The organism is Rahnella sp. CFA14(1/10), from assembly GCF_004195095.1.
GTDB classification, from domain to species: domain Bacteria; phylum Pseudomonadota; class Gammaproteobacteria; order Enterobacterales; family Enterobacteriaceae; genus Rahnella; species Rahnella perminowiae.
Window position 1 is genome coordinate 230687 of record NZ_SEWS01000003.1, and the last position, 115343, is coordinate 346029.

94 protein-coding genes and 2 pseudogenes (2 of these 96 running past the window's edge) are annotated in these 115343 nt (G+C 50.3%); 65 read left to right on the plus strand and 31 right to left on the minus strand.

Going from position 1 to position 115343, the window contains the following annotated elements; translation table 11 throughout:
- Positions 1-1620, plus strand: partial view of a virulence factor SrfC family protein gene (locus tag EVX52_RS07700; RefSeq protein WP_129953558.1) — the 3' portion only. Its footprint begins 756 nt before the window's first position; 1620 of the gene's 2376 nt are visible here — the last part of the coding sequence; its start codon lies beyond the left edge, outside the window; the stop codon is at positions 1618-1620.
- A 183-nt stretch (positions 1621-1803) separates the two neighbouring features.
- Entirely contained in the window at positions 1804-2853 is a 1050-nt protein-coding gene (gene fbaB / locus EVX52_RS07705; RefSeq protein WP_129991015.1) for a class I fructose-bisphosphate aldolase, read from the plus strand.
- A 58-nt stretch (positions 2854-2911) separates the two neighbouring features.
- Here the strand turns inward: fbaB and EVX52_RS07710 are convergent, their stop codons facing one another.
- The gene (locus EVX52_RS07710; RefSeq protein WP_129991016.1) at positions 2912-3592 is read right to left on the minus strand and encodes a type 1 glutamine amidotransferase domain-containing protein; all 681 of its coding nucleotides are present in this window, start codon (positions 3590-3592) and stop codon (positions 2912-2914) included.
- Positions 3593-3963: 371 nt separating this feature from the next.
- Here EVX52_RS07710 and EVX52_RS07715 point away from each other — a divergent pair, with 371 nt between their 5' ends.
- From EVX52_RS07715 to EVX52_RS07725, 3 genes are read left to right on the plus strand one after another with little or no spacing between them, the layout of a single operon-like run.
- Positions 3964-5649, plus strand: coding sequence for an Hsp70 family protein (locus EVX52_RS07715; RefSeq protein ID WP_129953555.1), 1686 nt, complete (start codon positions 3964-3966; stop codon positions 5647-5649).
- A gap of 4 nt (positions 5650-5653) precedes the next feature.
- Positions 5654-6913, plus strand: coding sequence for a hypothetical protein (locus EVX52_RS25500; protein WP_240783441.1), 1260 nt, complete (start codon positions 5654-5656; stop codon positions 6911-6913).
- Entirely contained in the window at positions 6910-8241 is a 1332-nt protein-coding gene (locus EVX52_RS07725; protein WP_240783442.1) for a J domain-containing protein, read from the plus strand. The genes EVX52_RS25500 and EVX52_RS07725 overlap by 4 nt, the downstream gene beginning before the upstream one ends.
- A gap of 33 nt (positions 8242-8274) precedes the next feature.
- On the opposite strand, the gene amyA is transcribed toward EVX52_RS07725, so the two are convergent.
- Positions 8275-9756: an alpha-amylase gene (gene amyA / locus EVX52_RS07730; RefSeq protein WP_129991018.1), complete on the minus strand. Its 1482-nt coding sequence runs from the start codon at positions 9754-9756 to the stop codon at positions 8275-8277.
- Between the two features lie 122 nt (positions 9757-9878).
- Complete coding sequence (gene proP / locus EVX52_RS07735; protein WP_129953552.1) at positions 9879-11381, minus strand: glycine betaine/L-proline transporter ProP; 1503 nt, start codon at positions 11379-11381, stop codon at positions 9879-9881.
- Between the two features lie 292 nt (positions 11382-11673).
- Between proP and EVX52_RS07740 the strand changes: the two genes are divergently transcribed.
- Positions 11674-12855: an oligogalacturonate lyase family protein gene (locus tag EVX52_RS07740; RefSeq protein WP_129991019.1), complete on the plus strand. Its 1182-nt coding sequence runs from the start codon at positions 11674-11676 to the stop codon at positions 12853-12855.
- Positions 12856-12858: 3 nt separating this feature from the next.
- The gene (locus EVX52_RS07745) at positions 12859-13179 is read left to right on the plus strand and encodes a cupin domain-containing protein (protein ID WP_129953550.1); all 321 of its coding nucleotides are present in this window, start codon (positions 12859-12861) and stop codon (positions 13177-13179) included.
- A 58-nt stretch (positions 13180-13237) separates the two neighbouring features.
- On the opposite strand, the gene EVX52_RS07750 is transcribed toward EVX52_RS07745, so the two are convergent.
- The 4 genes from EVX52_RS07750 to EVX52_RS07765 form a co-directional block, all read right to left on the minus strand.
- Positions 13238-13876, minus strand: coding sequence for an RpiB/LacA/LacB family sugar-phosphate isomerase (locus EVX52_RS07750; protein ID WP_129991020.1), 639 nt, complete (start codon positions 13874-13876; stop codon positions 13238-13240).
- A 68-nt stretch (positions 13877-13944) separates the two neighbouring features.
- A complete protein-coding gene (kduD, locus tag EVX52_RS07755; protein ID WP_129953548.1) occupies positions 13945-14706 on the minus strand; it encodes a 2-dehydro-3-deoxy-D-gluconate 5-dehydrogenase KduD in 762 nt (253 codons plus the stop codon).
- A 483-nt stretch (positions 14707-15189) separates the two neighbouring features.
- Positions 15190-15885 carry a DUF2931 family protein gene (locus EVX52_RS07760; protein WP_129953547.1) on the minus strand — a complete coding sequence of 232 codons (696 nt, stop codon included), beginning with the start codon at positions 15883-15885 and terminating at the stop codon, positions 15190-15192.
- Positions 15882-16199 (minus strand): hypothetical protein, encoded by a 318-nt coding sequence (locus tag EVX52_RS07765; RefSeq protein WP_238483185.1) that lies wholly within the window; start codon positions 16197-16199, stop codon positions 15882-15884. The genes EVX52_RS07760 and EVX52_RS07765 overlap by 4 nt, the downstream gene beginning before the upstream one ends.
- A 141-nt stretch (positions 16200-16340) precedes the next feature.
- Here EVX52_RS07765 and EVX52_RS25745 point away from each other — a divergent pair.
- Positions 16341-16701 (plus strand): annotated as a pseudogene (locus tag EVX52_RS25745) (Tn3 family transposase); the annotation flags it as partial.
- Positions 16702-16787: 86 nt separating this feature from the next.
- Here the strand turns inward: EVX52_RS25745 and EVX52_RS07770 are convergent.
- Positions 16788-17144 (minus strand): helix-turn-helix domain-containing protein, encoded by a 357-nt coding sequence (locus EVX52_RS07770; protein WP_013577757.1) that lies wholly within the window; start codon positions 17142-17144, stop codon positions 16788-16790.
- 418 nt (positions 17145-17562) lie between these two features.
- Between EVX52_RS07770 and EVX52_RS07775 the strand changes: the two genes are divergently transcribed.
- Together EVX52_RS07775 and EVX52_RS07780 are read left to right on the plus strand one after the other, a co-directional pair.
- Positions 17563-18726: an efflux RND transporter periplasmic adaptor subunit gene (locus tag EVX52_RS07775; RefSeq protein WP_129953741.1), complete on the plus strand. Its 1164-nt coding sequence runs from the start codon at positions 17563-17565 to the stop codon at positions 18724-18726.
- Positions 18727-18742: 16 nt separating this feature from the next.
- Complete coding sequence (locus EVX52_RS07780; RefSeq protein WP_129991021.1) at positions 18743-21895, plus strand: efflux RND transporter permease subunit; 3153 nt, start codon at positions 18743-18745, stop codon at positions 21893-21895.
- Positions 21896-21994: 99 nt separating this feature from the next.
- Here the strand turns inward: EVX52_RS07780 and EVX52_RS07785 are convergent, their stop codons facing one another.
- From EVX52_RS07785 to EVX52_RS07800, 4 genes are all read right to left on the minus strand, one after another.
- Positions 21995-22480 carry an Rrf2 family transcriptional regulator gene (locus EVX52_RS07785; RefSeq protein WP_129953544.1) on the minus strand — a complete coding sequence of 162 codons (486 nt, stop codon included), beginning with the start codon at positions 22478-22480 and terminating at the stop codon, positions 21995-21997.
- 210 nt (positions 22481-22690) lie between these two features.
- Positions 22691-23824, minus strand: coding sequence for a porin OmpC (ompC, locus tag EVX52_RS07790; protein WP_129953543.1), 1134 nt, complete (start codon positions 23822-23824; stop codon positions 22691-22693).
- A 614-nt stretch (positions 23825-24438) separates the two neighbouring features.
- Complete coding sequence (locus EVX52_RS07795; RefSeq protein WP_129953542.1) at positions 24439-24627, minus strand: hypothetical protein; 189 nt, start codon at positions 24625-24627, stop codon at positions 24439-24441.
- 158 nt (positions 24628-24785) lie between these two features.
- The gene (locus EVX52_RS07800) at positions 24786-25199 is read right to left on the minus strand and encodes a hypothetical protein (protein ID WP_129953541.1); all 414 of its coding nucleotides are present in this window, start codon (positions 25197-25199) and stop codon (positions 24786-24788) included.
- Between the two features lie 162 nt (positions 25200-25361).
- Between EVX52_RS07800 and EVX52_RS07805 the strand changes: the two genes are divergently transcribed.
- Positions 25362-26837 carry a glucosyltransferase domain-containing protein gene (locus EVX52_RS07805; RefSeq protein ID WP_129991022.1) on the plus strand — a complete coding sequence of 492 codons (1476 nt, stop codon included), beginning with the start codon at positions 25362-25364 and terminating at the stop codon, positions 26835-26837.
- A gap of 82 nt (positions 26838-26919) precedes the next feature.
- Here the strand turns inward: EVX52_RS07805 and EVX52_RS07810 are convergent, their stop codons facing one another.
- Positions 26920-27828, minus strand: coding sequence for a glycosyltransferase family 2 protein (locus EVX52_RS07810; RefSeq protein WP_129953539.1), 909 nt, complete (start codon positions 27826-27828; stop codon positions 26920-26922).
- Positions 27825-28184 (minus strand): GtrA family protein, encoded by a 360-nt coding sequence (locus EVX52_RS07815; RefSeq protein WP_129953538.1) that lies wholly within the window; start codon positions 28182-28184, stop codon positions 27825-27827. Before EVX52_RS07815 ends, EVX52_RS07810 begins: the two co-directional genes overlap by 4 nt.
- A 306-nt stretch (positions 28185-28490) precedes the next feature.
- Between EVX52_RS07815 and EVX52_RS07820 the strand changes: the two genes are divergently transcribed.
- On the plus strand, positions 28491-29270 hold the full coding sequence (locus EVX52_RS07820) for a (S)-acetoin forming diacetyl reductase (RefSeq protein WP_129953537.1): 780 nt from the start codon (positions 28491-28493) through the stop codon (positions 29268-29270).
- 64 nt (positions 29271-29334) lie between these two features.
- On the opposite strand, the gene EVX52_RS07825 is transcribed toward EVX52_RS07820, so the two are convergent.
- The 3 genes from EVX52_RS07825 to EVX52_RS07835 all read right to left on the minus strand — a co-directional run bounded on the left by EVX52_RS07825 (position 29335) and on the right by EVX52_RS07835 (position 32690).
- Complete coding sequence (locus EVX52_RS07825; protein WP_129953536.1) at positions 29335-30201, minus strand: helix-turn-helix domain-containing protein; 867 nt, start codon at positions 30199-30201, stop codon at positions 29335-29337.
- A gap of 105 nt (positions 30202-30306) precedes the next feature.
- Positions 30307-30924: a TetR family transcriptional regulator gene (locus EVX52_RS07830; protein WP_129991023.1), complete on the minus strand. Its 618-nt coding sequence runs from the start codon at positions 30922-30924 to the stop codon at positions 30307-30309.
- Positions 30925-31091: 167 nt separating this feature from the next.
- Entirely contained in the window at positions 31092-32690 is a 1599-nt protein-coding gene (locus EVX52_RS07835) for a tannase/feruloyl esterase family alpha/beta hydrolase (RefSeq protein WP_129991024.1), read from the minus strand.
- A gap of 335 nt (positions 32691-33025) precedes the next feature.
- Between EVX52_RS07835 and EVX52_RS07840 the strand changes: the two genes are divergently transcribed.
- Complete coding sequence (locus tag EVX52_RS07840; protein ID WP_129953533.1) at positions 33026-33193, plus strand: YhfL family protein; 168 nt, start codon at positions 33026-33028, stop codon at positions 33191-33193.
- Positions 33194-33465: 272 nt separating this feature from the next.
- Here EVX52_RS07840 and ovoA read toward each other — a convergent pair whose 3' ends face one another.
- From ovoA to EVX52_RS07855, 3 genes are all read right to left on the minus strand, one after another.
- Positions 33466-35607: a 5-histidylcysteine sulfoxide synthase gene (gene ovoA, locus EVX52_RS07845; protein ID WP_129991025.1), complete on the minus strand. Its 2142-nt coding sequence runs from the start codon at positions 35605-35607 to the stop codon at positions 33466-33468.
- Between the two features lie 143 nt (positions 35608-35750).
- Positions 35751-36875 (minus strand): site-specific integrase, encoded by a 1125-nt coding sequence (locus EVX52_RS07850; protein ID WP_129991026.1) that lies wholly within the window; start codon positions 36873-36875, stop codon positions 35751-35753.
- 283 nt (positions 36876-37158) lie between these two features.
- Positions 37159-38706, minus strand: coding sequence for a methyl-accepting chemotaxis protein (locus EVX52_RS07855; protein ID WP_129991027.1), 1548 nt, complete (start codon positions 38704-38706; stop codon positions 37159-37161).
- A gap of 845 nt (positions 38707-39551) precedes the next feature.
- Here EVX52_RS07855 and tssB point away from each other — a divergent pair.
- The 30 genes and pseudogenes from tssB to EVX52_RS08005 all read left to right on the plus strand — a co-directional run bounded on the left by tssB (position 39552) and on the right by EVX52_RS08005 (position 76845).
- Positions 39552-40046, plus strand: coding sequence for a type VI secretion system contractile sheath small subunit (gene tssB / locus EVX52_RS07860; protein WP_129953529.1), 495 nt, complete (start codon positions 39552-39554; stop codon positions 40044-40046).
- Positions 40047-40077: 31 nt separating this feature from the next.
- A complete protein-coding gene (gene tssC / locus EVX52_RS07865; RefSeq protein WP_129953528.1) occupies positions 40078-41625 on the plus strand; it encodes a type VI secretion system contractile sheath large subunit in 1548 nt (515 codons plus the stop codon).
- Between the two features lie 11 nt (positions 41626-41636).
- Positions 41637-42974: a type VI secretion system baseplate subunit TssK gene (tssK, locus tag EVX52_RS07870; protein WP_129991028.1), complete on the plus strand. Its 1338-nt coding sequence runs from the start codon at positions 41637-41639 to the stop codon at positions 42972-42974.
- The gene (gene tssL / locus EVX52_RS07875) at positions 42971-43624 is read left to right on the plus strand and encodes a type VI secretion system protein TssL, short form (protein WP_129991029.1); all 654 of its coding nucleotides are present in this window, start codon (positions 42971-42973) and stop codon (positions 43622-43624) included. The genes tssK and tssL overlap by 4 nt, the downstream gene beginning before the upstream one ends.
- Before the next feature lie 3 nt (positions 43625-43627).
- Positions 43628-45322: an OmpA family protein gene (locus tag EVX52_RS07880; protein WP_129991030.1), complete on the plus strand. Its 1695-nt coding sequence runs from the start codon at positions 43628-43630 to the stop codon at positions 45320-45322.
- 31 nt (positions 45323-45353) lie between these two features.
- Positions 45354-45845 (plus strand): type VI secretion system effector Hcp, encoded by a 492-nt coding sequence (gene hcp, locus EVX52_RS07885; RefSeq protein WP_129953524.1) that lies wholly within the window; start codon positions 45354-45356, stop codon positions 45843-45845.
- Positions 45846-46006: 161 nt separating this feature from the next.
- The gene (gene tssH, locus EVX52_RS07890) at positions 46007-48682 is read left to right on the plus strand and encodes a type VI secretion system ATPase TssH (protein ID WP_129991031.1); all 2676 of its coding nucleotides are present in this window, start codon (positions 46007-46009) and stop codon (positions 48680-48682) included.
- 23 nt (positions 48683-48705) lie between these two features.
- A complete protein-coding gene (locus EVX52_RS07895) occupies positions 48706-49251 on the plus strand; it encodes a type IV secretion protein Rhs (protein ID WP_129991032.1) in 546 nt (181 codons plus the stop codon).
- The gene (locus EVX52_RS07900) at positions 49248-49589 is read left to right on the plus strand and encodes a putative T6SS immunity periplasmic lipoprotein (RefSeq protein WP_129953521.1); all 342 of its coding nucleotides are present in this window, start codon (positions 49248-49250) and stop codon (positions 49587-49589) included. Before EVX52_RS07895 ends, EVX52_RS07900 begins: the two co-directional genes overlap by 4 nt.
- A gap of 81 nt (positions 49590-49670) precedes the next feature.
- Positions 49671-52196, plus strand: a complete 2526-nt coding sequence (locus tag EVX52_RS07905; protein ID WP_129991033.1) for a type VI secretion system tip protein VgrG — start codon at positions 49671-49673, stop codon at positions 52194-52196.
- Between the two features lie 12 nt (positions 52197-52208).
- Positions 52209-54350 (plus strand): hypothetical protein, encoded by a 2142-nt coding sequence (locus EVX52_RS07910; RefSeq protein ID WP_129991034.1) that lies wholly within the window; start codon positions 52209-52211, stop codon positions 54348-54350.
- A gap of 17 nt (positions 54351-54367) precedes the next feature.
- A complete protein-coding gene (locus EVX52_RS07915; protein ID WP_165383743.1) occupies positions 54368-55348 on the plus strand; it encodes an SUMF1/EgtB/PvdO family nonheme iron enzyme in 981 nt (326 codons plus the stop codon).
- Between the two features lie 25 nt (positions 55349-55373).
- Entirely contained in the window at positions 55374-56354 is a 981-nt protein-coding gene (locus EVX52_RS07920) for an SUMF1/EgtB/PvdO family nonheme iron enzyme (protein ID WP_165385166.1), read from the plus strand.
- A gap of 25 nt (positions 56355-56379) precedes the next feature.
- Positions 56380-56763: a hypothetical protein gene (locus EVX52_RS07925; protein ID WP_129991036.1), complete on the plus strand. Its 384-nt coding sequence runs from the start codon at positions 56380-56382 to the stop codon at positions 56761-56763.
- 204 nt (positions 56764-56967) lie between these two features.
- A complete protein-coding gene (locus EVX52_RS07930; RefSeq protein WP_129953516.1) occupies positions 56968-57234 on the plus strand; it encodes a PAAR domain-containing protein in 267 nt (88 codons plus the stop codon).
- 3 nt (positions 57235-57237) lie between these two features.
- Complete coding sequence (locus EVX52_RS07935; RefSeq protein WP_129991037.1) at positions 57238-58401, plus strand: type VI secretion protein; 1164 nt, start codon at positions 57238-57240, stop codon at positions 58399-58401.
- A complete protein-coding gene (locus EVX52_RS07940) occupies positions 58385-61801 on the plus strand; it encodes an ImcF-related family protein (RefSeq protein ID WP_129991038.1) in 3417 nt (1138 codons plus the stop codon). The genes EVX52_RS07935 and EVX52_RS07940 overlap by 17 nt, the downstream gene beginning before the upstream one ends.
- Complete coding sequence (tssA, locus tag EVX52_RS07945) at positions 61801-63402, plus strand: type VI secretion system protein TssA (RefSeq protein ID WP_129991039.1); 1602 nt, start codon at positions 61801-61803, stop codon at positions 63400-63402. The genes EVX52_RS07940 and tssA overlap by 1 nt, the downstream gene beginning before the upstream one ends.
- Positions 63403-63426: 24 nt before the next feature.
- A pseudogene (locus EVX52_RS07950) lies at positions 63427-65443 on the plus strand (type VI secretion system Vgr family protein); the annotation flags it as partial.
- A gap of 247 nt (positions 65444-65690) precedes the next feature.
- Positions 65691-66437 (plus strand): phospholipase D-like domain-containing protein, encoded by a 747-nt coding sequence (locus EVX52_RS25505; RefSeq protein ID WP_129991040.1) that lies wholly within the window; start codon positions 65691-65693, stop codon positions 66435-66437.
- Positions 66437-67720 (plus strand): sel1 repeat family protein, encoded by a 1284-nt coding sequence (locus EVX52_RS07960; RefSeq protein WP_129991041.1) that lies wholly within the window; start codon positions 66437-66439, stop codon positions 67718-67720. Before EVX52_RS25505 ends, EVX52_RS07960 begins: the two co-directional genes overlap by 1 nt.
- 59 nt (positions 67721-67779) lie before the next feature.
- Positions 67780-67962, plus strand: a complete 183-nt coding sequence (locus tag EVX52_RS07965) for a hypothetical protein (RefSeq protein WP_129953508.1) — start codon at positions 67780-67782, stop codon at positions 67960-67962.
- Positions 67963-68411: 449 nt separating this feature from the next.
- A complete protein-coding gene (tssF, locus tag EVX52_RS07970; protein WP_129991042.1) occupies positions 68412-70175 on the plus strand; it encodes a type VI secretion system baseplate subunit TssF in 1764 nt (587 codons plus the stop codon).
- Positions 70139-71236, plus strand: coding sequence for a type VI secretion system baseplate subunit TssG (tssG, locus tag EVX52_RS07975; protein ID WP_129991043.1), 1098 nt, complete (start codon positions 70139-70141; stop codon positions 71234-71236). The genes tssF and tssG overlap by 37 nt, the downstream gene beginning before the upstream one ends.
- Positions 71217-71753 carry a type VI secretion system lipoprotein TssJ gene (gene tssJ / locus EVX52_RS07980; protein ID WP_370278320.1) on the plus strand — a complete coding sequence of 179 codons (537 nt, stop codon included), beginning with the start codon at positions 71217-71219 and terminating at the stop codon, positions 71751-71753. The genes tssG and tssJ overlap by 20 nt, the downstream gene beginning before the upstream one ends.
- Before the next feature lies 1 nt (position 71754).
- The gene (gene tssE / locus EVX52_RS07985; RefSeq protein ID WP_129953505.1) at positions 71755-72183 is read left to right on the plus strand and encodes a type VI secretion system baseplate subunit TssE; all 429 of its coding nucleotides are present in this window, start codon (positions 71755-71757) and stop codon (positions 72181-72183) included.
- 11 nt (positions 72184-72194) lie between these two features.
- Positions 72195-73562, plus strand: coding sequence for a VasL domain-containing protein (locus EVX52_RS07990; RefSeq protein ID WP_129991044.1), 1368 nt, complete (start codon positions 72195-72197; stop codon positions 73560-73562).
- Positions 73563-74234: 672 nt separating this feature from the next.
- A complete protein-coding gene (locus EVX52_RS07995) occupies positions 74235-75659 on the plus strand; it encodes a cytochrome ubiquinol oxidase subunit I (RefSeq protein ID WP_129991045.1) in 1425 nt (474 codons plus the stop codon).
- A 2-nt stretch (positions 75660-75661) separates the two neighbouring features.
- Positions 75662-76669 (plus strand): cytochrome d ubiquinol oxidase subunit II, encoded by a 1008-nt coding sequence (gene cydB, locus EVX52_RS08000; protein ID WP_129953502.1) that lies wholly within the window; start codon positions 75662-75664, stop codon positions 76667-76669.
- A gap of 11 nt (positions 76670-76680) precedes the next feature.
- Positions 76681-76845 carry a DUF2474 domain-containing protein gene (locus EVX52_RS08005; protein WP_129953501.1) on the plus strand — a complete coding sequence of 55 codons (165 nt, stop codon included), beginning with the start codon at positions 76681-76683 and terminating at the stop codon, positions 76843-76845.
- A gap of 191 nt (positions 76846-77036) precedes the next feature.
- Here EVX52_RS08005 and EVX52_RS08010 read toward each other — a convergent pair whose 3' ends face one another.
- The 5 genes from EVX52_RS08010 to EVX52_RS08030 are packed head-to-tail and all read right to left on the minus strand — an operon-like array spanning position 77037 to position 82334.
- Positions 77037-78551 (minus strand): ABC transporter substrate-binding protein, encoded by a 1515-nt coding sequence (locus EVX52_RS08010; RefSeq protein WP_129953500.1) that lies wholly within the window; start codon positions 78549-78551, stop codon positions 77037-77039.
- On the minus strand, positions 78532-79581 hold the full coding sequence (locus EVX52_RS08015) for an ABC transporter ATP-binding protein (RefSeq protein ID WP_129953499.1): 1050 nt from the start codon (positions 79579-79581) through the stop codon (positions 78532-78534). The genes EVX52_RS08010 and EVX52_RS08015 overlap by 20 nt, the downstream gene beginning before the upstream one ends.
- Positions 79565-80542 carry an ABC transporter ATP-binding protein gene (locus tag EVX52_RS08020; protein WP_129953498.1) on the minus strand — a complete coding sequence of 326 codons (978 nt, stop codon included), beginning with the start codon at positions 80540-80542 and terminating at the stop codon, positions 79565-79567. Before EVX52_RS08020 ends, EVX52_RS08015 begins: the two co-directional genes overlap by 17 nt.
- Positions 80539-81399 carry an ABC transporter permease gene (locus EVX52_RS08025; RefSeq protein WP_129991046.1) on the minus strand — a complete coding sequence of 287 codons (861 nt, stop codon included), beginning with the start codon at positions 81397-81399 and terminating at the stop codon, positions 80539-80541. The genes EVX52_RS08020 and EVX52_RS08025 overlap by 4 nt, the downstream gene beginning before the upstream one ends.
- The gene (locus EVX52_RS08030; protein WP_129953496.1) at positions 81396-82334 is read right to left on the minus strand and encodes an ABC transporter permease; all 939 of its coding nucleotides are present in this window, start codon (positions 82332-82334) and stop codon (positions 81396-81398) included. The genes EVX52_RS08025 and EVX52_RS08030 overlap by 4 nt, the downstream gene beginning before the upstream one ends.
- A 227-nt stretch (positions 82335-82561) precedes the next feature.
- On the opposite strand from EVX52_RS08030, the gene EVX52_RS08035 reads away from it, so the two are divergent.
- A complete protein-coding gene (locus EVX52_RS08035) occupies positions 82562-83317 on the plus strand; it encodes a LuxR family transcriptional regulator (protein WP_129953495.1) in 756 nt (251 codons plus the stop codon).
- 89 nt (positions 83318-83406) lie between these two features.
- Complete coding sequence (locus tag EVX52_RS08040; RefSeq protein WP_129953494.1) at positions 83407-84306, plus strand: proline iminopeptidase-family hydrolase; 900 nt, start codon at positions 83407-83409, stop codon at positions 84304-84306.
- A 65-nt stretch (positions 84307-84371) separates the two neighbouring features.
- On the opposite strand, the gene EVX52_RS08045 is transcribed toward EVX52_RS08040, so the two are convergent.
- Positions 84372-85358 carry an AraC family transcriptional regulator gene (locus EVX52_RS08045; protein WP_129991047.1) on the minus strand — a complete coding sequence of 329 codons (987 nt, stop codon included), beginning with the start codon at positions 85356-85358 and terminating at the stop codon, positions 84372-84374.
- A 60-nt stretch (positions 85359-85418) separates the two neighbouring features.
- On the opposite strand from EVX52_RS08045, the gene EVX52_RS08050 reads away from it, so the two are divergent.
- The 4 genes from EVX52_RS08050 to EVX52_RS08065 all read left to right on the plus strand — a co-directional run bounded on the left by EVX52_RS08050 (position 85419) and on the right by EVX52_RS08065 (position 89833).
- The gene (locus tag EVX52_RS08050; RefSeq protein ID WP_129953492.1) at positions 85419-86657 is read left to right on the plus strand and encodes an MFS transporter; all 1239 of its coding nucleotides are present in this window, start codon (positions 85419-85421) and stop codon (positions 86655-86657) included.
- 533 nt (positions 86658-87190) lie between these two features.
- Positions 87191-88624, plus strand: a complete 1434-nt coding sequence (locus tag EVX52_RS08055) for a cytochrome ubiquinol oxidase subunit I (protein WP_129953491.1) — start codon at positions 87191-87193, stop codon at positions 88622-88624.
- Positions 88617-89621 (plus strand): cytochrome d ubiquinol oxidase subunit II, encoded by a 1005-nt coding sequence (gene cydB / locus EVX52_RS08060; protein WP_129991048.1) that lies wholly within the window; start codon positions 88617-88619, stop codon positions 89619-89621. The genes EVX52_RS08055 and cydB (EVX52_RS08060) overlap by 8 nt, the downstream gene beginning before the upstream one ends.
- A 62-nt stretch (positions 89622-89683) precedes the next feature.
- Entirely contained in the window at positions 89684-89833 is a 150-nt protein-coding gene (locus EVX52_RS08065) for a DUF2474 domain-containing protein (RefSeq protein WP_129953489.1), read from the plus strand.
- 29 nt (positions 89834-89862) lie between these two features.
- On the opposite strand, the gene EVX52_RS08070 is transcribed toward EVX52_RS08065, so the two are convergent.
- On the minus strand, positions 89863-90624 hold the full coding sequence (locus tag EVX52_RS08070; protein ID WP_129991049.1) for a FadR/GntR family transcriptional regulator: 762 nt from the start codon (positions 90622-90624) through the stop codon (positions 89863-89865).
- A gap of 223 nt (positions 90625-90847) precedes the next feature.
- Between EVX52_RS08070 and EVX52_RS08075 the strand changes: the two genes are divergently transcribed.
- The 9 genes from EVX52_RS08075 (at position 90848) to EVX52_RS08115 (ending at position 99857) form a co-directional block, all read left to right on the plus strand.
- Positions 90848-91588, plus strand: coding sequence for an SDR family oxidoreductase (locus tag EVX52_RS08075; RefSeq protein WP_129991050.1), 741 nt, complete (start codon positions 90848-90850; stop codon positions 91586-91588).
- Positions 91589-91636: 48 nt separating this feature from the next.
- A complete protein-coding gene (locus tag EVX52_RS08080) occupies positions 91637-92479 on the plus strand; it encodes a fumarylacetoacetate hydrolase family protein (protein WP_129991051.1) in 843 nt (280 codons plus the stop codon).
- A gap of 26 nt (positions 92480-92505) precedes the next feature.
- Positions 92506-93783 carry an L-fuconate dehydratase gene (locus EVX52_RS08085; RefSeq protein WP_129991052.1) on the plus strand — a complete coding sequence of 426 codons (1278 nt, stop codon included), beginning with the start codon at positions 92506-92508 and terminating at the stop codon, positions 93781-93783.
- Between the two features lie 35 nt (positions 93784-93818).
- Complete coding sequence (locus EVX52_RS08090; protein ID WP_129991053.1) at positions 93819-94673, plus strand: amidohydrolase; 855 nt, start codon at positions 93819-93821, stop codon at positions 94671-94673.
- Positions 94673-95449: an SDR family oxidoreductase gene (locus EVX52_RS08095; protein WP_129991054.1), complete on the plus strand. Its 777-nt coding sequence runs from the start codon at positions 94673-94675 to the stop codon at positions 95447-95449. Before EVX52_RS08090 ends, EVX52_RS08095 begins: the two co-directional genes overlap by 1 nt.
- The gene (locus EVX52_RS08100; RefSeq protein WP_129991055.1) at positions 95446-95793 is read left to right on the plus strand and encodes an L-rhamnose mutarotase; all 348 of its coding nucleotides are present in this window, start codon (positions 95446-95448) and stop codon (positions 95791-95793) included. The genes EVX52_RS08095 and EVX52_RS08100 overlap by 4 nt, the downstream gene beginning before the upstream one ends.
- Before the next feature lie 190 nt (positions 95794-95983).
- Positions 95984-97222: an L-fucose:H+ symporter permease gene (gene fucP / locus EVX52_RS08105; protein ID WP_129991056.1), complete on the plus strand. Its 1239-nt coding sequence runs from the start codon at positions 95984-95986 to the stop codon at positions 97220-97222.
- 592 nt (positions 97223-97814) lie between these two features.
- Positions 97815-98798 (plus strand): DUF1852 domain-containing protein, encoded by a 984-nt coding sequence (locus EVX52_RS08110; RefSeq protein WP_129991057.1) that lies wholly within the window; start codon positions 97815-97817, stop codon positions 98796-98798.
- Between the two features lie 27 nt (positions 98799-98825).
- Entirely contained in the window at positions 98826-99857 is a 1032-nt protein-coding gene (locus EVX52_RS08115) for a methionine synthase (RefSeq protein WP_129953479.1), read from the plus strand.
- 96 nt (positions 99858-99953) lie between these two features.
- On the opposite strand, the gene msrA is transcribed toward EVX52_RS08115, so the two are convergent.
- The 4 genes from msrA to EVX52_RS08135 all read right to left on the minus strand — a co-directional run bounded on the left by msrA (position 99954) and on the right by EVX52_RS08135 (position 104923).
- On the minus strand, positions 99954-100673 hold the full coding sequence (gene msrA, locus EVX52_RS08120; protein WP_129953478.1) for a peptide-methionine (S)-S-oxide reductase MsrA: 720 nt from the start codon (positions 100671-100673) through the stop codon (positions 99954-99956).
- Positions 100674-100691: 18 nt separating this feature from the next.
- Positions 100692-101198 (minus strand): peptide-methionine (R)-S-oxide reductase MsrB, encoded by a 507-nt coding sequence (gene msrB / locus EVX52_RS08125; protein WP_129953477.1) that lies wholly within the window; start codon positions 101196-101198, stop codon positions 100692-100694.
- A gap of 291 nt (positions 101199-101489) precedes the next feature.
- Positions 101490-103529 (minus strand): TIM-barrel domain-containing protein, encoded by a 2040-nt coding sequence (locus tag EVX52_RS08130; RefSeq protein WP_129991058.1) that lies wholly within the window; start codon positions 103527-103529, stop codon positions 101490-101492.
- Entirely contained in the window at positions 103526-104923 is a 1398-nt protein-coding gene (locus EVX52_RS08135; protein ID WP_129991059.1) for a glycoside-pentoside-hexuronide (GPH):cation symporter, read from the minus strand. The genes EVX52_RS08130 and EVX52_RS08135 overlap by 4 nt, the downstream gene beginning before the upstream one ends.
- Positions 104924-105456: 533 nt before the next feature.
- On the opposite strand from EVX52_RS08135, the gene EVX52_RS08140 reads away from it, so the two are divergent.
- From EVX52_RS08140 to EVX52_RS08170, 7 genes are all read left to right on the plus strand, one after another.
- Positions 105457-106590: an acetyl-CoA carboxylase biotin carboxylase subunit family protein gene (locus EVX52_RS08140; RefSeq protein WP_129991060.1), complete on the plus strand. Its 1134-nt coding sequence runs from the start codon at positions 105457-105459 to the stop codon at positions 106588-106590.
- The gene (locus EVX52_RS08145; RefSeq protein ID WP_129991061.1) at positions 106556-107713 is read left to right on the plus strand and encodes an MFS transporter; all 1158 of its coding nucleotides are present in this window, start codon (positions 106556-106558) and stop codon (positions 107711-107713) included. The genes EVX52_RS08140 and EVX52_RS08145 overlap by 35 nt, the downstream gene beginning before the upstream one ends.
- Before the next feature lie 910 nt (positions 107714-108623).
- Positions 108624-109871, plus strand: coding sequence for an ATP-grasp domain-containing protein (locus EVX52_RS08150; RefSeq protein ID WP_165383740.1), 1248 nt, complete (start codon positions 108624-108626; stop codon positions 109869-109871).
- 121 nt (positions 109872-109992) lie between these two features.
- Positions 109993-111162 (plus strand): saccharopine dehydrogenase C-terminal domain-containing protein, encoded by a 1170-nt coding sequence (locus EVX52_RS08155; protein ID WP_129953471.1) that lies wholly within the window; start codon positions 109993-109995, stop codon positions 111160-111162.
- On the plus strand, positions 111159-112508 hold the full coding sequence (locus EVX52_RS08160; RefSeq protein WP_165383739.1) for a SidA/IucD/PvdA family monooxygenase: 1350 nt from the start codon (positions 111159-111161) through the stop codon (positions 112506-112508). Before EVX52_RS08155 ends, EVX52_RS08160 begins: the two co-directional genes overlap by 4 nt.
- Positions 112495-114489, plus strand: a complete 1995-nt coding sequence (locus EVX52_RS08165) for a class I tRNA ligase family protein (RefSeq protein ID WP_129953469.1) — start codon at positions 112495-112497, stop codon at positions 114487-114489. The genes EVX52_RS08160 and EVX52_RS08165 overlap by 14 nt, the downstream gene beginning before the upstream one ends.
- A gap of 71 nt (positions 114490-114560) precedes the next feature.
- Positions 114561-115343, plus strand: the 5' portion of a protein-coding gene (locus EVX52_RS08170; RefSeq protein ID WP_129953468.1) for a KamA family radical SAM protein. 540 nt of this gene lie beyond the right edge of the window; the window shows 783 of its 1323 coding nt (coding positions 1-783); its start codon is at positions 114561-114563; its stop codon lies beyond the right edge, outside the window.

The window sequence follows — 115343 nt, forward strand, 5'->3', positions numbered from 1 at the left end:
GCCTACCGCCATTACGCCCACACGCTGCAACATCTGAGCGGTGCGGAAAGCCTGCTGGCGCCGCTGAGTATTCTGGTTGATGAGGCCATGCAACCGGCGGAAGGCATATTCAGCCAGTCGCCGGGTTGGGATATTCAGATCCCGGTTTGCCCGCAGTTCGGTGATGACAGCGCGCCTTCTGTGACGTTGTCACTGGGTGAACTGACCATGCTCGCCTCTGAAGTGCAAATTCCCCTGCTTTCACCTCCGCGCGAAGTGCTGTTCGAACAGATCGATTTACTGGATCTGCCCGGTCATGGCGCTCTGACGGATGAAAGCGGTGATGATGAAAATTCCGCCCTGTTCCGCGCAAAAATTTCTTACCTGCCGGAGCGCTATACCGATCGTCACGAAATGAACATGCTGATGGTCTGCACGGCTGCTGACGTACGTGATGATGTGGCAGCCGTGGGCCGCACACTGGAACATTGGGTTAAGGAAATGCACGGTGAAAACACGCAGGTGCGTGGCCGACGTAAACCGGGGCTGGTGTGGGTATTAACCCCCTTCGATCGCCGCGTGAGCGGATCAGCGCATTTCGACGAGGCCGTTCAGCGCCATGTGGGCAATCCGGGTGATGCCTGGGGCGCACTGCTGGCCATGGATGATCGTGGTCTGCAACGTATGGCCGACTATCTTGTGGCAGAAATTCGCCCGGAAATCCGGCTGAACCGCCTGAACGAAATGCGTGATGAGCTGCGCCGTGAACTGGCGGATAATCTGCTTGGACGCTGGTATCAGGCGGGTGATGCGGCTGATCCGGCGCAAAAACAACGTACAGTTCAGACCGTCATTAAGGCGCTGCAAACCCGCACGGGCGTTCACGGTGAGTTGCTGGAAAAACTGCTGCCCGGCCGCGATGAACTGCACCGTATTTATCATGAGCATGCCGGTCTGCCAACTGAAACGGGTGAGCAGGATGAGTCTGGCGCGGAAAGTTTTGGTATCGGTATTGATATCGATTTATTTGCCGAGCCGCAGGATGTGCAGATCTGGCAGGAAAAACCGGACGACGGCACGGCGTTTGCGCGCCTTGTACAGCGTTACTGGATTAACCATCTGCGTAGCTTGCCGGAAAACGAACCGCTGATCGCCCTGCTTGGCGTGGCTAAACCGACCGTCGAGTTGCTGATGGAGGAGCTGATTACCGCCAGTTTCCGTCTGAACATGGGCGAGGCGCTGGTGCGTTCACTCGGCGGTGCGTTATCAGCGGGGGCACGGGAACATGAACATCATGCAGATCGTCAGGTTTCACGTGCCCTGACGGTATTGGGTGATTTTGTGGCCTGGCTGGGCTTTGAGAAACAAGCGGAAGCCGAACGCCCGGAAAGCCGTATCAATAAAGGCAATAAGATTTTTGCCAAGCCAAAGAAAAGTGTTGCCAGCTGGAAGTCATCCCGGCGTCTGACAAAACTTTCGGCCACGCCGACCAATACCACAGCATTTTACATCTACGACTGGCTGGTGGGTCTGCAGGAAAGCATCATGCGAAACGCCGGTTATGCCGCGGGCGGGGAGATCCCGGCGCAGCAGCGTAAAGGTCTGGAGCGATTGCTCAGAACCCTGGCAGCCAACTGCTGAGAGAAATAACCGGAACGGCAAAAATGCTGTTCCGGTTTTTTTTACGGGTATCGCATGGACTAAAACAGAGGCATAACCGCAGCGTGAGTCACACAAATTGGTCATAATCCGTCTATACATAGTGGGGTAAAGAAATATCATTCACCGCTTTGTGTCCCGCACAGAGCAGAAACGGAGTCCATTATGACTGATATCACTGCGTTGTTAGGCAAAGAAGCCGATTCACTTCTTCAGCATCAATGTTCCACCATCACTTCAGACCAGCTGTACCTGCCGGGTGCCGATTTTGTTGACCGTGTGATGATCGACAATAACCGTTCTCCGCGCGTACTGGCTGCGATGCAAAATTTGTATAACACCGGGCGGTTAGCCGGTACCGGTTATCTGTCGATTCTCCCGGTTGATCAGGGTGTAGAACACTCCGCCGGTGCCTCGTTTGCTGCGAATCCGCTGTATTTCGATCCTAAAAATATTGTTGAGTTGGCGATCGAAGCAGGATGTAACTGTGTGGCGTCGACTTACGGTGTACTGGCCTCCGTTTCGCGCCGCTACGCGCATAAAATCCCGTTCCTGGTCAAACTCAATCACAATGAAACCCTGAGTTATCCAACGCAATATGACCAGACGCTGTATGCCAGTGTGGAACAGGCGTTTAATCTTGGTGCGCAGGCTGTGGGGGCGACCATTTATTTTGGCTCAGAAGCATCTCGTCGCCAGATAGAAGAAATTTCAGCAGCCTTTGAGCGCGCGCATGAACTGGGTATGGTGACAGTTTTATGGGCGTATCTGCGCAATCCCGCATTTGTGAAGGACGGCATGGATTATCACTCCAGCGCCGACTTAACCGGCCAGGCGAACCATCTCGCTGCGACCATTGGCGCAGATATCGTGAAACAGAAAATGGCGGAAAATAACGGCGGTTACAAAGCGGTTAAATTCGGCTATACCGATGAACGGGTTTACTCCAAACTGACGACGGCTCACCCGATTGATCTGGTGCGTTATCAACTGGCGAACTGCTATATGGGACGCGCCGGATTGATTAACTCCGGTGGTGCGGCAGGCGAAAATGATATTCAGGAATCTGTGCGCACGGCGGTTATCAATAAACGTGCTGGCGGGATGGGATTGATTCTGGGACGAAAAGCCTTTAAGAAATCGATGAAAGACGGTGTGAGTTTGATTAACGCCGTTCAGGATGTGTACTTAGACAAGAAAGTCACTATCGCCTGAGGCTTACAATAAAAAATGGCCGGAAGATTGGGCTTCCGGTCATTTTTATGGCATCTGTTTATTTGCTCAGTTGCTCAACCAGCAGTACTGCAGCTTCTTCGGAAGAACCCGGATTCTGGCCGGTGATCAGCAGACCGTCCTGCACCACATAAGATCCCCAGTCAGCACCTTTCGAATACACACCTCCCAAAGATTTCAGCTCATCTTCCACCAGGAATGGCACCACGTCGGTCAGGCCAACCGCCGCTTCTTCGCTATTGGTGAAACCGGTGACTTTTTTGCCCTGTACCAGCGGATTACCCTGCGCATCTTTCACATGACGTAAGACACCCGGCGCATGACACACCAGCGCAACGAGTTTACCCGCTGCCTGGAATGACTGGATCAGCTCGATGGAGGTGGTATCTTCGGCCAGATCCCACAACGGGCCATGGCCGCCCGGATAAAAGACAGCGTCGAAATCAGCCTGAGAAATACTGTCCAGACGAACGGTAGAGGCCAGTTGAGCAGTTGCCTGCTCATCAGCTTCGAAGCGGCGGGTTTGCTCCGTGCGAAAATCTGGCTCGTTACTTTTTGGATCCAGCGGTGGCTGCCCCCCGGCCGGCGAAGCCAGCACGATTTCTGCGCCTGCATCTTGAAACGCATAATAAGGTGCTGCCAGCTCTTCCAGCCAGAAACCTGTTTTACGGCCGGTGTTGCCCAGTGTGTCGTGCGAAGTCAGAACCATCAGAATTTTCATGTTGTTTATCCCGGTTGTTAACGTTGTTTAACTGTCTTGATAGTAGACCAGTCGTCTTGTAATAACTTTCAAAAAAACACCTCAGCGCGAGGTGTCGTTTGTTACGTATCAGATTAATCCGTCTGACGGACAATCTGTTTTGCCTGCGTCAGGTGCTTTTGTCGTGTTCATGAGTTAACAATACATTTAATTAGACCGGTCGTCTAGTGATTATAGAATAAATTACCTCGTCCGACCTTCATCCGCGATAAATGTAAGTTTTCTGACAAGATTTATATCGCGCAACCTACAAAATCTCCTCAACTTTCTGTAAATTCGGCCGATATAAATTCTTTCGGTTGTTTTCGGTTTATGCTTCTGGAGTGATACGGATGTTGATAGGAATAGATTTAGGCACGTCAAACTGCGCTGTTGCCATCTGGCAAGACGGACATTCCGTTCTGGTTCCTAATGTCTATGGAAAAAATCTGACGCCCTCGGTGATCGGCCTCGATGATAACGGTCACGTTCTGGTCGGTGCGCCTGCTCAGGCGCGTTTATTTACCCACCCTGACCTCACCCTTTCCAGTTTTAAACGCTTCATGGGGACCGATCATCAGTTCCGGCTCGGTCACCAGCACTTTCGCGCGGAGGAACTCTCCGCTCTTTTATTGCGCAGCCTGAAAGCCGATGCTGAACAATATTGTGGCTGTGAGGTGAAGCGCGCCATTATTACCGTCCCTGCTTATTTTAATGATATTCAGCGCAAGGCGGTGAAAGCCGCCGGTGAAATGGCCGGCCTGCAGGTAGAACGTCTGCTCAATGAACCGACGGCAGCGTCGCTGGCCTACGGGCTGGTGAATCAGCAGGAACAGAAATTCCTGGTGTTCGATCTGGGGGGCGGCACGTTTGACGTTTCAATCATCGATATGTTTGAAGGCGTAATTGAAGTCCGCGCCAGCAGCGGCGATGTGTTCCTCGGCGGTGATGACTTCACCCGCAGCCTTACCAGCTGGATGCTGGCGCAGTATCCGCAACTGGACAAAGAGGATAATGCCCTTTTTGGTCAGCTGATTACGCTGGCGGAAAAAGCTAAGTGCCAGCTGACCACACAAGACAGTACGACGCTCCGGTACCAGTGGAAAGAAAGTTCACTGAGCTGGACGCTGACCAGTGAGACTCTGGCGCAATGCTGTGAGAGTACGCTGGAGCGGATGAAAAAACCGGTGATACAGGCACTGCGCGATGCCAAATTCTCCGCCGATGAAGTGGATCATGTGGTGCTGGTAGGCGGCGCAACGCGAATGCCATTGGTACGTCAGGCGGTGGCTCGTCTGTTCGGCCGCTTTCCGCGCAGTGATTTGCAACCGGACGAAGCCGTGGCGCTGGGTGCCGGTATTCAGGCCGGACTGGCCTTGCAGGATCAGGCGCTCGATGACATCGTGCTGACCGATGTCATGCCGTTTACGCTGGGTATCGGGATCTCCCGCCCTAAAGGCGACGGCTATGAAGACGGGCATTTTCTGCCTCTGATCGAGCGCAACAGCTTTGTGCCGGTGAGTCGCGTGGAAACGATTGTCACCATTTCAGATCAGCAAAAGTACCTGAATCTGTCCATTTATCAGGGCGAAGCGCGGCGGGTGGCCGATAATATTCTGCTCGGTTCGCTGAACGTTGACGTGCCTCCGCGCCCGGCAGGTGAAATGACCGCCGATGTGCGTTTTACTTACACACTCGACGGTATTCTGGAAGTGGAATGTAAAATCACCAGCACCGGACAGGTGGAAAAACTGGTGATCGAGAAAGCGCCAGGCAGCCTGACGCCGGCACAAATTACCGAAAGTTTGCTCAAACTTGAAAACATTAAGCAGCATCCGCGTGAACAATTGGTAAACCGCCAACTGGTAGCAGAAGCCAACGCTTATTATGAACAAAGTCTTGGCGACCAGCGGCAGTTCATTGCCGACCAGTTGTATCGCTTTGAACATGTGCTCGACACGCAAGATGCGCGTCAGATTGCGGCAGCACGCAAGGAATTTGAGGCACTGCTGGTGCATCTGCGCAGCGGGTGGGAATAGTCCGATGGGGATCTGGTCAGTTCTCGGGATAGAACCTACGCAGGACATCGCTGCCATCAAACGGGCCTATGCGCATCAGCTAAAAAGCACGCGGCCTGATCAGGATCCGCAAGCGTATCAGCGCCTGCGGGAGGCGTTTGAATCAGCCAGGCGCGGCGAATATTTTTGGACTACAGGTGACAACGTCACTTACCCTTCTCATCCTGCGTCGCTTACTGACGATTCGTTAATCAATCAGACGCAGGTTCACCATCGTGTATCAGAAATCGTCAGCCTGCTGCTGGAAAATGAGCAGGCAGGCCTGGAAAAGCTGCAGGTCTGTCTGTCAGAAACTTTACTGCAAAACCTTCAGTTGCGTGAAATGTTCAGTCAGCAGCTGGCGTGGGATCTGGCGGAGCATGAAGGGCTGACCTTCTCATTGCTGGCGAACGTTGCCGCGCTGATGGAATGGGAAATTGACCATTATCAGCCCGTCGGTATTTCAGTTTATCAGCTGGATGCGCTGCATCAGCAAATTGAGAGTACCGCCGGGCGTCACTACTGGGATGCCCTGCGGACGCAACTTCAGGCTTCGGTTTTTGGCCGTAAGGTATTTGATTATCTCAGTGTCGAAGGCAAAAACCTGACATTCGGTATGAAATGCGTTCCCGGCTTTGTGGGCCGTCTCAGGGCACATTTGCACGAGATAGCCATGTATCATCCGGTGCTGCTGCCGCGGGTCAATTCCCGGCTGAGGAATGACCTTAAGCGTTGCCGTTTTGCTCTCAGCGGTGAAGCCACTTTTCTGACCGTCTTTTGGTGTGTGCTGGCGATTTACGGAGCCCGCCATTCTCCGCACTGGCTGCGCGATACACTGCTGAGTGCGATTACCGTGCTGGGATGCATCTTCGGTTATAAAGGCATGGGGATATTATTACATCCGTATCCCCGCCTGCATGCCGTAGCGGAAACCCTGATGTCGGTGCTGGTCATTGCACTGTCGGGGCTGGTTTTCAGTGGATTTTATGCGACCTTCCTTTATCTTCAGGATGACCCCGGACGCGGGCCAGCGTTGTTCTTTATGTTGCTGATAACCGTGCTGTTCTGCACCTGGGCCATCTGCCCGAAATCCTGGCGCTGGTATAATCTGGTCTGTAACAGTGTGGTTTCTTTACTCACGTTGCCGTGGGAACAAGCCAGAAAGCCCGGCCGGGTCAGACGGGTTGTGGCGTGCGCACTGATGTTATTTGTATATTCATGGTTAATTACGTGGGCGGTGGAATGAGCGGACAGGGAATTTGGTCAGTTTTAGGCATTGAGCCGACTCAGGATCTGGGCGTGATTAAACGGGCTTATGCCCGAAAGCTGAAAAACACCCGTCCTGACAGTGATCCGCAAGGGTATCAGCGACTGCGCGAAGCCTTTGAAGCGGCAAAGCGTCAGGGTTATGATGACATTTTAAGTGACGTTGTCACTACTGCTAAGCCCCCTGTGGACCTTTCTGCCGCGCCCGCCTCGCCTTTGTCTGTCCGGTATGAGACGGTGAAAGCTCCCGTACAGGAATCTGACGACGTCTCTCTGTTACGCGGTCAGATTTTTGCAGAAATCCCCCCTGTTATTGACGCTATGATGGATGACGAAACGGTGGGGATAAAACGGCTGGCAGATTATTTGCAGAGTGATTCTCTGCAAAATCTCGAATTGCGGGAGATGTTTAGCCAGGAAATGGCCGCACAATTGAGTGAACGCGAAGGATTATATTCAGCATTACTGCTCAAAGTCTCTGCCATTATGGGGTGGGAAATAGACCATTACCAACCGGTGGGGATTTCCCCGCAACGGCTGCAGGCGCTTCAGGCACAGATAGAACATACCGGCGCGAACTACTACGCGTCTGTTATGGCGCGCGAATATCAGGGGTCCATGCTGAATCGACTGCGTTTGCGTTTGCTGACGGAGGAAGGTGCGGTTGTGCCCTGGTGGGCGAAACTGGTACCCGACTTTATGCTATCCCTGCACGATAAACTCAGGGAAATCAGGGCGTATTATCCTGCTTTGTTGCCGCGTATTAATTCAGTACTGCTGAAAACCCTGGCTGAGAACCGGCTGGCACTGCGTTGGGGAACGGTGTTCCTGACCGGTTTCTGGCTTTTGCTGATCATGCTGGCGACGCGTGAACATCCTGAACCGTGGCGCTCACGCATTTTACTCATAGCATTCATTGCATTATATATGCATGGTTACAGTTATCTGGAGCGGAAATTACGTTACCGCCCGCGCATGTTGTGCGCAACAGAATGCGTGTTGTCGATACTGGCAACCGGCATTATGGTAAAAATAATGCTGGGTTTCTTCACCATGTTTAAGCCTGAAACCGGAAATATGGTGATGGCTTTCACCAATTACGGGGTACTGAGCGCCAGTAGTTTTTGCGTCCTCTGGATGATGGCGCCAAAACAATGGAAATGGTACAGCGTGCCATTGAACGCGATGATTATTATGGTGATTTTCCCGTGGGAGTTGATGAAAAAAGCTTCGGGTGTGGCCGGCATCGTGGCCTTTGTGGTATTACTGGTGATGTATTCATTGTTGATTGCTTTCGGATTCCGTTGACGTTGCGGGCGGTTAATCCCGCCCGCACCTGTTTCACTCCGTCATAATCCAGACGCTGACGCTCCCTGCTGCGCAAAAGAATTGTGCGCTGCCTTTTTCGTCGGTTGTAATGACTTCCCCGCGGTTTTCCAGCATGTCCCGCCATTGCTTACCGGCAAAGTTGTCGCCCAGCTCAATCGTTTTCTCGCCGGCTTCTCCGTTAGACATCACTACCACGCATCCCGGTTGCTCTGCGGTACCGCTGCGGGAAAAGGCAATGCAGTTCGGGTGATCGAAATAATCGGTTTGTGCACCCCATGCGTACCCCTGACGGGCTCTGATCAGCGCTTCCAGATGGGGGATCACTGGCAGATTTACGGTGTAATTATTTCCGTCCTCTCCTTCATCTTCGTAACTTGCACCGAATAAATCCGGATAAAAGACGATGGGCACGCCATGCTCGCGCAACAACGTTAACGCATAGGCCAGCGGTTTAAACCACGGCTCAACCGGTGCCTCAAGAGACTGCAACGGCTGTGTGTCGTGGTTGGCAACCAGCGTCACCGCATGCGCAGCATCAGCAGCGACCAGTGTGTTATCAAAAATGGTGGTCAGATCGTAATCCACACCCTGTTTCGAGGCATGGTGGAAATTCAGCTGTAGCGGCGCATCGAACAGCATGGTTTTGCCTTCCACCTGACGGATGTAATTTTGCAGTGTCGGGACGTCGAATGACCAGTATTCTGCGACCAGGTATATCGGTTGTTCCGATTGTGCCTGAATATGGTCAATCCACTCTTTATAGAACCAGGCCGGAATATGTTTCACCGCATCAAGACGAAACCCTGTACAGTGCGTTTGTTCCATGATCCAGCGGCCCCAGTATTTGAGCTCTTCGCTGACTGCGTTATTGCGGAAATCGACATTGGCACCCATCAGGTAATCGTAATTACCGAATTCGTCATCGACCTGATCGTTCCAGCCGCCGCCGGTATAATCGTTAATGATTTTGAAAATGCCTTGCTCGTCCGGGTTTTCAATGTGGTCAACACCGCTGAAGCAGTGAAAATCCCAGATGAACTTTGAATACTGGCCGTTACGGGCGGCAAAAATGAAACGCGTCCAGGCCTCTGCTTCAATAACGTCATCGCTGATTTCTTCACGGTTATCCATGTTAACGCGGTTAACCTGAACGCGTTCTTTCTCATCCGCTCCCATTTTATGATTGAGCACCACGTCAAGAATGACGCCCAGCTTATGCTGTTTCAGCGCGCTGATGGCTGCGAGCAGCCCCTCTTTGTCGCCATATTTGGTCGCACGGGAACCTTTCTGCTCAAACTCACCCAGATCAAACAAATCATAAGTGTCATAGCCAACCGAATATCCACCCGATTCGCCTTTACAGGCAGGCGGAAGCCAGGCGGCGGTAATGCCAATCTCAGCCAGCCAGGCGGCTTTTTCGGCCACTTCCGGCCAGAGCTTCCCACCATCCGGGTAATACCAGTGAAAGAACTGAAACAACGTAGGATTCTGCATACAGACTTTCCATTCAGATGACCAGGAAGTGAAGTATGGAGCAGGAACGCAAAAAATGTGACTAAAGGCAAAAAAAAGCCGGTCAGCAAAGTGACCGGCGTTGAGACTGCCTGAGAACGGAATCAGTTGATATCCGGGTGCTGGGCAATCAGATTTTTTCTTTTTGCTTCAAGCTCAACAATCTGCGCATCAATATCTTCAATTTTCTGTTCGATATTGTCGTGATGTTCCTGGAGGATTTCACGCGCTTCTGCACGGTCTGAAGCTGCCGGTGTCGCGCCCTTGAGCGGGCGGTTAGCGGTTTCTTTCATGAAAATGCCGGTCACCAGACCAATCATCGCCACAACCATCAGGTAATAGGCTGGCATATAGAGATTATTGGTGGCTTCCACCAGCCACGCGGCGATCGTCGGGGTAAGCCCCGCAATCAGTACCGAAACATTGAAAGCAATTGCCAGCGCGCTGTAACGGATATGCGTCGGGAACATTGCCGGTAACGTTGACGCCATCACACCGATAAAGCAGTTCAGCAACACCGCAAGGATCAGCAGACCTAAGAAAATCAGGCCTATCACATCACTGTTTATCAGAATGAAGCACGGAATAGCCAGTATAAACAGGCCGATACTGCCGATGATCACAAAAGGTTTACGGCCGAAGCGGTCACTCAGCATCCCCATGAACGGCTGTACGAACAACATGCCGACCATGATGGCAATGATGATCAGCACACCGTGGTCTTCAGAATAATGCAGGCTGTGGGACAAATAGCTCGGCATGTATGTCAGCAGCATGTAGTAGGTGACGTTTGTTGCTATCACCATGCCCACACAGATAATCAGCGGACGCCATTGTTTGGTCAGGATTTCACGGAACGAGACTCTTGGCGGTTCAGCGATATCTTTACGCGAATCGCTGTCGATCTTATCGACGTGTTGCTGGAAGGTCGGGGTTTCTTCCAGTGCATGACGCAGATAGATCCCGATCAGGCCCAGCGGAGCGGCAATGAAAAACGGAATACGCCAGCCCCATTCGAGGAAGTTCGTTTCACCCACGATACTGGAAATCAGCACCACCACACCTGCCCCGAGAATAAAACCGGCGATGGAACCAAAATCCAGCCAGCTGCCGAGGAAGCCGCGTTTTCTGTCAGGAGAATATTCTGCAACGAAAATCGCTGCACCGGTATACTCGCCACCAACCGAGAAACCCTGTGCCAGTTTTGCCAGTAACAGCAAAATCGGTGCCCAGATACCGATGGAGTCATAACCGGGTATCAGCCCGATACAGAAGGTGCTGACGGACATGATGATGATGGTGACGGAAAGGACTTTCTGGCGCCCAAATTTGTCGCCAAGTGCGCCGAAAAACAGTCCGCCCAGAGGCCTGACGAGGAACGGTACGGAGAAGGTTGCCAGCGCGGCAATCATCTGAATACCCGGGTCTGCCCCCGGGAAAAACACCTGCCCTAATGCAAATGCCACAAAACCATACACACCGAAATCAAACCATTCCATCGCATTACCCAGGGCTGCGGCGGTAATAGCTTTTTTCAGTTTAGTGTCATCAATGATCGTAATGTCGTTGATATGCATGGGTTGAACACGTTTCTTTCGTAATCTCATCTTTCACATCCCTTTTCTAAAATACTCCACCGTGTAAGCGTGAGATATTTTGTTCGTACTCTTTAATCATCAAGAGTATCAATAATATTTGAGCAAGCTATATCATTATAGGATGGTTTTACGCTGTAGCAAAAGCCAACCGTTTTGTGATCACCATTGCACTTTTGTTTTCACCCGCCGTTGTTTTGACTCACAAAGTGGTAATGTGTTTTCAAATTAATGAAACTGCATTTTGATTAATGAAAGGGACGCCGGAACAACGGCTAATTTCATGCTACTTATGGGGTGAATCATGGCAAAAGGTTCTCAGATTCAATTTAGTTTCCACACCGTTCAGGATCCTCAGACCGGTGCCCGGGTGACGCGTTTAACACCGCCTGATGTGTTGTGTCATCGCAACTATTTCTATCAGAAATGCTTTACCCGCGAGGGTAATAAACTGTTGTTCGCCGGTGAGTTTGATGGCAACCGCAACTATTATCTGCTGGACTTGCAAACGCAGAAAGCGGCTCAGCTGACTGAAGGCAAAGGCGATAACACCTTTGGCGGTTTCCTCTCCCCGGATGATCAGTATCTTTACTACGTCAAAAACGAACGCAGTCTGCAGCGCGTAAAACTGGCTGATTTTAGTGAACATACGGTGTATCAGGTGCCGGAAGAATGGGTTGGCTATGGCACCTGGGTGGCCAACAGCGAATGCACCCGTCTGGTGGGTATCGAAATCAGTCGTGAGGACTGGACGCCACTGTCAGACTGGAAAATCTTCCAGGATTTCTATCACAGTAATCCGCACTGCAGACTGTTATGTGTCGATTTACTCAACGGAAAATCCCGCGTGATCCACGAGAAAAATGAATGGCTCGGACACCCGATTTATCGCCCGTTTGATGACAACACCGTCGCTTTCTGTCACGAAGGCCCGCATGACCTGGTTGATGCACGTATGTGGCTGGTGAATGAAGACGGCAGTGATGTCCGCAAGGTAAAAGAACATGCACCGGGAGAAAGCTGTACACACGAATTCTGGGTACCGGACGGCTCTGCACTTATTTATGTGTCTTATCTGAAAGGCCAACATGACCGCCATATCCGCCGTTTCGACCCGCAAACCGGCGAAGATATCTGTCTGATGACCATGCCAGCCTGCTCGCATCTGATGAGTAATGACAACGGTACACTGCTGGTCGGTGATGGCTCCGGTACGCCGGTTGATGTGAAAGACACCGCAAGTCATACGATTGAAAACGATCCGTGGTTGTATATTTTCGACACCCGGACCCGCCGGTATGCACCGCTGGCCGCGCATAACAGCTCCTGGCAGGTGCTGGACGGCGACCGTCAGGTGACGCATCCGCACCCTTCTTTCTCACCCGACGATCGTCATGTGCTGTTCACCACCGATTATGAAGGCTTACCGGCGCTGTATCTGGCGGAAATTCCGCATGCCCTGCTCAGTTCATTACGCAAGGATTAACCAATGTTTACCTTTAAAAAAGATATTCCTTTACAGGATCTGGGGGACGGTGTGAGCCGTCGTGTTCTGGCGCATGACGGCACCATGATGGCCGTTGAAGTATACTTTGAAGAAGGCGCCGTCGGCCCGATGCATAACCATGTTCACGAACAACTGACCTATGTGTTATCCGGCCGTTTCAAATTCACTATCGGTGAAGAAACCCGTGAAGTAAGTGCAGGCGATACGCTGTATAAAAAACCGTACATCATGCACGGCTGCGTTTGTCTGGAGAAAGGGGTATTACTGGATACTTTCACACCTCAGCGACAAGATTTCCTTTAAGCCATAAAAAACCGGTGCCACATGAGCACCGGTTTTTTGTCACGCCGGAAACCAACTCTTACGCGAGAATTTCACGCACAAAGGATTCAATCTCTTTGTTCTGGCAGTTTTCGAAGAAACATTTCTGGAAGCGTTCGCCGGTGACAGCGGTTTTTACCAGTTCAGGATCGATGGCACGCAGTGTATCCAGATAGTTTTCTTTCACCACTGCGGCTTTCACCTGATTCAGAATGCCCGCGTTGCGCACCTGAGGTTCTTTGCGGTCAGCCGGATAGCCTTCGCCTTTCACGCCGGTAAAGGCCTTTTCGAAGATGAAGCGTACGTTCAGCTCTGCACCCCAGCCGAAGCCTTTAGCAAATGGCAGCGATAATGCGTTGCCGTTGTTGATTTGCGCAAACAGGAAGGCATCAGCCGGATCAATGCAATAACCGCAGTTAACGCCCGGATGAATATTCAGAGACATCAGTGCGCCCTGGCCGGTACCGCAGCCTGCAACCACAAAATCCACCGCTTTTGAATTAAGCAGGATACTGGCCATGATGCCCAGATGGATGTAAGTCAGATGGTGATCCTGTTCATCAGACATGCCCACGTTGAAGACCGGATACTCTTTTTCCGAAGCTACGGCGTTAAGTTCTTTCAGGATGATCGCGTTTTTAGCGGCCTGACTGTTTTCCATCATCAATGCAATTTTCATGAGATTTCCTCTTTGGGCAGCGGTTTGAGCCGCTGCTGTCGGTGAATGTTTATCAATAACTGGCGTGATTAACGGGCCAGCCAGCCCCCGTCAACGGCAATGGTGTAGCCGTTGATATAGTCGGAAGCCGGTGAAGACAGGAATACGACCGGCCCCATCAGATCAGACGGCAAACCCCAGCGGCCGGCAGGAATACGCCCCAAAATTTCTTCGCTGCGTGCTTCATCAGCGCGAAGTTGCTGGGTGTTGTTGGTCGCCATATAGCCCGGCGCAATCGCGTTCACATTGATATTGTGCTTCGCCCATTCGTTGGCCAGCAGGCGGGTCACTCCCATGACGGCGCTTTTTGATGCGGTATAAGAAGGTACGCGGATACCGCCCTGATAGGAAAGCATCGACGCAATATTAATGATTTTGCCGCCGGTACCCTGAGCGATGAATTGTTTCGCCACAGCCTGCGACATGAAGAAGACGGATTTGATGTTCAGATTCATCACATCATCCCAGTTCTTTTCGCTGAACTCGATGGCGTCTTCACGGCGGATGATTCCGGCGTTATTGACCAGAATATCCAGATGTCCCATTTCAGCGACAGCACGTTCCAGCAGCGCCGGAATAACTTTCGTGTCGCTCAGATCAGCGGTCAGGCTCAGGAAACGGCGGCCTGTCGCGCCGATGCGCTCGATGGTTTCTGCGGGTTCGACAATGTTGATCCCTACAATATCACAGCCGGCCTCAGCGAGGCCGATTGCCATACCCTGACCCAAACCGGTATCGCATCCGGTCACTACCGCGACTTTTCCCTGAAGCGAGAAATTATCCAGAATCATGATGGTTCCTTTATGCATAAACGGAAGCAAATCTGCTTTTCCGTAGGACGATGGGTTGTCGGGCTGTGCCCGGCGCCGAAATAATAAAGAGGAGTTTAGCGATAAAATTCGTCCGACTCAAGAAATTGAAACATCATTTCAATTTATGTGAACTTTGGTGTCGTTTTTTGTTGGGTTGATCACGTCCTGATGAGTAGTGTCAGGTAAATGTCAAAAACAGGGCGCAGAAAAGAAGAAAGGATGCAGGGCAAAGCCCCCTGAAGAAATAAATCATCCGGAGGACAGAGAGGAATAAAATGGCTTTTTGTTCGGATGGACCATTCACTGCCCGGCGGGGATGCCGGGCCAGCGGTACGCGAGATCCATTTGGAAAACGTAATCTCTTCTATGAAAAGGATTTTTTAAACAAAATTCTTACCCCAGAAATTTGGTCGTAAAAAAGGATCTCAAGAAGATCCTTTTAATTTTGCAGATCGTTAAACCCTACCAATCACCGTATGGATAGGTTTTCCCTTTGATAAAGTCCCGGATAAACGGGTCGTAGCCGTTACGCTCGGTGTAATTAAAATCAATCCTGCTGGGAACGTTCTTACATATCAACATATTATCTCCCGTCAATGTGAACTCTCTGGCCGGGTGTTGGGGGACAACATGATTACCGTTGTCCTCAAGCCAGATCCGCACCGTACCTCCGGGAGCCAGACCAATAATCATATTATCCCGGTAATAAACCTGTCCCGGTTTGTAATTATCAGGATAAGCCGTTGTCATTTGCCGCCATGTTCCCCGATCAAACCAGATCTCCGTCTCATACGATTTTTTATCAATCACCGAGTCCCAGCACACTGACATCCTTACCGGCAGCGCCTTACTGATATTAAAGTTGGCAGAAAAACTGCCAACAACACGACTCCATGTGTCCACGCTGCTCTGGCTGGGTTCTGTCGGGTCAAGCCGCCTGAAGATGCTTTCCCGGATATCCCCGTCCTCCAGATACACCTGCGTCACCAGGGCGGGCAGATTTTTAGGGTGAAAAAAATTAAACTGCCAGTGATCGTAAGGCAGCTTTTTGCCCCACTGCTCTACGCCGTCCCCAAGCGGGGTGGTCACGTCGGCTCGCCTGTCGCGGCACCCCGTCAGTAACAGCAGTACCCCGATCGCAATATGTAATGTCCTCATCCGAACACCCTATCCAGTGCGTCCACATGGGCTTTTTGCTGTTCTTCATACTTCGCACACGCCTTTGCCCGCGCCTCATCCACCAGGTTTGCGCAGTGCGCGTAGGCCAGTCGCAGGTCGCTTGAATTATTTCGGTTGTTGCCCGTACCGTCAAAGAACACCCCCACTGTCAGCGTAATCCCCCTGACCGGCACCCTCCTGCACTGGATAACTTTTTCACTGCACAGAACATCGGTACGGTGCGTGTTGTCCCCGATAATTTCATACCGGTGATAGCCGGTGTCGCCCGGCGCTGTTTTCTCGTCTCTTGCCATAAGAAAGTCCCTTTAATCTGAAAGGTTAAATCCAGTCCATCATACCTTAACCTAAATCAGACTCTGTCAGCAGCAAATGGTCCCAAAGTTCTCTGGTGATTACAGAAAGTGATATGGGTGTCCGGTGACTTCAGTCTTTTCCTGCGTCGATGTGTACAGGCCGGATTGAATAACGACGAGGACTGAAATGCTCTTGTACGACAGGTCTTCATGCCCCGGTTGAGAGAAATTAGAGATTGCGGACTGGAGAAGCGGCGCTATTGTGTCAGTCGGCTGATGGTGCCGATTGAGGCGATCTTGTTATGGAATGCGGTATATAAGAAAAAGCGATTGATTCACTGAAGAGAAAGCTATTTATTTAATAAATAATGGGTTTCTCATGTCTCCCCGTTGGGGTGTGAACATATCAACCTGAGCGGAGATTACGTATGGCGTACCCGTTTTAAGCAGAGGGGCTGGGAAATACTGTTCGTTACGCTCAGTGGATAAAAGTCCGTATAAAACCAGGCTAAACGTAGGATATTTCAGTTTTCCCAGTGGGCCCCCTACACGCTCACGAGATAAACGCAGCGTAAGCAGAGATAAGAGTTAGTGCAGGCAGCCCTGGCATTCAGTTGCCAGATTAAGCCCGCGACGCCAGTCGCCCGGAGTCTGACCAAACTGTCGTTTGAAACTGCGGGTGAAGGACTGTTGTGAGTCGAAGCCCAGCGAAATCGCAACGCTGACGATAGGCTCGCCGCTGCTGGCCAGCATATCGGCAGATTTCTTCAGTTTTTTCTCACGAATGTATTCCCCCATCGGCAGGCCGGTGTGCTCTTTAAACATCCGCTGCAGATACCAGCGGGAATAACCAGCCCGCTTGGCGACCGTTTTAATATCCAGTCGTTCTTCCAGATTGTGATCGATCCACTCGATCAGGTCGTGAATGAAATCCTCGGTTCTCATGGCCAGTCTCCTGCTTTTTTTTTGTTTGCGCCCCCCGAGGGCGACTCGTCTTTTTATACGTTGACCCAGTTTTTGGTTAAATGCAAGTTTTACTATTGCATTTAATTGACGGTTACAGGATAGTCTCATTTCCCCAGGTAAACGTTCTGTAAAATAGCACATAAAGTGTAACAGTAATTCTTGCAGTTTAGTAAGCGCATCTCTACAATCCTCACGAATAAATTGTATCAGTATTTGATACATTATTGTGCTGATGAACGGCACAAGTCCCAAAAAAGTCGGTTCAGGCAAAGGACGTTACCCGGCGGACAGGCCGGTGTATTGCCTGGCAGCACTTACACACTGGAAATAAAAAATAATGATGAACCTGCAAAAATCACAGGTTGTTGTACGCGACCACGTCATTGGTACGCCTTTAATGTTGCGCCTTTCAGGGGTTGCGCTGATGGTTGCCCTGCTCGCCGGGTGTGACAACAGCGTGGCGCAAAATGCCGCACCGCCTGCTCCGCAGGTCAGCGTGGCAGATGTGTTAATTAAGCCAATCAGTCAGTGGGATGCCTTTAACGGGCGTGTGGAAGCGGTACAAAGTGTACAACTGCGGCCGCGCGTGTCCGGTTATATCGATAAAGTGAATTATCAGGAAGGCCAGGAAGTGAAAAAGGGTCAGGTACTGTTCACCATTGATGATCGTACTTACCGGGCTGCACAGGAACAGGCGCAGGCTGAACTGGTGCGTGCGCGCAATCAGGCCAGTCTGGCACGAAGTGAATCTGCACGAACAGAAGCGCTGATCGGGACGCTGGCCGTGTCGAAAGAAGTCGCGGAGCAACGTCGTTCGGCAGCGTCGCAGGCACAATCTGATGTCCTGGCTGCACAGGCACAGCTGGACATGGCCCAACTTAATCTTGATTTCACCCGTGTTACCTCCCCGATTGATGGCCGTGCCAGCCGTGCGATGATCACGACCGGTAATTTGGTGACAGCAGGTGACAGCGCGAGCGTACTGACCACGCTGGTGTCACTCGACACAGTCTATGTATATTTCGACGTTGATGAAGGGACTTTCCTGCGTTATCAGGCGCTGGCCCGCGAAGGGAAATTGAACGACAGCCCGCAAAATCGCTTGCCGGTGCATGTCGGGTTGGTCGGTGAAAACGGTTATCCGCATCAGGGTGTGGTTGATTTTACTGACAACCAGCTCAACTCCGGCACCGGCACCATCCGCATGCGTGCTCTGTTGGATAACCGTGACCGTACCTTTACGCCGGGATTGTTTGCCCGGGTTCAAATGCCGGGCAGCGCACAGTTCAATGCCATGCTGGTGGACGATAAAGCCATCCTTACCGACCAGGATCGTAAATTCGTTTATGTGGTTGATAAAGATGGCAAGGCACAGCGCCGTGATGTGGAAATTGGCCGCACATATGCAGGCTTACGTATCATACAGAAAGGCCTGGAAGCCGGTGACCGTGTGATCATCGACGGCGTACAGAAAGTGTTTATGCCGGGCATGCCGGTCAACGCCAAAACCGTCAGCATGGTGGCTAACACTGTCACGCCGGCCGCCCCTGCCGTTCAATAAAAGAGAATCCTGACTCATGGACTTTTCCCGCTTTTTCATCGACAGGCCGATTTTTGCGGCCGTTTTGTCGATTCTGATTTTAGTTACCGGGGCAATTGCTATCCCCTTGCTGCCTGTCAGTGAATACCCTAACGTGGTACCGCCAAGCGTTCAGGTTCGTGCTGAATATCCGGGCGCCAACCCGAAAGTGATTGCAGAAACCGTTGCGACGCCGCTGGAAGAAGCGATTAACGGCGTCGAAAATATGGTGTACATGAAATCCGTCGCCGGTTCTGACGGCGTTCTGGTGACAACGGTCACTTTCCGTCCGGGTACCGATCCGGATCAGGCTCAGGTTCAGGTGCAAAACCGGGTCGCGCAGGCTGAAGCACGTCTGCCGGAAGATGTCCGCCGTCAGGGTGTGACCACACAGAAGCAGTCGCCAACGTTAACGCTGGTGGTGCATCTGGTATCACCTTCCGGCAAGTATGATTCGCTGTATCTGAGTAACTACGCCACGCTGAAGGTGAAAGATGAACTGGCGCGTTTGCCGGGTGTCGGGCAGATTCAGATTTTCGGTGCAGGCGAATATGCCATGCGCGTGTGGCTGGATCCGAACAAAGTTGCGGCCCGAGGTCTGACGGCTTCTGACATTGTGAAAGCCATGCAGGAACAGAATGTGCAGGTCTCTGCCGGTCAGTTGGGCGCTGAACCGATGCCGAAGGACAGTGACTATCTGCTTTCCATCAATGCACAGGGGCGTCTGAAAGATGAAGATGAGTTCGGCAAAATTATCCTGAAAAGCGGTGATAATGGCGAAATTGTCCGTCTGCGTGATGTGGCGCGTATTGAAATGGGGTCCGGTAGCTATGCCCTGCGATCGCAGCTTAATAATAAAGACGCAGTCGGGATTGGTATCTTCCAGTCTCCCGGAGCGAATGCGATTGATTTGTCAGATGCGGTACGAGCCAAAATGACTGAACTGGCAACCCGTTTCCCGGAAGGCATGACCTGGCGTGCGCCGTATGACCCGACGGTGTTTGTCCGGGATTCCATCAGTGCGGTGGTTCACACATTGCTGGAAGCCGTCGTGCTGGTCGTGCTGGTTGTTATCCTGTTCCTCCAAACCTGGCGTGCGTCGATCATTCCTCTGCTGGCGGTACCGATCTCAGTGATAGGGACATTCAGCATCCTGTATTTGCTCGGATTTTCACTCAATACGCTCAGCCTGTTCGGACTGGTGCTGGCGATAGGGATAGTCGTCGATGACGCCATTGTAGTGGTGGAAAACGTCGAGCGAAACATTGAGGAAGGACTTGCGCCAAGGGATGCTGCGCATCAGGCGATGCGGGAGGTGTCCGGGCCGATCGTGGCTATCGCTCTGGTGCTGTGTGCGGTATTTGTGCCGATGGCGTTTCTGTCGGGGGTAACCGGTCAGTTCTACAAGCAGTTTGCGGTGACTATCGCTATTTCAACTGTGATTTCGGCCATCAACTCGCTGACATTGTCCCCTGCTCTTGCGGCATTGTTGCTGAAATCGCACGGTACGCCGAAAGACATGCCCTCGCGGCTCATCGACCGACTTTTTGGCTGGATTTTCCGACCGTTCAACCGGTTCTTTAATGCCAGTTCACATCGTTATCAGAATGCTGTGTCTAAAACGTTGGGACGTCGTGGCGCGGTATTTGTGGTCTACGTTCTGTTGTTATGCGCGGCTGCATTTATGTTCAAAGCTGTGCCGGGGGGCTTTATTCCGACGCAGGATAAACTGTACCTGATTGCAGGTGTGAAAATGCCGGAAGGTGCGTCATTATCCCGCACTGATGCGGTGATCCGCAAAATCAGCGCAATGGGTTTAAGTACCGATGGTGTCATTGATGCGGTGGCATTCCCCGGGTTGAACGCGCTGCAGTTCACCAATACGCCGAATACCGGCACGGTGTTCTTTGCGTTGAAACCGCTGAGTGAACGTACCCGTACGGCGGCGGAAATTAATGCGGAAATAAACGCCAAAATTTCGCAGATTCAGGAAGGGTTCGCGTTTTCCATTATGCCGCCGCCGATCCTCGGGTTAGGTCAGGGTTCAGGTTATTCCCTGTATGTGCAGGATCGCGCGGGGTTGGGTTATGGTGCATTGCAAACCGCGATTAACACCATGTCGGGCGCTATTATGCAGACGCCGGGAATGGGGTATCCGATTTCCTCCTATCAGGCTAACGTGCCGCAGCTCGACGCACATATTGACCGTGACAAAGCTAAGGCTCAGGGCGTATCACTTGATGAACTGTTCAGCACGTTGCAGGTCTATCTCGGCTCGTCTTATATCAATGATTTCAACCGATTCGGTCGTACATGGAAAGTAATGGCGCAGGCGGATGGACAGTTCCGTGACACCGTGGAAGACATTGCCAATCTGCGTACCCGTAACGATAAAGGTGAAATGGTACCCATCGGCAGTATGCTGAACATTACCACCACTTACGGCCCTGACCCGGTAATCCGCTATAATGGTTATCCGGCAGCAGATTTAATCGGTGATGCCGATCCGCGTGTGCTTTCTTCGACGCAGGCAATGACGGAGCTGACCGCAATGTCCAAAAACCTGTTACCGAATGGTATGAATATCGAATGGACTGATCTGAGCTATCAGCAGTCAACACAAGGTAATGCGGCGTTGATTGTATTCCCGATGTCCGTATTGCTGGCGTTCCTGGTACTTGCTGCACTGTATGAAAGCTGGACGCTGCCGCTGGCGGTGATCCTGATTGTGCCAATGACCATGCTATCGGCCTTGTTCGGTGTGTGGCTGACGGGGGGCGATAACAATGTGTTTGTTCAGGTCGGCCTGGTAGTGCTGATGGGGCTGGCATGTAAGAATGCGATTCTGATTGTTGAGTTCGCCCGTGAGCTTGAATTGCAAGGTAAAGGGATTATCGAATCCGCGCTTGAGGCATGTCGTCTGCGTCTGCGCCCTATCGTGATGACCTCGATTGCGTTTATCGCCGGGACTATCCCGTTGATCCTCGGTCACGGTGCGGGTGCTGAAGTGCGAGGTGTTACCGGAATCACCGTATTTTCCGGCATGTTGGGAGTGACGTTGTTCGGTCTGTTCCTGACGCCTGTATTTTATGTCGCGCTGCGTAAGCTGGTGACGCGTAAGAAAGCGGTGCTGGAAACGCAAGTAGCATAACGCTCTTCAGATAACCACAATGCAAAAAGCCGGGAGAATATCCCGGCTTTTTTACAGGTTTTTTTTAAGCGCGATGTGCGCGGACTGGCTTATAGCACTCTATTTTGAGCAGAGAGAATCTTCGGCGTATTGCGAAGCCAGGTCTTTGGTACATTTGTACTTGCCACCGCGTTCGAACTCAGCCAGCGCATCAGCGACCGTATGACGGGCCAATACCTGAAATGATGCTTCTTCAGCTTCGCTGACGATATTTTTGAAATACGTGCACGCGTTGGCACTGACAACGCAGCGGGCGGGTACGTCCGGGCGGGCTGCCCACAGACGTTTATCTTCAATCACTGCGCAATAAATGTCGCGAAGCGTGATTTCTTCCGCCGGGCGGCCAAGCGTGATCGAACCGGTACGGCCGAGAGTGGAAACGATGATGCCATGCTGCGTCAGCGGCACCATCAGTTTGCGGATAAAACTGGAGTTGGCTTCCAGACCCGTTGCTAAAATCGCACTGGTGCAGCGCTGGCCAGCCTTTTGGGACTGAGCGATACAAAACACCATCTGCATAGCTGTCGGAAAGCGATAATCTAACATGTCATTGTCCTGAGAAACCAAGTCTTAGGTAAAGCACCGTATCACAGAGGAATTGCCCCGTACGTGATCTGGTCAATAATATAACAAACACTGTTGCATTATTGAAGGCAGACACCTCCCAAAGGCACAGATAATCACGTTTTTGGGCACAAAAAAACCCATCCTAAGACGGGTTTTGTACTCAGAACATTCAATAAGAAGTTTCAGAAATTAGAACTGATAAACCAGACCAACCGCTACGATATCATCGGTAGAAATATTGTTGGTTTTATAGAAGTCATCATCATTGTCCAGCAGGTTGATTTTGTAATCAACGTAGGTAGACATGTTTTTGTTGAAGTAATAGCTGGTACCCACAGAAACATATTTAACTAAGTCATGATCGTTATCGGTACGGCTGGTATCTTCATTCAGATTCTTACCTTTGGATTGCAGGTAAGAAACTTCAGGACGCAGACCAAAATCGAATTGGTATTGTGCGGTAATTTCAAAGTTCTGAGTTTTATTTGCCACGCCGTCACTGCCATAAAGGGTCATGTTGCGGGTTTCAGAATACATGGTAGCCAGATAGACATTGTTTGCATCGTATTTCGCGCCCACTGTCCACACATCAGCTTTATCGCCATCAGCGTTTGTATAGGCAATTTGATCATTCGTACGATCAGAAGATGCATAGGCAGCCCCGGCCGTAATACCCATGCCGAAATCATAAGTGGTAGAAATACCGAAACCATCACCGTTCTGATGACGCACGTCACGACCATTGTTAGTGCCTTCACCAAACTGGAAATCTTCGCTGTTATTATCGCCATCATTTGCACCCTGGTATTGCAGTGCGAAATTCCAGCCTTTTACTTCGCCGAAGAAGTCAGTGTTGCGGTAAGTGGCAACCCCGTTGGTACGGCCAACCATAAAGTTATCAGGCGTGGTGTAAGTATCACCACCGAACTCTGGCAACATATCGGTCCATGCTTCAATATCATACACAACACCGTAGTTACGGCCGTAGTCGAATGAGCCGAAATCACCGAATTTCAGACCTGCAAAGCCCAGACGGGTTGCGTTGCCAGATGTACCGCTGCTCTCTGTATTGTTAGCCTGAATATTGTATTCCCACTGACCATATCCGGTCAGTTGGTCAGCAATCTGAGTTTCGCCTTTAAAACCCACACGCGCATAGGTCTGATCGCCATCTTTGCCTGCATCATCAGAGAAATAATGCAAACCATCCACTTTGCCGTACAGATCCAATTTATTGCCGTCTTTATTATAGACCTCAGCAGAATGCGCTGCGCCTGCAACCAGTAATGCCGGGATAATAAGTGCCAATGCTTTTAATTTCATGATGTCATTCCTTTATCATTTGATTGGATGTTTTAAATTATTATATATGTATTATCAATGAGTCAGACTCGTATTAATATTACCTACAGAGTTCCGCGGGTCAGTAGGTAAATTATCATTTTTAATTTTATTATTTATTGCTAGTTATTTCTGGAGGGGCAATTAATATATACCATGAATATAATAATGTAATTCATATGAAATTTATATTTATAAATGTCTTGTTGTTTGTGGTACTTTATTTTCCAGAGCTGTGGCATCATCACTGCAGCTTTATTTTTACCCTTCCTTGGTTTTACTTATATTTGTTTTTGATCGCCGTTCTGCCCCGGTTAACGGCGTTATTATATTGCCCCGCCTGACTGCGGGGTTTTTTTTGCATAAAAAAACCCATAACTGGCGAAAGTTATGGGCTCAACAAGTGAGAGAGAACTAAAATTTCTACGACGAGGTCAGAGAGACTTTCCACAACAACCTACATAACAGATGCCACGGTTGCATTTTCCGCAACGGAAACACCGGTTATGCAGGGTACAGCACATACAATCAGGAGAAGGTTTTGCTAATTGCACAGCTCGTTCCAATAGCTGAACCGTAATAAACGGATATACCGGTCAGGAGCGGCGAAACCAGGTCGGATCACTGTTCCCCACATCAATACCGTACAGACACCCTGTGGCGTGAAAGCTTTCCAGCAAGCGGTAGGTATCATGTGTCCTTTCCTCTGGTGGATTACTGACTTTGCGGCGCGTGATGCGTTGCCATAGCGAACGGTGCTCAGCAGTGTGTACAGTCGTTGACATACAGGCCTCCGGTTAATCGCAGCTTTCAAATCAAAGCCTTCTTTAACGTTGGTTTCAAAAACAGGGCATACAATGTCTGCCCCGGGAATGAACTCAGTTAACCTTTTATGGATCGCAAACTGAACCAACCATTTTTGCTTTCTATATGAAGTTTTGAACTATGACTCCCGTAACCACACTCCCTCACAGAACAACCTCGCGCATGCCTGACTATTTTGATGACGCAGCGCCGGTTCAGCCGGATCTTGCGCCAGTTGCACCAGCATGCCCGTAAAACACTGCGCCAGCACGCAAGCAGGAATATCACTGCGAAAAAGTTTGCTCTGCTGGTTATGGGCGAGATTTTCAGACATCAGGCTGACCAGTAAACGCTGTGTTTCCTGTGCCAGGGGCGGCAGCAAAAATACCTGTTGGGTCAGTTCGTTATTTTCTGCGAAAAAATTCAGTAGTTTACGAAAGCTGAGCGCCATCCGGTCCAGGACCTGATTTTCGGCCACGTCAGGTGCAATCTGTAATGAACGTACCAATGTGGTCAGGTGTTCACGGAAAACGCCGGGGTTTGTATCTGACATTTTTTTATCTTTCATATTCCTGATCTTCATGGGGAGTTGCGTGAAGGTAAAACCGAGAATGTGGTATCAAGCCCGATGATTCCAATGTATTTCAATTCAAACTTTTACTTGGAAACCAGAGCAGGTAGACTTTCAATATTCCGCAAAAACTCGGCTAAATAAATGAAGTCTTCTTTTCGCTCTCTGCTCGTTTGTACTGTTCTGTTTGTTCTGCCTTTGTTGCTAGCCAATATTTATTATATTGATGATAATGGTCGCGCTGCTTTGGGTTACACCAACTGGGGCCCTGATGGCAGGCCGCTGGCCGATATCATGATAAAAGCATTGTTCCTCAGTGCTCATATATCGGACATCTTCCCGCTGCCACTGATCCTGGGTGTTCTCATCATCAGCGCAAGCCTCACACAATTTGCGCGCCATTTTTTACCTGATCGCCCACTCAGTACAATTTTACTGGTCACGTTAACCTTTTTCTGCAATCCCTATCTGGCGGAAATTTTTTCCTATCGCTTTGATGTGCTGACCTTAAGCGCCGCACTGGGTCTCAGCCTGCTTTACTGTTGCTGGACAGATTACGGTAAAACATGGATTCGCTTTGTCACCGGCACCGCGATCATAGTGGCGATTTATTGTCTCTATCAGACGGTAATTAACATTTTAGTCATCATGGTTATTGCGGCGTTCTTCCGCCAGATGGAGAGACAACTCTCACCTGGGTTGATCCTGATAACCTTATGTCGTCGGTTCGGTGAACTGATGGCCGGTACAATTATCTACCTGAAGCTGATTTTGCCCTCAACATTTTCAGGTAAAAGTGAAGTCAATCATCCTGTATTGGCGACAGACAATCTTCTCACGACAATTATTAATAACCTGCACAGTTACAGCCAATTTATCAATGATACGTTGGTGAAACATCAGGGCGGTATGCGTTTCCTGATGCTGATCCTCGCCGTTGCGGTTATTGCGGGTCTAACAATTACTGTTCGCTATCTGCGTCAACATCATGGGGCGGTGACATTGTTACTTTGCTTCGCGGCGGTTGTTGCGCCATTTATTGCAGTTTTCATGATCCCCGGCAGTTTGCTGCTATTGCAAAATGCCTTACTGACTCCACGTTCCCTGGTCGGTTTAAGTGGATTTATGCTGCTGAGTGCCTGGTTATTGACGATGGCATTGCCAAAGCGGCTTAAGCCACTGACCTGGCTATTAATGATACCGGTAATTCAATCACTGGTGTTTTTTTATGCTTATGGTAATGCCTTGCGCGAGCAGGCTAAATTTAATGATAATCTCGTGCAGCGGATAAAATCGGATACTCATGAGCTGGATTATAACTCTGTATATTTTATTTACAGCGGAACGCCTCCGCATTCTCCTGTTTATGAAAACTCACTGAGCAATTATCCTGTGCTGGCGGTACTGGTACCTGATTATTTCAGTAACTGGTATTGGCCTGTGGGGAATATGACGATGAACGGATTGCAACAACGCTGGGCTTCGCCTGCAACGGGAGTGAATGTCAACATTGCACATTATGTCTGTCAGACAAATCCTTATGCCAGCAACCAGGATTATAAAATGTGGAAAGAAGACAGCGTAGTTGTTATTGATTTTAACCGGACACGCTGTCAGTAAACATATAAAATCACCCCAGGTTAAGTGAGTTTAGCCTGGGGTTATCTCTACTTCAGCGGTCAAGAGTGAAGCATTTTTATGATTAATCTGATTTAATAATGTACCGTGGTCTTCTTTTGGATTCGATATAAATCCTGCCTATATACTCACCCAGCACACCAATTCCAATTAACTGAATCCCTCCAAGGAAGAGTATCGATACTAATATTGAAGGATAACCTGCAACAGGATTTCCCCAGATAAGTTTATCGACAATCATCCATACCCCGTACAAAAAAGACAGCATGGCCACAAAAAATCCAATGTATGTCCAGATCCGTAAAGGGACGGTTGAGAAACTCGTCACACCTTCGAGAGCCAGATTCCATAGCTTCCAGCCATTGAACTTCGTTTTGCCTGCCGCACGTACCGGACGGGTGTACTCCACTACAGCAACTTCACCACTGACCCAGCTAAGAATACCTTTCATAAAAAGGTTTCTTTCTTGCAGGAGCTTCAGGTTTTCGACTGTTTCGCGCGAAAGGAGTCTGAAATCTCCTACGTTTTCTTCTATTTTAGGCGAGCTGATTTTATTGTGGAGACTGTAAAAACATGCTGCTGTTTTGCGTTTGAACTGACTGTCGGTACTTCTGTCTCTGCGTTTAGCTAATACCACCTGCGAGCCTTCACGCCATTTATTAATCATCAGCGGGATAACTTCAATAGGATCCTGCAGATCAACGTCTATCGGAATAACCGCGTCACCCGTCGCATGTTCCAGCCCTGCCAGCAGAGCGGGTTCTTTACCAAAATTGCGGATAAAACTGATCGCTTTGACTGACGGATCCGTAACGGACAGAGAATGAATAACGTGCTCGGTGGCGTCTGTACTGCCGTCATTAATAAAGATAATTTCGAGATTATATTCAGATAGCGTCGTCTTTACGGCATGATAAAAAATGGGAATTGCTTCTTCTTCATTGAAGACGGGAACAACCAATGAGATTTTCACTTTTTAACCCTGAAAACAATATAATGTGAGTAGATAAAACCAGAGATCAAACTGACGAGGGAAAATACAATCAGCGTTACGACCGGGCTGGTATGCGTCTTATCGGCTGTCCAGCCGATAAGAGCCGCCACAGTGCCCATAAACAAAACATAAAACATATAACGCCGGGTTGTCGCTTCAGCTTTGAATGTCCATCGTGCATTAACAAAAAATGAGAAGGTCACTGCAACTGCGAAAGCCAGAATATTAGCCAGCGATTGCCGGGTTCCGCAGGCGTACAAACCTGCAAACACCAGCCAATGTATCAGCGTATTAATCACACCCACCGATGAGTATCTTGTGAATAGCTTCAGCATAATGAATAACCGGGGAAACTCTCTGCAGATTTTAAAAGGTTAACCAGGCGGCCACTTTAACAGCCGCAAAGTGAGATAGAAAGCCGGAATAATACAATATCCCTGCAACTGCTTGTGCCCAGCTGCAGTCTTATCATCCACCCTTTCCTCGTGAGTGAGAAAAAGTTAATGACCGTGGCTAACAATTGCACATTGAGCGTCGCAGGCGTAAACCAGTGGATAGCTCACGTAACGGCACCGGGTCGGGTAGACCGTGTCTTACGCGCAGCACCTGAAGAAGATACCGAATACATAGAGGATAGTCGTATGTCTAAAAATGGAAAAGTGGCTTTAGTTACAGGTGGCGGTCAGGGGATCGGCCGCGCGATTGCACTGCGTCTGGCGAAGGATGGCTTTGCTGTGGCTGTGGTGGATTTCAACGGGGAGACTGCACAAAAAGTCGCTGAAGAAATTAATCATGCCGGTGGTAAAGCGATTGCACAGCTGGCGGATGTGTCTGACCGGGAACAGGTTTTTGCTGCCGTAGAAGCAGCCACCAAACAACTCGGTGGGTTTGACGTCATTGTGAATAATGCCGGTATTGCGCCGACAACACTGATTGAAGACATCACGCCTGAAATTGTTGATAAAGTTTATAATATCAATGTGAAAGGTGTCATCTGGGGTATTCAGGCCGCGGTTAAAGCATTCAAATCACTCGGACATGGCGGCAAAATTATTAATGCGTCATCACAAGCCGGGCATGTGGGTAACCCTGAACTTGCCGTCTACAGTTCGAGTAAATTTGCGGTTCGCGGGCTGACACAAACGGCAGCACGCGATCTGGCCTCGCTGGGTATTACTGTCAATGCCTTCTGCCCGGGGATTGTGAAAACACCGATGTGGGAAGAAATAGATCGTCAGGTGTCTGCAGCAGCTGGAAAACCGGTGGGCTATGGTACCCAGGAATTCGCTAAGAATATTACACTGAAACGCCTTTCTGAGCCGGAAGATGTTGCGGCTTGCGTTGCTTACCTCGCCGGGCCAGATTCCGATTATATGACCGGTCAGGCGCTGCTGATTGATGGCGGTATGGTGTTTAACTGATCTGCTTTTCTGTCTGTCAGGCCTCTCCTGATGAGAGGCCTTTTTGTTTCTGTTTGCTGGCCGTTCAATGCCTGGCCAGCGGAATATAATATTCGCAGGTTACGCCTTTGAGAGCAGACTCACGCGAGTATTTTTCCAGGTCCGGCTGCATAATAAATTCCAGACCCAGAGTTGGCAGAAAAACGGAATACAGATACAGAATAAAATCATTCAGCCGGTTAAGATCGTACGGATAGTTGATCTTCAGATAACGACTGGCCGGAACCAGGATGTTATGGCTGTCACGGGGTTGCACCTGATGCGCCACGGTATAATCCATCTGCAACGCATTCGCCACTTCATCATTTGTATCAGGCCGGCAGTCCGACAACCCCCAGACCGGCGCCAGCAGTGATTCCGGTGTTTCCAGATAACGCAACAACTGCGCGCGGTGAACGTGATTCTTACTGTTGAATAAGGCCTCAATGGGGTAAGAATGTGAGACTGTTTCCCCTTCAAACGCCATCTCCGGCAGTTCAACGATTTCATATTCCGGTTGCGGAAACTCATCGACAGTCAGCGGCGCGGTGATCCCGTTCATGGTCCATGATGCGTTGCGGCGATACGTACCGGGAGTTTCGGCGAAGTTCTTTTTGAATGAACGCGTGAAGGTTTGCTGCGAATCGTAAGAGTAATACAACGAAATATCGAGGATGGGCATATTAGTCAGACGCAACGCGATAGCGGCCATCGTCAGACGACGGTCACGGATGTATTTACCCAGTGCGTAACCCGTTTTACTTTTAAACAAACGCTGAAGATACCACGGTGAATAGCCGGTTTTTTTCGAGGCTTTTTCCATGGTCAGACGATCACTTAAGTTGACTTCGATCCAGTAGAGTAGCTCTTTGATCAAATCATCATGAAAATCAGGTTTTTGTTCGCTCTGCAAAATGAACTCCCTGTGCTGCTATAAAGTCGCATCATTATCAATGCGCGACAGATTTTGAAATCACCTTTATTACGACGAGAACATCCGCGCTGTGGCTAACGTGTTTTAAACATCAGACGTTTCCTTACGGTCGGGTTCCCGGGCATACAGCTCATTTTCGATGGCACGGTTCAAATTGTATTCGGCACAGTCTGCGGTTAGCCCGAGGGTTTCGAGACGTGACATGGCATCCATGCTGCTGCTCAGGCCAATCAGTCGCCAGGAGATGTGCTCAGGAGATTCTCCTTCAACAAACTGCCCTTTTTGCCTGCCCAGGGTGATAGCGTTGGAAACCAGTTCATGCCAGTCAGCAACTGACACGGCAAATGCCGCTTTCATCCGCGGCTCCTGTTCAGTCAGGAGCATCGCTTCGTGCCAGAGCGGGATCGCGTTGAGCAACGCGTCGCCATGCGGGCCAACCAATAGAAGATTGAGCTGCTCACGGGCAGTGAGCGTGATTGATTTTTCCAGTAACTGGTCTTTAAGGACTTTCATCACCTGCGTATAAGCCTGCGCACGTAGTTCAGCCGCACTGGAAAAATGATGATGTACCTGACCTGTTGCAACGCCGGCTTCCTGTGCGACCCGACGGACGGTTGTCGCAGCCAGACCTTCACGACGGGCAATTCGGGCGGCGGCTTCCAGAAGGGTGGTTCTGCGTGCTTCTTTACAAAGATATGCCACTAAAAATCCGGAGCAGGATAAACAGAGGAGGATAATGCCAAGACTTGAACGGATGTTCAAGATTTTTTGAGAACGTTCATTCACCTGTGAATTCATATAGGTAAATGCCTTGCAATCTCATGTAAATGTGTACCCGCCGAATCGGGAAAAACTTAGGACGGGGAGTATTATCGGCTGGCACAGGTAAAACTGGAGGCCACTTTCGGATCACCCTTCCCGTTGTATCGCGGAAACAACGGATAATCACATAAAGGCATTTCGCGTCCTGCAGTCGCTTTGTTTGTATCAGTCATCACTTGCTGGCCCGGATCGATCCCATGTACGACCCATTTATCCAGTGTCCCCAGAGAATCCCAGCTTACCCGATAAGTGCCGCTGCTGTGGGTGAAACCGGGGGCCAGGTAAAAGCGGGCAAACCGGTGAAGTTCTTGCTCACCAAATTCAGCTTTCAGTTTTTCGTAATATGCCACGGTGTTTCCCGGCGGAACGGCCATATCCGCCGTGCCATGCATCAGTAACAGTTTTCCTCCGTGCTGCACAAAAGCGTGAATGTCGGCACTATCATTATCGATTTGTACTGCCAGTTCTTTCAGCCGTGTCTCGTGAGCTGCGGGATCAAAGCGGAGAGAATCGTAACTGGCATCACGCATCACTTCGTAGCGTACGGCCTGATCACCCATCATATAAGGAAAGGAAATAATGATATTGCTGGCTTCTGGTTTTGGCCTGTTGGCACCGGAGCCAAAAACACTGACCAATGCGGATGCATCTGCACCGCGCAAAATGGGCCATGGAGCGAAATGATCACCCGTCAGCAGACTGACACCTAAAGGAACCGGTTTATCAAGCATCCGGACCAGCGCGATTTGCGGGTCTGAAAGACAGCTCGCACCCACATCTTTTCCTTCCGGGCAGCGCAGATGTGCCAGTTTAAAGGTGGTACTGCAGGCATCCGGATCCGCGACCACACCATCAGCCAGACCATCGAGTTTGTCGCAAGCGCCGGTAACGGCATTGGCAATCAGCGCGGCTTTTGCTGGCGAAATCCATGCGCCCGGCGTGTTGTAGATTGCCTTTCCGATGCTGATCCCGGCCAGATGCAGTTCAACGACGTTATAAACGGGATGAATGGCAATCGCACCGTCGTAGTCGAGCGGGAAGCGTTGGATCGCGGCAAGCGCTTCGTGGCCACCTTGTGAATTACCCTGGAAGTACATGCGATCCGGCTTACGACCATAAGCTTGTCGGATTAAGGCCACGGCCACGTCGTGTGTTTTCTTGATTTGCGCACCGGCAAAGTTATCCCAGGCTTCCTGATTAAGGGTAAAGGAAGCATCGGACACCCCGCCCTGATGGCCGGAATCACTGGCAAACGTGGCATAACCTTGTTTTATTGCTCCGGGTGTGGCTGCCGGGGCAAGGCGTGCTGTGTCAGCGTCTTTAATCGCGCCGTCAAAACCACTCCCCCCCAATTGCAGGGCTTTACCGTTCCAGTCAAGCGGCAGATAAAGCTCAAAATTAATATCGGGAGCATCAGTATCGACAGGCTCTATCTGCCCTTCAACTTTGCAATGCTGATTACCCGGATGGCCTGCCATCGCCACGGTGGTAACCCGCGCTCCTCTTGTCGGAAGTCCGATTGCAGCTGCACTGATATGCACATTTTTTAAGGCGACGCACTGTGCCTGAATGAGGCTTTTGTCAGGAGCAGATAAAACAGTGGCGGTGAACAGTACAAGCGGGCAGAGACAAAGAGAAGCTTTCATCAAAGAACGTTCATTCCGGCGGCTAAGTAAGGACAGTTTGTCATTAAATGACCCGTGAAAAAAGTCTTTTGAGTTCAGGGCATTTTGAAAAAGTTCATAAGGGATATTAATTATATATGTGATGAATATTAAATCCTTATAAAATTATTAATATCATTAAATTTATAAACATATTAATAATGAATGCCTCGGAGAGGATCGAAAATTAAATATTACCTCACGTAAAATCACTGGTATTTATTTGCCTGTTGCGGTGGTTAAGCGTATATTCGCGCTTGCCTGAATTTCAAATGACGGCTTATACACATAATTATCTATTTTAAAAAGGAATTTATATGAAAAATTTATTTAAACTGACACTTCTTGCTGCGGTGGTTGCAACGCTTTCCGGCTGTACGGGTAGTGTTTTTAACAAAGAAAAAAACTGTGATTATACTTATTTACTGCACCCTGCCATTTCAATTTCTAAAATGATCGGTGGTTGTGGCCCTGCAGAGAAATAAGTTTTCAGCTTTGCCATGCCGGACCTTCGTGTCCGGCATCTGTCATGGGTATTCGTGGTCTTTAACGGCACTCCCCTTTTGTTACTGTCATTTTAAAATACAATGGCATTCATTTTAGTTACAACATACATTTGCTTGAAATAACCTAAACAACGATAAATTAAACCTCAGTGTTTATCGCATTCAGGCAGAAAAAAGCGTCTTCACACGCAATCAGAAGATAAAAAAAACGGCCGCCGGAGCGACCGTTAATCGTTTGCAGAAATTCCTACTTACCGCTTACGCCATAGCGTCAGTTCCGCCACAGTATGCTGGAATTTCCTAGCCGTTTCACGGATCACAAACGGAACATCTGTTGGTGTCCGAACCTCTTCAAACTCGCTCGCCAGTAAACGTTTCAGTGCCTGATGGGTCGTAACGGCTTCACCATTTTCGCGGAACCCACCCAGCCAGTGCTCTTTCGGGGTGAACTCTTCAAGCCAGGTATAAGGTGAAGAAAGCATGAGCAGACCACCAGAACGGATCATGGGTGTAATACCGGTCAGAAAACGTGCTGGCTCACGCAAACGATCAAGCAAATTAGCAGCCAAAACGAGATCGTATAACTCCGTCTGTGGCTTCAGGTTACAGGCATCACCCTGTACAAAAGTCACCCGCTGCGTAAGCTCTGCTGACAGATTCACATCGGCGAGCGAAGCCTGACAATATTCCACCAGTTCGCCCTCCTCCGGCATGACATACCGACGGGTTTCACCACGTGCCAGTGACAGAGCGACATCAATAAAACGTGCTGAATAATCCATCCCGACCACAGAGTCGAAATAACGCGCCAGTTCGAAACTCGCACGACCCGTAGCACACCCTATATCTAACGCCCTGCAATGGTTAACAGTATTTTTAACCGCAATATCAGCCAGTTGCTCAGCATAATTCATTACATCAAAATGACGCGGACCATATTGAAAATCAAGGTACTGTGCCACCAGTCCGTCAGTTTCGTACGGATTTACTTTCACCACTTCCTGATGGCTGGAAATGACATAGCGGAAACCAGCATGCTGGAAAAAGTGACGACGGAAAGCATAACGTGAAGATTTCAGCGCCTCATTGCCGGTTGAAATCCAGCTTCCGCCTTTGATCATGGAATGTTTACCATCGAATGTTGGCGTCGAAAAATCATCATATAAAGGGTGTACACGGAAACCATCAAAACCACTGATCGGCGTGGACGACCATTGCCAGACATTGCCTACCACATCATAAAAATCACCCTGAGCAAAATGATCCACCGGACAGGATGATGCCCACCCTGCGAGATTAATATTTCCTGGCGCTGTTTTCCACCCGGGCTGATCGCCTTCCACCTGATTGCGCAGAATCATCCATTCAGCTTCGCTCGGTAACTGAACTGATTCGCCGGTTTGGACAGCTTTCCAGCGACAAAATGCCGCGGCTTCGAGTTGATTCACTTCCGCCGGCCAGTCCCACGGCATCGGCACTTCTTCCGTCATCAGACGTAATTTCAGTTGCTCCGGTTCAAGAGGCGAACCCACCCAAAAAGTGGGCATTTCCGCCCGTGTGAAATTTCGCCAGCCTGCCCCTTCTTCGTCCCACCACTGTGCATCGCCATAGCCACCGGCCTGTACAAAGGTATAAAATTCCGCGTTACTGACCAGCATCCGACTGGCCCTAAATGCCTGAATCTTCTGTTCAGATGTGCCGTATTCGTTATCCCATCCGTAGGTATCATCACGCTTACCCAAAGTGACAATGTCACCTTTAACGGCCAGCATTGTATTCACGGGTACAGTGTTGCGGTCATGGCGGGCGATTTCGCACACGGGCCAGTGAGGTTGAGGCTTAACCCATTGCACCGGTAACTGACGGATCAGTACGCTGGACGTTTCAAGATGAATACGTTCATGTTCGATACCCATCAGGATCACCCAGGCAGGACTGTCCCAGCCGATGGGTAAACTCAGCGCCATAGTGTCAATTATACCGAGCACTTCTTCCCGTACTTTGTCGCGATATTGGCGCAAATTGGCGACCGATGGCCAGTTGTAGTTTTGATCATCAAGATCATCCCAACTCATTTCATCTACGCCAATCGCGAGCATAGCTTCGATATGGGAGTCAATACGTTGAGGGATCAGCCCGGCAGCCATCAATTTATTGATATAGAAAGTCGCGGTATGACCAAAATAAAAGATCAGCGGATGACGAAGCGAAATAGCCTTACTGAAATATGCTCGCTCATCAGCGAGGCAATCAAACAGGCTCTCGTACAACTCCCAGGTGCGAAGAAAATATTCACGTATTTCCTGCCGTTTTTCTTCCGCTGTACCGGTGCTCAATAAAATAGTCTGCGTCGGTTCTGGCAGCCCGATAGCCTTGTTTTGTTTGGAAAGCATTCTTAGTCCTCTGTCTTCTTGGGTTGCCAAGTCAATACCAATTGTAGCAGGTCACATCTCTGGCTTATCCCGGCCTGGTTCTTACCGGTTTATATTCTTCATCGTCAGCTATCAACATAACCTTTAAATCGGGCCGACGCTTGCTATCTCTCCATAAACAGCAGCGAACTTTCACAAACATGCAGTGATTCGCCCTCAAAATTATGCCGTAAATTATAGTAATCGGGTGCGTCAATGATGCCCTGAATATTGTCAGAAAATGCTTCCAGCGCCTGCTTCATCTGTGGCAGATAATCGTGCGTGTCATAAACACGGTCGATACCCTCCAGTGAATGATTCATGATTTTACGCGCAACATCGTTCGGGACATTCAGGGACGATAATTTGGAACGCGCCGTCCGGCGCAAATCACGGGTGGTAAAAGCTTCTATTCCCAGGCCACGTTCCGCGCGCAACAGACGGCGTATCACCTGTGTCACTGCGCCGCGTGATAAGGGCTTTTGCGCATCAAGCGGCGATGGCACCAGCCAGGGACTGCCTTCCGGACTGGACGACAAAAGAGCATTGATGCAGGTGATCATTAATGTCGTCAGCGGCAGACTATGGTCACGAGCCGATTTATTGCGCGTACCCTGCCGCCAGATACCAATTTGCAAATGGAACTCGTCTTTCCTGGCACGCACCACTTCATCTGGCCGCCGTGCTGTCAGCAGGCAAAACCTCAATGCCCAGCGACATTGTTCAGAAATGTCACATAAATCCAGACTATGCCAGAAAATCCAGATTTCGGCATCGGTTAACGTCCGCTCACGTGGCGGGGTATTGCGGCCGCCAACATCACGGCGTTTCATGGAACTTAGCGGTGAATGAACCAGATATCCCTGCGTTTCAGCCCAGCCAAAAAATTGCTTACAGAGGGCGAATACACGCTTTGCTTCCGAAATTTTCCCGTCCGCCAACAAGACATTAAACAAACGATTCAGTCGTAAACGGGTGATTTTATTCAAAGGTACCTCACCGATCACCGGCAGTACGTGTTTCATGAGGGATGAAACCGCAATTTCTGGCCGACGTCGCGTCAGGATCAGCGAAAGCCGGATCCAAACATTAATCACCTGTCTGACCGTCGCATTGCCCTCTTCATCAAAATCATCCAGTTTTGCAAGCGGTGTCATTTTTACATTTTGCAGATAAGCCAAAACATGCTGGCCGACATTTTCAGCAGCAAAATCTCTTTCAACTGAAGCCACGGATTTGATCTTACTCATCTGCACTAAATCACCTTAAAAATCACAGGCCGGAGTTATATCAAGTCTGAGGATCGCAGGCAAAAGGTTTGTGACTCCAGACCTATTAAGTCTGGAGTCATTAAGATGATGAATAAAGAAAAATAATGAGTCTGTGAAGGGATTTATGGTGAACATATAAAGATCTGCGTTGTTCATAAAACCTACAAAAAGGGCGCATAAAGTCCGCACTCCCCGTGTGATCAAATACAGGCGGCTAATCACCGCCTTTATCTTAATCACTTATGTCATTACAACGGTAGGGCTACACCGTTGCCAGTCTGAATGTGGCGACTGAGCGGGTCAGATGAAGAACCTGTTCTTCCAGCGAGGCCGCTGCTGCCGCTGATTCCTGAACCAGGGCCGCATTTTGTTGTGTCACGCCATCGATTTCTGTCACCGCCTGTTCAATCTGGCTGATGCCACGGCTTTGTTCATCTGAAGCTGTCGAAATATGTTCCATCAATACATTAATCTGAGTGACAGAGGAAATGATCGCAGAGATGGAGTCACCGGTACGTGAGACCTGATCCGAGCCTTCACGGATATTTACCACTGATTCAGAAATCAGGCTTTCGATTTCTTTTGCTGCCACGGCACTGCGCTGTGCCAGGCTGCGCACTTCGCTGGCCACCACGGCAAATCCGCGGCCCTGCTCACCCGCACGCGCTGCTTCAACTGCGGCATTAAGCGCCAGAATATTCGTCTGGAAAGCAATACTGTTGATCACCCCGGTGATATCTTCGATTTTTTTCGAGCTGCTGTTAATACGCCCCATCGTACCAATTACGTCCTGGGCAACTTTCTCGCCCGCACGTGCATTTTGAACCGCTTCACGTGTCAGACTGCTTGCACGGGAGACATTTTCGGTATTTTGTTTTACCGTCGCGCCAAGTTCTTCCATGCTTGCGGCTGTTTGTGTCAGTGCGGCGGCCTGTTGTTCCGTACGGGAAGCCAGATCAATATTACCTGCAGAGATTTCCTGGGATGCATGCGCCACGGTATGGCTGGTGTCACGGACCTGTCCGATAATCCGGGTCAGTGACTGACGCATATACTCTATCGACTGCATCAGTTCTTCAATTTCACTGCGGGATTGTGCTTTGACAGGTACCGGCGTATCGAGATGACCTTCGGCAATCTGACGGCAGTGATCGCGGGAACTTAGCAGTGGCACCAAAACAAAACGCTTCAGTAACACCAGTACACTGATAATGATGATCAGAAATAGTAAACCAAAACCGATCGTCAGCCCGATACCAAATTTGAAATGACTTTGTGCATCGCTGTTAAGATTTTTGGCGTACTGTTCATGCAGGGCCAATACTTTATCCAGTACGATTTCATACTGACGATCGAGTTTCACTACAGCCGGGATGTGGGCTTTAAACGCTACCTGATCACCGGCCTTAGCCGCATCAATTAATGGCTGGATACCATTCTGGCGATAATTTTGGTAAGTGCTGCGGTATTCCTCGGCAAGCCTGCTTTCACCAGACAATTTTGGTGCGTCAAGATATGCCTGAAAGGCCGCATCGGCTTTACCGATAACTTCAGTGACCCCGTCCAGAGCAGAGTTTGACTGCTGGCCGTCGCCATTTTCAATTTCTTTCATATATTCCATTACGCGAACGCGTGAGGTCCGGCTGTGGTTAATGGGGTCAATAATAGAAAGCACTACACGGATCTCCTTGTTCACATCATCCAGTGAATGGTTACTCTGGGTGAGCAGCCAAACATTCGACAATATACTGGTGAAAAAGAGGGCGAAAAGAACCATAAGAACGAGCAAGGACGACTTTTTAAGCGACATCGGGAGATTCTCAAAACGAAGCAGGAGTCTGTTTATCGGCATTTCTGCCCAAATGTTTAATATTTCCCGCGCCCTATCTGCAATTATTGGCAAGATGATCGATCATAGTAGAAATTTCCGGACGTGCTTAAAAGGCTTTTCCTGCCGCCAAAACATCTCAAAATAATCAGCGGCTTTCTTAAAAATCATTTATTTCAGTTATTTTAAATAATATATAGCACTGATTAGAGGTGACGCACTCAATCCCTGTCACCATTAGCACAAGAAATTTTCAAATGGAAAATGAAGTGTTTTCCACAAGAATTTTTATAAAAAGCACCTCAAACATTATTTGAGTGAATATTATTAGAGTTTTTATAACTTTATTCCTATAGATTAAATATGATGCTCATTTAAGCTTTGGCATTTCAGATAAATATTTTAAAAAATTAGATTATTTATTTTTTTGTCACTTTTCGCAGCAACCAAAAAATTATATAAAATTTGACTTAGTGAAACCCTCACCCTGCAAGGGCTGCACGGTAATGCGGGGAAAATTTGTATATATAAAAAGGCATTAGCATCAATGTCACGCCTTGATAGCAGAAACATTCAGTTACACCATTTGCATGTCAATGCTGTGCATTATTTATCTAAAATATCGCCACAGGTATTTATCTGCGATTTAACTTTTTCATAAAAATTCAAAACACACTGCGAAATGTTTCTCATGGATATTTTGATCGCTTGTGGCCCTGATTTATTCCGATCTATTTTCGGAAAAGGATGCAGTTTTGGCAGGGTTGCCAACATTATATTTTAAGAATCATTGGCAGCGTTTATCACTCTATAAGTAAGGGATAATCATGTCTAATAGTTTCCAAAATGAAATTCCGAAAGCACGCGTTAACATAAAGCTGGATTTACACACGGGTGGCGCGCAGAAGAAAGTCGAATTACCGTTAAAATTAATGGTAATGGGGGATTACAGTAACGGAAAAGAGAACCGTCCGTTATCTGAGCGCGAAAAAGTTAACATTAATAAGAATAACTTTAACAGCGTATTGGCTGAATTCAGCCCCTCACTGAACCTGACCGTAGAAAATACGCTGGCAGATGACCACGGCGAAGAAAATATCTCTCTCAATTTCAACGAAATGAAAGATTTCGAACCGGAACAAGTGGCCCGTCAGATCCCCCAACTGCGCGCGATGCTGGCAATGCGTAATTTATTACGTGACCTCAAATCCAATCTGCTTGACAACGCTACCTTCCGAAAAGAGCTCGAAACCATTCTCAAAGATCCTGCGCTGAGCAACGAGCTGCGCAGTGAGCTGAATGCCCTGGCACCAAAGGCGTAATTGCCTCCACTTAATGGATTAATGCGAGATAATGCTTATGTCAGTCAATACTGAAAATTCTTCTTCCAGCCAGACAACCGTTCTGGATCGCCCTGAAGCGGGCACTGTATACGCTTCCCTGTTTGACAAAATTAACCTGACGCCTGTGTCGTCACTGGGTGACCTGAACGATTTTCAGGACACGTCTGCACTGGCCGATGTTACCGCCGATCAGCGTGTCACAGCCGCTGTACAGGTATTTTTGGAACGCCTCAAGCTGTCCGGCCAGAATGTTGAACGCCTGGACAAAACCCTGCTCGACCATCACATCGCCGAACTCGACAGCCAGATCAGTCGTCAGTTAGACGTGGTCATGCATCATCCGGAATTCCAGCAGATTGAATCCGGCTGGCGTGGGCTGAAATTCCTGGTGGACCGTACCGATTTCCGCCAAAACGTCAAAATTGAACTGCTGGACGTTTCCAAAGACGACCTGCGTCAGGATTTCGAAGATTGCCCTGAAATCATTCAGAGCGGCCTGTATCGCCATGCCTACATTCAGGAATATGACACTCCGGGCGGCGAGCCTATCGGTTCTGTGATTTCCAATTACGAGTTTGACGCGTCAGCTCAAGATGTCGCATTGCTGCGTAATATTTCTAAAGTCTCTGCGGCGGCGCATATGCCGTTCGTGGGCGCAGTCGGCCCTAAATTCTTCCTGAAAGATTCCATGGAAGAAGTCGCCGCAATTAAAGATATCGGCAACTATTTTGACCGGGCGGAATACATCAAGTGGAAATCCTTCCGTGATTCCGATGATTCCCGCTATATCGGTCTGACCATGCCGCGCGTGCTGGGTCGCCTGCCTTATGGTCCGGATACCGTACCGGTACGCAGTTTCAACTATGTTGAAGAAGTGAAAGGCCCGGACCATGAGAAATATCTCTGGACCAACGCGGCATTCGCGTTTGCCGCCAATATGGTGAAAAGCTTCATTAAAAACGGCTGGTGTGTACAAATCCGTGGTCCACAGGCAGGCGGTGCAGTGACTGATCTGCCGATCCACCTGTACGATCTGGGCACCGGCAATCAGGTGAAGATTCCGTCTGAAGTAATGATCCCGGAAACCCGCGAGTTTGAATTTGCTAATCTGGGCTTTATCCCGCTGTCCTACTATAAAAACCGCGATTATTCCTGCTTCTTCTCTGCCAATTCGGCACAAAAACCGGCGCTCTATGACACTGCGGATGCCACGGCAAACAGCCGCATCAATGCCCGTCTGCCGTATATCTTCCTGCTGTCCCGCATTGCGCACTATCTGAAACTGATTCAACGCGAAAATATCGGTACCACCAAAGACCGCCGTCTGCTGGAACTGGAGCTGAATACCTGGGTTCGCACGCTGGTGACTGAAATGACCGATCCGGGCGACGATCTGCAGGCTTCTCACCCGCTGCGTGATGCCAAAGTGACCGTAGAAGATATCGAGGACAACCCGGGCTTCTTCCGCGTAAAACTCTACGCCGTACCGCACTTCCAGGTGGAAGGTATGGACGTGAACCTGTCGTTGGTTTCTCAGATGCCAAAGGCTAAGGCATAAACGGAGAAACGATGAAAATTTATCGTCCGTTATGGAGTGACGGGGCCTTTCTGGCCCCGCAACAGTTCCAGCAACAAGCCCGCTGGGAAGCTTTTGTCGCCGATACTGTTGCGCATATGACGCTGGCCCATCCCTGGGGTGTTATTGAAGCGACTTTCGACACTGGCTCGTTGGCGCTGTCTCGCCTGAATGCCCTTCGTCTGGCGGTTCGCTTTCCCGACGGCACGCTGGTGGATACTGAACTGGCTGATAATCTCCCCCCTGCGTGTGATTTGTCAGCAATTGCTGACCGTGATCAGGTAGAGGTGGTGCTGGCGTTACCGCTGCTTTCTGCCAACGGCGGCAATCTTGATGATGGTCAGGACAGTGAGCGGCCGCGTCGCTGGCAGCAGGAATGGGTGACGGTGCAAGAATTATCAGGGCATGAACGGACAGAACTGGCGATCCAGCGTCATGCGATCACGCTGCGTTTTGCGTATCAGGAAAACAGTGCATATCTGACCTGCCCTGTCGTACGTCTTGTACGTAATGCGCAGGGTCAGTGGATGCAGGATGCGAATTTCATCCCGCCGATGCTTTCGTTATCTTCCAGTCCGACAGTGTTGACCGAACTGGGTGATTTGATCCATCGCCTGCAGATCCGCCGTCGCCGTCTGATGGAAATGCGCCGTGAAAGCAATGAACGGATGGCTGACTTTGCAGTGGCTGATGTGTCCTTATTCTGGTTGCTGAATGCGTTTAACAGCGCGGAACCGGTTCTGATGGAGCTTTATCAGTCTCCGGACCGCCATCCCGAACTGTTCTATCGTGAACTGGTGCGACTGGCGGGCAGTCTGCTAACGTTTTCTCTCGAGCATAAAGCTGAAGATATTCCTATGTATCAGCATGATGTGCCGGAGAAAGTTTTCCCTCCGCTATTCAGCCTGCTGGATGCCTTGCTCGAAGCCAGCTTGCCATCCCGTATGGTCGCGATTGAGCTGACACATGAAGCTCAGTTCTGGACAGGTTCCTTGCACGATGCCCGTCTGCGAGACGGTGCAGATTTCTACCTTTCCGTACGCTCCTCCATTCCTAACCACCTGTTGCAAACCCAGTTCCCCCTGCTTTGTAAAGCAGGCAGCTTTGAGGATGTTTCTGACGTAGTCAATGTGGCGCTGAACGGAGTGGTAATGAAGGCGCTGTCTCACGTCCCGGCGGCTATCCCGCTGCGTCTAGAGAACCAGTATTTTGCCCTGGATCTGAACAGCCCGGCTGCACGGACCATGCTGGACTCGGGCAACTGTGCCTTTTATACCCCCGGCTCGCTGGGCGAAATTAAACTCGAACTGTTTGCGGTGCTGCGCTCATGAGCAAAAAAAATACGTCTTTCATTGATGAAGTATTTTATCCCTGCTGGCTAATGGTCAGCCAGTTGCGTAACGGGCAGGAAATTAATGACGGAGAGGCCCTCTATCGTCGTGCCTGTGAATGGATTGACACTGCGCACGAGACGCTGTCAGCTGCCGGTTTTAGCGAAACCAGCTGTGACCATATGCTGTATACCCAGTGTGCTTTACTTGATGAAAGTATTCTCAATCGTCAGAAAAAGGACAGCGGCCACACGAAGTGGATTAAAGACCCGTTGCAGGCACGTTATTTCAATACGTTCAATGCGGGGGAAGAGTTTTGGGAACGCATCCGTAAGGTACTCCAGGAACCAGCACCGGATATCGCGGTGCTAACCTGTTTTTACCGGGCGCTGATGCTCGGCTTCGCTGGCCGTTATCGGGACCAAGGAGATGAGCGCAGGGAAGACGTTGTGCGCAAACTGAATCAGTTAGTACCGCCTTTTGCCTCGGCACAAGAAACGCCGATCGTTTCGCGTTCACTACGCCTTCGTTCAGGGCGCAAAACCTACTGGTTCTCATGGGTCGCGGGCATCGTGATACTAATTGCACTCTGGTTTGTATTAAACACGCAGCTGACGCACATGGTTTCTAAACTGACAGGGAACCACTGACGGATGCGCGGATTAACACAGTTAATATTGCTGCCTTTAGCTGCCTGTTTGTCCCTGTGGCTCATTCTGGGTTTTTGGCCGCTTGGCATCGTCAGCCGTATTGCACTAAGCATGCTTGTGTCGATCATCAGCCTCACCATGGGTTATTTTCAGTGGCGTGGGTACAACCGCGATGAAATTGCTCAAGTAAAAATCGCAGATGCCATTCTCCCGCCTGAAGGTTTTCAAGGCGCTGTGGTGCTGGTTTGTGGCGACAGTATGCCGCTGTTCTCCGTATCCATCCCCTTCCGTGAAACGCGTCAGGGGTGGTATCTGCCGGTCGCATTGCCGGAAGATCTGCCGTTACTGGCGAAACATCTGGCAGCGGAGCGTCCGGCGCTTATTGCTCAGGTTTCTGTGTTGCTTGCCATTTTGCCTGAACAACATCAGGAAAAGGATGATTTAACACAGAGGCTACATGTCTGGCACCGGGCTATTGTGCAATGTAAAAGCTGGCTGGCTGGAGTTCCTCCCGTTTGGATCAGCACATGGCTCTCGCCTCCCTCGGCATCCGCCACTGAAACTGAACGCTGGTTCACCATCACGCCTGACTTTAAAGATGTTCAGGTCCAGGAAGCCGGCGCCGGTGTTATATCACTTGTGGAATGGAGCCAGCGATCAGATGCACGAAACAGTCAGGAAAAGTTAAGCGCTGTCTTCTGGATGGAGAGCCTGTTGCCGTGGCTTGAAACTCACGTAGGCAACATCCTCACTCAGCGACAAGGCGATGTCCCTGCCCTGATCCCCTGCGTCTGGGGAGCTTGTTTTACCCTCGTCACCGGTAGCCCGGACAATCTGTGGCAGGGTCATATAGGTGGCATTACCACACTCACACCTCACGTTCACGAGGTGAAGGAATGTCTGCCATTGCCGGAAGTGTTGTTGCCTTATCTGCCACGCCGTCATGGCGTCTCTCGTCTTATGCAGGTCTGGCAGTTAGCAGGTTTGCTGTGTGGTGTTTTCCTCCTGTTTGCGCTTCTCGCATCGTTTGTTAATAACCAGCGTCTGGTACAAAGCGTGGGCGATCACCTTGCCCTGTATAACCGCCTCAGTGGCACTCCTCCATCACCTAAAACAGTTGCACAGCAGCAACTCCGCGCTGACGCCAGTTTGCTGGATGAATGGATACGCAGCGGAGCGCCGATGCGCATGTCAGTGGGTTTATATCAGGGTATGCGGCTGATTGCGCCGCTTGAAGCCGCGATTAATAGCTGGTCACCACCTCCGCCACCACCGCAAGTACTTACGCAAATTGTGCAGGGACCGAAAACTATCCTGTTAGATTCCCTGTCGCTATTTGACGTGAGTAAATCTGAGCTCAAAACGGGTTCCACCAAAGTGTTGATCAACGCGCTGGTTGGAATCAAAGCTAAGCCGGGTTGGCTGATCGTGGTAGCGGGTCATACCGATATTACGGGGGATGAAAAATCCAACCAACTCCTCTCGTACCGGCGTGCAGAGTCAGTACGCAACTGGATGCGAGAGACCGGCGACATTCTGGAAAGTTGTTTTGCCGTACAGGGCTACGGTGCAATCCGCCCGATTGCAACAAACGACACCCCGGAAGGCCGTGCGGCTAATCGCCGTGTCGAAATCAGTCTGGTGCCACAGGCAGATGCCTGTCAGGCAACAGCAACCCCACATTCATCAAATGATTGATGAATGCTTAACCTTGAAAGGAGAACTACCCATGGCAATTCCTGTTTATCTGTGGCTGAAAGATGATGGCGGTGCGGACATTAAAGGTTCCGTAGACGTAAGAGATCGCGAAGGCAGCATCGAAGTCGTTGCACAGGATCACAACCTGTATATCCCGACCGATAACAACACCGGCAAACTGACAGGTACCCGTATTCACACCCCGTTCCTGTTTACCAAAGAAATCGATTCCTCCAGCCCCTACCTGTACAAAGCCGTGACCACCGGTCAGACCCTGAAATCTGCTGAGTTCAAATGGTATCGCATCAACGACGCAGGGCAGGAAGTTGAGTATTTCAACACCAAACTGGAAAACGTCAAGCTGGTGAAAGTCGCGCCAAAAATGCACGACATAAAAGATCCGGCTAAAGAGAAACACAACCACCTCGAAGCTATTGAGCTGCGTTACGAAAAAATCACCTGGACCTACAAAGACGGCAACATCATTCATTCCGATTCGTGGAACGAACGTACTACCGCGTAAGACCCTACAGCAGACGGCTCACCGTCTGCTGTTTTTGTTTGCTGAACCGCTGCCTGAGGATGAAGCAAACAAAAACAGAAACGGACATCGACCTTATGGGCCTGGGTTTCCTGCAACGGAAATGGCTAAGGGCGGTAGCGTACCCAAAAAAGGAACTCAGCATGGAACATCAGTCAGCCGTATTACTTCGCCGCTTAAACCCATATTGTGCCAAAGCGCTGGAGGGTGCCGCAACGCTCTGCCAGACCCGAGCCCACAGCGAAATCACTGTCGAGCACTGGCTGCTCAAATTGCTGGAACTGGGCGAAGGTGACATTACCGTACTGGCCCGCCGCTACGAGTGGGATATGGACGCCTTGTGGCAAAGCCTGCTGGCACATCTCGATGCGCTGCCACGCTCTGTACATTCCCGCCCGCAACTTTCTCCGGATCTGCAAATGCTGATGAAAGCGGGCTGGCTGGCTGCATCACTACAAGATGACAATGAGAACATCCGCAGTGTACATCTGCTGGAGGCACTGATGGCGCAGCCGCGCCTGCTGCGTTGTGAAGGATTATGGCCGCTGTTCAGCCTGAGCGAAGAACATATCCGTCGCCTGAAACCGGTGCTGGATACTTTGTCCGAAGAGCGCCCGGAGCTACAGCAGCAGGAAAGCCTGAACCGTACGCCGTCATCGCTCTCCGATCATGCTGCTATTTCGCAACATGATGCGGGTATGCGTGGTCAGTCATTAAGCGAAGCGCTGCAGGCCGCACTGGATAAATTTACGCTGGATGTCACCGCAAAAGCCAAAGCCGGTCAGATTGACCCGGTATTTGGTCGCGACAATGAAATTCGTCAGATGGTGGATATTCTGTCCCGCCGCCGTAAAAACAATCCGATTCTGGTCGGCGAACCGGGCGTAGGGAAAACCGCACTGGTCGAAGGCCTGGCCCTACGCATTGCGGAAGGCAATGTGCCGGAGAGCCTCAAAACCGTCTGTCTGCGTACGCTGGATTTGGGTCTGTTGCAGGCGGGAGCCGGTGTGAAAGGCGAGTTTGAGCAGCGCCTGAAAAACGTCATCAATGCCGTGCAACAGTCGCCGTCGCCGGTACTGTTGTTTATCGATGAAGCGCACACCATTATCGGAGCAGGTAATCAGGCCGGTGGTGCGGATGCCGCTAATCTGCTTAAACCTGCCCTCGCCCGCGGCGAACTGCGTACCATTGCCGCTACCACATGGTCTGAATATAAGCAGTATTTTGAGCGTGATGCGGCTCTTGAGCGCCGCTTCCAGATAGTCAAAGTCGATGAACCGGATGACGAGATGGCATGCCTGATGCTGCGCGGTCTGAAATCCCGTTACGCCCAACATCATGGTGTCCATATTACTGACGACGCGGTGAAAGCCGCCGTCAGTCTATCCCGCCGCTACATCACCGGCCGCCAGTTACCCGACAAAGCCGTCGATCTGCTCGACACCGCCTCCGCCCGGGTGCGCATGAGCCTGGATACCCTGCCGGAAGACCTGACCCGCCTGAAGGCACAGATCACCGCGCTGGAAATGGAAGAACAGGCATTGCTGGAAGACATCGTACTGGGCAGTAAAACCCACGGTGAACGTCTGGAACAAATTGAACAACAGACCGACAGCTTAGACGAACAACTTAATATACTTACCGCTCAGTACCACGCGGAAAAGGACCTCACACAGCAACTGCTGGAGACCCGTCAGGACATCAGCCGTCAGGAAGAAATTGCCAGCCTGCAAAAGCAACTCACTGATTTACAGTGCAACATCCCGCTGCTATCGCCGGATGTTGATGTGCGTACCGTTGCGACAGTGATTGCAGACTGGACCGGCGTACCGCTGACCAGCCTGCTGAAAGACGAACAAACCGATTTGCTGCAGCTGGAAAAAAATCTCAATAAGCGCGTCGTAGGCCAGGATCATGCGCTGGCCGGCATGGCACAACGTCTGCGTGCCGCCAAAACCGGCCTGACGTCTGAGGACGGCCCGCTGGGCGTATTCCTGCTGGTCGGCCCGAGCGGCGTAGGTAAAACAGAAACAGCTCTCTCGCTTGCCGACTGCCTGTTCGGCGGCGAAAAATCGCTGATCACCATCAACCTCAGTGAATATCAGGAAGCACATACCGTTTCCCAGCTAAAAGGCTCACCTCCGGGCTACGTCGGTTACGGGCAGGGTGGCATTTTAACGGAAGCCGTACGCAAACGTCCTTACAGCGTCGTCCTGCTCGATGAAGTGGAAAAAGCGCACCGTGACGTCATCAATCTGTTCTATCAGGTGTTCGACCGCGGTTTTATGCGCGACGGTGAAGGACGCGAAATCGACTTCCGTAACACCGTGATCCTGATGACCGCCAACCTCGGCAGCGACCACCTGATGCAACTCCTGGATGAACAGCCGGAAGCGACCGACAGCGATTTGCAGGAATTGCTGCGCCCGATCCTGCGCGATCATTTCCAGCCCGCGCTGCTCGCCCGCTTCCAGACGCTGATTTATAAACCGCTGAACGCTGCGGCCATGCGCACTATCGTCGAGATGAAACTGGCGCAAGTCGCCAGACGTCTGAGCAAATATTACGGCCTGCGCTGCACCATCGAAGAAAGCCTGTACGACACGCTGGTCGGTGCCTGCCTGCTGCCTGATACCGGTGCGCGCAACATCGACAGCCTGCTTAATCAGCAGGTCCTGCCGGTGCTCAGCCAGCAATTACTGCAACGCATAGCCGGGCAACAGCGCACCACCGCGCTGGCACTGGGCTGGGATGAGGAAGACGGGATTACGCTGGAATTTGACGACCAGGAAACGCTTTCACTCCAATACGTATTATGATTTTCACTTTAAAGGAAACGTATATGTCAGGCGGAGAAGGACAGCTCAGGAGAATGACTCCGGGGGAAGTCAGATTAGCGCAAACGCTTTACGGCGAACAGATCAACTACTCAACAGTCTGGATCCATTGCGGCAGCTACCTTCCGTTCGGTTTACAGGCGAAGAATGTCGCCATGACGCCAAACGGAGAGGTTTATTTCCGGGAAGGCTATTATTACGCTGACTTTTCATCAGACAGAATAAGCATAGACAGCAGGCATGTTTTTTTACATGAACTCTGCCACGTCTGGCAGTATCAGCATGGCATGCTGGTTAAACTTCGCGGACTATTCAGTTGGGCTGCAAATTATCATTATGATTTAACTAAAAACCGTCTGTCTGACTATTCCATGGAACAACAAGCCTCTATTGTCTCAGATTATTATGTGTTGCGGGATATGGGATATAGCACCTGGCAAGGACTGTGGGGCAATAACTTTATTAATAAAGACAGTTATTATGCTGATGTCGATCTTATACGCATGTATGAGAGCATTCTGGGTTCATTTCCGTCACCGGAGGCACTATGAAGATAACAATATTAATGCTTGTTTTTCTGCTCACCGGATGCCTGGGTGACAGGATCCCTTGGGATATCGCTGAAGTAGAACAGTCTGACGGACAAGTGTGCGTATATTCCTCGGAGACAGGTGAAAACGCGGTCTTCGAACGGATGAAAATACAAAAAACAGGGGAATCGAATGAGTTTATTGTCAATTTCACTGAAAAAATATATGCCAGAAATAGCTGCTTACCTTTAATGGGCTATGCATTTATCGCTAATAATGAATATAACGTGAGCTTTTCAGTCATTGACACCCAAAACGGAAGTAGAGAAGTGTTTGCGGCTACGTTTATAGCTAAATAGTTCCTGCCAATTTACTCATTCAAAGGACACATATTACCGGAGCATGATTTGCTGACTCAGGGTAATGCAGAAGGATGCAAAATGAATATTATCGATACATTAACCGATACAGTTAATTCGCTCTCCGGAAGCCTGAATCGTTACCGACTCGATGTTCAGAGCTGTGATGTGTATCTCGACGTGGAGTCTTTTACGGGACAGGAAGAAATAAGTTACGGGTATCGTTACAAAATCGATTTCACCTGCGCCAATAAAGATATTGATGCGAAAACGATGTTAAGGCGTAGCACAACGCTGACGATGCAAACCGCAGGGGCTTTGGTTCCAGGTATGACGATGCCGCACGTGCAAAAAGTCGTACATGGCGTGGTGACTCATTTCACCCGTCTGACAGGCTCAGCGGATGAAGCCCATTATCAGATTACCGTTGAACCCTTCTTCGCACTTTTAGGTAATCAGAAGCGCTCACATCGATTCTTTCTCCAAAAATCCATCCCTGAGGTTGTTGAACAGATTCTGCGCGAACACAACTTCAAAGGATGGGAGTTTCAGTTCAATTTAAAGCTGAGCTATCCGAAACGTGAACAAATTAACCAATTTGATGAAAGTGATCGGGCGTTTATCGAGCGTTTATTGGCCGAAGTAGGGATTTTCTATACCTTCACGCTTCAGGAAGACACACAAACCGAGATAGTGGTATTTGGCGATAAACAAAGTTGCTACCAGTTTGGTAAGACATTGCCATTGGGTAATCCGGCCGGGATGAATGATAACGGCGTCGAAGCGGTATGGGGTCTGGCACTGCGCCATCAGGTTGTCGAGGCGTCGGTACTGGCTAAAGATTATAACCATCGGGAAGCCCAGCTTTCACTGGTTTCCGCACGGGCAGATATGAGCCGGGGTGACGGTGATGGCATCACTTATGGGGATGTCTACCAGTACCAGCCCCGCCATTTAGTTCGCGGTGACGCAATGACACCCGCACCGGAAAGCGGCAACTTTTGGGCACGTCTTGAGCATGAGCGTTTTTTAGCAGCACAAACCCAACTGAGTGGAAGTAGCACGGATGCGACGTTGGTCCTGCTACAAGTGCTCACTGTCCAGGAAAGCACTCTGCCACCTACCCTTCCGGCAGTCTGGCAATCGCCCGTCGTCATCACTGGTTTACGTTTTGCCGGAAGCAGGGCGACTTCATTATCGGTGAACTTTACCGCTGCCCCCTACAGCGAAACCCTGTGCTGGCGCCCTGCTCTTAAACCGCGTCCTAAAGTCAGCGGTACGATGATGGCACGCGTCACCAGCGCAAAAGCCAACGACATCTATGCCTGGCAGGATGCTGCGGGGTTATATCGCGTCAAATTCGATGCTGATCAGGATGAAAAGGCGCAGGGTCAGGAAAGCATGCCCGTCCGCCTCGCTAAACCTTATGGCGGCGATGTCTATGGTATTCACTTCCCGCTGATCCAGGGCACTGAAGTGGCGATCGCGTTCCACGACGGTGACCCTGATCGCCCGTATATCGCGCACGCGCTTCATGATTCACGTCATACCGATCACGTCACCGAGAAAAACAACACCCGCAACGTCATCCGCACGCCTGCAAATAACAAACTGCGCATGGAAGATAAGCGCGGCGAAGAACACATCAAACTCAGCACCGAATATGGGGGTAAAACCCAGCTGAACCTTGGGCATAATGTGGATGCTAAACGCGGACAGCGCGGTGAAGGGTTTGAGCTGAGAACGGATAAATGGGGAGCGATACGCGGCGGGAAAGGTTTATTTATCACGGCGGATCAGGCCGGTGTCAGTACTCAGATGCTGGACATGGACGCTGCCATTGCTCAACTTGAAAATGCCCTTTCGCTGGCGAAAAGTATGTCAGCTGCAGCTGAGATTGCTACTGCTACCCCCTCAGACACCGATTCACAAGAGATGCTGACCAGGTCGCTCAGCAACCTGGTTCAGCCCGGTATTTTACTCAATGCTCCGCAAGGCATCAGCGTAAGCAGCCCGAAAGCGGTGCGACTGGCATCGGGAGATGCCAGCGTGGGCATCATTTCGCAGCAAAATACCGATATCAGCGCGATGAAGAACTTCACTGTCTCTGCGGGTGAAAATGTCAGCCTGTTTGCCGCTAAACAGGGCATGAAAATGTTTGCGGCTAAAGGGAAAGTGGAAATACAGGCGCAGGACGACAACCTTGAAGCACTGGCGAAAAAAGATGTTCAGCTGACCAGTGCGGAAGGGAAAGTCACCGTTACAGCCTCTTCCGAACTCTTACTGACATGCGCCGGTGCGTATATCAAAATCAGCGGCGGTAATATTGAACTGGGTGCTCCAGGGAATATCCTGCTCAAAGCTGCAAATGTACAAAAATTAGGGGCCGCAAGTTTACACTCACAACTAGTTGAGTTTCCCAAAGGTTTCAATGAGTTTTTTGTTATTAGAGATCAAAACACCGGTAAACCCCGTCCGAACTATCTGTATAAATTAATCACCGCCGAAGGCGAAGAGATACACGGCAGAACGGATGCTGAGGGGAAGACAACAGCGGTATACGGCGCAACACCTGGCAGTATCAGGCTCTACACGGAAGATGAATAACAGGGAGTTAACATGACGGATTCAAGCAAACCCATTGCCGAAGCTCAGACCAAAGCACTGGGAACGGGCACAGACGCGCATATCAAGTCCAAAGATAAAGGTGTCGTCTATTTCGAGCTTTCAACCGGATACTATTATGTCGTGGACGGTGAAACAGCCACTTCCATTGAAGATGAAAACAACCGCCTGCAAGGACTCGTTGAGAAACAAATCAGTGCAGCAAAAGCCTTTGCCGATATTCAGGGACAATGCCTGGCTTCGCCAAAAGTCCCGGCGCTTAGTTCGAAATACAGTCAGCTTGAACAGACTCTGTTTGATGCCAATAAAAATCTGAAACGTGGCCTGAACTTCCTCGAACCCATGCAGGCTGCTGACGATACTGAAGATAAACCTCACTCACTAAGTGAAATTGGCAATAACACTGAAAAATTAATCGAGGTGCTGCCAATACGCAAATCTGGTGGTAAAGGAAAAGTTATTTATGTTCGCCCGAGCCTGAACAGTAAAAGATGGGAACCTTACATTCCGGAACAGGCAGAAAGCGGAAAAGGCAGCTTTATCAAAGATGGGAAAATTGATAAGAAAGAACTGCATAATCAGCTTAAAGACGTCAGCGTTAAAATTAAAAAAGACTGGGATATCGTCGATCCTGCCAACCACACAGGTTCATTATTCGCCTGGTCGGATAAATGGAACAAAGCGGCTAAATTTCAACTGCATGATGAGCAAGATCAGTCAGGATCAGATCATTTCGATGCTTCCGCCGGTGCTCAGCTTTTACGGTATACCGCCGGTGTCGGCGCTAATCTGGAATTCGACCCTGTCAATATGGAGGCACAGGCCAAAGTAAGTGGCAGTGCTGAATTTGCCATCTGGGAAGGCAAAGCAAATTTTAAAGTGATGTTCCCCCACCGTTTAGGCTGGTTACCTTCCGTGCCAAAGCGTGGCGGTGGTGAATGTGTACTGGGATATTTTCGACTGGATCTGGAAGTGGTAGCTACCAGCAGTGTGGGTGCATCCTTAACTGCAGAATTAGGCATCGCAATAAATAAAAAGCCCGATGGAGACGAAACGGCTGGTATAAGAGGCAGCGGTTCTGACTACCAACCCACTCCGCCACCGGGTGAGAGAAAAATCAGTTTAACCAAAGTTACTGAAAACTCAGAAGTCAAAAGTGGTATTCGCGCTTTTGCAGGCGTCGAAGCAAAAGGAGAGGTTTCAGGTTCTGTTATGTGGAAAGAACCCGAAAAGATGACCGCGACAGAAGAGGAAGATTATAAAGCGATTGCAAAAATCAGTGAAAGTTCATCATTCTTATTTGGCAGTGGTTTCGAAGCTACCTTCGAGATTAAGTTATCAGAAGGAAAATTATATATTGCCTGTCATGCCGGATTATGTTGGGGTGCGGGTGCAAGTGGCGGAATTGATTTTGAAGTAGATGCTGAGTTGCTGTTAGATTTTCTAAAATACGTTTATTATTTATTACGAGATGCTGATTATCAGAAATTGGCAGTCGTAATTAAAAAAGATGCATTTGACTATTTAGCTAAAATAAATTTATTAACCCTGATCAATAATAGCGAAAATGTTAAAAAACTATATAAATCCGCTTCAGACATTGATGCTGCCATTAATAATTATTTAGAGACAAAAGACGAAAGGATTGCTTTTATTGAAAAAATATCGTCTGACAAAAATCTATGCAAATATTCAACTCCTGAAGTAAAAGGCAATATGCTTGCAATGTTAACGGAAGAAGACTTTGTAGATGCCCTACAAGATATGTGGAATGAAAACAATGCTAAGTTTAAACAGGGAGTCATCAATATATTTCGCTGGGTTCAATCAAAATCAGAATACGAAAATGTCATTCAGCATTGTTCACTGGTACTAGGTGAAAAAAAATACCCAGACTGGAAAAAAAAGCAAACTCGCCTGGCAAGTCGTATGTATTTTGGCGATAGATCAAAAGTAGAGTTTGGTACTATAACCTTGATAAGCGATGGTTTCGGAGAATCGTTTGAATCAATCTATCAGAGACTTAGCACCACGCCAATGGCAGGTTATGAAATAATGGCAAATGATACATACGATTATAAATTGGCAGTAAATATGATTTGTAGACTTTACTATAAAAATGAAGCTTTAACATAGAAATGGAGATTTTAGAAATGCGAAACTTTAAACCACCAATACTTGCAGCCTTAATTTTGAGCTTAATAGGATGTGATAGGAGTGATGAATTTATTACGAAAACATTACAAAACATGGTATTTGTCCAGGGCGGAACCTTTGAAATGGGAGATGTATGCCTTAAAAAATACGGGCAAAGATGTGTTATTCATAACGATAATGCCAGCTTACCAGTTCATGACGTGACGCTAGATGGATTTTATATGGCAAAGTATAAAGTCACGTATAGGGATTATGATTTTTATACAAGTGCCAACAAGATACCAAAACTGAAAATCTCAGAAGGTTTTCTTAAGCGTTATCCTAATTTGAGAAATGCGGACTATCCAGCGACTGCAAATTGGCAGCTAAGTAGTGATTATTGCCAATGGCTAGCCAATAAAACAAATCTTCCGTTTAGCCTTCCTACAGAAGCACAATGGGAGTATGCGGCACGCAATCGCGGACAAGATATAATATATGGAACCGTAGACGGACACCTTATTCAAGGTAAAACAGTTCCTGGCTATGAACAGAGAAAACAATATGCTGGTTTTGCAGCTGGTTTGTACCCAGTAGGACAATTTTCAGCGACTCCATTAGGGCTATATGATATGGCAGGCAATGGGCAAGAGTGGATGCTGGATTGGTATAGCAAGACTTACTATCAAAATAGCTCTGCACAAAATCCCGTTGGTCCTGTTAGTGGCAATGAAAAATCACTGAGGGGCTTTCCTGCAGGTGATAGTGTTGATGATGACGCAACACCAACCGCGACAACGATGTTTAGAACTGGCAAAGATCCATTATTAAAAGATTTACCACCCGACTTATGGGATAAATTTAATGGCGATATTGAAAAGGCAACTGAGGCAGACACCGAAACTGATCCTTATAAGATTGCTGAACGCGGATTCGTTCCGAAAATCACTTTCCGTTGCGTAATTAATGTCCAATCCTTACCAGAAAAATATCGCTAACAATTAATGCGAAGGAATGCGCCTTATGCCCTACAGAAAAATAATCATCATCCCCCTGATTTTATTTCATATTGCTGGTTGTGAACAGAAAAAACAATTCCTTAAAGAGACCATGAAAAATATGGTTTATGTCAAAGGCGGCACTTTCGAAATGGGTGATTTTTGCGTCAAAGAATATGGCACACGCTGTGCTCTTTCCAATAATAATGCAAGTCTGCCAGTCCACTCGGTAACACTTGATAGTTTTTACATGGCTAAGTATAAGGTCACTTACAGTGAATATGATCATTTTACAAATGACCAATCACTCCCTAAGCTAAAGATTGATCAAACATGGTTAAAAAAATACCCTTCGTTACGAGGTGATGATTACCCAGCTACCGCTAACTGGCAGTTGAGTATGGACTATTGTCAGTGGTTAGCAAAAAAAACTAGCCTACCATTTAACTTACCAACAGAAGCTCAATGGGAATACGCTGCTCGGAATCGCGGTCAAGATACTCAGTATGGCACTAACGATGGGCATTTTAGAGTTGGTATTAATGTTCCCTCATATGAACAAGAAAAAGGATACTCAGGTTATTATGCCGGCTTATACCCAGTAGGGAAATTTCCAGCGTCGCCCTTAGGAATATTTGATATGGCAGGAAATGGACAAGAATGGATGTTTGACTGGTTCAGCGATACATTTTATCAACATAGTCCCGCGCATAATTCTACTGGCCCACAATTAGGTATTGAAAAAGTATTGAGGGGAATGCCGCTAGGAGATAGCCGTAAAGATGATGCAACACCGACGGCAACAACTATGTTCAGAACGGGAAAAGAACCGTTGTTAAGAATTTTTCCAGTAGATGTCCTTATAAAATATAATGGGGATATTCGTAAAGCGTCTGAATCGGAACCAAAAATAGATCCTTACAAAGTAGCCGAGCAAGGATTTTTCCCTAACATTACCTTCCGCTGCGTAATTAACGCCCAATCCTTACCAGAAAAGTATCGCTAACAATTAATGCGAAGGAATGCGCCTTATGTCCTACAGAAAAATAATAATAATCCCTCTGAGTTTATTTCTTATTGCTGGTTGTGAACAGAAAGAACAATTCCTTAAAGAAACCATAAAAAATATGGTTTATGTCATAGGCGGCACTTTCGAAATGGGTGATTTCTGCTTAGAAAAGTATGGTGAACGCTGTGCTATATCTAAAAACAATGCAAGCCTCCCAACACATTCCGTTACTTTAGATAGTTATTACATGGGTAGGTATAACATTACTTATTCAGTACTTATTTTAAGCAGTTGCACCAGAGCAACGGATAAAACACTGTCTCCACCCTCTGATAGTCAATGGGTAGAAAAGGAAATCAAAAACCCTTTCCACTTGAGGTCTGATATATTTCTCATAAATGTATGAATGAGAGGTAGGATTTATGGATACCATATTGATTAACACCGCCATGGATATTTTACGAAAAAACAAACTCCAATAACATTAAACAGAATTACGTAATTTCTCCCGACAAAAAAATTAAGACAAAATTTAAAATTCGCATATTTAAATTACCTTTAACGTTATTTCATCAATATTATTCATAACATCACATAAAAAGGAATTCCCATGCCAAAAGGCTTCGTATTACTCGGCGATAAAACCACACACGGTGGCTCTGTTATTTCAGCCTCTTCAACCATGATTGTAAACGGAAAACCTGTCGCCTTAATAGGTGACAAAGTCAGTTGCCCTGTTCCCTTTCACGGTGTTAACCCTATTGTAGAAGGTTCACCCGAATGGTCCTCAGACGGTAAAGCCATTGTGGTGGATGGCTGTAAATGCCTTTGCGGTTGTCAGGTCATCTCCAGTGCTCCGGATTGCGCAATAGGATAAGTCATGGGCTGGGAACGTCAAAAACCCTTTACGACTGAACAACCCTCACCTCCTTCTTCCGGCGGCTGGTTAATCAGTGGTGTGCTGGCGGTGATTGCCAGTGTGTTGCTATTCGTTTTACATGCTTCCGGATCACTAAGCGTGCTGAAACCGATCAATATCTGGTTATTCGCGCTGATTCCCGTCGTGCTCTGGATACTGACTTTCAGTACCTGTGGTTATCTTTATGGCCGCGAAATGGAGCGTTTCCAGTTCTTCCAGCGTGAGGCTGAACACGCTCAGCAACAATGGACCGCGTGGGCAGAACGTTATATCGCAGTATCCGCAAGTTGCGTGATGCTACCGGACAGTATTTCAGCAGCACTGTTACAACAAAATCTGAGAGGTTTACCGCAGCAACAGGGGTTGGTTCGCCACATTGATTATTTGAAAGATAACAAGTCGGTAATTAATACGTTGCTGGAAGGTATTCAGAGTGCCCTGCAGATACTCCCCCCTGAGTTAGCACTTCAGGTCACGGTATTAACCGATGAACCCGAATCAGGCAGGCAGAAATTATTCGCCCTGTTTGATGAGTGCTGGCAGACCCGTGCGCCTGAAAACCTTCGTCCTGCATCGCTGAACATCACCGATCAGCTTTCATTCCGGTCACTTGATGAAAGACTCGGGCAACCGGAATCTACGGTGCAGTTGATTTTGGTGAAGCAGATGCACGGGGATACACGTTATTCCGACGGTCTGGCCGCATTGTTGTTCACCAGTGATGATGTCGCGCAAAAATATGCTCTGCCACACATCGTCCGTGTACTGCGTCCTATGCCGCTGCATGTGGATAATCTCAACGAAGAGCTGACATTGCTTCTTACAACACAAACGCAGGCTTGCCAGACTACTAGCGTCCTGGGTGATCACCAAAAATGGACCGCGTCCTCCGCCGCAGTTATCACCATCGGAAATGCAATTGGCACCCGATGGCAGGCAGAAAATATTCTGACAGTCGAAACATATTGCGGCATTCAGGGACCTTACTCTCCCTGGTTTACCCTCGCGCTGGGGGCTGATTTTGTTCATATCGGACAACAATCTTGGTTAGCGTTATCCACAACAGGAGCAGAAAATTTTGTTTACACCATCGCAACAGGGAGTGGGGATGAGCGTATTAAGTAGGCTATGGCGTTTTGGGGGCCTGACGGTTCTGCTGCTGGCTGTATTCAGCCTCATTGGATGGGCTGTCTGGCATCACGGGGAACGACTCGGTCTCGATACTACCGGCAAAAAAGCCGCAGCCTTCCTGATGATCTGCTTGCTAGGAGCAGTGCTGCGTTTTGGCCCTGCGCTGCTGCGACTGGTGCAACAACTCATGCACCGCGAAGAAGAAAAAAAGCAGAACGTCCTGCCGGGAAGTGAAGAACGTCTGCTGCAAACACCGCCGCGCCACGTCACGGTAACCGAAATCCGCGAAGCCCTGCGCCAGACTTACGGCCGCTTCTGGTCACACAAAGTCCGTATTTTGCTGCTTACCGGCAGCGCTGCCGATGTTGAGCGTCTGACTCCCGGCCTGACATCGCAATACTGGCAGGAAGACAGCGGCACCGTGTTGTTGTGGGGTGGCGATCTGGCCGCGCAGGCCGACAGCGCATGGCTTGTTGCACTGCGCCATTTGCGCCGCCGCCCGCTGGATGGCCTGGTTTGGGTGACATCTGCACTGGCGCAGCATACGGAGAATGGTCAGTTGCAGACGCAAACACCTCTCTCTGCCGACATGATGGATAGCGCCGCGAAAGCGTTTTCAGTTCGCTTTGATCTGCTGGGATGGCGACTGCCGTTGTACGTGTGGTCACTGCATTCAGCGGGAAATCAAAATAAAGCCCGTATCACGCAACCTGTGGGCTGCCTGCTGCCTGCCGCCTGCAAACCGGATGAACTGAGAAAACAACTTACCGCGCTGGTGCCGACGTTGATCGAACAAGGCATGCAGCAAATCGGCGTCAGCAGGCAGAATCTGTTTTTGTTGCAGCTTGCTGATCAACTCGCACATAAACCGGACTTTATTGCTGAACCTGTGGCCGCGTTGCTCAACCCTTACCGCCCTTCTCCCCTTGCAGGCATCATGTTCAGCCCGGCATCTGTCAATGCACAGCGCACGGTAAAACATCACTGGGGCAAGGATAACCGTTGGGATGTTTTGCTCGGCTCACTGTCGTCATTACCCGCAGGGCTGGCGGTCAAAAAGCTCGGGTTCGCGTGGGGTAAAACGTGCGGCATGATTGCAGCAGGTATGATGGTGTTATGGGGCGCGGGAATGGTGATGTCCTTTATCGTTAACCGCCAGACGATTAATACCAGCGAAGCGCAGGTGAAACAGGCTGCGGATGTGAAGCAGGCGCTACCACCGCGACTCAAAGCCCAGCGCGAACTGCAAAACACGCTCGACAGGCTTCAATACCGCCAGCAGCATGCACCCTGGTTTAGCCGGTTCGGACTGAATCAGAATGATCCTCTGCTGGCTGCACTTTGGCCACAGTATGCCGCCAGTGCGATGCCTCTGTTACGTGACGCCGCCGCTCAGTACCTTGAAGACAAGCTCACCACATTCACCGGTCTTCCACCGGATGATCTGCGCCGGGATGCATTGGTGAAGCCCGCTTACGACCAGTTAAAGCTCTACCTGATGCTGTCACGCCCTGAAAAAATGGATGCGGCATGGTTCAGCAAAACGCTATTAAGCGACTGGCCGCAACGCAAAGGAGCACCGGATGGTGTATGGCAGGGAGAAGGTCCTCTCCTTCTGGATTTTTATGGCCGTAACCTTTCCCGTCATCCGGAATGGCAACTTTCTGCAGATGAAAATCTTATCGGTCAGGTTCGTACCTTACTGGTTCGCATGATGGGTGCCCGTAACAGTGAATCCTCGCTTTATCAGAAAATGCTTCTACAGGTCGCTCACCAGTATGCAGATATGACGCTGGCTGATATGGCTGGCGATACGGATGCTGAAAAGATATTGACCACGGATGCCGTGGTGCCGGGCATATTCACCCGTAAAGCCTGGGAGGAGTCCGTCAAACCGGCGATTGATAAAGTGGTCAATGGACGACGTGAAGAAATGGACTGGGTGCTGAGTGACAACAAAACCGCCGTGTTGCAGCAGGATTCACCTGAAGCACTTCAGGCACGCCTGAAAGAACGCTATTTCGCAGACTTCTCCGCAAGCTGGCTGGATTTCTTGAACAGTCTGCACTGGCAACAGGCACAAACACTGTCAGATGCTATCGATCAGTTGACCCTGATGGCGGACGTGCGTCAGTCGCCACTGGTGGCGCTGATGAATACCCTTAACATACAAGGCAAAACCGGTCAAAGCGGCGAAGCTTTATCTGACTCGCTGGTGAAATCTGCAAAAAATCTCTTAAACCGTGATGAACAACCGGCCATAGATCAGCAGGCCGGTGCACAAGGTCCGCTGGATGCGACGTTTGGTCCGATACTGACATTGATGGACAAGAAAGCCAGTGGGCAAGGCAATGCCAGTCTCAGTCTGCAAACCTTCCTGACGCGGGTTACGCAGGTGCGTCTTAAACTTCAGCAAGTTGTGAATGCCGCCGATCCGCAGGCAATGACGCAAACACTGGCACAGACAGTATTTCAGGGCAAAGCGGTTGATCTGACAGAAACCCGCGATTACGGCAGTCTGGTGGCCGCGAGTCTGGGTCAGGAATGGAGCGGATTCGGACAGACAGTATTTGTCCGGCCGATGGAGCAGGCGTGGCAGCAAGTTCTGACCCCGGCGGCAGAAAGTCTGAACGCGCAATGGCAGACAGCCATCGTCAATGACTGGAACAGCGCATTCGGTGGTCGTTATCCGTTAAAAAATACCAGCAGCGAAGTGTCACTGCCGCTGATGGCCCGCTATCTCAACAGCGACAGCGGTCGCATCGCCCGCTTCATGCAAACCCGTCTGAACGGCGTCCTGCACAAAGAAGGCAGCCACTGGGTGCCGGACAGTATCAATGCACAAGGACTGACCTTCAGTCCTGTCTTCCTGAAAGCTCTGGATACCCTGAGCTACCTGTCTGACGTGGTTTTCACCAACGGCGAAGCGGGTGTGCATTTTGAACTGCGTCCGGGGACAGCCAAAGATGTCATGCAGACAGATCTGGTGATCGACAGTCAGAAACTCAGCTATTACAACCAGCTTCCGACGTGGAAACGCTTCACCTGGCCGAATGATACCGAAGCGCCCGGCGCAAGCCTGAGCTGGATAAGCACACAGGCAGGCACACGTCAGTTCGCCGATCTGCCGGGTGCCTGGGGGTTGATACGTCTGCTCGATAAAGCCGCCGTTGCGCCGTATCAGGGCGTGAGCAGCAGCTTTAACATTACCTGGAAAGCACCGGATGGCAGACGGCTGAATTACACCCTGCGCACGGAGGCGGGTGAAGGTCCGCTGGCGTTGCTGAGATTGCGAAACTTCACTCTCCCCGCGCAGATTTTCCAGGTTAAGGCGGCACGGGTTGCCTCTGTAGAAAAACCTTTTGATCCCGACGCTGTCGCTGAGGAGCCGTAATGTCCACATTAATTACCCTACAGAATGCATGTTCTGCTGAAACTTCGTCTCTGTTAGCACAGGCACAACAGCAAGCCTTGCTTTGGGATAACTGGCTCCATCCGGTAACCGCAGAAGCGCCAACTGGCGAAGACCCGGGTTATGACGATAGCTTCCAGCAGATGCGTGAAGAGGTAAACAAACTTTCCGGCGCGGATACTTCTCTGACCTGCGAACTGGCGGAAAATCTGCTCATCACGCACTGCAAGGACGTCCGCGTTGCCACCTATTACATCTGGGCGCGCTTGCATCGCGACGGTGAAGCCGGGCTGGCCGATGGCCTTTCCCTGCTGGCCGGGTTGATCTCACGCTTTGGTGAAACCCTGCATCCGTTGCGGCCAGCCAGCAGGAAAGCCTCGATGGAATGGCTGTCGGGTTCACGCATGCTCGACAGTCTCTCGCTGTTCCCGGAAGTGGATAAGGCTGATTTTTCCCGCATCGTGGGCGCACTGGCTTTAATTGAGCAAGGATTAAGTACGTGGGAGCAATCCTCCCGACCGCAGTTTGGGGCACTCTATGCCGCGCTGGAAAACCGCCTTGCACAGTCCGGCGGTTTTGACGCTGTCATTCCGCAAAACAGCAGAACTACAAGCATTCAGCATTCAGCTGCAACCGGAGAATCCCCGGTACTGAAGCCGGTCACCTCCGGGCGTGAACTCTTAGAACAGGCCAGATTGCTGGCGCAATACCTGCGTGATCAGCCATCCGGCTGGCTCTCAGGTCATCATCTGATTAAAAGCATCCGCCTGGATACAGTGCATGAACTGCCTCCCCTTGCCGCTGATGGCCGGACCCGTCTGGCGCCTCCGAAACCGGAACACCGCGCGTTGCTCAAGCGACTTTATCTGCAGCAAAGCTGGCTGGAGTTGCTGGAGCAGACAGACAGCCTGTTCGCTCAGGGCGTGAATCATCTCTGGCTGGATTTGCAATGGTATCTCCATCAGGCGCTGATCAAAGCGGGCGCACCCTATGAAGCCTGGGCTGACATCATTAAGCAGGATTTAAACGGAATGCTCACCCGCTTACCCGGTCTCGAAGGGCTGGCATTTGATGATGGCACCCCGTTCGCCGATGAAGTCACACTGAATTGGATCAACCAACAGGTCATGACATCTCAGGAAAGCTGGGGTAACGAACCCTCTGCATCGGCATCCACAGCAGGCAATGACGATATCCTGCAACTTGAACCAGAAGCGCTGGCACAGGCTGACAGTAGCGGCGTAGAAGCCGCGATGAACTGGCTGCAAAACCGCCCCGGTGCCCGCACGCCCCGCCATCAATGGTTGGTACGTCTGCTGATGGCCCGTGTTGCCGAGCAATACGGCAAAAATGACATGGCGCTGCATCTGCTGGGGGAACTGGACAGCAAGGGCTCCACGCTCACCCTCACGCAATGGGAACCTGAACTGCTGTTTGAAGTGAAAGCCAGACGCCTGAAACTCCTGCGCATGAAATCCGGGCGCGCAGACACCGACAAATCGCGGCTGCATGGTGAAATGGAGAATCTGCTGGTGGGGTTAATTGCTATTGATCCGGCACGTGCTGCGGTGTTGTGTGGCTAATAAAGATAAGGAGATACCCGCATGATGGATATTGCACAAGACCTGCTGTCGCTCTCGAAAATCACTCTGAACCGTTATCGCCTGACTGTACCTTCCTGCCAGGCCCTGCTGGATATGGAGAGTTTCACCGGCAACGAAGGCATGAGCCAGCTTTATCGCTACACCCTCACCTTTACCAGTACGGAAAAAGATATCGACCCCCGCCAGCTACTCCGCCAGCCGGCGACGTTCACCATGGGCACAGGTCCGCTGGAAAGCCTGTCTGCACAAAAAGTCGTACATGGTGTGATCACGGATTTTAGCCGGATATCAGGCTCAGCGGATCAGGTGCAATATCAGGTAACGCTTGAGCCCTTTCTGGCACTGCTTGCAAATCAGTTTCGCACACACCGCTTCTTTGTGAACAAATCCGTTCCTGACGTTATTGAAGAGGTGCTGACCGAACACGGCCTCAAAGGCTGGGAGTATGAATTTTCGCTGAAACAGGTATACCCGAAGCGCGAACAGATAAACCAGTTTCAGGAAAGCGATCTGGCCTTTATCGAGCGCCTGCTTTCTGAACTGGGGATATTTTATTTCTTCACCCTGCAACCTGATGCGCAGACTGAAATCATCCACTTTGCCGATAAGCAAAGTGCTTACTATTTCGGTAAAACTCTGCCGCTGAACAGTCCGTCCGGGATGAGCGACAGCGGTGCGGACTCCGTCTGGGGCGTAAATATTCAGCACAGCGTAGTTCAGGCATCCGTCACCAGTAAAGATTACAACTACCGTGAGGCGCAGCGGGTTTTACAGTCTGCCAGAGCAGACATGACCCGCGGAGCGGGCGAAAGCATCACTTACGGAGAGGTGTATCACTACAAACCGCGCCATCCGGAAACGGGCGACAAAACCGACCCTGCGGCTGAAACCGCCAACTTTATGGCGCGTCTCGACCACGAACGCGTTTTGTCACAACAAACAATCCTTTCCTTTTTTAGTAATGATGCCACATTGCAACCCGCGCAGGTGCTGACGATTACCGACAGTGCGATCCCTTCAACGCTGCCGGAATTGCTGTCATCCGCGGTCGTATTGATCCACACCCACTTCAGCGGCAGCCGGCAGAATGCCCTGAAAGTCAGGCTCAACGCGGTACCTTACAGTGAAACCCTGTGCTGGCGCCCTGCTCTGCTGCTCCGTCCCGTGGTCAGCGGCACCCTGATGGCGCGTGTCACCAGCGCCAAAGCCAATGATATTTATGCCTGGCAGGATACATCAGGGCTGTATCGGGTCAGATTCGATGCCGACCAGGATGGTAAAGCGCAGGGTCAGGAAAGTATGCCGGTGCGCTTCGCCAGACCTTATGGCGGTGACGAGTATGGTATCCACTTCCCGCTGATACAGGGCACGGAAGTGGCGATTGCCTTCCACGACGGCGATCCGGACAGGCCGTATATCGCGCATGCGTTGCATGACTCACGCCACACCGACCACGTCACGGAGCAAAACAACACCCGTAACGTCATCCGAACGCCAGCCAACAATAAGCTGCGGATGGAAGACAAACGTGGCGAAGAACATATTCGGAATTATGTCGGGTGGCAATACCGACATCAGCAGCGGCAAATCCTTTACCGTCGCCGCAGGCGAAAGCATCAGTTTGTTTGCTCAAAAATCCGGCATAAAGCTCTTCGCCGGAAAAGGGAAAGTCGACATTCAGGCACAGGGTGACGAATTATCGGCGCTGGCCATAAACGACATCACCGTGACCAGCACGGAAAGCACCGTCACTATCACCGCCGCCAGAGAGCTGACCCAGACCTGCGGCGGCGGCTACATCAAACTCAGTGACGGCAACATTGAAATCGCCGATCCGCAAAACATCCTGTTTAAATCGACCAACAGGCAAAAGATGGGACCGGCAAGTTTGAATAAACTCTTTCCTCGCTTCCCGAGTGCTGACACTGAAATGCCATCAGAAGTTGGACCTAACACAGGACCACGCGGAGATCTGCCAAGACAAGATATATCCAGTCAGGTAACCGGGCCAATTCTGGAACATTTGCATAAAAACTTTGCCACTGCGTGGCTGAGAGAAACGGGACAAGATTTACTCGTTATGCGTAATGCTAGAGAAGTCGCTAAAAAGCTTCAACAGCGTTCAGAATTTGGCACTCCGATCATGGCGCAACTTTTGCGCACTCAGGCGCAGGAAGGCAAACGAGATATAGAAAAACTCTATTTGAAAACAGTTAATAATGCGACGCAGTTTATATATAGAGAATCAATATTTTCGCTGGCCTCCATTGGCAGAAGCCATCAAAAAAACAGCAGAAGTTCAAAGCAAAGCGGGCAGGGATCCCGGTGAACACGGTTCATTACATTTATTCGTTGTCACCAACGTTACCGATCAGGGTATTGGTGCTGGCACGGTGAATACCCAGCGCATGTTGGAAGTTCTCGGCCGCGCCGACACAATTCCGAATGTGACAAAATTGACCAGGATTGGCAAAGCCAGCGAAGAAGTTTTCACCACTGTGCCTGCTATATATCTCGATCCTGCCGATGCGAATAAAAGGTATCAGGACTTGCTAAGAAAAACGGCAGAATTTGAAAAACAGGCTCAGGAAATTCAGGACAGCACAATTAAACCTGAAACGGTTCCCGGTCTGAAAGTTCATATTTGCTCACTGGTAGCGAAAGATTCACCTGCAGAGAAATGGATGCCTGTTTATATTCACTCCAAGCTCATGATCATAAATGATGTTTTCACTACTCATGGCTCCGCCAATATCAACACCCGCAGTATGCAAGTAGACAGCGAAATGAATATTGCTCATGAGATGAAAAGCGTGACAAAGGGCTTACGTAAGAAACTTTGGAAATTGCATACTGATAATCGGGGCACGCAAGATGATCCCGCAGAGGCATTTTTCGCTTGGCAAGATATTTTAGAGGACAATAAAAGCCTTCAAAAAACTAAGAAAGCCAAACCTACAGCGCCGCTAATTGCTTTTTTATACGTCGAAGCAACCTTAAAGGACATGGACTAATGCGCCAAGTGTTACTGTTATTATGCTTGCTACTGACTGCCTGCGATCAGGCCGCTACCCCCATTGTTGTAAAAAAGGATATCACCATGGACCCTCTTTCCAATACTGACGTAAGACTTGCATTTGTCTGTAAATATGAAGTTATTCCCGAACCATCTGCTGATGCTGACAAACTGTTTAAATACGGTCGTTGGTTACAGGTTAATAATCAATTAAAAAAAGATGAAATGGTGGATATTGAAATAGAAAGGTTGTACCGCATTGCCTCATCTAATAACCATTATAAAGCTAATATTAACTTGCAAAACGGTGCCATCCGAGGCCAATTTAATCTTACAAGTACCGAAAGGCTTCATTTGAGCATCCAACTAATTAATGCGCATGTCGCCACCGGTTATTACTTTATAGCAATTTATTTAGAGAACGGTTCCGCTGGACTGAAAAAAGATCCTGAAATGGCTCTTCGCTACTACCGTAAAGCGGCGGATAACGGTAATCCCCAAGCACAAAGTTATGTTGCCGACAAACTTGCAGAGGTAAGTTTGGCTCAAGAAATCGTTGAAGAAATGTATTACTGTGCATCTAAACAAGGAGATGCAAATGCGGCCAGAACTCTTGGGTATATATTAAAAAACCGCAAGATGTATCAAAATGCACTGGAAGTTTTTCAACTAGGAGTGTTGGCGGGAGATGAAACTTCGGCTGGAAAGTTAAGTAATATATTCATTGGGCCAGAACCTACTGATAGCCTTAATTTTATGAACCAGCAAAAAGACCCTGAACGTTCTAAACGTTACAAGGCAATCTGGAAAATACTTTCCGACTACTCCTATGCCAGCCCCACCGTCCCAGAAATCAACGATATCGTCCCCCTCCCACCGGCTCCGCTGCCTGCCTGGGATGGCAAGATAAAATGGCTGGAAGATCGCAAAGCGAACATTCCGCCGACCAAACCCAGCGAAGCCCTGATTGAGAAGCTGGCGAAAGACAAACAGCTCACCCCTGAAACCGGCAGGCCGCTGCCGACGTCACCGGATTTTGATAAAAGTGCCTCACTAAGTCTGCTGTGTAAAACCGGTGAACCTTGTCCGAAAAGCGGTTACTGGCAGATTGCATGGTTGCCGCGTGAAGGACTCAGCCGGAACGCCATTCTTGCACTCAGGGAAGGCGAGATTATGCCCACTGACCGGGTGGAGTTTTGCCGCTCACGCCCCTGGCCGCTCAGTGACCAACTGTTCCATCAGGAGCAGCACGTTGACTGGCGGTTTGTGGGTGCAGCGTAATTTCACGTAATAATCAGCGATTCAGAGCAGCAACGGATGAATTAACAGGGATGAACAAAATGACTCAACGCATTAAAGGGTATAAGTACCTTGTTATATACGCCCCAGAGTCTAAATCAGAAAAAGAAATGCTTGCCACAAGGCTGAAATCAGAACTGCTTTACGGTAAGAGTTTTGCCCATAGTCACGCGGGCGACCCAATAGTGACTATTTCCTTAAAAAAGCAGGCGCATTTATTATAATAGGTAACACCCCTATTATAACGTATTCAGATATAGTTTTATTAAACCTCTGGAGGTGGATTCACATATTTTTCATATCTTGCAACAAATGGTCGGAGAAGGTGGTGTTATTTTTATTACTGAAGTTGATGGCGATTTATCTTCCTTCGCAAATAAAATCAACGCAAAATTTCCAGCAAATATGACGACATACTGGGTATGCAAAATCTTAAGTTTTAAAAAAACTTTTTAGAAATAATTATCAACCTAAGAAAAACCTAATTAGTAAAGATTGTGGTTGGGCAATATTTAATTCAGAAATTAAAATGTCTATTTTTCATGAATGCATCCTAACGATGGAGCTTCATTGACCAGAATATACTGTCTCAAATGGTATTTATTGTTCTATTTGGTGCTGGTTTTTTTCACAATAATTAGCAAACATCATTGACGTTTTCACAGAGAATAAAATGAAAGACCAAACCCTGCATTATTACGACGCCGAATTACGCTATTTGCGTGATGCGGCAAAAGAGTTTGCACAAACTCATCCTGATCGCGCCGCGATGCTTGATCTCGATAAATCCGGTACACCTGATCCTTATGTTGAACGCCTGTTTGAGGGCTTTGCCTTCTCGATGGGACGGCTGCGTGAAAAAATTGATGATGACCTGCCGGAATTTACTGAAGGGCTGGTGAGCATGTTATGGCCGCACTATCTGCGTACCATACCGTCGCTTTCCATTGTGTCGCTGAGCCCGGACGTACCATTGATGAAGATGGCCGAAACAGTGCCCGCAGGTTTGGAAATCTATTCCCGCCCTGTCGGCCCTAAAAATACCGTCTGTCAGTACCGCACTACGCGCGACATGACGCTTAACCCGTTGGCCGTTTCGAAAGTGGTCATGGCGACCGAGCCGGACGGGCGTTCGGTGCTGCGAGTAAGACTAACCTGCAGCACGCAGACTGACTGGTCGCAGGTCGATTTACATCGTCTGTGTTTTTATCTGCCCGGAGAAGCTCCCGTCAGCAGTGCGCTGCATCTGGCCCTCACCCGCCGTCAGGCGGCGCTGTATATACGCCTGCCTAATCAGGCTGACCGTATCAAACTGGATGGCTGGTTCTCGCCCGGCGGATTTTCGGATGAAGATCTGTTGTGGCCAAAAGGTGAAAGTGCGTTCAGTGGCTATCAGTTGCTGCTGGAGTATTTCACCTTCCGCGAAAAATTCATGTTCGTGCATCTTAACGGACTGGAATCAGTGACCTTGCCCGCCGGGATCGCTCACTTGGATCTGGAGGTGGTTTTCAACAGTCAGTGGCAAAACGACCTGCCTGTCACCGATGAAGCCATGGCGCTGCATTGTGTGCCGGTGATCAACCTGTTCACACTGGAAGCCGATCCGCTGATTATTAACGGAATGGAAAATGAATATCTGCTGCGGCCGCGCCGGTTACAGGACGGTCATACCGAAATTTATTCTGTCGATTCTGTAACAGGCTCACAGCGAACGTCGGACGCAACCTACGTGCCCTTCACCAGCTTCCGTCATCGCGGCGGCATGCAAAGACGCCATGCGCCGGAGCGTTATTTCCACACTCGCGTAAAACGCGGCGTGACCGGGCTGCATGATACATGGTTGATCCTCGGCGGACAGCAATGGGAAGTCGATCGCGAATTCACCCGCGAGCCCGTCTCCCTGAAAATTACCGGCACTAACGGTCAGTTGCCACGCAAAGCGTTGCAAAGCACTTTGCTTGACCGTTGTGAAGCCGTATTACAGATACCACTGAAAGTCCGAAATCTCAGCAAACCGACGCTGCCCTCCTATCCTCCGGCGGAAGATCACTTCCAGTGGCGGGTGCTCAGCCACCTGGGCTCCAGTTACCTTAATCTGATGAGCAGCGCGAAAGTGTTGCGCGGCACGCTGGAGCTTTACAACTGGCAGAGCGATGAGCTGAACAACCGCCGCCTGGATGCTATTCAGCGGGTACAACACCACCAGATCCAACGTTTTGAGAAAGGTTTTTTGCTGCGCGGCATTGATATCGAAGTCACGCTGGATGGCAACGGCTTTACCGGTGAAGGCGATATTCATCTGTTCGGGGAAATGCTCAACCGCTTCTTTGCGCTTTATGCTGATATCCATTTATTCAATCAGTTAACCCTTATCGTTCAGCCTGCCGGGAAATGTATCCGATGGAAAGAGAATCACAATCAGCGCCTGCCCGGCTGATCGAGCAACTTCAAGATAAACTGCCCTATACCCAGTTTTATCGTTTTTGTCAGTTGCTGGAACAAAGCCAGCCAGATGCCCCGGCGCTGGGCAGCCAATGGCAGGTCAGACACGACCCGGTGCGTTTTCGACCGCATCCGGGGATGGGATTTCCGGCCAGCGAGTTTAAACGGGTGGAAATGCCGGAACATCCGCATCTTCCGCCGACTATCCGCACCACATTTATGGGGCTGTATGGTGTGGAATCACCGCTGCCAACCGCGTATATCGACGACATTACCCAACGTCGCGACGGTTACGAAGCGGTCAGCGACTTTCTCGATATTTTCAACCACCGGCTGATCACCCAGTATTACCGAATCTGGCGCAAATACTCATATCCCGCCACTTTTACACCCGGCGGGACAGATAAAACCTCGAAATATCTGCTGAGTCTTTGCGGGCTGGGCATAGAAGGATGTGCGCAAGAGATTGCCACGCCGGTTTCCCGCTTTCTGGCGCTCACCAGTATGATGCGGCTGCCGACACGCACCAGCGAAGGCATTATCGCACTGGTTCAGTTGCTGGCACCGGATACACAGGCGCAGATACTGGCGCATGACCGCTGCATTATTCCCCTGCGCAAGCAATTGACCATGAGTGCCAGCGCGCCGGTCAGTATGAGCAGCAGCCCGGTGATGGGCCGCCAGACCGTCGATGTGAACTGTCAGGTTCTGCTGAAACTGACCACTGAAAATCCGGATGAAGCCCGTGAATGGCTTCCGGGTGGCCAGCTTTACACCGATTTGCTGGCGTTGTTGCAGGTGTATCTTGGCTCCCGGTTGCACGTCCGTTTACAACTGTCGGTGTCACGCGCGCTGCTGCCCGATGCAAAACTTTCCTGCCAGCCGGAAAAATCCGGTGTGCTGCTGGGAAGAACCGCAGTGATGCGCAGGTTAAGGATTACATCTGCGGCCCAAAATAAAACTGAAGTGATCACTATTAATCTGGGCCGCTATCAGCGCGCTCAGGAAAATCTTCATCGAAGGGAGACTGATGAATATGGCGACTATCGCTGGTAAAACCCGTTTTACATTACTGATGCTGGCAATGGTATCCACACTGGGCGGATGCGGACTGACCCAAAAAGTCAGCAACGGCACCGTCGCCATGACCAAATCCATTTTTTACAAGCAGGTGAAAACGCTGCACCTGGATATTAAGGCGCGCGACGCCATCAACAACAATACCAACGGTGCTCCGCTCTCCACCGTAGTGCGCATCTATCAGTTAAAAGATCGCAAAGTGTTTGATGATACTGATTATCCGTCGCTTTTTGCACAAGACAGTCAGGCAATTAACGCCGATCTGCTGGCAGGAAAGGACATTCGGATCCGTCCGGGTTCGGCTGTCACTATCGACACGCCGTTGGATGAAAAAGCGCAGTATGTGGCAGTCGCAGGCATGTTCCTGTCGCCAGATATGAAGAACAATACCTGGCGTATCGTGCTGAGCCGAGACGATCTGGATCCGGATAAGGCGCGCCAGATTGAACTCAATAACCAGGGAATGAGTTTGCTGCCGCTGAAGGACAAGTGATATGTCACAACCCTCACTCTACGAAATGCTGCTCGGCAACTTTGCCGGTGGCCTCGATCTGCACAACGTCAGCGAAGAAAATCAGGTGATCCTCTCCGTGCTCGACAACATGCAGCGCATTCTCAACTGTCGCGCCGGAACGCTCAGCCATCTGCCGGATTACGGCCTGCCGGATATGAGTAAAATCCTGCACGGAATGCCCGGCACGGCACATTCACTGCTGGATGTCTTGTCAGAAACCCTGCTGAAATACGAGCCGCGCATCAAAAAGCTGCACGTGATTTTATTGCCACAATCCAGACCAGGGCATCTTGAATATGCCATTGACGCCGAGCTGAAAGAGCTCGGCTTAGTGCGTTTCGGTACGGAATTTATGCCGGAAGGCCGTGTGCTGATGCGTCATATGAAACAGCAGAATTACGTCAGTTAAGGAAAACGATTATGTCGATTGAACGCCAGCTGCGCACCGGGGGTGACCCGCGTGCGCTGGCTGATTACGCCGTTTTACGCGAAGAAATGAGCAAGTTAACCCATCCGGCACGCCCGGATGTGCACTGGCAAAAAGTGGAGCAGTTATGCCTGAACCTGTTCCAGCAAAATGGCATCGAACTGCAAACGGCGTCGTGGTACACACAGGCCAGAACGCGGTCAGCGGGTATGTCAGGATTAAATGAAGGGCTCGCGATCCTCGAGGCATTACTCTCCCGTCAGTGGACGGGATTATGGCCGCATCCGGCTCACGCGCGGATGGAAATACTCTCGGGTCTGAGCCAGCGCCTGCAGCAAATATTGCGCAGCATGACGCTGGAATATCATGATTTATCAGCTATTTATCAGGCGGAGAAACTGATCACTGCATTGTGTGATGTTTTGCAGCGCCTTGAACTTAAACACATCAGCCAGCTGGAAGCACTGAGCAGTTTTCTGCACGGTGCTGCCGTGAGGCTGGAAAATATGCACGCGGCCAGTGATACGACAATCGTATTGCCTGCGGCGGCACCAGAGAACACAGAAAAAAGATGGGCTACGCAAGCCCGCGAGCAGTGGGTTTATGTCGCACAGGCTGAGCCCGCAGAACTGCAGGAGAAAGTTGCCCCGCCCGTGACGATTAAACACCCGGTTCAGTGGAAAGGTTTTCTCGCCGGCATCATGGCAACGTTGCTGGCTGGTGGCGGAGTCTGCGCAGCTATCACGGCGTTTTATCATCCGCTATCCGGTGAGCAACTGATGGCGACGCTGCCGGTAATACCACAGCCCCTGAATGCCCAGACACTGGAAACAATGAAAAACCAGCAGGCTGAAATGTTGCATCGTGAAGCACCGGCGTTTCTGGCTGCCGCGCAGCAGCAAACGCGCCAGCTGGCAGCCTTGTCGCCGCACTGGGCGCAGGATACCGGGTCACATCTGGTCAGCCAGGCACTGATACTGTGGCCTGATAATCCCGCCACCGCCGCACTGGCAAAAAACTGGACACAGCAACTGAATGCCAGCGCCGTGCCGCCGGAAAGTCTCAACGGCTGGCAACAGGCGAATGCTCAGTTGCAGCAACTGGCGGACAAACTCAACGGGCTGGATGAACAACGCGGTAAATACATGACCGTTTCACAGCTCAAATCGTCGGTGTTCGCTATCCAGCAGGCGCTGAACAGTGCCCCGCCGGTTGAGGAATCACTGAGAAAACTCGCCGATATGCGGCAACAGAATACGTCTATCCCGCCACAGCTGATACTGCAACTCGACAATCAGTTTACGCAGTTACTGAACCGGTACGCCTTACTTATCGAGACCTTACCGGTAGCTGCACGGTGAAGACAGACTGCTGACATTCACGCCGTTTTTTACCGGGGCCGGGCATAACAGGTGGCGCGGAAACCAGCCCGGCCCTGACGCCCGCAGCGGCTTACCTCTTATATACCCGTCCGGTTAATGCCGGACGAAAGCATGGAGCACTGCTGTTTTTCTTCATTCCGCCTTGCGGCTCAAATGTAAAAAAATGCTACAAGCATTACCTTACGGCTGCATTTTTGGGCAAAATCGATGACATAAATTTACATTGCATTAAAAATAGGAATGCGCTGTCGCCACTGCTGATTTAACTTTCTTGTTACCAATTTTGCACACAACAAGCCATTACCCGATGCAGAGAAATTACATTTGAAAAACATCAAAACTTTTTGATCCAGATCAATGCAACAACTTGGCCCCTTAGTTTTTGGGGTTAATTCCCCTGCTGCCGCTTTCCCGCAAAATTAGTTTTTCCACTCTTGCGTTTTAACCACGCTGAAAGTGTTTCAACGACTAATTTCCCTGCGGAACCGTCCCTGTTAATCCCCTCACACGCTGTGCTTAAATCGGCTTCTCGCGAAACCCCGGCAGTCCCCCCTTTCATTCTAGACTTCACCTGCGAATGTCAGACATCGCCGGTTCCCGTACCGGTATTACTGTTTGGAAGGGTAACCTGACACACAAAAAGAGGTTGTTATGTTTGGTCTTGATGCGCTAGAACTGGCCCGTATCCAGTTCGCCTTCACCGTCTCTTTTCATATCATTTTTCCCGCTATTACTATCGGGCTTGCCAGTTTTCTGGCTGTCCTGGAAGGCATGTGGCTGAAAACAAAGAAAGAGGCTTATCGCGACCTGTATCATTTCTGGTCGAAAATCTTTGCCGTTAACTTCGGTATGGGCGTGGTCTCCGGTCTGGTGATGGCTTACCAGTTTGGTACCAACTGGAGCATGTTCTCCTCCTTTGCGGGCAGTATTACCGGCCCGCTGCTGACGTACGAGGTGTTAACCGCGTTCTTCCTGGAAGCCGGTTTCCTCGGCGTGATGCTGTTCGGCTGGAACCGCGTCGGACCTGGCCTGCACTTCTTCTCGACCTGTATGGTAGCGCTCGGCACATTGATGTCGACATTCTGGATCCTCGCCTCCAACAGCTGGATGCAGACTCCGCAGGGCTATGAAATTGTTAATAATCTGGTGGTTCCGGTCAGCTGGATGAAGATTATCTTCAACCCGTCCTTCCCGTTCCGCTTAATGCATATGACCACTGCCGCGTTCCTCGCCTCTGCATTCTTCGTCGGGTCTGCTGCGGCCTGGCATTTGTTGTGCGGTCGCGATACGCCAGCCATCCGCACCATGTTATCGATGGCGATGTGGATGGCGCTGATCGTCTCGCCCATTCAGGCATTCCTCGGCGATGCCCACGGTCTGAATACCCTGAAATATCAGCCCGCCAAAATCGCGGCCATTGAAGGCCACTGGGAAAATAAAGACAACAAACCGTCCCCGCTGGTGCTGATTGGTTATCCGGATATGAACCGTGAAGAAACCCGTTACGCGATTGAAATCCCGTATCTGGGCAGTCTGATCCTGACGCACAGCCTGACGCATCAGATCCCGGCGCTGAAATCCTTCCCGAAAGAAGACCGCCCGAACTCTTCGGTTATCTTCTACACCTTCCGCATTATGGCCGGTCTCGGCATGCTGATGATTTTGCTGGGTGTACTGAGCCTGATCCTGCGCCGTGGCGGCAAAATGTATACCTCTAAAGCGTTCCTGCGCTTTGCTTTCCTGATGGGGCCTTCCGGTCTGCTGGCGTTACTGGCGGGGTGGATCACCACGGAAATGGGGCGTCAGCCGTGGGTGGTTTACGGCCTGCTGCGTACTAAAGATGCGGTCTCTAACCATAATGTGCTGCAAATGAGCGTCAGTCTGATCCTGTTCATCGTCATCTATTGCTCGGTGTTTGGTGTCGGTTACGGCTATATGATGCGTCTGATCCGCAAGGGTCCGCAGGCGCATGAAGGAGAAGCTGTTGATCACGGAGGTCCCGGCCAGCACCGCACGCCCGCACGTCCGCTGTCTGCTATTTCCGAATCACTGACCGACGAAAATAAGGAAGCTTGATAATGGGTATCGACTTACCGCTGATCTGGTTTTTGATCATCATCTTCGGCGTGATGATGTATATCGTGATGGACGGCTTCGACCTGGGCATCGGTCTGCTGTTCCCGCTGGTCAAAAAAGAGCACGACCGTGACGTAATGATGAACACCGTTGCGCCGGTATGGGATGGTAACGAAACCTGGCTGGTGCTCGGCGGTGCGGCGCTTTATGGTGCATTCCCGCTGGCCTACTCGGTGATTCTGGATGCACTGACTATTCCGCTGACCCTGATGCTGTTTGGTCTGATCTTCCGTGGTGTGGCATTTGAATTTCGCTTCAAAGCCAGCCCGGCCAAACGTCACGTGTGGGATAAATCCTTCATCTGCGGCTCGGTGATCGCCACCTTCTGTCAGGGCGTGGTGCTGGGTGCTGTGATCAACGGCATTCCGGTAGTGAACCGCACTTACGCTGGTGGCGCACTGGACTGGCTGACACCGTTTACGCTGTTCTGTGGTTTTGCGCTGGTGGTGGCTTATGCCCTGCTCGGCTGCACCTGGCTTATCATGAAAACCCAGGGCGAATTGCAGGAAGCGATGCACAAAATCGCCAAACCGCTGCTGGTGGTATTCCTGCTGGTGACGCTGGCCGTCAGCCTGTGGACGCCGCTGACGCACACTGATATCGCCACCCGCTGGTTCTCGCGCCCTAACCTTTATGGGTTCCTGCCGGTACCGGTGCTGGTGGTGCTGGTCTCGGTGTGGATGTTCCGTGCCATCAGTAAAAATGCGCATCATGCGCCCTTCCTGCTGACACTGGCACTGGTGTTCCTGGGCTATACCGGCCTGGGGATCAGCATCTGGCCGAACATCATCCCGCCGTCCATTTCTATCTGGGAGGCCGCTTCACCGCCACAAAGTCAGGGCTTTATCCTGGTCGGCGCCCTGTTCATCATCCCGATTATTTTGGTGTACACCTTCTGGAGCTACTACGTGTTCCGCGGGAAAGTCACGCCGGATCAGGGTTATCACTGAGGAATCGCATTATGAATCTCATCAGAAAAATGGATGGCAATAACATTACTAAAGCCCCGTTTTTAAAGCGTGTCGGCTGGATGGCCGTCATCTGGGGCGGCAGCGTGCTGGCGTTATTTGTTGTAGCATCGGTGTTTCATCTGCTGATGTTTGCGGCGGGAATGAGAAGTCATTAAGTGCAGAAAGTCGGAGGGGGTTTAGCAGACGACACTGCTCTGCCTTCTCCCTTTTTATTTCTCCGGATGCAGCCTGACAAAACCCGGAAATGGCAGATTTCGGCAACAAAAAGCCCGCTCGGAAGCGGGCTAAAAACAACAAAACAGACTTTTGTCTCAACTTTCTTATTATCTCCCTGGTGCAGGATTTCTTATTCTTTCACCGTCTCCTCAAGCGTGAAACGCCCTAACGGATTCTGGTGGAAATCTTTGATATTTTTACGCGTCACGTTGCGATACGGGCTGTAATACAGGTCAATCCAGTTCACGTCGGCTTTCGCCATTTTCTGCAAATCGATGTACATCTGCTCACGCTTCTTCGGATCCATTTCCACCCGGGCGGCAGCCACCAGCGCTTTCACTTTGTCATTGTGATAACGCGTCATGTAATTCATGTTCGAGTCGTGGCCCAGCGTAAAGGTGGTTTTCTGATCCGGGTCGAGAATGTCGTTAGTCCAGTACATCACCGAAATGTCATAGTCTCCCGCCACTAACATGTCCCAGCTCTGGCTCGGATCCACTTTCTGCAAGTTGGCAGTGATCCCGGCTTTTGCCAGTTGCTGTTGCAGCAGTACGGCAATCTGTTCATCCACCTCATCACCGGCATTCACCAGATATTTCAGGGTCAGGTTTTTCACCCCGGCCGCCGCCAGCAGTTGTTTGGCTTTTTCCGGATCATACGGGCGTTGCAGGTTACCGGCGTAATGATACAGCGCCCCGTCAGGAATGTAGGAGTTGGCGATTTTGCCGTAACCGAACGTCACGGTATCGATAATGGCTTTTTTATCGATGGCGAAATCCAGCGCCTGACGCACTTCCACTTTGCCCAAATCCCCGTGGGAATGGTTGATCAGCAGGTGATCCTCACGGGTTGAGGTATCCAGTTCGACCGCCAGTTTCGGGTCTTTTTGCAGCGATGAGATGCGTGAGAACGGGATCGACAGCGCCGCGTCAATTTCTCCGGCCTGCACTTTCAGCATGCGGGTATTGTCATCCGGCAGCGTCAGCCACTCGACACCATCGAGTTTCACTTTCGCGGCATCCCAGTAATACGGGTTTTTCACCAGTTCAACTTTCTCGCCGCGTGTCCACTCTTTCACGCTGAACGCGCCGGAACCGACCGGATGTTCCGCAAAGTCATCCGCACCCTGTTTGGTCAGCGCCTGTTGCGAAATCACCGAGGCATTCGGCAGCGCCAGCTGCGACAGAAACGCCGCCGACGGTGTTTTCAGGGTAATGATCAACGTATGAGCGTCGGGGGCTTTCAGCGTATCGATAATACTGTACGAATCCTTCCACAGCGATCCGGCATCATCACGGATACGCGTCAGGCTGAACACCGCATCGGAAGCGGTCACCGGCGTGCCATCAGAGAATTTCGCCTCACGCATTTTCAGCGTATAGGTTTTGCCGTCCGGCGAAATCGTCCAGCTTTCCGCCAGACCCGGCAGCAGTTTGGTGCCGGTGTTATCAACGCGCACCAGCGGATCAAAGACATTGGAGAACACCCAATTATCGGCGTTTTGCGCTGACCTGATCGGATCAAATGTAGTGCTGTCTTCACGACGACCAATGGTCAGCACCCCCGCCGCTTGCGCCATTTCGCTGACCAGACTCAGCGCCAGCAGCACTCCGGCGGCCACAACGTTAAAATGCTTTTGTTTCATATAACATTCCTTCAGTCATCGGATTAATTCCGTCGCTTTTGTGGTTTTCAAGAACACAGGCGAAGGCATGGTCGGCAATGTGCCGGGTTTCGGGTGCCGCACCCTGTCTGCACTCAGGCAGCGCAAAGGCACAGCGTGGATGGAAAGCGCAGCCCGCAGGCAGCGAAACCGGGCTGGGTGGTTCACCCTGTAACGGATGCTCCGGCAGCGGCCGGTCGGGGTCGATTTCAGGAATGGCCGCCACCAGCGCGGCGGTATACGGATGTCGCGGCGCGCTAAACACCGTTTGCGTCGGCCCGCTTTCGACAATACGCCCGAGGTACATCACCGCTACGCGGTCACACAGGCGGCGCACAATCGCCAGATCATGGGCGATAAACAGGATCGCCAGACCCATACTTTCACGCAGATCCATCAGCAGATTGATAATCTGCGCCTGAATCGACACATCCAGCGCCGCAACACATTCATCGGCGACGATCAGGCGCGGTTCGATAGCCAGCGCACGGGCAATACCGGCGCGCTGACATTGCCCGCCGCTCAATGCCTGCGGACGGCGTGTGGCATGTTCCGGGCTTAGCCCGACCAGGGTCAGCAGCGTATTAATCCGCGCGGGAATCTCCGCTTTCGTCACTTTCCTGTGTACCCGCAGCACCTCGCCGATACTTTCGCCAATCGTCTGGCGCGGATTGAGTGAGGAAAACGGATCCTGAAAGATCATGGCGGTTTGCCGGCGCAGACGGGCAATGTCGGGTTTCATACCTTCGGTAATCAGTTGCCCGTTAAAGCGAACCCGTCCGGCGCTGGTGTTTTCCAGCTGCAACATCGCCCGGCCAAGGGTACTTTTTCCGCTGCCTGATTCACCAACCAGCCCCAGCGTTTCGCCTGCACGGATGTGCAGTGATACGCCATTCACAGCCTGAACGTGGCGCTTTTTAAAACCAAAACCGGAAACCGGAAACGTCACGCAAAGATCTTCCACTTCGAGTAGCGGGTAAGGTTGCACAGTGAGATCAGGCAAATGATTCATTTCCCCTCCCGTGGATCAGCGGATGATGACAGGCGGTGGCGTGGCTGCCCGTTTGCATCGCGGGCTGGCTGTCCCGGCACAACGCCGTCGCCTGCGCACAGCGCGGATGAAAACGGCAACCGGACGGGAATCGTGCCGCTACCGGCGGCTGACCGGGTAACGTGATCAGCCGTCCGGCGCCACCTTCGCTGACCGGCTGGCAGTCAATCAGGCCACGGGTGTACGGATGCAGTGCCTGCGCCAGTACCGGGCGTTTTTCACCGGTTTCACACAAACGTCCGCCGTACATCACCGCGATGCGGTCACAGGTTTGTGCCACCACGCCCAGATCATGAGTAATCAGAATGATGGCGATACCCAGCCGGTCACGCAGATCGCGGAGCAGATGCAAAATCTGCATCTGTACGGTGACATCCAGCGCCGTGGTCGGTTCGTCGGCAATCAGCATTTTTGGTTCGCAGGCCAGCGCCACGGCGATCATTGCCCGCTGACGCATGCCGCCGGAAAACTCATGCGGGTAGTTATCTGCCCGTCGCTGTGGGTCCGGAATACCGACCTGACGCAGCAGTTCCACTGCCTGTCCCTGTGCCTCACGGCGGCTGGCCCCAAAATGCAGACGGCGGCTTTCGGCAATCTGCTGGCCGATGGTCATCACCGGATTCAGATGACTGGCCGGATTCTGGAAAATCATGCCAATTTCGCGCCCGCGAATGGCCGTCATGCGTTTATCGCTCAGGGTCAGTAAATCGGTACCGTTCAGGCGGATTTCGCCGGTGCGGATATGCAGCCCTTCGCCCGGCAGCAGGCGCATCATGGCACGGCAACTCAGCGTTTTACCGGAACCGCTTTCGCCAACCAGTCCGAGAATATCCCCCGCATTCAGCGTCAGCGAAAGCCTGTCTACCAGCGCCACACCCTGCCGGTCTTCAATGGTCAGGCCGGAAACCTGCATTAACGTCATGGTCGCTCCCCCAGTTTGTCACCCAGTCCGTCCGCCAGCAGGCTGAAACTCATCGCCAGCACCACAATCGCCAGGCCGGGGAAGGTTGTTATCCACCACGCCGTGGTAATAAAACTCTGGCCTTCAGCGACCATCACACCCCATTCTGCGACCGGCGGCTGAACGCCGAGGCCGAGATAACTCACCGACGCGCCGCTGAGTAACACCAGCACGCAGTCGGACATTGAGAACACCAGCGAACTGGTCAGCGCATTGGGCAGCAAATGCAAAAGTAAGATACGCGGATGGCTGTAGCCCAGGCTGCGCGCGGCCAGAATAAAATCCCGGTATTTCAGCGTCAGCACCTGCGAGCGCACCAGACGGGCATACGACACCCAGCCGACCATGGCCATCGCGATATAAAAACTGCCCAGTCCCGGCCCGAGAATGGCAATAACCGACAGCATCAGCACCAGAAAAGGAAACGCCAGCACCACGTCTATCACCCGCATGAAAAAGGTGTCCACTGCACCGCCGAGATACCCGGCAAACGCGCCGGTCAGCGTGCCGAAGATAAACGGAAAAATGACGCCAATCAGACAGATTTGCAGATCAATCCGTGCGCCCCACATCACACGGGAAAGAATGTCGCGGCCAAAGTTATCGGTGCCGAAAGGATGGGCGAACGATGGCGGTGACAGTGTCACTGATGCATCCTGCGCTATCGGGTCAAACGGCGCGATCCACGGGCTGAGCAGCGCAATCAGAACCCAGACACTGAGCATCACAATCCCCAGCCGCAACGCCTGCTGGCGCGGCAACCAGCGCAGATGAAAATATCCCATTCGCTGTGTCGCAATCTTTTCGGTCATGCTCATAGCTTCACCCTCGGATCCAGCGCCACAGTCAGTAAGTCCGCCAGCAAATTCACTGCGACCGTCGCCAGCGCAAACACCAGTACCACCCCCTGCACTACCATGTAATCGCGGCTGATAATGGCTTTCACCAGCAGTTGCCCCATGCCGGGAATGGCAAATACGCTTTCAATCACCACCGTGCTGCCAATCAGCCAGCCGATATTCACCGCCAGCAGATTGACCGTCGGCACCAGCGAGTTGGGCATCACATGTCGCCAGAAAATACGGTTTTCGTTCTGTCCCCGCGCACGGGCGGCGGTAACGTAATCATTCTGTAACTCCATCAGCAGACTGGCGCGAAGGTTACGGGTCAGTACCGCCGACAGCGCCAGCGCAACGGTCAGGCACGGCAGAAACAGATGATGAACCCGCTCACCAAAGTCGCTGCCATAGCCCGACACCGGAAACCAGCCGAGTGACAGGCTGAACAGCAAAATCATCATGATCGCCAGCCAGAACGCCGGTAATCCGAGGCCGATAGTAGAAAGTAGACGGATCACCTGATCCGCCAGCCGCCCGCGATGTCGCGCCGCCCCGGCCGCCAGCGGCACGGTGAACAGCATCGCCAGCACCACGCTGCCGAGCACCAGATACAGCGTGGGTTCAATACGCGACATGATAAGCTTCAGCGTATCCACGCGGTAAATCAGTGATTTGCCCATCTCGCCATGAAACAGATTGCGCAGAAAATAGAGATATTGCTGCCAGACCGGCAGATCCAGCCCGTACTGCAAACGGATGCGGGCAATGGCCTCCGGTGTGCTGCGCACCCCGAGCAGGATCCGCGCCGGATCGCCAGGTATGGCACGCACCATCGCGAAAGTCAGCATACTTATCCCCAGCAACACCGGCAGCAGTTGCAGCGGTCGCCATAACAAAAATCGGTAACGGTGCATGACAATCCTCTTAATGGCAGTTTCTGGTGCAGAGCGAGAGTCTTTTCCCCTGTGGCTTTACGTTAGCCGCAGCCAGACTCCCCCGGTAGTTAGCAAAAATACTAGGTTTGCACCCGCAGCGATGTGGCACCGCGATTGCATAACTTTTCTTTAACAAGTGAGGTTGAGCAAAATCGATGCCCGATCAGCCTATTTAGCCCGGAAAGAAATGATGTGGAGATAAATTCATGAAGCTCGCGGTGCAAGAGAGTGCAGTGTCTTTACGGGAAACCACCGTTGATGGTGCGTTTGATCAGCTTTTCGCCCAGACCTCGCGCCTGGGGTTTGATGCCCTGATTTACGATTACACGCCGGTACCGCGAACGCTCCAGGGCGAGCTGATCACGCCGTCGTTGTTGAGGATGTGCAATGTGCCCGGCGATATGCAGAGATTATGGCTGGAGAGCGGGTATTATCAGGTCGATCCGGTACAGCATTACGCCCTCGAAAGCTGCGCACCCTTTGTCTGGTCTTATCAGCGCCCGGACAATACTTCGCTGCAAAACCGACTCAGTGAACTCAATAAACCGGTTACCCATTACATGTGCGATAACAACATGCCGAGCGGTGCAACGGTGCCACTGCATTTACCGAACGGTGGCTTTGTGACCGTCACGGGCATTCATACCGGTGCGGGGCATGAGCTGGATATTCATGATGTACTGGCCGAACTGAGCCTGCTGGCGCTGACCTTTCAGGAGTGCGTGTTTCCCCTGTTCGACAGCAGCATTCTCACCTGCCGCCATGTGCATTTAAGCAAGCGCGAACGCGAATGTCTGACGTGGGCCGCGCAAGGGTTAACCGCCAAAGAGATTGCCCGCAAACTCAGCCGGTCAATTGCCACGGTCACGCTGCATCTTAATACCGCAACCCGTAAACTGGGTGCCAGTAACCGTGTGCAGGCGGTGGTGCGCGCGATGCATTACCGTTTGCTCGACAGCTGATCTGCCCGGTTTTCTATCTTTTTTACTAGCTGTTCAGCGCAGCCCCGATGTTTACCCTGTAAAGATTATTCACCGGCAGGGGAAACAAAATGTACAACATCACTGAAGGCTATGCATCGTTTCAGGAATACCAGACCTGGTATCGCATCTGTGGCGATTTAAACAGTGGCAAAACGCCGCTGGTCATTGCCCACGGCGGCCCCGGCTGCACCCATGATTACGTCGATGCTTTCCGCGATATCGCCGAAACCGGCCGCGCGGTGATCCATTATGATCAGATTGGTAATGGCCGCTCGACGCACCTTCCTGACAAACCGGCTGACTTCTGGCAGCCGTCATTTTTTCTGGCGGAACTGGACAATCTGCTACGCCATCTGGGTATTGAAAAGGATTACGCGCTGCTCGGTCAGTCCTGGGGCGGCATGCTCGGTGCTGAACACGCTGTTACCCAACCCCCGGGCCTGAAAGCGCTGGTCATTGCCAACTCTCCGGCCTCAATGGCACTCTGGCTGCAGGCCGCCGCCCGCCTGCGCAGCGAACTGCCGCCGGACGTTCAGGAAACCTTACTGGCACATGAAGCCGCCGGAACCCTTGACAGCGCGGAATACAAAGCCGCGTCGCAGGTGTTTTATGCCCGTCATGTCTGCCGCCTCGATCCGTGGCCGGAGGAAGTAAAACGCACTTTTGCGGCAATGGACCAGGATCCGACCGTGTATCTCGCCATGAACGGCCCGACCGAATTCCACGTTATCGGCAGCATGAAAAACTGGACGGTGATCGACCGTCTGCCCGCCATTAATGTGCCGGTATTGCTGATTTCCGGTCGCTACGACGAAGCGGCCCCCGAAGTGGTGCAACCGTTCGCGGATTTCATCAAAGACGCCGAATGGGTGATTTTCGAAAATTCGAGCCACATGCCACACGTCGAGGAACGTGAAGCCTGTATGAAATGCGTGGAAGGATTTTTGGCGAGCCACGGCTCACTCTGATAACGCTTAAAGGCTGCGTCGACATCATGCCGAAGCAGCCTGAAAGGGGGTTATTCGCCGATTGATTAACGGCTGGCACCGGGCGATTGCCCGGAAATGCGCTTATAAGCCCGGCTAAAAGCGGCCTGTGAGGTATAACCCAGACGCAACGCGACGGTCTCGATAGAAATCTTACTGTCTGCGAGCCACTGCGTGGCGAGTTGCATCCGCAGTTCTGTCACGTAACGCAACGGCGATACGCCAATCATAGTTTGAAAACGCGCGGCAAAAACCGAGCGCGAGATGTGCGACTCTGCCGCCAGCTCCGCCACTGTCCAGTTCCTGCCCGGCTGCCGGTGCAGCGCCAGAATTGCCTTTGCCAGCCGTGGCTCCCGCAATGCAGCGGCAATGCCCGAGGCATTTTCACATCCGCATTCAACCCACCCCCGGACAATCATTGCCGCGGCAACTTCCGCAAGCCGGGCCAGAATGCCTGCAAAGCCGATGCGGCCTGAGCATATTTCACGTTTCATTGCGTCAATTACCGGCAACAGTCCGGGATAACGTTCGCCTTTGGCATCCGCCACCATGGTGTCCGGCATTAGTTTGCCCAGACTTTGCATTCCGCCCAGATCAAACTCCATGCAGCCATAAAAAAGAATCGCGCCCGGTATCGTATCCGTACTCGGGCAGGTATCCACACCACTCACCGCTTCTCCCAGGGGCGCGACATCGAAGTCGTCAATATCCTGAGCGGTATTGTCTGGTTCAGAAAGAAGCTGATGTGCCATTCCATGCGGCAGAAAAACGACATCCCCGGCAGACAAGGGGTGAAGCACGCCATCCCCGGTATTAAGGACAGCAGAACCGACGGCAAGATAGTGAAAATAAGCATGGCCGGGCCTCGGTTTGAAAGCCATGCCAAACTCAGGGCCGGTCTGGATGCGACGATATTGCACACCGCGCAGACGCATGCCTGTCAGGAGTTCACTGATCAGGTCAGATGAAAGGGCAAAGGGATCGTGCTGTGTCATTTCAGGAGTAATAGTCAAAAAACAAGGATTACGAATCATAGATCATCTCAACCATCCTGCCTAGAATTTGCGCTACGTTAATTTTCAGGAATGTTTGAAATGAATCATAAAACGCAGGGCTCAGCGCCCGCGATCCAACGAGATGTGCAACAGGCTCCGCCGGCGTGGATGGCCGTCTTCTCCCTCACCATGGGCGTGTTCGGCTTGCTCACGGCGGAATACCTGCCAGCCAGCCTGTTAACGCCCATGGCCTCAGACCTGCAGGTGACGGAAGCCTTAGCGGGTCAGGCGGTGACGGTCACCGCTGTTATCGCGCTGTTTGCCGGGCTGCTGGTTCCGGGTCTGACGCGTAAGCTTGATCGCAGAACCGTCCTGTTAAGTTTTACCGTGCTGATGATCGCCTCAAACCTGCTGGTCGCCCTTTCCTCAAGCCTTGTCGTGTTGCTGGTGATGCGGATCCTTCTTGGCGTCGCGCTGGGCGGATTCTGGAGTATGGCCGCAGCGGTGGCGATGCGGCTGGTTCCGGAGAAATTCGTGCCGAGAGCCCTGTCGGTTATCTTCAGTGGCATCGCCGTAGGAACCGTCGTTTCGGTGCCGCTGGGAAGTTTTCTCGGTGAGCTCTATGGCTGGCGCAGCGCGTTTATTGCCGCGGCTCTGGTGGGAGGGGTCACGCTTGCTTTTCAGTGGTTCACATTACCGCGCATGGCTCCCCGTCAGGTTACGCATACAGAATCAGTCTTAACCTTACTGCGCCGTCCCGGCATTGCAACGGGGATGTTTGGTTGCGTGCTGGCACATACCGGTCAGTATGCCCTGTTTACGTATATTCGCCCTTCTCTGGAAAGCGTGAGTCATATTGATGCGGGCGGACTGGCCCTGCTCTTGCTCGGATTCGGTGTGGCCAATTTTGCAGGTACATTGCTGGCTGGCTGGGTAATGACTTACAGCCTTCGTCTGACGCTCATTGTAATGCCTTGCCTGGTCGGCATCGCGGCATTGGGAATGATATTACTGCCCGTTCAGATAACCGGGCTCACTCTGCTGGTTTTGCTCTGGGGGCTGGCATTCGGCGGTGTGCCCGTCGCCTGGTCAAACTGGGTAACCCGCTCGGTGCCCGATCAGGCTGAGAGCGCAGGAGGCATGGTGGTGGCTGCCGTGCAATCTTCTATCGCGGCCGGTGCGGCACTGGGAGGTGTCATGTTCGGACTGGGGGGGATCTCCGGGGTATTTATTACCGCGGGTATTGTGATGTTAAGTGCCGCGCTGATCATTGCCTTGTGCGTCAGGGTCGGTCTGTCCGGCGACGGTGCAGAAAGCGCGTCCTTCCAGCACGGATAGCGTCAGGAAATACGCTGACAATCTTTCAGTAAATTCCTAAAAATAACTAAAATTAATTCCACACAAACATTGTTGCTATCGTGTTCAAATACTCAATTTATCATCATGTTAAAACTGTTTCCGGCTTATTTCCGTGAACAGGTCAGGGCTATAACAGTTATATTAAAATTGAGTCTGCGTTTTAGAGGTACGTTTTATTCCCGGCGTAGGTAAAACAAACTGATAAGACATAAAAACTTATTAATCAATAGATTATATTGTGGTAGCAGCAATGTTTTCAATTTTCATACAATGTAGCCGGGAAATAAAATCATTTTGAACCCGTGAACAACCATGATCACACCCCATTGAATTATAAATATAAAAAATAAAATCACCTGAACTGTTATAGTACTTTTTCACGAAACTGTATCTACTTCTAAAAATAATCTCAGTGCACAATCGTTTCGACTAAAATCCGTATAAATCGCAAGAATACAATTTATGTTACGTTTAATTAACTTGTCCCATTTTCTCTATAGGGGATGTAAGCAATGTTTGGATTAGATGCTTTTCACCTGGCAAGAATACAATTCGCTTTCACCGTTTCTTTTCACATCATATTTCCTGCCATTACGATCGGGCTGGCAAGTTTTCTGGCTGTGCTTGAAGGAATGTGGCTGAAAACTGGCCATCGCAGTTATCGGGATCTCTATCATTTCTGGTCCAAAATTTTTGCTGTTAACTTTGGTATGGGCGTTGTGTCAGGGCTGGTCATGGCGTACCAGTTCGGCACTAACTGGAGCGGGTTCTCGCAATTTGCCGGCAGTATCACCGGCCCTTTACTGACTTATGAAGTACTCACCGCCTTCTTCCTGGAAGCGGGTTTTCTGGGCGTGATGTTGTTTGGCTGGAACCGGGTCGGACCGGGCCTGCATTTCTTTGCTACCTGCATGGTGGCGCTGGGCACCCTTATCTCTACCTTTTGGATCCTGGCGTCGAACAGCTGGATGCATACCCCGCAAGGCTATGAAATTGTGAATGGCGTCGTAGTGCCAACGGACTGGTTTAAAATCATTTTTAATCCGTCATTTCCTTATCGCCTGTTCCATATGTCCATCGCGGCATTCCTCGCCAGTGCGTTCTTTGTCGGCGCCTCGGGTGCCTGGCACCTGCTTCGCGGCAACGATACGCCAGCGGTTCGGAAAATGTTTTCCATGGCGTTGTGGATGGCGTTGTTCGTCGCCCCCATTCAGGCAATGGTCGGCGATGCCCACGGCCTGAATACTCTGGAACATCAACCCGCGAAAATTGCAGCAATCGAAGGCCACTGGGAAAACCGGCCCGGAGAGTCCACGCCGTTAATTCTGTTCGGCATGCCGGATATGCAACAGGAACGGACGAAATATGCGCTTGAGGTCCCCTATCTGGGCAGCCTGATCCTCACGCATAGTTTGGAGAAACAAGTGCCCGCGCTGAAAAGTTTCCCGAAAGAAGATCGCCCTTTCTCACCGGTCATTTTCTGGTCTTTCCGGGTGATGGTGGCTCTCGGTCTGCTGATGATCACAGCCGGTGTGCTGGGTGCCTGGCTGCGTTATAAAAAGAGGCTTTATCAGTCCCGTCCGTTCCTTTGGTTTACCTTGCTGATGGGGCCTTCCGGTCTGATTGCCCTGCTGGCAGGCTGGTTTACCACTGAAATTGGCCGACAGCCATGGGTCGTTTATGGCGTTCAGCGCACCCGTGATGCTGTCTCCGCACACGGTGAAATGCACATGAGCCTCAGCCTGTTAGCTTTCCTGCTGGTTTATTCATCGGTCTTTGGTATCGGATACGTCTATCTTATGCGCCTGATTAAGAAAGGGCCGGTGACCGGTGAAGGCGATGAGGTTTCGCACGGCGGACCCGGTAAGAAAAGCACACCCGCACGTCCGCTGTCTGCTGCACATGAAGGGTTGAACACCGCCGGGGGAAATAAAAACCATGATTGATTATACTGTTATATGGTTTGCCATTATCGTATTTGCGAACCTGATGTACATCGTGATGGATGGCTTTGATCTGGGTATTGGCATTTTATTCCCGTTCAATAAAGACAAAACCGAACGCGACATGATGGTCAACACCGTTGCGCCGGTCTGGGACGGTAATGAAACCTGGCTGGTACTGGGCGGTGCAGCCTTATACGGAGCCTTCCCGCTGGCCTATTCGGTTATCGCCGATGCACTGTCCGTCCCGTTAACCCTGATGCTTTTCGGTCTGATATTCCGCGGTGTGGCGTTTGAATTTCGTTTCAAAGCCACGGAGAAGCATCGTCCGTTCTGGGATAAATCGTTTATTGCAGGCTCGATCGTGGCAACCTTCAGTCAGGGGATAGCCGTCGGCACCGTGCTCAATGGTTTTGAGGTCACGGGCAGGACGTTTACCGGCCCGGCATTAAGCTGGCTGGCTCCCTTCCCCCTTTTCTGTGGCGTTGGCCTGGTGGTCGCCTACGCGCTGCTCGGCTGTACCTGGCTTATCATGAAAACCGAAAATTCCCTGCATCAGAAAATGTGCAGACTCGCCAGACCCCTGGTCATCACCTTGCTGGCGATCATAGGTATTATCAGTATCTGGACACCGCTGACGCATGCCGATATCGCGCATCGCTGGTTCAGCATGCCAAATCTGATCGCATTTCTGCCTGTACCCGTCCTGGTCTTAGCCTGTACCTGGGGAATTTTGCGGGCGATAAAAAGTCACGCGCACTATATGCCGTTCCTGCTGACTCTCGCGCTTGTTTTCCTCGGATTTTCGGGGCTCGGGATTAGTATCTGGCCGAATATTATTCCTCCGTCCATCTCAATTTGGGATGCAGCGTCGTCTCCAAAAAGTCTGGCATTTATGCTGGTTGGCGCGATGGTCATTATTCCCGTTATCCTGATTTATACCTTCTGGAGTTATTACGTGTTCCGCGGGAAAATCAAGGAAAACGAGGGTTATCATTGATCTGAATATTACCGGGCGGCGTGACGGCATTATTTTCGCCCGGTTTTCACAGGAGGTTCCTGATGCAGGATCAGACAATCAATAGGAAGCAGCCATTCTGGAAGCGCGTCGTCTGGCTGATAATCATTTATACGTTAAGTGTATTATCGCTGGCTGTGGTGGCATTCTTATTCAGAATGATGATGACAGCCGCCGGAATGAAATCGCATTAAAAATAAGTGATGACATGCAGCGGCTTTTCTTACCCTTGCCCAAAAATCTTAATCACCGCATCCAGATGTTCCTTCATCGCCTTCCTGGCGGCGCGACTGTCTCTGGCCTCCAGCGCCGTCAGGATCTCAAGGTGTTCAATCTCAGAACGGTGCGGCATGTCCTGCGGGGTGTAATGTAATTGCAGGCTACGGAACATGGTGCCATAACGGTGGCCAAGCAGGTGGGCGATGATAAATGCATAGGCCGGATTACCGCTGGCCTGAGCGATGCGGATATGAAATAAACGGTCGCCGGGATGCGTTGCTGAACCATGACGGTTATCGCGACAATTCTGCTCATATGCCTGCCTGATCGCCGCCAGTTCCTCGTCAGTTGCGTTTCTTGCCGCCAGTGCGGCCGTTTCAGGTTCTATCAGACGGCGGGTTTGCAACAGCGAAAAAGGGGGCAATTCAGCAGTAAAATCCAGCGCGATATTCAGCTCATCATCCACGTCCGCCCACTGGTTGCGTCCCGCCTGAGACATCACCGGCTCCAGCGAGGGCGTAGCCGCAACGACAGGCGGCTGACGGACAATTACGCCGTTTCCCACCCGCACATCCACCAGCCCGATCACTTCCAGCGCAATCAGGGCTTCACGCACCGAGGCGCGGCTCACCTGTAACTGACTCGCCAGTTCACGTTCAGCCGGAAGACGACTGCCGGGTGGAAATTCTTTATTATCAATCAACGTTTTTAGCTGGTCAGCTATCTGCCTGTATATTCTGGGATTTTCTAACTTTTTTATCGGCATCGCACACCTGAGGTCAATTCTCATTAAGTGATTCAGCTAGCATTTTTCGGACAAAAATCTTGCTGATTTGTTTTATGCATGTAAAAAATTGGTTAACGGGAATGGCGTTTTAAGCAGAAGCTTGCCGGACATCTTAGCAAAAAGTACTGCTTTTAACGCGTTTTTTTCACCTTCAATGGCCTGACCATTAGACCTATAAAGCGATATTTGATGGGGAATTGCTATGAACCTGGCAGGGAAAAAAGTTCTGATCACCGCCGCCGGACAAGGTATTGGCTTCAACACCGCCACGCTTTTTGCCCTGGAGGGTGCCGAGGTAATTGCCACCGACATCAATATCGGTGCGTTACAGAATATTCCGGGGATTACCCCGCGCTTACTTGATGTGACAGACCCGCGGGCGATTGCTGCTTTGGCAGAAGAAACCGGCCCGCTCGATGTGCTGTTCAACTGCGCCGGGGTGGTCCACAGCGGCGATATCCTCGCCTGTACAGAAAACGAATGGCAGTTTGCGCTCGATCTCAATGTCACTGCGATGTTTCACATGATCCGCGCTTTTCTGCCCGCCATGCTTGAGCGCGGCAGCGGTTCAGTGATCAACATGTCATCCGTTGCCTCGAGCATCAAAGGTGTGCCGAACCGCTTTGCATACAGCGCCTCAAAAGCGGCTGTGATTGGCCTGACCCGCTCTGTTGCTGCGGATTACGTCACCCGAGGCATTCGCTGTAACGCGATTTGTCCGGGCACGGTGGAATCTCCGTCCCTGCGCCAGCGTATTGCCGCACAGGCGCAGGCCGAAGGCCGCAGCGAAGCTGAGGTGTACGCCGCGTTCGTTGCCCGCCAGCCGATCGGGCGCATCGGTAAAACCGAAGAAATCGCCCGGCTGGCACTGTATCTGGCCTCCGACGCCAGTTCTTATACCACCGGCACGGTGCAAATTATTGACGGCGGCTGGAGCAACTGAGTCGACCGCGGCTAACAACATCTGACTTTCACAGAAGGATACTGACACATGAAATTATTACGTTACGGCAATCCGGGTTCTGAGCGCCCGGGCCTGGTGGATGACAACGGCCAGTTACGCGATCTCAGCGCACATATCGCCGATATCCGTGGCGAATTTTTACAGCCCGAAACGCTGGATAAGCTGCGCCAGCTCGATCCGCACAGCCTGCCACGGATCAGCGGCGAACCCCGTCTGGGTGCCTGTGTGGGTAGTGTGGGGAAATTCATCTGTATCGGCCTGAACTACGCCGATCATGCGGCCGAAACCGGCGCAGAAATCCCGCAAGAACCGGTAGTTTTTAGCAAATGGACCAGTGCGATTGTCGGACCAAACGATGACGTGGAGATCCCCCGGGATTCGGTTAAAACCGACTGGGAAGTAGAGCTTGGTGTCGTGATCGGCACCGGCGGGCGCTATATCAGCGAAGCCGATGCGATGTCACACATCGCCGGTTACTGCGTGATCAACGATGTCTCTGAGCGCGAATTTCAGATTGAACGCGGCGGTACCTGGGACAAAGGCAAAGGCTGCGACACCTTTGGTCCGACCGGCCCGTGGCTGGTGACGGCGGATGAAATCCCTGACCCGCACCAGCTGAATTTGTGGCTGGAAGTGGACGGCAAACGCTATCAGAACGGCAATACGCGCACCATGATTTTCCGGATCCCCGAAATCATCAGTTATCTCAGCCGTTTCATGAGCCTGCAACCCGGCGACATCATTTCAACCGGCACACCGCCGGGCGTCGGACTGGGGCAAAAACCACCGGTATACCTGAAAGCCGGTCAGGTCATGCGGCTTGGCATTGAAGGTTTGGGTGAACAGCGTCAGAAGACAGTGCAGGCATAGCCCCTTTACGCTAAAGGAATTTTGCGATGACAACGATTACGGCTTTACGTGTTGAAGATGTGCGCTTCCCGACCTCGCTGGCGCTCGATGGCTCGGATGCCATGAACCCGGATCCGGATTATTCCGCTGCCTATGTGATTTTAGACACTGACAATCCTGCGCTGAAAGGCCACGGACTGACCTTTACCATCGGGCGCGGCAATGAAATCTGCTGCGTAGCGATCAAGGCGCTGGAACACCTGATTGTGGGGCGCGAACTGGCAGACATCACCGCCGATATGGGTAAATTCTGGCGCGATTTTACCAGCGACAGTCAGTTGCGCTGGATTGGTCCGGATAAGGGCGCAATCCATCTGGCGACCGGCGCGGTAGTTAACGCGGTGTGGGATTTGTGGAGCAAAGCCGCCGGTAAACCCCTGTGGCAACTGGTGGCCGACATGTCACCGGAAGAGCTGGTGCGCTGCATCGATTTTCGCTACATCACCGACTGCATTACGCCACACGAGGCACTGACATTATTGCGGCAACGCGCTGACAACAAGGCCCAACGCAGAGAGAAACTGCTGGCAGAAGGCTACCCGTGCTACACCACGTCAGCAGGCTGGCTGGGCTATCCCGATGACAAACTGCGCCGTTTATGCCAGGAAGCGGTCGACGCCGGTTTCGATTATCTGAAACTCAAAGTCGGGCGCGACCTCGAAGACGACATCCGCCGCGTGCGCATTGCCCGCGAAGTCATCGGCCCGGATCGCAAACTGATGATCGACGCCAACCAGGTGTGGGAAACCGACGAGGCGATCCCGTGGGTGAATGCCCTCGCCTTTGCCAAACCCTGGTTTATCGAAGAACCGACCAGCCCGGACGACATCGAAGGTCACCGCAAAATCCGTCAGGGCGTTGCGCCGGTTAAGGTCGCCACCGGCGAAATGTGCCAGAACCGCATCATGTTTAAGCAGTTCATTATGCGCGAAGCCATCGACGTGGTGCAGATTGATGCCTGTCGCATGGGAGGAGTTAATGAAGTGCTGGCCGTGATGCTGATGGCCGCCAAATATCAGTTACCGGTATGTCCGCACGCGGGTGGCGTCGGGTTATGCGAATACGTCCAGCATCTGTCCATGATTGATTACCTGTGCATTTCAGGTACGCACGACGGTCGGGTCATTGAATACGTTGACCATCTTCACGAGCATTTTGTACACCCGTGCGATATTCGCGGCGCAGCTTATATGCCTCCACAGGCACCGGGATTCTCTGTCGAGATGCATCAGGCGTCGGTCGAAAAATACCGCCATCACGCCTGACCTTAATGATCGAAAAAGCAGCAAGGAGGAGGCCGATGATGCGAATCGACAGCCATCAGCATTTCTGGCGCTACACCCCGCAGGACTACCGCTGGATAAGCGATGAAATGACGGTGCTGAAACAGAATTTCTTGCCGGAAACACTGACGTCAACGTTACAACGTCACAACATTCAGGGCACGGTACTGGTTCAGGCATGCTCATGCACCAGTGAAACCCGATGGCTGCTGGATATCGCCGGAAAAACTGACTTTGTGTGCGCCGTGACCGGCTGGGTCGATCTGTCATCGTCCGCGCTGCAACGGGAGCTGGATGCTCTCTCACACCCGCTGCTGCGCGGCTTTCGTCATCAGGTTCAGGATGAACCTTCGCCTGCACAATGGCTGGCAGATCCGGCCATCAATGCCGGTATTCGCCAGCTTCAGCAGCAGGAATATGTTTATGAAATTCTGGTGACGCACCGCCATCTTGCCGAAGCCGTACAGTTTGCCATAAGGCATGACGGGCATTTTCTGGTGCTCGATCACCTCGGCAAGCCGGATCTCAGCCTGGGCGCTGCGTACTGGAAGAAACAGATCGCCCCGCTGGCGGCGTTACAACACGTCAGTTGTAAGCTTTCCGGGCTACTGACTGAGCCGCGCCCGGCGGGGATGTCTGCCCGCGACCTGTTGCCCTATTTCGATGCCGCACTGGAGGTTTTCGGGCCCGGACGCCTGATGTTTGGCTCCGACTGGCCGGTGTGCTTACTGGCTGGCGGCGATGAGAATCCATGGGATTTATGTGAACAGGCCACGGCCTCACTCAGTTCTGACGAGCAGGCTGCCATATATGGCGGCAATGCCTGCACGGTTTACCGATTACAGCCTTTACCGATTACAGGAAATGACTGATGAATCTGCATCTGCAAAATAAAGTGGTGATCGTCACCGGCGGCGGGTCCGGTATTGGCGCGGCGATTTCGCTGACGCTGGCGGAAGAAGGTGCCATTCCGGTGATCATCAGCAATACCGAACCTGCCAATCAACTGATGCATAAACTGCAACAGCTTTCTCCGCAGGCCAGTTTTGTGCTGACCGAACTGCGCGACGAAACCAGTTGCACGGCGGCGGTACAGGAGGTGCTTACCCGCTATGGCAGCATCGACGGGCTGGTGAACAATGCCGGAGCCAACGACAGCGTCGGACTGGACGCCGGTCGGGAAGCCTTTGTGCAATCGTTAGAACAAAACCTGATCCACTATTATCTGATGGCACACCTGAGTCTGGAAGCCCTGCGCGCAAGCCACGGGGCGATCGTCAATATCAGCTCGAAAACCGCCTTAACCGGACAAGGCAACACCAGCGGTTACGCTTCAGCCAAAGGCGGCATTCTGGCGCTGACCCGTGAATGGGCGGCGGCGCTGCTCGGCGACGGCATCCGCGTGAACGCCGTGATCCCGGCAGAAGTCATGACGCCACTGTACGAACGCTGGATCAAAAGCTTCGATCATCCCGACGAAAAGTTGCAACAAATCACCTCGCATATTCCGCTGGGACAGCGGATGACCACGCCGCAGGAAATCGCCAACACCGTGGTATTCCTGCTCTCTTCCCGCGCGTCTCACACCACCGGCCAGTGGCTGACCGTGGACGGTGGTTATATGCATCTCGACCGGGCGCTGACATGAAGCGCCGCTATTGTCAGGCACTGGATCTGGCGGAAGATCCGGCGCTTATCGAAGAATATCAGCGTCATCACCGCAAAATCTGGCCGGAAATTACCGCGCATCTGCGCCGTTATGGCATCGCAGAGATGGAAATTTACCGGCTGGGCAACCGGCTGATGATGGTGATGGAAACCACGGAAGAGTTTGACAGCGGGCTGTTCGAACGCCGCAGTCTGGAGGATCCGAAAGTGTGTGAGTGGGAAGCCCTGATGTGGAAATATCAGCGCCCCACGCCGTGGACACCCGCCGGTAAAAAGTGGGTAGAAATGGAGAAGATTTTTTCGCTTGCTGAACAGATTAAGTAAAACCCGGTCGGCTCCCTCCCCTGCGAAGGGGAGGAGCAAAGCAAAACCCGCTCAACCCTGTGAATGTGGGAGGAGCAAAAGCTCTCCCTACTCTCAGGGAGTTCATCACGTTTTTCACGTTATCTGACATAAAAAATCAGCCACCTGAGCTGACCCCCTACATGCGTTACCAGATACTGAGGAATACACTATGCTCGCCGATAAAACTGCCGCGCCCGCTTATGCGCAGCGCAAAACGACGTCCGGTTTCCGCCTGGCGTTCATTTTGGTCACCACGCTGTTTTTCCTGTGGGGTTTATCCTACGGGTTGCTGGATGTCCTGAATAAACATTTCCAGGAAGTCTTACACGTCAATAAAGCCCAGTCTGGCCTGTTACAGGCCGCCTATTTCGGGGCATATTTTATCATCGCCCTGCCTGCCGGTTTCTTCATGGACAGGTTTGGCTATAAAGCCGGGATCCTGGTCGGATTATGTCTCTATGCACTGGGCGCGCTGTTGTTTGTGCCTGCCGCCTCCGCAGGCAGTTTCGCTATGTTTCTGTTCGCACTGTTCGTGATCGCCCTCGGTCTGGGCTGTCTGGAAACCGCCGCTAACCCGTTCGCTACCGTGCTGGGCGATCCGGCCGGAGCAGAACGTCGCCTGAACCTTTCTCAGTCATTCAATGGTTTAGGGCAGTTTATCGGCCCGATTATCGGCGGTTCGCTGTTCTTCTCTGCCACGCAGGGCACCACGGCAGACGGCTTGTCATCTGTAAAAACTACCTACGTCGCCATCGCCGTGTTAGTGCTTCTGATTGCCTTCCTGTTCGGGCGCACCAAATTGCCGGATATTCGTGAGCAAAGCGCGACAGGGGATCAGGGTGGCGGAAAAGGATTATGGCAGCATGCCCATTTCACCGGTGGTGTGATTGCACAATTCTTCTACGTCGCGGCCCAGGTAGGTGTCGGCGCGTTCTTCATTAACTACACCACCGAACACTGGCACACGCTGTCGAATCAGAATGCGTCTTACCTGCTTTCCGTCGGTATGGTAAGTTTTATGGTTGGCCGTTTCTTCAGTACCTGGCTGATGGGCTTTGTCCGTCCGGCCACGCTGCTGGTAGTTTACGCCATCATTAATATTGTGCTGTGCGGCGTGGTGGTCGCGGGGATTGATAACGTGTCGGTGATTGCACTGGTGGCGATTTTCTTCTTCATGTCGATCATGTTCCCGACCATTTTTGCAATGGGTGTCAAGAATATGGGCAAACAGACCAAACGCGCCAGCTCTGTGATGATCATGGCGATTGTGGGTGGCGCGGTGATGCCATACCTGATGGGTGCGATTGCTGACCATTACAACACCGCCGTTTCCTACGCCCTGCCAATGGTGTGCTTCGCCGTGGTACTGATTTATGCCGTGAAACAACGAGCGAAAGCCGCTCTCTGAGGGGAGTGGTAATACGAACACTCAGACTGCCATACCTCACAAAATTCCCTCCTCAATGTCTTTTGGCGTTAAGGAGGGACTGCAACGCTGAAATCCACGCACTGAGCTTTAACATTTCTGTCATCCCGGTGTGGAAAATCCTGCTTATACTTCACCGCGTATGAAACTGGTTAATAACGCTGAAGGGTAAAAATATGTCGATTCGTTCATTGCAGGCACTCTGTTTAACCCGTTTTTTATTGCGGATGTTCGTGACAGGCTTGGGCCTTTTTTGGGGATATTTCTGACGCATCGAAAAACAAGCGTCTGATTCGGGTACTGCGTCTGCCTCAAAAAGTACTGCGATCATCTTTCTGCTCCCTCATGAATTTCGCTCAGCTTATTACCGGCTAAAAGGGGATGCTTCGGTCAGCGCCGAAGTATGTCGGTGACGCGCAAGCTGGATCATGAACTTTGCTCATGTTCAGTGAATTTAAATCACTTTTTTTCACTCAATGACTCAGGCATAAAAGAGTCATCGCGATTCACTCTTAAAAATATGAAGACTACTGAAATAATTTAGGTTTTTCAGCAGCCAGGACACCTGATAAAAATGAAAAAAGAAATTACATTCACTATTAAAAGCCTTCGTTTTGACGAAGATTATAACCCCTCGGAAAATACGCGTATTACGACTAACTTTGCCAATCTGGCAAGGGGTGAAAAACGCCAGGAAAACCTGCGCAACACCTTAGTGATGATTGACAATCGTTTCAATTCACTGGCGCATTGGGACAACCCTGTGGGTGACCGCTACTCCGTTGAACTCGATATCATTACAGCCCAGTTAAACATTAATATTGCAGGGAAGATCGACGTTTTTCCGGTGATTGAAGTATTAAAAACCACTATCGTTGATAAAAAAACCCATGAACGTTTTGATGGTATTTTAGGTAATAATTTTTCTTCTTATGTACGGGATTATGATTTTAGCGTTTTACTGCCGGAGCATAATAAGAATAAATCCGGATTTAGCCTGCCGGATGATTTTGGTGTATTACACGGTGATATCTTTAAGCGTTTCATTAATTCCGATATTTACAAAGAATTCTTTAATAAAACACCCGTTATTTGCCTGAGCGTCTCAAGTAAAAACACTTATTACCGTACCGGCAATCAACATCCTGTATTAGGCATCGAATATCAGCAGGACGAACCTTCCCTGACTGATGAATATTTCGCCAAAATGGGATTGCGGGCGCGATACTTCATGCCTGAAAACAGCGTTGCGCCTTTGGCGTTTTACTTCAGTGGCGATTTGCTCAGCGATTATACCAATCTTGAGCTGATCAGTACCATCAGCACGATGGAGACTTTCCAGAAGATATACCGCCCTGAAATTTACAATGCTAACTCCGCGGCCGGAAAACAGTATCAGCCAAGCCTGAATTTCCAGGATTATTCATTAACCCGGATTGTTTATGACCGGGAAGAACGTAGCCAGCTGGCTGTTGAGCAGGGGAAATTTACCGAGGAACATTTTATTAAACCTTACCAAACTGTTCTTAAACAATGGTCTGCTCATTCCGTTCTTTGATTTACTAAAAATATAAGGTCACCTGTGATGAAAAAATTATTACCGACATCGACTGCGGGCAGTTTACCTAAGCCCTCCTGGATTGCGCAGCCGGAGACACTCTGGTCACCCTGGAAGCTTGAAGGTCAGGAGTTACTCGACGGCAAAAAAGATGCGCTGCGTTTGTGTCTGGAAGATCAGCAACAGGCAGGTATTGATATCGTCAGCGATGGCGAGCAAACGCGCCAGCATTTCGTCACGACCTTTATTGAGCACCTCAACGGCGTTGATTTCGAGAACCGCGAGATCGTTAAGATTCGCAACCGTTATGAAGCCAGTGTGCCGACTGTTGTTGGCCCGGTCAGTCGTCAAAAGGCCGTTTTTGTCGAAGATGCGAAGTTTTTGCGCCAGCAAACAACACAGCCGATCAAATGGGCTCTTCCGGGGCCGATGACGATGATCGACACGCTCTATGATAATCACTATAAAAGTCGCGAAAAACTCGCCTGGGAATTCGCTAAAATTCTCAATGAAGAAGCCCGGGAATTAGAGGCTGTGGGTGTCGATATTATCCAGTTTGATGAACCGGCATTTAACGTGTTCTTCGATGAAGTGAACGACTGGGGTATTGCCACGTTAGAAAGAGCCATTGAAGGGCTGAAATGTGAAACGGCTGTCCACATCTGCTACGGCTATGGTATCAAAGCCAATACAGACTGGAAAAAAACGCTGGGAACAGAGTGGAGACAATACGAAGAGATTTTCCCAAAACTACAAAAATCTAATATCGATATTATTTCACTGGAATGTCATCACTCCCATGTTCCGATGGAGCTGATGGAGCTGATCCGGGGTAAAAAAGTGATGGTCGGTGCTATCGATGTGGCAACCAATACTATTGAAACACCCGAGGAAGTCGCCGCTACGCTTCGAAAAGCACTGCAATATGTTGACGCCGACAAGCTCTATCCTTGCACCAACTGTGGCATGATCCCATTACCGCGTGGCGTAGCAAGAGGCAAGTTAGATGCGTTAAGTGCCGGTGCAGAAATCGTCCGGAAAGAACTGCTGGCGAAGTAAATTCACCCGATTGCATCAATCTGAAGAGAATTCAGCCCGGATCAGGCGGTCAGACCAGAAGCCTGCCGGGCTGAGTGATAAACCGATCATGCCCCGTTATTGCTTCACCAGCACCGGCTGTTCGCGATAATCCGCCGGGAAATGCTGTTTTAATTCGTTAATTTTTGGCAGGTCGTTCACCACGATGTACGGATAATCCGGATTATCGTTTAAAAAGTTCTGGTGATAAGCCTCTGCCGGATAAAAGTGTGCACTGCTTTCCACTTTTGTCACCAGCGGCTCGCTGTAACTGTGGCTGGCATCGAGCTGAGCGATATACGCTTTCGCCACTTCTGCCTGAGCCTGACTGAGCGGGAAAACCGCCGAGCGATACTGACTGCCGGTATCCGGACCCTGACGGTTTAACTCTGTCGGGTTATGCCCCACCGAGAAGAAAATATGCAGCAGTTCGCCATACGTCACCTGCGACGGATCAAAGGTAATTTTGACCGATTCTGCGTGGCCGGTATCGCCGGTACTCACCTGTTCATAACTCGCCGTTCGCGCGTCGCCGCCCGCATAACCGGACACCGCGCTGGTCACGCCTTTCACGTGTTGAAACACGCCCTGAATTCCCCAGAAACAGCCACCGGCAAACAATGCCGTCTCGCTGTGCGACGTACCCGCAGGTTCATCTTTTGCCGGTGCGGGGATTACCACCGCCGGTTCAGCGCCCCCGCCCCATGACCAGGCATTATTTTGGAACGCGAACGCTGACGCCAGCACCAGTCCGGCGATCAGACTGTAATGACGCATTTTTTTCGATGCAATTTTCATGGGTAATTTCCTGACTGATTAAGCTTGTGGAGTGAACGTCATCGCCAGCCCGTTCATGCAATAGCGCAGGCCGGTCGGCTGCGGACCGTCATCAAACACATGCCCCAGATGTCCGCCACACCGGCGACAATGCACTTCATCGCGAACCATACCGAGCGAGGTATCCCGGCTGATTTGCGCGGCGTTGCCCAGAGGTTTCCAGAAACTTGGCCAGCCGGTATGGCTGTCGAATTTGGTCGCCGAGGAGAAAAGAGCAAGATTGCAGCCTGCACAGGCAAATTCACCCACCCGGTGTTCGTCATTTAACGGGCTGGAATAAGGCCGTTCAGTGCCCGCCTCACGCAAAATGCGGTATTGATCATCGCTGAGGCGCTGATGCCACTGAGCCTCAGTGAGCATGATGTCGAATTTCGCAGTTTTCGCCTGTGCGTCGGCGCTGCGGGAAAACAGTGACGGGACCAACCCCATCAGCGCAGCGGCCGAGACCGCACCACTGCCCAGCAGGAAATTACGTCTGTTAATCATTGTTGCCACCGTTGCGGTTACTGTCGATGACATCAGACTACAAGGGGAGGGATTACGGAATCCTCGCGGAGAGTTAACGGTTTTGTGATAAGTAGGAGATTACCGCTGTGCGGCGCCAGCGAGCGGAGCGCGAAGTAGAAAAGCGGGGAGAGATCCAAGAGAGGGAAAGCACTTCCCTCTCTTGGGCGGTTTCGGCGCAGCGCGTTGTGCGATCACCGCTATTGAAAAACCGGAACTGTCACCCTTCTGTTCCAGGCAGCCGCCCCGTTGCAGCGGCCATCTGCAACCAGATTACAAAATCGCCCGTGCAGCCGGGTCTGCCCCCTCCCGCACAAACACAGGAATTTCACTCATTGGGGCGGCGACCCTAATCGCTCTCCCCCCTTCATAGCGTTCTCCATTCAGCGCCACCCACGTTTCTCCCGCCGGTAACCACACTTCCCGCTCGCGCTGACCGGCGTACAACACCGGGGCGACCAGAATATCGGCGCCAAGCATATACTGATCTTCCACCTGCCAGCTTTCAGCCTGAGCCGGATACTGATAGAACATCGTGCGCATTACAGGATCCCCCTTCTCATGCGCTTCCTGCATCACATGGCTGATGTACGGACGCAGTTTCTCACGCAGGAATAACCCGTTCTTCATCAGCGTGTAATTCTCTTCGCCGTAGCTCCAGACTTCATTTGGTGCGCCGCTGTTGCATTGCGCAATGCCGTCACGCCACGGTTCCGGCGGCTGAATTTGTGGCTCACGGTAACCATGCAGACGCATAACAGGGCAGAACACACCCCACTGGAACCAGCGGATCAGTAACTCCTGAAATATCGGATCATTAATATTCCCGCCCTGGAACCCGCCGATATCCGTCGTCCACCACGGGATACCCGCCAGCCCCATATTCAGGCCAGCGACAATCTGATTACGCAGCGCGTGAAAAGAAGAATGGATATCGCCCGACCACGCCAGCACACCATATCGCTGACTGCCCGCCCAGGCGCAGCGCACCAGATTAACGATCTCATGCTCGCCTTCCTGCTGTAACCCCTCGTAAAAGCCCTGCGCGAACTTCTGCGGATAAATGTTGCCGACTTCCAGCACCGGCCCGAGATGATAGCGATAGTTATCGAAATCATAGGTGCGGTATTCCGGCTCAGCTTCATCCAGCCAGAAGGTACGGATCCCCAGATCGTAATAGTTTTGCTTTACTTTCTCCCAGACAAACTGACGTGCGCCGGGATGTGTGGCGTCAAAGAAGGTGCAGTTGCCAAGGAAATCAAGATTCACCGATACACCACGATCCGTGTTCACCAGGTAACCTTTTGATTTCATCTCCTTATAATTTTCTGTCCGGCTGTCAACCGTCGGCCAGACCGACACCATGGTTTCGATACCCAGTGATTTCAGCTCAGCGACCATCGCTTTCGGATCCGGCCAGTCCACCGGGTCAAAACACCAGGTGCCCTGATTCGGCCAGTGGAAGAAGTCGATGACAATAACCGAAACAGGCAGGTTGCGGCGCTTGTATTCACGCGCGACTTCCAGCACCTCCTGCTGTGTGCGGTAACGCAATTTGCACTGCCAGAAACCCGTGGCATATTCCGGCATCTGCGGCGCGGTGCCGGTTGCACGGCCATACTGATGCATGATCTCAGCGGGCGTATCGCCAGCGGTGATCCAGTAATCCATCTGCTCCGTGACCTGCGCTTCCCAGCGGGTAATATTTTTGCCGAATGTCGCCTCACCAATCGCCGGATTGTTCCACAACATGCCATACCCCAGACTCGAAAGCATAAACGGCACACTGGCCTGGGAGTTTCGCTGTGCCAGTTCCAGTGTGCAGCCTTTCAGATCCAGACAATTTTGCTGGTATTGCCCCATGCCATAGATTTTCTCATCCGCGCGCGACTCAAAACGTACGGTCAGCTGATGTTTACCGCCGGGAATGGCTTTAAATTCGCGGGCATCCATCTTTAGCGCACTGATGTATTTGTCCTGACTTTTCTCCGTCGCACCGATACCGACGGTGGAACGCTGACGCCAGAATTCCTCAAGGATCAGCTCGCCGCGTGAGTTATAAAACGCCAGCTGCCCTTTGATATTCACCGATGCTGTGATGTTGCCGTTGCGCAGCGTCAGGGTTTCTGCGCTGCGGCTGATCTCAGCTTTTGGCTGAACATCCGCTGGCAGTAGCGCCCATAACGAATCATTGAGCTCAGGCCGGCAGGTGGCCCGCACGCGCAGGCTGTTTTCTCCCCAGGGCTCAATCACCAGCGTTTGTTGATCGAAATGCCAGAGGATACGGTTTTTTTCGGCGATTAATTCGCTCATGCGGACTCCTGTGTATGCAAGGTGGCCTGACGTTCAGGCTCATGTTCCCGGGAAATTTTGGACTGATTAATCTGTTTCATGGTGGCGTCATCGAGTTTGTACCAGCGCATCGACAATGCACTGAACATCGACAAGATGCCCGGCACCAGTGAGAACAATGCGATAATCGACAGCATCGCGACGGTATTCTGCTGGGCAGCATGGGGCACGTAACCGCTTATGCCCAGTGTCCAGCCGACCACCGCTCCGCTCACCGCCATCCCCATTTTGAGGATCGCCAGCAAAGTGGAGAACACCGTGCCATCCATGCGCTTGCCTTGTTTGTATTCGCCGTAATCCACCACGTCAGACATCATCACCCACATCAGTGTGGTAGTGACCTGATAGAAGGTTGAAACCAGCAACGTCATGCCCACCAGCAGGGAAATCCATGCCGGAACGAAGAAAATCGCCGCGCTCAGCGCACCGGTCAGCACCGCGCACAGCGTGAAGGCCGCGAGTTTGCTGCGGTTGCGGGTCAGCGGTTTTACCAGCAAACTGCCGAGACTCTTACCCACAATATGTGCAGCCAGCAGCCACATAAAGTAGCTGGCGTGGCCAAGATAATAGGTGACGTAGTACATCATCGCGCCGAGGCGTACTACGCCGAAGGAGATATTGAAGAAGATCAGCGCCGCCACCACGCGCCACTGGTCATTACGCACTAAATCACGTAAATCGGAGAGAAAATTCTCGTGCGTCGGCGGCGCACTGATACGTTCTTTGGTGTTTAAAAAACACAACAGGAACATCACCACGGCGATCGACGCCATGATTGCCATCGCACCAAAATAGCCGTCAAGTTTATTGCCGCCACCCATCATCTCTGCCAGCGGCATCATCAGGAAGGTGGACATTGCACCACCCAGCGTGGCAAGGAAGAACCGATAGGATTGCAGGGAAATACGCTGGGTATTATCAGGCGTGATGATCGCGCCCATCGAGCAATAAGGAATGTTGATGGCGGTATACATCAGCATCATCACGCAATAGGTGACGCTGGCGTATACCATCTTTCCGCCCAAGGTCAGGGATTCCGGTACCGCATAAACCAGCAAACAGCTGGCTCCGAAAGGTAACGCAAGCCAGAGAATATAAGGCCGGAATTTACCGAAACGCGTTTGCGTCCGGTCAGCGATCAGCCCCATCGCGGGGTCCACAATGGCGTCAGCGACGCGGGCAACCAGAAACATTGTTCCGACAAATACTGCCGGTAATCCCACAACATCGGTGTAATAAAACGTCAAAAATATAATCACATTATCCAGGCCAATATGGCTCGCCATATCCCCCAGACCGTAGCTCACCTTTTCTTTTACGGATAGTTTCGCCGTTACGGATAGTTTCGCAGTCATTTTTCGTCCTGCCTTTTGTAGGGTTAAACATAAAAAAGTCAGTCCGTCCGTGGTCCGAGGACTTGTTATAGAATGGTTAAAAGAGAGCGACAATTGCGAGATATCATAAATTTCTTATGATTTTTGATTTGTGTGATACCGGTAACATGATGAGATCCGTCTCGCCTGCGGAACGGGAGAAGGAGAGAAAATGATACCCGCGATAATTATAAATTTTGCTAATAAATAGGGCTGAACCTGAGGGATCGGGAAAAAAAAGCATGTTTGAATCCAGCGACCCCGACACCAGTGCATTCAACTTAAATAATTCAGGTGACAACATAAACAGTGGTTAATGTTGCCATATCAGGATTAAAACTCTGAATGAAATGTTTTCATCTTCTTGTTATTAATGAAAAAAATGCATTTTTCTATCTTGATAAATTTTGGTTATGATGTAATTTATTGCTAACAAGTTAACGTATTGTTATGAATACCTGGAGACTGAAAGCAATACATTTCTATTCAGGCATTTTGAAAATGAGGGTTCACGGGTGCAAGAGAATTGGTTGTTATTACTCGGTGGGGCAAGCGTGGTACAGGGGCCTGATTTACTCGATGAAGCCAAAGAAGCAGGATATAAAATCCTGCTTACCGACACAGAAGAAAATCTCAGGGTGTTTGGCGACAGAGCGCAAAAAGCCGACGAGGTGGTGGTAACCAATCATTACGATGATGAAGCAATACGGGATTTACTGGCCAGGTATCCCTATATAAAACGGAGTTATGCTTTTCGCGAAAAACTTCAGTTTGTAAATAGTAAACTTAATATATTATTAGATTCCTCATGGACACGCCCTGCAACAATCATGCTGATACAAAACAAGTATCTTTGTCGTGAGCTGTTACGAAAATGCGGCATCAGCCAGCCGGAAGCTTTTTTGTGTTATTCAGCAAGTGATGTAGAGGAAAAATTAAGAATACATTTTTCCGGTCATGAAGCCATCCTTAAACCCGTCACCGATGCAGGCAGTCGCGGGGTATATTCTGTCTGTTCAGACAACATTGATAATATTATTCCCAGACTCCCGCAGAAAGGTTACCCATTCATCCTTGAAGAGAAGGTGGAAGGTAAAGAATACAGCCTTGAAGCCCTTTTCGTTGGCAAAAAGTTCAGAATGCTAAATATCACTGAAAAGTTTTTATTTGCAGAGACTTTTTTTGAGCAAGGGCATGTTAATCCGGCAGGTGTTTCTCTTGACGAGCAGAAAAAACGTCAGGCCCGGGCATTAGTGGAGTCTGCGTGCAAAGTGATTGGTATCGAATACGGCATGATCCACGCCGAGTTTTGGGATACTGATGCAGGTATTATTTTGGGAGAAATTCACAACCGTGTCGGGGGTGACTTCATCTCAGTGATGGCGGCCGAGACAGCAGGTATTAATGTATGGCAAAGCCAGCTAACCGATACTCTCTGTTATAAAGCACAGAAAAAAGAGCATATGGCTGTGTGGTCAGAACGTAAAGGAGTAAGCCGCCCCTCTGCTTTGCCGCCGGATTTAGACCAAAAACCAGGGTTTGTTGGCCACGCCTATCTGGGCGAACGCAATTTATTGTGTGCTGAGGGTGCAAGTTATGAGGAGGCGTTAAATAATGCAAAAAGCATTTCAAAACTCTTCAATATTTAAAATCATCCTTGTCCAGGATTTCATCGGGGCCTTTGCCTTCTTTGCTCCTCAGGCATTGTTAATCGCTTATTTACACGAAAACTTGCAGCTGTCAGCAGCCCATACCAGCGGTATATTATTCACGTTGATATTCTTTTCGAGAATTGGCCGCTTAGCCTTTTCACCCTATCTGGATAGAATAAACTTCCCTCTTTTACTTGCAATACTGCAACTGTTAGGAGGATTGGGCTTCTTCCTGCTATCGCGTGGCGAGATTACACAACTCTATTTAGGCGCATTTCTCGTCGGGCTTTTCTACGGGAATAACTCAATTGTTATCCGTATTGCCACCTCCTTTTTGAAAAATCAGTCACTCTCTTTAAACTATTCGTTGCTCAGTACGGTCACAAACCTGGCTTCAAGTGGTGGGGCCATACTCCTGGGCATGTTGTATCAGCATGTCGGGCCCGTTTATATGTTTGAAACAATGTCCTTACTGTTTACACTCACCTGTGCATACACCTACTGGGCGACAAGAAAAATAATCCTCCCCAAACAGGGACATTTCTTCAAGGTATTAATGAGCCTGGTCAGGAGGAAAGTGATTTTACTGACGCTGCTACTTATCCTGCTTGTGTGGTTCATCTATTCGTTAGCGTTAACCACAATGCCACTCTTTGTGATCGACCGTTTGCATAGAACAGACTTGGTATGGACGGTAACGGCACTGAACGGGCTGGCCGTCTTAGTTCTTGCCTATCCGGTTAATTATTTAATTGACAGATTTGATGATAATACCAAACTTATTATCTCATTTTTACTCTTTGGCTTAGCATTTTTAGTGTTATCTCTCCATAATTCGCTGGCAATGCTATACCTGTTTCTTTTCCTGGTAAGCACGGCTGAAATTATCGCTATCCCGGCATATCAAAGCATTATGTCTTTCAACACGGGAGAATATGAAAGGACAGCTATTTTTTCACTTTCTATCCTTGCCGTAGGTATAGGTGAAAGTCTTGGTGCTGTTTTCGCCGTATGGACAAATGAACACAGCCCCTTGTTCCACATTATCTTTATTCTCATGTCTGCTGTCACTGTACTAATCAGTCTGTTCTGTATGCGAAGCCATACCTCCCTCGCGTGATCCTGATAATCCGGGCGGACTTTCATTGCCCGGATTACCCCTGTTGTTTATACCTCCGTCAGTCTCCCCTATCCTTTGGCTCCTTAAATATTCGCTCAATGGCATCCTCATTGCCATGCATCCATAAAAACTCCTGAAAATAATATTTCTTATAGCATAAAAGTAGAAGCTTATTCTTTTCCACATTGTTAAAGAATACTGCATGTATGAATTATCACTCATCACTTCTGTAGGCCGGAACACTTCACTTAAAATCACGCCAGCTTAGTTTTTAATACTGTTAGTTAGCATAAAATAAATAAAAATAACTTTTTTTAAAAAGGATATTTTTATTTTCTTCAGAGAAAAACCAAGAAAAATGTTGCAGAAAAATATAAACACCCTATTTCGCCAAAAAACAATTAATATTTGAATGTAATTTTCAATAACACTTTTATTAAATAAATTCTAAACCGAGAGCGTCGTGAAAATTCAATAAAACCCTTCTCTATATATAACGCGCAGGAAAACTCCCTTACTAAAGCTAGTTGGGGTGAAAGGCCAATCAAAGTTGTTAGTAATATGTAAACATAATTACTTAAATAACACAATAAATAATATTAAAATTTTGCAACATGCTTAATTACCGCCAAATATCAATCATTGGAATAAAATACAAACAAAAATTTGTTAAACGTGGATTATTTTTATTATTAAATATTTCCGCACCATGAATGACAAATAAAAAATTAACTATATGATTATTAATGAAAAATTTATTTTCAATAGTTTACGCCATGAATATTTTTCAATAGCGCACTTTCCTCCCCAAAAAGATATTTCATATTTACTTTACTTAAGCCAAATCCTAAAATTCCAAGGCACCATAAATGTTAATTAAATGTATGTAATTCCCAGAGACGGAGGTTTTGTGAATAATTCAGTGGTGATTTTTGCGGGTTTAAGAAGAACGAATAACGAAAGATTTGAAGCCCTGGCAGCAGCAAAAAGATTAGGGCTTTCAGTCGTACTTATCGGACGTACTATCCCTGAAATGGCTAAAGAGCACCTTTTGGAGTGGCATGAATGCGATACCTCAAATCATGAATTAGGTCTTAAGGTTGCTAAAGATGTAGCTTCGCGACATAACGTGGTCGGTGCATTCAGCTGGACAGATCTGGAACTGAGTTTTGTTGCCAGAATCAACCAGGCTCTGTCATTACCTGGATTAACTCCCGAAGCGGTCAAAATCATCAGAAGTAAATTTCTTACACGTCAGGCTGTTTCGGAAGTTGAGGACGTATCTCCGCAGTATTTCAAAATATCCTCTCTCGACGAACTGTATACTGCCATGGAGACATTAGGTTATCCGGCAGTTGTAAAACCAACAGGTGGCAATGGTTCAAAAGGGATCTTTATTCTGAAAAGCGAAAAGGAGCTTGAATCCGCTATCAGCAATCTCCGCTCACTGGTTTCCGCAGGTAATGACCCTATTTTCAACTCACACGGTGATGAATTTATTGTTGAACAATATGTTCAGGGACAGGAGGTCAGTGTTGAGGTTCTGGTACACCGTGGGGTAGTGGATATTATCGGCATAACCGACAAGTCGACCACCACTCCCTTCCCTTTTGAATCACAACATATATTTCCTTCTGCAGCGTCTGATAAAGCGAAATTAGACGTACAGCGAAAAATTGTTGCCATTGTTCAGGCAGTAGGTTGTGACAATTGTACTTTGCATATCGAAGGTAAAATTGAAAATGACAAATTTACGCTGATTGAAATCAACGGACGCCCTGGTGGTGGTTATATCACTACCCATTTAGTGCCACGAAGCACCGGGGTAGATCATGTCGCCAATATTATCAGAGTGGCTATTGGTCAGGTCCCCGAATTGCGCCCCTTGAGAGAGGGATCCTATGCCGGCATACGTTACCTGTTTGCAGAAAAAGAAGGTCAGTTTTCAGGTCTGACAGGTTATGATCAGGCGATCCTGGATACCGGGGGGCTGGATAACGTTATGACTGAAATCCCGGTAGGCAGCACCATTACCCTGCCACCGGAAAGCTATACCACTCATCGTGTAGCATCGGTTGTCGCTCATGCACCTTCTTATGACATACTTTTAAATATACTAAACAACGTTACAACCTCGTTAAGCATTAATATTCAATAAGGAATGATCGTCATGACCGCGCTTTATTAAATAATGCGCTGGAAGATATCTGCAGAAAAATATATTCCGGCCATTTTTTAAATGCGTACAGATAATTAAATTTCCTTCAGGAATAAACGTCATGTCATTGCAAGACAGAAGCATTGCCATTATTGGGGCCGGCAATATGGGGCGAGCCTTACTCAAAATGGCTTTACATAACGGGGCGCGCATCTTTTTATTTGATATTAACCCGGAGGCGTTCAATAATCTTCCCCCGGAATATAGTGGGTTTATCGCGTCAGGAAGATTGAACGTTAACGTTATTGAAGAGGAAACATTTACTACTGAAATCCCACTGGGAATAAATGCCATTATTATTGCTGTTTCCTGGCATGATGCCAGGGAACTTATCAATGTTCTGGCATCACAGATTGATTGTCCCATTATTGTACTGGGTCGCCCTGACCTGAATGATCCATTAATCCCGGCGATGGGTAACAGAAAGCATCCTCTGCTGTTAGGCACCGGCCTGGAACCTGGTCTAATGGAATCGATGTCTTCTTCTATTCTGGAGCGATTTCCGCAAAGTCATACGATAGAAAGCTTTTGCGGCGGTATCCCGGTGACCCCGACCGGGCCTTTTGGTTATCGGCTAACATTTGGCAGGAAATTGCCCATCGACCCCCGACTGGCATTAACAATAAAGGATCACCAGACATTTTCAGTCCCAAGGTTCGCGCAGGTAAAACATCATTATTTTCCTTCGATTGGTCTGCTTGAAGCCTTTGACGATGCAATGCTTGCAACAACGGCGGAATATTTCCAAAAGCATGTGGTTAATTTTTCGCAAAATACATTGCGCTGGCCGGGATTTTCCTACGCTGCACGGGCCTGTCAGGAATTAGGCCTGCTTTCCCGACAAGAAATTAACGTCGGCAAATTAAATACCAGTATCAGAGATGTGGCCGAAACACTGTTTACTGCAGCCTGTAAGAATGTTGAAACGACAAGTGAAGATTTCGTTTTATGCAAATGGCAACATATCAGTTCATCGGGTGAAAAAGGTGAGCTAATCATTAAAGTATTCCAGCCCGCGCCGGATATTACCGCCATGGCATTTATGACCTGTGCCTTTGCTATCACTGCAACAGAAGTTATTTTTGAAATGGCACTTAAAAACATTATTTATCCGCATGAAAAGCCGGCAGGGCTGATTGGCTTAAAATTTTTAAACGAAATAAAAAAATTTCGGCATGTGGAGATCACCACATCCGGAACCCTAACATGCATGATTACGGAGGCAGTATGAGCGCGATATTGGATATCTTACTCGTCGGTGCAGGGCCCGCGAACCTTTCGGTCTTGAGTTACCTGGATGAAGCCGGCATCCTGACGAGTGGGGACAACATACGCCTGGTAGAGAAAAGAGAGAATGCCAGCTGGCATCCTGGCCTGGCTTTGCCTACTTCTACCCTACAGGTTTCTTTATTGAAAGACCTGGCTTTTTTAAGGAATCCGGCCAGCCCTTATACATTCTTTAATTACCTTAAAGAACAAAAATTACTTTATCAGTTTATGCATTTGAACACCTATTATCCTTCCCGGAATCTTTTTTCTGATTACCTCGGATGGGTAGCATCAAAACTGCAAGACTTCATCTCTTATAATAGTGAGGTTTACAACTTAAAAAGAATATCTTCGCCACAGGGAAAAGATATTCTTGAAGTCACACTGCGAAATAGCGCAGGTGAAACAGAAGTTTTAAAGACGCGTCAGTTAGTATTATCTCAGGGGCATAAGCCCTTTATTCCTGAGGTGTTATTGACTGAAAACCAGCACGTCATTCACTCCAGTCAGCTCTTAAATAAGGTAGCAACGCAAGAACTATCAGCTGAGAACCATATTGTCGTGGTAGGGCGCGGGCAGAGTGCAGGTGAAATCATTCGCTTTTTACTCGAAAAAACTTCAGTGGGTAAAATTAGTGTGGTCTCGCGTGATTTCCTTTTCAAATCGACGGATGCCAACCCTTTCGTCAATGATATTTATACGCATCCGCGCGCAACGGAATTTTTCAATTATGACATTGCTGAACGCGAGAATATGCTGTCAGGTCTGAGAAACACTAATTACGCCACTGTCACAGATGATGTGCTATCTGCTATCTACGAACAAACATTTTCCGACCGCGTCAATCATTGCCAGCGCTTATATCTTTATCCCTACGCCTTAATAGAGTGTATTAAGAAACAGTCAGATAAAATTTCCGTGACATTGCAACAAAGGCAATCAAAAAATGGGGCAATGGAAATAACGGCTGATCTGATTATCTGCGCAACCGGATTTGAAAACATTTTACATAAGTCATTAATCAGCCCGCTGCAACCAGAAATTATCAATGATGATTTAGTCGTGACTGAAAATTTCTCTGTGCAGTTCGGCTCACCTTCAGCTCCAGATATTTTTATTATTAACCATTCTCAGGCACAGCATGGCCCGACAGAGCACACCCTGGCAGGGGTATCAGAAAGAGGAAGAGTGATAGGTGATGCACTGATTAAAAATATGCGTTATTCCGGTAGAGAACCGGTCAGCATAAACAACGAAACACTGACAGGTAACATGAATAATAAGGATACTAAAATTGTCACATATTGAAATTATTAATCTTACTCAAGAAAAATATCTTTCACGAGCCGTACTGGATAAGGGTATTTACCGTATTAATCCTGTGCCTGAAGCCTCAGATATTTCGATCCGCATTTTAAAATTGACGCCTGGAAGCAGTACCGAGCGCCACAACCATACGGAAGTGGAATTCTGGACAGTTATCAGCGGCAGTGTACGCGTCTGCCTTAATGGTGAGGATCTCATTTTGCAGGCGGGTGACAGTATTCGGGTCGAACCTCTTTGCCGCCATCGTATTGAAGCACTTGACGAAAACGCCGTGATGCAAACCGTATGGTGGCATCATCGTGAAATATTCGAACAGAGTTCGGAGCAAGGCGCTTTGCGTTCACAAGGGTCCCAAAGGCCATTACTGATCGTGCCCGCCATGCTGACGCCTAACGGCGGAATGCATCTGGGCCACGCTGCAGGGCCTTTTATGGTGGCAGATGTGCTGACCAGAGCCGCGAGGATGTCGGGAAGAAAAACCTTTCTGGTGCAGGGTACACACGGGCATCTGGAACACATTCAGATCGCTGCGGCTAAAGCAGGCACTGATTACTATAGTCTGGCAGAAACGAATACCCGCAGATTAAAACAGTCACTTCAATTACTGAACGTTGAACAGGATATCTTCCTTGAAACACGTCCGACACAGCGCTCAACCGCCATTTTGTATGAAGTGCTTGAGAAACTGATGTCTGCTGGTCTGATTGTTGAAAGAACATACGACGTACCTTATGACCCTTCAACACGTCAATTTTGCGTTGATGCCTTTGTGCATGGTGACTGCCCTCATTGTGGTGGCGAATCGTCTGGGACTGAATGCGAGGGATGCGGGGCGTTAGTGCTTGATGCTGAGCTGATTAGACCGGTTAATTTACAGGGTGTGTCTCTTGAACGCCGCCCGCTCACGCGACTTTTCTTACGGCTTGATGCGCTAAAAAATGAACTGGAGCGTTTTGCTGCCAGCGCAAGCCTTCCGGCATTTGCCAAATTGTTTATTGAAGGCTGGCTTAAGCGGGGGTTACCGGAAGTATGCCTGACAAACCCCAACAGTGCGGGAGTCCCCGTGCAAATGGCCGGACTCGATAATCTCAGGTTCACGGTACCGATGGAGTATGTCCCACGTCATTTACTCGCCATTGAACAGATGTACGCATTACAAGGTGAAAACCGGCTCTGGCATGCAATAGCGGGCGATGAATTGCCTGAGCTGGCGATCCTGTTTGGGGTTGATAATGCTTTTGGCCGTTTGCTTGTCATCCCTGCCGTTCTTGCCGCATTGGGAATGCCAGAATTTATGCCAATGTATGTTATCCCGAATCACATGATGCTGCTCGAAGGCCAGAAGTTTTCCACATCGCGTAATCATGCTATTTGGGTGGATGAGTATGTCACCCCTGAAAATGCTCAGGCGCTACGTTTTTATCTTTGTAGAAACCGGACTCACCGTAAGGAAGCAGACTTTCATCGCCAGGAATTCGAACGCTTTAATGCAGAGTTTTGGAACGGACAACTACCGGTAATGCTGGAAGCAGCTGACAGATTATTTGAGCCCTTCTCTGATAGCAAAAACCTGCCCGGACCCGGGCAATGGTGTGCCGATTGTCATTCTTTCTTTGAAGTCACCTCTCTGTTTATGGCATCAATAGAACAGTGTTATTCGCTCAGCATGCCAAATTTACGTAAAATAACGCGCAGTGTGGAAACTTTTGTGGATGAAATGACCACATTCTGTTTAGACGCAGCACTGCAACAAAAACCCGTGTTTATGAATTCCGCCCTGAACAGAACCCGGGCCAGAGTAATTGCGCGTGCACTTATCGCGCTGGCAACAGCATTACGCCCGATAACACCCGGGTTTTCTGAAGAGATATACCATAGATTTGATATACAACACCCTTCATTCACCACACTTTCTGTGGACTGGATGGCTGTCGAATTAAAAAACCCTGTTGGGAAAGATTGATACCTGTTTTATTGAATAATTCCGTCATTCATTATTAATTTCTCATAACATATCCGGTAACAGGAGTGACAATGTCAAGCAACAGCACTGTATTTCTTCCAATGAATGCAAATAAGTTTCGTGAATCCCTTTATTGGGATAAATTACCCAGTGAATATAAGGAAACGTTCAACGTTATTTCAGAGATCTTACCGTTCCGTGTTAACACCTTTTATTTGGAGAATTTGATTGACTGGGATGCGGGTATTAGCGATCCCCTTTTTCAATTGGTATTTCCACAATCAGGTATGTTAACAGACTCACAATTCAATCGTATTCATCATGCTCAACGCGGCAGTCGTAGCGGATTGCTTGACGTGGTCAGAGACGTGCGCACAGAGTTGAATCCGCATCCTTCAGGCCAGGCATTTAATGTACCAACGATTAATGATCAGAAAATTCAGGGCATTCAGCATAAATACAATGAAACGGCATTGTTCTTTCCCAGTGCCGGTCAATCATGCCATGCCTATTGCAGTTTCTGTTTTCGCTGGGCTCAGTTTGTGGGTGAAACAGAGGATCGTTTTCAGTCACGAGATATTCGTCAGTTAATCGACTATCTGAAAATTCATCCTGAGATCACGGATATATTAATTACTGGCGGTGATTCAATGATTATGCGGACCCGGATACTTGAGCGCTACATTCAACCACTACTCGACGAAACACATATTTCAACAATACGGTTGGGATCTAAAGCACTTACCTACTGGCCGCAACGTTTCACGAGTGATGAAGATGCAGACGACCTCATGAGATTATTTGAAAAAATCACAGCAAGTGGCAGGCATTTAGCCTTTATGGCCCATATCAAT

Bases quoted from the DNA above. Each gene is read 5' to 3' on its own strand.
- fbaB (WP_129991015.1), top strand. From the start codon at position 1,804: ATGACTGATATCACTGCGTTGTTAGGCAAAGAAGCCGATTCACTTCTT.
- EVX52_RS07710 (WP_129991016.1), bottom strand. From the start codon at position 3,592: ATGAAAATTCTGATGGTTCTGACTTCGCACGACACACTGGGCAACACC.
- EVX52_RS07715 (WP_129953555.1), top strand. From the start codon at position 3,964: ATGTTGATAGGAATAGATTTAGGCACGTCAAACTGCGCTGTTGCCATC.
- EVX52_RS25500 (WP_240783441.1), top strand. From the start codon at position 5,654: ATGGGGATCTGGTCAGTTCTCGGGATAGAACCTACGCAGGACATCGCT.
- EVX52_RS07725 (WP_240783442.1), top strand. From the start codon at position 6,910: ATGAGCGGACAGGGAATTTGGTCAGTTTTAGGCATTGAGCCGACTCAG.
- amyA (WP_129991018.1), bottom strand. From the start codon at position 9,756: ATGCAGAATCCTACGTTGTTTCAGTTCTTTCACTGGTATTACCCGGAT.
- proP (WP_129953552.1), bottom strand. From the start codon at position 11,381: ATGAGATTACGAAAGAAACGTGTTCAACCCATGCATATCAACGACATT.
- EVX52_RS07740 (WP_129991019.1), top strand. From the start codon at position 11,674: ATGGCAAAAGGTTCTCAGATTCAATTTAGTTTCCACACCGTTCAGGAT.
- EVX52_RS07745 (WP_129953550.1), top strand. From the start codon at position 12,859: ATGTTTACCTTTAAAAAAGATATTCCTTTACAGGATCTGGGGGACGGT.
- EVX52_RS07750 (WP_129991020.1), bottom strand. From the start codon at position 13,876: ATGAAAATTGCATTGATGATGGAAAACAGTCAGGCCGCTAAAAACGCG.
- kduD (WP_129953548.1), bottom strand. From the start codon at position 14,706: ATGATTCTGGATAATTTCTCGCTTCAGGGAAAAGTCGCGGTAGTGACC.
- EVX52_RS07760 (WP_129953547.1), bottom strand. From the start codon at position 15,885: ATGAGGACATTACATATTGCGATCGGGGTACTGCTGTTACTGACGGGG.
- EVX52_RS07765 (WP_238483185.1), bottom strand. From the start codon at position 16,199: ATGGCAAGAGACGAGAAAACAGCGCCGGGCGACACCGGCTATCACCGG.
- EVX52_RS07770 (WP_013577757.1), bottom strand. From the start codon at position 17,144: ATGAGAACCGAGGATTTCATTCACGACCTGATCGAGTGGATCGATCAC.
- EVX52_RS07775 (WP_129953741.1), top strand. From the start codon at position 17,563: ATGTTGCGCCTTTCAGGGGTTGCGCTGATGGTTGCCCTGCTCGCCGGG.
- EVX52_RS07780 (WP_129991021.1), top strand. From the start codon at position 18,743: ATGGACTTTTCCCGCTTTTTCATCGACAGGCCGATTTTTGCGGCCGTT.
- EVX52_RS07785 (WP_129953544.1), bottom strand. From the start codon at position 22,480: ATGTTAGATTATCGCTTTCCGACAGCTATGCAGATGGTGTTTTGTATC.
- ompC (WP_129953543.1), bottom strand. From the start codon at position 23,824: ATGAAATTAAAAGCATTGGCACTTATTATCCCGGCATTACTGGTTGCA.
- EVX52_RS07795 (WP_129953542.1), bottom strand. From the start codon at position 24,627: ATGTCAACGACTGTACACACTGCTGAGCACCGTTCGCTATGGCAACGC.
- EVX52_RS07800 (WP_129953541.1), bottom strand. From the start codon at position 25,199: ATGTCAGATACAAACCCCGGCGTTTTCCGTGAACACCTGACCACATTG.
- EVX52_RS07805 (WP_129991022.1), top strand. From the start codon at position 25,362: ATGAAGTCTTCTTTTCGCTCTCTGCTCGTTTGTACTGTTCTGTTTGTT.
- EVX52_RS07815 (WP_129953538.1), bottom strand. From the start codon at position 28,184: ATGCTGAAGCTATTCACAAGATACTCATCGGTGGGTGTGATTAATACG.
- EVX52_RS07820 (WP_129953537.1), top strand. From the start codon at position 28,491: ATGTCTAAAAATGGAAAAGTGGCTTTAGTTACAGGTGGCGGTCAGGGG.
- EVX52_RS07835 (WP_129991024.1), bottom strand. From the start codon at position 32,690: ATGAAAGCTTCTCTTTGTCTCTGCCCGCTTGTACTGTTCACCGCCACT.
- EVX52_RS07840 (WP_129953533.1), top strand. From the start codon at position 33,026: ATGAAAAATTTATTTAAACTGACACTTCTTGCTGCGGTGGTTGCAACG.
- ovoA (WP_129991025.1), bottom strand. From the start codon at position 35,607: ATGCTTTCCAAACAAAACAAGGCTATCGGGCTGCCAGAACCGACGCAG.
- EVX52_RS07850 (WP_129991026.1), bottom strand. From the start codon at position 36,875: ATGAGTAAGATCAAATCCGTGGCTTCAGTTGAAAGAGATTTTGCTGCT.
- EVX52_RS07855 (WP_129991027.1), bottom strand. From the start codon at position 38,706: ATGTCGCTTAAAAAGTCGTCCTTGCTCGTTCTTATGGTTCTTTTCGCC.
- tssB (WP_129953529.1), top strand. From the start codon at position 39,552: ATGTCTAATAGTTTCCAAAATGAAATTCCGAAAGCACGCGTTAACATA.
- tssC (WP_129953528.1), top strand. From the start codon at position 40,078: ATGCTTATGTCAGTCAATACTGAAAATTCTTCTTCCAGCCAGACAACC.
- tssK (WP_129991028.1), top strand. From the start codon at position 41,637: ATGAAAATTTATCGTCCGTTATGGAGTGACGGGGCCTTTCTGGCCCCG.
- tssL (WP_129991029.1), top strand. From the start codon at position 42,971: ATGAGCAAAAAAAATACGTCTTTCATTGATGAAGTATTTTATCCCTGC.
- EVX52_RS07880 (WP_129991030.1), top strand. From the start codon at position 43,628: ATGCGCGGATTAACACAGTTAATATTGCTGCCTTTAGCTGCCTGTTTG.
- hcp (WP_129953524.1), top strand. From the start codon at position 45,354: ATGGCAATTCCTGTTTATCTGTGGCTGAAAGATGATGGCGGTGCGGAC.
- tssH (WP_129991031.1), top strand. From the start codon at position 46,007: ATGGAACATCAGTCAGCCGTATTACTTCGCCGCTTAAACCCATATTGT.
- EVX52_RS07895 (WP_129991032.1), top strand. From the start codon at position 48,706: ATGTCAGGCGGAGAAGGACAGCTCAGGAGAATGACTCCGGGGGAAGTC.
- EVX52_RS07900 (WP_129953521.1), top strand. From the start codon at position 49,248: ATGAAGATAACAATATTAATGCTTGTTTTTCTGCTCACCGGATGCCTG.
- EVX52_RS07905 (WP_129991033.1), top strand. From the start codon at position 49,671: ATGAATATTATCGATACATTAACCGATACAGTTAATTCGCTCTCCGGA.
- EVX52_RS07910 (WP_129991034.1), top strand. From the start codon at position 52,209: ATGACGGATTCAAGCAAACCCATTGCCGAAGCTCAGACCAAAGCACTG.
- EVX52_RS07915 (WP_165383743.1), top strand. From the start codon at position 54,368: ATGCGAAACTTTAAACCACCAATACTTGCAGCCTTAATTTTGAGCTTA.
- EVX52_RS07920 (WP_165385166.1), top strand. From the start codon at position 55,374: ATGCCCTACAGAAAAATAATCATCATCCCCCTGATTTTATTTCATATT.
- EVX52_RS07925 (WP_129991036.1), top strand. From the start codon at position 56,380: ATGTCCTACAGAAAAATAATAATAATCCCTCTGAGTTTATTTCTTATT.
- EVX52_RS07930 (WP_129953516.1), top strand. From the start codon at position 56,968: ATGCCAAAAGGCTTCGTATTACTCGGCGATAAAACCACACACGGTGGC.
- EVX52_RS07935 (WP_129991037.1), top strand. From the start codon at position 57,238: ATGGGCTGGGAACGTCAAAAACCCTTTACGACTGAACAACCCTCACCT.
- EVX52_RS07940 (WP_129991038.1), top strand. From the start codon at position 58,385: ATGAGCGTATTAAGTAGGCTATGGCGTTTTGGGGGCCTGACGGTTCTG.
- tssA (WP_129991039.1), top strand. From the start codon at position 61,801: ATGTCCACATTAATTACCCTACAGAATGCATGTTCTGCTGAAACTTCG.
- EVX52_RS07960 (WP_129991041.1), top strand. From the start codon at position 66,437: ATGCGCCAAGTGTTACTGTTATTATGCTTGCTACTGACTGCCTGCGAT.
- EVX52_RS07965 (WP_129953508.1), top strand. From the start codon at position 67,780: ATGACTCAACGCATTAAAGGGTATAAGTACCTTGTTATATACGCCCCA.
- tssF (WP_129991042.1), top strand. From the start codon at position 68,412: ATGAAAGACCAAACCCTGCATTATTACGACGCCGAATTACGCTATTTG.
- tssG (WP_129991043.1), top strand. From the start codon at position 70,139: ATGGAAAGAGAATCACAATCAGCGCCTGCCCGGCTGATCGAGCAACTT.
- tssJ (WP_370278320.1), top strand. From the start codon at position 71,217: ATGGCGACTATCGCTGGTAAAACCCGTTTTACATTACTGATGCTGGCA.
- tssE (WP_129953505.1), top strand. From the start codon at position 71,755: ATGTCACAACCCTCACTCTACGAAATGCTGCTCGGCAACTTTGCCGGT.
- EVX52_RS07990 (WP_129991044.1), top strand. From the start codon at position 72,195: ATGTCGATTGAACGCCAGCTGCGCACCGGGGGTGACCCGCGTGCGCTG.
- EVX52_RS07995 (WP_129991045.1), top strand. From the start codon at position 74,235: ATGTTTGGTCTTGATGCGCTAGAACTGGCCCGTATCCAGTTCGCCTTC.
- cydB (WP_129953502.1), top strand. From the start codon at position 75,662: ATGGGTATCGACTTACCGCTGATCTGGTTTTTGATCATCATCTTCGGC.
- EVX52_RS08005 (WP_129953501.1), top strand. From the start codon at position 76,681: ATGAATCTCATCAGAAAAATGGATGGCAATAACATTACTAAAGCCCCG.
- EVX52_RS08010 (WP_129953500.1), bottom strand. From the start codon at position 78,551: ATGAAACAAAAGCATTTTAACGTTGTGGCCGCCGGAGTGCTGCTGGCG.
- EVX52_RS08015 (WP_129953499.1), bottom strand. From the start codon at position 79,581: ATGAATCATTTGCCTGATCTCACTGTGCAACCTTACCCGCTACTCGAA.
- EVX52_RS08020 (WP_129953498.1), bottom strand. From the start codon at position 80,542: ATGACGTTAATGCAGGTTTCCGGCCTGACCATTGAAGACCGGCAGGGT.
- EVX52_RS08025 (WP_129991046.1), bottom strand. From the start codon at position 81,399: ATGAGCATGACCGAAAAGATTGCGACACAGCGAATGGGATATTTTCAT.
- EVX52_RS08030 (WP_129953496.1), bottom strand. From the start codon at position 82,334: ATGCACCGTTACCGATTTTTGTTATGGCGACCGCTGCAACTGCTGCCG.
- EVX52_RS08035 (WP_129953495.1), top strand. From the start codon at position 82,562: ATGAAGCTCGCGGTGCAAGAGAGTGCAGTGTCTTTACGGGAAACCACC.
- EVX52_RS08040 (WP_129953494.1), top strand. From the start codon at position 83,407: ATGTACAACATCACTGAAGGCTATGCATCGTTTCAGGAATACCAGACC.
- EVX52_RS08045 (WP_129991047.1), bottom strand. From the start codon at position 85,358: ATGATTCGTAATCCTTGTTTTTTGACTATTACTCCTGAAATGACACAG.
- EVX52_RS08050 (WP_129953492.1), top strand. From the start codon at position 85,419: ATGAATCATAAAACGCAGGGCTCAGCGCCCGCGATCCAACGAGATGTG.
- EVX52_RS08055 (WP_129953491.1), top strand. From the start codon at position 87,191: ATGTTTGGATTAGATGCTTTTCACCTGGCAAGAATACAATTCGCTTTC.
- cydB (WP_129991048.1), top strand. From the start codon at position 88,617: ATGATTGATTATACTGTTATATGGTTTGCCATTATCGTATTTGCGAAC.
- EVX52_RS08065 (WP_129953489.1), top strand. From the start codon at position 89,684: ATGCAGGATCAGACAATCAATAGGAAGCAGCCATTCTGGAAGCGCGTC.
- EVX52_RS08070 (WP_129991049.1), bottom strand. From the start codon at position 90,624: ATGCCGATAAAAAAGTTAGAAAATCCCAGAATATACAGGCAGATAGCT.
- EVX52_RS08075 (WP_129991050.1), top strand. From the start codon at position 90,848: ATGAACCTGGCAGGGAAAAAAGTTCTGATCACCGCCGCCGGACAAGGT.
- EVX52_RS08080 (WP_129991051.1), top strand. From the start codon at position 91,637: ATGAAATTATTACGTTACGGCAATCCGGGTTCTGAGCGCCCGGGCCTG.
- EVX52_RS08085 (WP_129991052.1), top strand. From the start codon at position 92,506: ATGACAACGATTACGGCTTTACGTGTTGAAGATGTGCGCTTCCCGACC.
- EVX52_RS08090 (WP_129991053.1), top strand. From the start codon at position 93,819: ATGATGCGAATCGACAGCCATCAGCATTTCTGGCGCTACACCCCGCAG.
- EVX52_RS08095 (WP_129991054.1), top strand. From the start codon at position 94,673: ATGAATCTGCATCTGCAAAATAAAGTGGTGATCGTCACCGGCGGCGGG.
- EVX52_RS08100 (WP_129991055.1), top strand. From the start codon at position 95,446: ATGAAGCGCCGCTATTGTCAGGCACTGGATCTGGCGGAAGATCCGGCG.
- fucP (WP_129991056.1), top strand. From the start codon at position 95,984: ATGCTCGCCGATAAAACTGCCGCGCCCGCTTATGCGCAGCGCAAAACG.
- EVX52_RS08110 (WP_129991057.1), top strand. From the start codon at position 97,815: ATGAAAAAAGAAATTACATTCACTATTAAAAGCCTTCGTTTTGACGAA.
- EVX52_RS08115 (WP_129953479.1), top strand. From the start codon at position 98,826: ATGAAAAAATTATTACCGACATCGACTGCGGGCAGTTTACCTAAGCCC.
- msrA (WP_129953478.1), bottom strand. From the start codon at position 100,673: ATGAAAATTGCATCGAAAAAAATGCGTCATTACAGTCTGATCGCCGGA.
- msrB (WP_129953477.1), bottom strand. From the start codon at position 101,198: ATGATTAACAGACGTAATTTCCTGCTGGGCAGTGGTGCGGTCTCGGCC.
- EVX52_RS08130 (WP_129991058.1), bottom strand. From the start codon at position 103,529: ATGAGCGAATTAATCGCCGAAAAAAACCGTATCCTCTGGCATTTCGAT.
- EVX52_RS08135 (WP_129991059.1), bottom strand. From the start codon at position 104,923: ATGACTGCGAAACTATCCGTAACGGCGAAACTATCCGTAAAAGAAAAG.
- EVX52_RS08145 (WP_129991061.1), top strand. From the start codon at position 106,556: ATGCAAAAAGCATTTCAAAACTCTTCAATATTTAAAATCATCCTTGTC.
- EVX52_RS08155 (WP_129953471.1), top strand. From the start codon at position 109,993: ATGTCATTGCAAGACAGAAGCATTGCCATTATTGGGGCCGGCAATATG.
- EVX52_RS08160 (WP_165383739.1), top strand. From the start codon at position 111,159: ATGAGCGCGATATTGGATATCTTACTCGTCGGTGCAGGGCCCGCGAAC.